This is a genomic window from Peribacillus alkalitolerans, assembly GCF_010882125.1.
GTDB classification, from domain to species: domain Bacteria; phylum Bacillota; class Bacilli; order Bacillales; family DSM-1321; genus Bacillus_BN; species Bacillus_BN alkalitolerans.
This window is the reverse complement of record NZ_JAAGVZ010000001.1, coordinates 230,687-346,029: the sequence shown is the minus strand read 5'-3', so window position 1 is coordinate 346,029 and position 115,343 is coordinate 230,687. Positions and strand designations below refer to the sequence as shown.

At 37.4% G+C, this 115,343-nt stretch carries 104 protein-coding genes (1 of these 104 cut by a window edge); 79 read left to right on the top strand and 25 right to left on the bottom strand.

The features are described from left to right. Positions 1 to 376: the 5' portion of a class D sortase gene (locus G3O09_RS01680; RefSeq protein WP_163099388.1), read on the bottom strand. 260 nt of this gene lie to the left of the window's left edge; 376 of the gene's 636 nt are visible here — the first part of the coding sequence; it begins with the start codon at positions 374 to 376; its stop codon lies off the left edge, out of view. A 1-nt stretch (position 377) separates the two neighbouring features. After that, positions 378 to 722 (bottom strand): helix-turn-helix domain-containing protein, encoded by a 345-nt coding sequence (locus tag G3O09_RS01675; protein ID WP_163099386.1) that lies wholly within the window; start codon positions 720 to 722, stop codon positions 378 to 380. A 249-nt stretch (positions 723 to 971) separates the two neighbouring features. Here G3O09_RS01675 and tapA point away from each other — a divergent pair, with 249 nt between their 5' ends. The 7 genes from tapA to G3O09_RS01640 all read left to right on the top strand — a co-directional run bounded on the left by tapA (position 972) and on the right by G3O09_RS01640 (position 6,031). After that, complete coding sequence (gene tapA, locus G3O09_RS01670) at positions 972 to 1,814, top strand: amyloid fiber anchoring/assembly protein TapA (protein ID WP_240338294.1); 843 nt, start codon at positions 972 to 974, stop codon at positions 1,812 to 1,814. 39 nt (positions 1,815 to 1,853) lie between these two features. Further along, the gene (sipW, locus tag G3O09_RS01665) at positions 1,854 to 2,438 is read left to right on the top strand and encodes a signal peptidase I SipW (RefSeq protein WP_163099384.1); all 585 of its coding nucleotides are present in this window, start codon (positions 1,854 to 1,856) and stop codon (positions 2,436 to 2,438) included. A 71-nt stretch (positions 2,439 to 2,509) separates the two neighbouring features. Next, positions 2,510 to 3,154, top strand: a complete 645-nt coding sequence (locus G3O09_RS01660; protein ID WP_163099383.1) for a TasA family protein — start codon at positions 2,510 to 2,512, stop codon at positions 3,152 to 3,154. 56 nt (positions 3,155 to 3,210) lie between these two features. Then, positions 3,211 to 4,053: a TasA family protein gene (locus tag G3O09_RS01655; protein ID WP_275898288.1), complete on the top strand. Its 843-nt coding sequence runs from the start codon at positions 3,211 to 3,213 to the stop codon at positions 4,051 to 4,053. 106 nt (positions 4,054 to 4,159) lie between these two features. Next, entirely contained in the window at positions 4,160 to 4,990 is an 831-nt protein-coding gene (locus G3O09_RS01650) for an LPXTG cell wall anchor domain-containing protein (protein ID WP_163099381.1), read from the top strand. Between the two features lie 72 nt (positions 4,991 to 5,062). Next, a complete protein-coding gene (locus G3O09_RS01645) occupies positions 5,063 to 5,359 on the top strand; it encodes a DUF5658 family protein (protein WP_163099380.1) in 297 nt (98 codons plus the stop codon). Positions 5,360 to 5,380: 21 nt separating this feature from the next. Beyond that, a complete protein-coding gene (locus tag G3O09_RS01640) occupies positions 5,381 to 6,031 on the top strand; it encodes a TVP38/TMEM64 family protein (RefSeq protein ID WP_163099379.1) in 651 nt (216 codons plus the stop codon). Positions 6,032 to 6,259: 228 nt separating this feature from the next. On the opposite strand, the gene G3O09_RS01635 is transcribed toward G3O09_RS01640, so the two are convergent. Beyond that, the gene (locus G3O09_RS01635; protein WP_163099377.1) at positions 6,260 to 8,566 is read right to left on the bottom strand and encodes an Ig-like domain-containing protein; all 2,307 of its coding nucleotides are present in this window, start codon (positions 8,564 to 8,566) and stop codon (positions 6,260 to 6,262) included. Positions 8,567 to 8,971: 405 nt separating this feature from the next. On the opposite strand from G3O09_RS01635, the gene G3O09_RS01630 reads away from it, so the two are divergent. After that, positions 8,972 to 9,817: an NERD domain-containing protein gene (locus G3O09_RS01630; RefSeq protein ID WP_163099693.1), complete on the top strand. Its 846-nt coding sequence runs from the start codon at positions 8,972 to 8,974 to the stop codon at positions 9,815 to 9,817. Between the two features lie 265 nt (positions 9,818 to 10,082). On the opposite strand, the gene G3O09_RS01625 is transcribed toward G3O09_RS01630, so the two are convergent. Continuing rightward, the gene (locus G3O09_RS01625; RefSeq protein WP_163099375.1) at positions 10,083 to 11,132 is read right to left on the bottom strand and encodes a hypothetical protein; all 1,050 of its coding nucleotides are present in this window, start codon (positions 11,130 to 11,132) and stop codon (positions 10,083 to 10,085) included. 35 nt (positions 11,133 to 11,167) lie between these two features. Then, complete coding sequence (locus tag G3O09_RS01620; protein WP_163099374.1) at positions 11,168 to 11,398, bottom strand: hypothetical protein; 231 nt, start codon at positions 11,396 to 11,398, stop codon at positions 11,168 to 11,170. A 137-nt stretch (positions 11,399 to 11,535) separates the two neighbouring features. Between G3O09_RS01620 and G3O09_RS01615 the strand changes: the two genes are divergently transcribed. The 3 genes from G3O09_RS01615 (at position 11,536) to galU (ending at position 16,242) form a co-directional block, all read left to right on the top strand. Next, positions 11,536 to 13,530, top strand: coding sequence for a GTPase (locus tag G3O09_RS01615; protein WP_163099372.1), 1,995 nt, complete (start codon positions 11,536 to 11,538; stop codon positions 13,528 to 13,530). Next, a complete protein-coding gene (locus G3O09_RS01610) occupies positions 13,527 to 15,149 on the top strand; it encodes a LeoA/HP0731 family dynamin-like GTPase (RefSeq protein WP_163099370.1) in 1,623 nt (540 codons plus the stop codon). The genes G3O09_RS01615 and G3O09_RS01610 overlap by 4 nt, the downstream gene beginning before the upstream one ends. Before the next feature lie 211 nt (positions 15,150 to 15,360). Then, positions 15,361 to 16,242, top strand: coding sequence for a UTP--glucose-1-phosphate uridylyltransferase GalU (galU, locus tag G3O09_RS01605; RefSeq protein WP_163099368.1), 882 nt, complete (start codon positions 15,361 to 15,363; stop codon positions 16,240 to 16,242). 159 nt (positions 16,243 to 16,401) lie between these two features. Here the strand turns inward: galU and G3O09_RS01600 are convergent, their stop codons facing one another. Both G3O09_RS01600 and G3O09_RS01595 read right to left on the bottom strand, forming a co-directional pair. Next, positions 16,402 to 17,211: a zinc ribbon domain-containing protein gene (locus G3O09_RS01600; RefSeq protein WP_163099366.1), complete on the bottom strand. Its 810-nt coding sequence runs from the start codon at positions 17,209 to 17,211 to the stop codon at positions 16,402 to 16,404. Positions 17,212 to 17,240: 29 nt separating this feature from the next. Next, positions 17,241 to 18,707, bottom strand: coding sequence for a zinc ribbon domain-containing protein (locus G3O09_RS01595; RefSeq protein ID WP_163099365.1), 1,467 nt, complete (start codon positions 18,705 to 18,707; stop codon positions 17,241 to 17,243). A 580-nt stretch (positions 18,708 to 19,287) separates the two neighbouring features. On the opposite strand from G3O09_RS01595, the gene G3O09_RS01590 reads away from it, so the two are divergent. Next, positions 19,288 to 19,611: a DUF2628 domain-containing protein gene (locus G3O09_RS01590; protein WP_163099363.1), complete on the top strand. Its 324-nt coding sequence runs from the start codon at positions 19,288 to 19,290 to the stop codon at positions 19,609 to 19,611. A gap of 252 nt (positions 19,612 to 19,863) precedes the next feature. Here the strand turns inward: G3O09_RS01590 and G3O09_RS01585 are convergent, their stop codons facing one another. Then, the gene (locus G3O09_RS01585) at positions 19,864 to 21,243 is read right to left on the bottom strand and encodes a S41 family peptidase (RefSeq protein ID WP_163099361.1); all 1,380 of its coding nucleotides are present in this window, start codon (positions 21,241 to 21,243) and stop codon (positions 19,864 to 19,866) included. A gap of 188 nt (positions 21,244 to 21,431) precedes the next feature. On the opposite strand from G3O09_RS01585, the gene G3O09_RS01580 reads away from it, so the two are divergent. Further along, positions 21,432 to 23,036 (top strand): triple tyrosine motif-containing protein, encoded by a 1,605-nt coding sequence (locus G3O09_RS01580; RefSeq protein WP_163099359.1) that lies wholly within the window; start codon positions 21,432 to 21,434, stop codon positions 23,034 to 23,036. Positions 23,037 to 23,078: 42 nt separating this feature from the next. On the opposite strand, the gene G3O09_RS01575 is transcribed toward G3O09_RS01580, so the two are convergent. Both G3O09_RS01575 and G3O09_RS01570 read right to left on the bottom strand, forming a co-directional pair. After that, positions 23,079 to 24,260, bottom strand: a complete 1,182-nt coding sequence (locus G3O09_RS01575) for a glycosyl hydrolase family 28-related protein (RefSeq protein WP_163099357.1) — start codon at positions 24,258 to 24,260, stop codon at positions 23,079 to 23,081. 11 nt (positions 24,261 to 24,271) lie between these two features. Further along, entirely contained in the window at positions 24,272 to 25,477 is a 1,206-nt protein-coding gene (locus G3O09_RS01570; protein ID WP_163099355.1) for a glycosyl hydrolase family 28-related protein, read from the bottom strand. A gap of 245 nt (positions 25,478 to 25,722) precedes the next feature. Here G3O09_RS01570 and G3O09_RS01565 point away from each other — a divergent pair, with 245 nt between their 5' ends. After that, entirely contained in the window at positions 25,723 to 26,175 is a 453-nt protein-coding gene (locus G3O09_RS01565) for an SRPBCC family protein (protein WP_163099353.1), read from the top strand. Between the two features lie 219 nt (positions 26,176 to 26,394). On the opposite strand, the gene G3O09_RS01560 is transcribed toward G3O09_RS01565, so the two are convergent. Beyond that, the gene (locus G3O09_RS01560) at positions 26,395 to 28,074 is read right to left on the bottom strand and encodes a cell wall-binding repeat-containing protein (protein WP_163099351.1); all 1,680 of its coding nucleotides are present in this window, start codon (positions 28,072 to 28,074) and stop codon (positions 26,395 to 26,397) included. Between the two features lie 248 nt (positions 28,075 to 28,322). Between G3O09_RS01560 and G3O09_RS01555 the strand changes: the two genes are divergently transcribed. Together G3O09_RS01555 and G3O09_RS01550 are read left to right on the top strand one after the other, a co-directional pair. Further along, on the top strand, positions 28,323 to 31,829 hold the full coding sequence (locus G3O09_RS01555) for a S8 family peptidase (RefSeq protein ID WP_240338310.1): 3,507 nt from the start codon (positions 28,323 to 28,325) through the stop codon (positions 31,827 to 31,829). 245 nt (positions 31,830 to 32,074) lie between these two features. Continuing rightward, complete coding sequence (locus G3O09_RS01550; RefSeq protein ID WP_163099349.1) at positions 32,075 to 32,479, top strand: hypothetical protein; 405 nt, start codon at positions 32,075 to 32,077, stop codon at positions 32,477 to 32,479. 230 nt (positions 32,480 to 32,709) lie between these two features. On the opposite strand, the gene G3O09_RS01545 is transcribed toward G3O09_RS01550, so the two are convergent. The 3 genes from G3O09_RS01545 to secA2 form a co-directional block, all read right to left on the bottom strand. Next, complete coding sequence (locus G3O09_RS01545; protein WP_163099347.1) at positions 32,710 to 34,386, bottom strand: hypothetical protein; 1,677 nt, start codon at positions 34,384 to 34,386, stop codon at positions 32,710 to 32,712. Between the two features lie 188 nt (positions 34,387 to 34,574). Continuing rightward, positions 34,575 to 35,462 carry an accessory Sec system S-layer assembly protein gene (locus tag G3O09_RS01540; RefSeq protein ID WP_163099344.1) on the bottom strand — a complete coding sequence of 296 codons (888 nt, stop codon included), beginning with the start codon at positions 35,460 to 35,462 and terminating at the stop codon, positions 34,575 to 34,577. Next, positions 35,446 to 37,845 (bottom strand): accessory Sec system translocase SecA2, encoded by a 2,400-nt coding sequence (gene secA2 / locus G3O09_RS01535; RefSeq protein ID WP_163099342.1) that lies wholly within the window; start codon positions 37,843 to 37,845, stop codon positions 35,446 to 35,448. Before secA2 ends, G3O09_RS01540 begins: the two co-directional genes overlap by 17 nt. Positions 37,846 to 38,163: 318 nt before the next feature. Between secA2 and G3O09_RS01530 the strand changes: the two genes are divergently transcribed. From G3O09_RS01530 to G3O09_RS01460, 15 genes are all read left to right on the top strand, one after another. Continuing rightward, positions 38,164 to 40,419: a SpoIID/LytB domain-containing protein gene (locus G3O09_RS01530; RefSeq protein WP_163099340.1), complete on the top strand. Its 2,256-nt coding sequence runs from the start codon at positions 38,164 to 38,166 to the stop codon at positions 40,417 to 40,419. A gap of 44 nt (positions 40,420 to 40,463) precedes the next feature. Next, positions 40,464 to 41,972 (top strand): N-acetylmuramoyl-L-alanine amidase, encoded by a 1,509-nt coding sequence (locus tag G3O09_RS01525; protein WP_163099338.1) that lies wholly within the window; start codon positions 40,464 to 40,466, stop codon positions 41,970 to 41,972. A gap of 378 nt (positions 41,973 to 42,350) precedes the next feature. Then, complete coding sequence (locus G3O09_RS01520) at positions 42,351 to 43,415, top strand: glycosyltransferase family 4 protein (protein ID WP_163099335.1); 1,065 nt, start codon at positions 42,351 to 42,353, stop codon at positions 43,413 to 43,415. A gap of 65 nt (positions 43,416 to 43,480) precedes the next feature. Beyond that, positions 43,481 to 44,704, top strand: a complete 1,224-nt coding sequence (locus G3O09_RS01515; protein WP_163099333.1) for a glycosyltransferase — start codon at positions 43,481 to 43,483, stop codon at positions 44,702 to 44,704. Between the two features lie 12 nt (positions 44,705 to 44,716). Next, positions 44,717 to 46,045, top strand: coding sequence for a flippase (locus G3O09_RS01510; RefSeq protein ID WP_163099331.1), 1,329 nt, complete (start codon positions 44,717 to 44,719; stop codon positions 46,043 to 46,045). Positions 46,046 to 46,067: 22 nt separating this feature from the next. After that, positions 46,068 to 46,982 carry an NAD-dependent epimerase/dehydratase family protein gene (locus tag G3O09_RS01505; protein ID WP_163099329.1) on the top strand — a complete coding sequence of 305 codons (915 nt, stop codon included), beginning with the start codon at positions 46,068 to 46,070 and terminating at the stop codon, positions 46,980 to 46,982. A 104-nt stretch (positions 46,983 to 47,086) separates the two neighbouring features. Next, positions 47,087 to 48,103: a Gfo/Idh/MocA family protein gene (locus G3O09_RS01500; protein WP_163099327.1), complete on the top strand. Its 1,017-nt coding sequence runs from the start codon at positions 47,087 to 47,089 to the stop codon at positions 48,101 to 48,103. Between the two features lie 30 nt (positions 48,104 to 48,133). Next, positions 48,134 to 49,462, top strand: coding sequence for a nucleotide sugar dehydrogenase (locus G3O09_RS01495; protein ID WP_163099326.1), 1,329 nt, complete (start codon positions 48,134 to 48,136; stop codon positions 49,460 to 49,462). 69 nt (positions 49,463 to 49,531) lie between these two features. After that, positions 49,532 to 50,587, top strand: a complete 1,056-nt coding sequence (gene wecB, locus G3O09_RS01490; RefSeq protein ID WP_163099325.1) for a non-hydrolyzing UDP-N-acetylglucosamine 2-epimerase — start codon at positions 49,532 to 49,534, stop codon at positions 50,585 to 50,587. A gap of 12 nt (positions 50,588 to 50,599) precedes the next feature. Next, positions 50,600 to 51,847, top strand: a complete 1,248-nt coding sequence (locus tag G3O09_RS01485; RefSeq protein WP_163099324.1) for a glycosyltransferase family 4 protein — start codon at positions 50,600 to 50,602, stop codon at positions 51,845 to 51,847. Then, on the top strand, positions 51,844 to 52,953 hold the full coding sequence (locus G3O09_RS01480; RefSeq protein WP_163099323.1) for a glycosyltransferase family 4 protein: 1,110 nt from the start codon (positions 51,844 to 51,846) through the stop codon (positions 52,951 to 52,953). The genes G3O09_RS01485 and G3O09_RS01480 overlap by 4 nt, the downstream gene beginning before the upstream one ends. A gap of 25 nt (positions 52,954 to 52,978) precedes the next feature. Beyond that, positions 52,979 to 54,091, top strand: a complete 1,113-nt coding sequence (locus tag G3O09_RS01475) for a DegT/DnrJ/EryC1/StrS family aminotransferase (protein WP_163099322.1) — start codon at positions 52,979 to 52,981, stop codon at positions 54,089 to 54,091. Between the two features lie 17 nt (positions 54,092 to 54,108). Next, positions 54,109 to 54,819 (top strand): N-acetyltransferase, encoded by a 711-nt coding sequence (locus G3O09_RS01470; RefSeq protein WP_163099321.1) that lies wholly within the window; start codon positions 54,109 to 54,111, stop codon positions 54,817 to 54,819. Between the two features lie 66 nt (positions 54,820 to 54,885). After that, the gene (locus tag G3O09_RS01465) at positions 54,886 to 56,370 is read left to right on the top strand and encodes an O-antigen ligase family protein (RefSeq protein WP_163099320.1); all 1,485 of its coding nucleotides are present in this window, start codon (positions 54,886 to 54,888) and stop codon (positions 56,368 to 56,370) included. After that, complete coding sequence (locus G3O09_RS01460) at positions 56,367 to 57,047, top strand: Wzz/FepE/Etk N-terminal domain-containing protein (protein ID WP_163099318.1); 681 nt, start codon at positions 56,367 to 56,369, stop codon at positions 57,045 to 57,047. Before G3O09_RS01465 ends, G3O09_RS01460 begins: the two co-directional genes overlap by 4 nt. 40 nt (positions 57,048 to 57,087) lie before the next feature. Here the strand turns inward: G3O09_RS01460 and G3O09_RS01455 are convergent, their stop codons facing one another. Further along, positions 57,088 to 58,107, bottom strand: a complete 1,020-nt coding sequence (locus G3O09_RS01455) for an LCP family protein (RefSeq protein WP_163099317.1) — start codon at positions 58,105 to 58,107, stop codon at positions 57,088 to 57,090. 102 nt (positions 58,108 to 58,209) lie between these two features. Further along, positions 58,210 to 58,845, bottom strand: coding sequence for a YigZ family protein (locus tag G3O09_RS01450; protein WP_163099316.1), 636 nt, complete (start codon positions 58,843 to 58,845; stop codon positions 58,210 to 58,212). A 634-nt stretch (positions 58,846 to 59,479) separates the two neighbouring features. On the opposite strand from G3O09_RS01450, the gene G3O09_RS01445 reads away from it, so the two are divergent. The 16 genes from G3O09_RS01445 (at position 59,480) to G3O09_RS22680 (ending at position 73,415) form a co-directional block, all read left to right on the top strand. Further along, on the top strand, positions 59,480 to 60,622 hold the full coding sequence (locus G3O09_RS01445) for a sensor histidine kinase (RefSeq protein WP_163099315.1): 1,143 nt from the start codon (positions 59,480 to 59,482) through the stop codon (positions 60,620 to 60,622). 66 nt (positions 60,623 to 60,688) lie between these two features. Continuing rightward, on the top strand, positions 60,689 to 61,375 hold the full coding sequence (locus G3O09_RS01440; protein ID WP_163099314.1) for a response regulator: 687 nt from the start codon (positions 60,689 to 60,691) through the stop codon (positions 61,373 to 61,375). A gap of 492 nt (positions 61,376 to 61,867) precedes the next feature. Then, a complete protein-coding gene (locus G3O09_RS01435) occupies positions 61,868 to 62,821 on the top strand; it encodes a nuclease-related domain-containing protein (RefSeq protein ID WP_163099313.1) in 954 nt (317 codons plus the stop codon). A 103-nt stretch (positions 62,822 to 62,924) separates the two neighbouring features. Beyond that, positions 62,925 to 63,767: a DegV family protein gene (locus tag G3O09_RS01430; protein WP_163099312.1), complete on the top strand. Its 843-nt coding sequence runs from the start codon at positions 62,925 to 62,927 to the stop codon at positions 63,765 to 63,767. An 86-nt stretch (positions 63,768 to 63,853) separates the two neighbouring features. Continuing rightward, complete coding sequence (locus tag G3O09_RS01425) at positions 63,854 to 64,171, top strand: hypothetical protein (RefSeq protein WP_163099310.1); 318 nt, start codon at positions 63,854 to 63,856, stop codon at positions 64,169 to 64,171. Between the two features lie 12 nt (positions 64,172 to 64,183). Continuing rightward, the gene (locus G3O09_RS01420) at positions 64,184 to 65,626 is read left to right on the top strand and encodes an ATP-dependent helicase ComFA (RefSeq protein WP_275898287.1); all 1,443 of its coding nucleotides are present in this window, start codon (positions 64,184 to 64,186) and stop codon (positions 65,624 to 65,626) included. Further along, positions 65,619 to 66,296, top strand: a complete 678-nt coding sequence (locus tag G3O09_RS01415) for a ComF family protein (RefSeq protein WP_163099308.1) — start codon at positions 65,619 to 65,621, stop codon at positions 66,294 to 66,296. The genes G3O09_RS01420 and G3O09_RS01415 overlap by 8 nt, the downstream gene beginning before the upstream one ends. Positions 66,297 to 66,381: 85 nt before the next feature. Further along, entirely contained in the window at positions 66,382 to 66,792 is a 411-nt protein-coding gene (locus G3O09_RS01410) for a TIGR03826 family flagellar region protein (protein WP_163099306.1), read from the top strand. 165 nt (positions 66,793 to 66,957) lie between these two features. After that, the gene (gene flgM / locus G3O09_RS01405) at positions 66,958 to 67,224 is read left to right on the top strand and encodes a flagellar biosynthesis anti-sigma factor FlgM (RefSeq protein WP_163099304.1); all 267 of its coding nucleotides are present in this window, start codon (positions 66,958 to 66,960) and stop codon (positions 67,222 to 67,224) included. Positions 67,225 to 67,235: 11 nt separating this feature from the next. Then, on the top strand, positions 67,236 to 67,733 hold the full coding sequence (locus G3O09_RS01400) for a flagellar protein FlgN (RefSeq protein WP_163099302.1): 498 nt from the start codon (positions 67,236 to 67,238) through the stop codon (positions 67,731 to 67,733). A 30-nt stretch (positions 67,734 to 67,763) separates the two neighbouring features. Next, positions 67,764 to 69,344, top strand: coding sequence for a flagellar hook-associated protein FlgK (gene flgK / locus G3O09_RS01395; protein ID WP_163099300.1), 1,581 nt, complete (start codon positions 67,764 to 67,766; stop codon positions 69,342 to 69,344). 12 nt (positions 69,345 to 69,356) lie between these two features. Next, positions 69,357 to 70,244 (top strand): flagellar hook-associated protein FlgL, encoded by an 888-nt coding sequence (flgL, locus tag G3O09_RS01390; protein ID WP_163099298.1) that lies wholly within the window; start codon positions 69,357 to 69,359, stop codon positions 70,242 to 70,244. 60 nt (positions 70,245 to 70,304) lie between these two features. Then, the gene (locus tag G3O09_RS01385; RefSeq protein ID WP_163099296.1) at positions 70,305 to 70,859 is read left to right on the top strand and encodes a DUF6470 family protein; all 555 of its coding nucleotides are present in this window, start codon (positions 70,305 to 70,307) and stop codon (positions 70,857 to 70,859) included. A 25-nt stretch (positions 70,860 to 70,884) separates the two neighbouring features. After that, positions 70,885 to 71,325: a flagellar assembly protein FliW gene (fliW, locus tag G3O09_RS01380; protein WP_163099294.1), complete on the top strand. Its 441-nt coding sequence runs from the start codon at positions 70,885 to 70,887 to the stop codon at positions 71,323 to 71,325. Then, on the top strand, positions 71,322 to 71,552 hold the full coding sequence (gene csrA / locus G3O09_RS01375; RefSeq protein WP_338048396.1) for a carbon storage regulator CsrA: 231 nt from the start codon (positions 71,322 to 71,324) through the stop codon (positions 71,550 to 71,552). The genes fliW and csrA overlap by 4 nt, the downstream gene beginning before the upstream one ends. Positions 71,553 to 71,684: 132 nt before the next feature. Beyond that, positions 71,685 to 73,415, top strand: coding sequence for a flagellin N-terminal helical domain-containing protein (locus tag G3O09_RS22680; protein ID WP_163099290.1), 1,731 nt, complete (start codon positions 71,685 to 71,687; stop codon positions 73,413 to 73,415). Between the two features lie 96 nt (positions 73,416 to 73,511). Here G3O09_RS22680 and G3O09_RS01365 read toward each other — a convergent pair whose 3' ends face one another. Then, complete coding sequence (locus tag G3O09_RS01365) at positions 73,512 to 73,697, bottom strand: hypothetical protein (protein ID WP_163099288.1); 186 nt, start codon at positions 73,695 to 73,697, stop codon at positions 73,512 to 73,514. Positions 73,698 to 73,815: 118 nt separating this feature from the next. Here G3O09_RS01365 and flaG point away from each other — a divergent pair, with 118 nt between their 5' ends. From flaG to G3O09_RS01330, 7 genes are all read left to right on the top strand, one after another. Further along, complete coding sequence (gene flaG, locus G3O09_RS01360; RefSeq protein ID WP_163099687.1) at positions 73,816 to 74,160, top strand: flagellar protein FlaG; 345 nt, start codon at positions 73,816 to 73,818, stop codon at positions 74,158 to 74,160. 9 nt (positions 74,161 to 74,169) lie between these two features. After that, positions 74,170 to 76,281 (top strand): flagellar filament capping protein FliD, encoded by a 2,112-nt coding sequence (gene fliD / locus G3O09_RS01355; RefSeq protein ID WP_163099286.1) that lies wholly within the window; start codon positions 74,170 to 74,172, stop codon positions 76,279 to 76,281. 17 nt (positions 76,282 to 76,298) lie between these two features. Further along, positions 76,299 to 76,700, top strand: coding sequence for a flagellar export chaperone FliS (fliS, locus tag G3O09_RS01350; protein WP_163099284.1), 402 nt, complete (start codon positions 76,299 to 76,301; stop codon positions 76,698 to 76,700). Further along, positions 76,700 to 77,044, top strand: coding sequence for a flagellar protein FliT (gene fliT / locus G3O09_RS01345; protein WP_163099282.1), 345 nt, complete (start codon positions 76,700 to 76,702; stop codon positions 77,042 to 77,044). The genes fliS and fliT overlap by 1 nt, the downstream gene beginning before the upstream one ends. Positions 77,045 to 77,057: 13 nt before the next feature. Further along, entirely contained in the window at positions 77,058 to 77,411 is a 354-nt protein-coding gene (locus G3O09_RS01340; RefSeq protein ID WP_163099280.1) for a DUF8042 domain-containing protein, read from the top strand. Between the two features lie 200 nt (positions 77,412 to 77,611). Next, positions 77,612 to 78,175: a ribosome hibernation-promoting factor, HPF/YfiA family gene (hpf, locus tag G3O09_RS01335; protein WP_163099278.1), complete on the top strand. Its 564-nt coding sequence runs from the start codon at positions 77,612 to 77,614 to the stop codon at positions 78,173 to 78,175. A 117-nt stretch (positions 78,176 to 78,292) separates the two neighbouring features. Then, complete coding sequence (locus G3O09_RS01330) at positions 78,293 to 79,579, top strand: UDP-glucose dehydrogenase family protein (protein ID WP_163099276.1); 1,287 nt, start codon at positions 78,293 to 78,295, stop codon at positions 79,577 to 79,579. A 32-nt stretch (positions 79,580 to 79,611) separates the two neighbouring features. Here G3O09_RS01330 and tagU read toward each other — a convergent pair whose 3' ends face one another. Together tagU and G3O09_RS01320 are read right to left on the bottom strand one after the other, a co-directional pair. Beyond that, a complete protein-coding gene (tagU, locus tag G3O09_RS01325; protein WP_163099274.1) occupies positions 79,612 to 80,511 on the bottom strand; it encodes a polyisoprenyl-teichoic acid--peptidoglycan teichoic acid transferase TagU in 900 nt (299 codons plus the stop codon). 156 nt (positions 80,512 to 80,667) lie between these two features. After that, positions 80,668 to 81,750, bottom strand: a complete 1,083-nt coding sequence (locus G3O09_RS01320; RefSeq protein ID WP_163099272.1) for an HD-GYP domain-containing protein — start codon at positions 81,748 to 81,750, stop codon at positions 80,668 to 80,670. A 277-nt stretch (positions 81,751 to 82,027) separates the two neighbouring features. On the opposite strand from G3O09_RS01320, the gene secA reads away from it, so the two are divergent. Both secA and prfB read left to right on the top strand, forming a co-directional pair. Next, positions 82,028 to 84,538, top strand: a complete 2,511-nt coding sequence (gene secA, locus G3O09_RS01315; RefSeq protein ID WP_163099270.1) for a preprotein translocase subunit SecA — start codon at positions 82,028 to 82,030, stop codon at positions 84,536 to 84,538. Positions 84,539 to 84,640: 102 nt separating this feature from the next. Next, positions 84,641 to 85,742, top strand: a protein-coding gene (gene prfB / locus G3O09_RS01310) for a peptide chain release factor 2 (protein WP_163099268.1) whose coding sequence is annotated in 2 segments (ribosomal slippage) — positions 84,641 to 84,712 and positions 84,714 to 85,742 — 1,101 coding nt in all. Because the reading frame shifts where the segments join, the coding sequence is not laid out codon by codon here. Positions 85,743 to 85,774: 32 nt separating this feature from the next. Here the strand turns inward: prfB and G3O09_RS01305 are convergent. Continuing rightward, complete coding sequence (locus G3O09_RS01305; RefSeq protein WP_163099266.1) at positions 85,775 to 86,335, bottom strand: class I SAM-dependent methyltransferase; 561 nt, start codon at positions 86,333 to 86,335, stop codon at positions 85,775 to 85,777. 170 nt (positions 86,336 to 86,505) lie between these two features. Here G3O09_RS01305 and G3O09_RS01300 point away from each other — a divergent pair, with 170 nt between their 5' ends. From G3O09_RS01300 to G3O09_RS01255, 10 genes are all read left to right on the top strand, one after another. Then, the gene (locus G3O09_RS01300; RefSeq protein ID WP_163099264.1) at positions 86,506 to 87,369 is read left to right on the top strand and encodes a YitT family protein; all 864 of its coding nucleotides are present in this window, start codon (positions 86,506 to 86,508) and stop codon (positions 87,367 to 87,369) included. A gap of 51 nt (positions 87,370 to 87,420) precedes the next feature. Further along, positions 87,421 to 87,762, top strand: a complete 342-nt coding sequence (cccB, locus tag G3O09_RS01295) for a cytochrome c551 (RefSeq protein ID WP_163099262.1) — start codon at positions 87,421 to 87,423, stop codon at positions 87,760 to 87,762. A 348-nt stretch (positions 87,763 to 88,110) separates the two neighbouring features. Next, entirely contained in the window at positions 88,111 to 88,797 is a 687-nt protein-coding gene (gene ftsE / locus G3O09_RS01290) for a cell division ATP-binding protein FtsE (protein ID WP_163099260.1), read from the top strand. Further along, a complete protein-coding gene (gene ftsX / locus G3O09_RS01285; RefSeq protein ID WP_163099258.1) occupies positions 88,787 to 89,680 on the top strand; it encodes a permease-like cell division protein FtsX in 894 nt (297 codons plus the stop codon). Before ftsE ends, ftsX begins: the two co-directional genes overlap by 11 nt. A gap of 91 nt (positions 89,681 to 89,771) precedes the next feature. Next, a complete protein-coding gene (locus G3O09_RS01280) occupies positions 89,772 to 91,052 on the top strand; it encodes a murein hydrolase activator EnvC family protein (RefSeq protein WP_240338293.1) in 1,281 nt (426 codons plus the stop codon). A gap of 219 nt (positions 91,053 to 91,271) precedes the next feature. Next, positions 91,272 to 92,705: a S41 family peptidase gene (locus G3O09_RS01275; protein WP_163099256.1), complete on the top strand. Its 1,434-nt coding sequence runs from the start codon at positions 91,272 to 91,274 to the stop codon at positions 92,703 to 92,705. Positions 92,706 to 93,024: 319 nt separating this feature from the next. Continuing rightward, positions 93,025 to 94,221, top strand: coding sequence for a PDZ domain-containing protein (locus G3O09_RS01270; RefSeq protein WP_205439579.1), 1,197 nt, complete (start codon positions 93,025 to 93,027; stop codon positions 94,219 to 94,221). 171 nt (positions 94,222 to 94,392) lie between these two features. Further along, positions 94,393 to 95,556, top strand: a complete 1,164-nt coding sequence (locus G3O09_RS01265; RefSeq protein WP_163099254.1) for a sensor domain-containing diguanylate cyclase — start codon at positions 94,393 to 94,395, stop codon at positions 95,554 to 95,556. A 100-nt stretch (positions 95,557 to 95,656) separates the two neighbouring features. Then, positions 95,657 to 96,226 (top strand): 14-3-3 family protein, encoded by a 570-nt coding sequence (locus G3O09_RS01260; RefSeq protein WP_163099252.1) that lies wholly within the window; start codon positions 95,657 to 95,659, stop codon positions 96,224 to 96,226. A 98-nt stretch (positions 96,227 to 96,324) separates the two neighbouring features. After that, positions 96,325 to 97,233 (top strand): HD-GYP domain-containing protein, encoded by a 909-nt coding sequence (locus G3O09_RS01255; RefSeq protein WP_240338292.1) that lies wholly within the window; start codon positions 96,325 to 96,327, stop codon positions 97,231 to 97,233. Between the two features lie 91 nt (positions 97,234 to 97,324). Here G3O09_RS01255 and G3O09_RS01250 read toward each other — a convergent pair whose 3' ends face one another. Further along, positions 97,325 to 97,573: a hypothetical protein gene (locus G3O09_RS01250; protein ID WP_420850311.1), complete on the bottom strand. Its 249-nt coding sequence runs from the start codon at positions 97,571 to 97,573 to the stop codon at positions 97,325 to 97,327. A 164-nt stretch (positions 97,574 to 97,737) separates the two neighbouring features. On the opposite strand from G3O09_RS01250, the gene G3O09_RS01245 reads away from it, so the two are divergent. The 8 genes from G3O09_RS01245 (at position 97,738) to G3O09_RS01210 (ending at position 104,524) form a co-directional block, all read left to right on the top strand. Further along, complete coding sequence (locus tag G3O09_RS01245; RefSeq protein ID WP_163099249.1) at positions 97,738 to 98,205, top strand: flavodoxin; 468 nt, start codon at positions 97,738 to 97,740, stop codon at positions 98,203 to 98,205. Next, a complete protein-coding gene (locus G3O09_RS01240; RefSeq protein ID WP_163099247.1) occupies positions 98,202 to 98,549 on the top strand; it encodes a flavodoxin domain-containing protein in 348 nt (115 codons plus the stop codon). Before G3O09_RS01245 ends, G3O09_RS01240 begins: the two co-directional genes overlap by 4 nt. A gap of 30 nt (positions 98,550 to 98,579) precedes the next feature. Beyond that, complete coding sequence (locus G3O09_RS01235) at positions 98,580 to 98,717, top strand: FbpB family small basic protein (protein WP_240338291.1); 138 nt, start codon at positions 98,580 to 98,582, stop codon at positions 98,715 to 98,717. 473 nt (positions 98,718 to 99,190) lie between these two features. Beyond that, complete coding sequence (locus G3O09_RS01230) at positions 99,191 to 99,808, top strand: LysE family translocator (protein WP_163099245.1); 618 nt, start codon at positions 99,191 to 99,193, stop codon at positions 99,806 to 99,808. Positions 99,809 to 100,030: 222 nt separating this feature from the next. Continuing rightward, positions 100,031 to 100,723, top strand: coding sequence for an aspartate/glutamate racemase family protein (locus tag G3O09_RS01225; RefSeq protein WP_163099243.1), 693 nt, complete (start codon positions 100,031 to 100,033; stop codon positions 100,721 to 100,723). A gap of 228 nt (positions 100,724 to 100,951) precedes the next feature. After that, positions 100,952 to 101,158 (top strand): copper chaperone CopZ, encoded by a 207-nt coding sequence (gene copZ / locus G3O09_RS01220; protein ID WP_163099241.1) that lies wholly within the window; start codon positions 100,952 to 100,954, stop codon positions 101,156 to 101,158. A 60-nt stretch (positions 101,159 to 101,218) separates the two neighbouring features. After that, positions 101,219 to 103,648: a heavy metal translocating P-type ATPase gene (locus G3O09_RS01215; protein ID WP_163099240.1), complete on the top strand. Its 2,430-nt coding sequence runs from the start codon at positions 101,219 to 101,221 to the stop codon at positions 103,646 to 103,648. Positions 103,649 to 103,672: 24 nt separating this feature from the next. Then, positions 103,673 to 104,524 carry a hypothetical protein gene (locus tag G3O09_RS01210; protein ID WP_163099239.1) on the top strand — a complete coding sequence of 284 codons (852 nt, stop codon included), beginning with the start codon at positions 103,673 to 103,675 and terminating at the stop codon, positions 104,522 to 104,524. 192 nt (positions 104,525 to 104,716) lie between these two features. On the opposite strand, the gene G3O09_RS01205 is transcribed toward G3O09_RS01210, so the two are convergent. Continuing rightward, positions 104,717 to 105,451 (bottom strand): YwaF family protein, encoded by a 735-nt coding sequence (locus G3O09_RS01205; protein WP_163099238.1) that lies wholly within the window; start codon positions 105,449 to 105,451, stop codon positions 104,717 to 104,719. Between the two features lie 148 nt (positions 105,452 to 105,599). On the opposite strand from G3O09_RS01205, the gene G3O09_RS01200 reads away from it, so the two are divergent. From G3O09_RS01200 to G3O09_RS01180, 5 genes are all read left to right on the top strand, one after another. After that, entirely contained in the window at positions 105,600 to 106,970 is a 1,371-nt protein-coding gene (locus tag G3O09_RS01200; RefSeq protein WP_163099237.1) for a hypothetical protein, read from the top strand. 211 nt (positions 106,971 to 107,181) lie between these two features. Next, complete coding sequence (locus tag G3O09_RS01195; protein WP_163099236.1) at positions 107,182 to 108,888, top strand: hypothetical protein; 1,707 nt, start codon at positions 107,182 to 107,184, stop codon at positions 108,886 to 108,888. 372 nt (positions 108,889 to 109,260) lie between these two features. Further along, entirely contained in the window at positions 109,261 to 110,157 is an 897-nt protein-coding gene (locus G3O09_RS01190; RefSeq protein WP_163099235.1) for a helix-turn-helix domain-containing protein, read from the top strand. A 57-nt stretch (positions 110,158 to 110,214) separates the two neighbouring features. After that, a complete protein-coding gene (locus G3O09_RS01185; RefSeq protein WP_163099234.1) occupies positions 110,215 to 110,571 on the top strand; it encodes a hypothetical protein in 357 nt (118 codons plus the stop codon). Positions 110,572 to 110,737: 166 nt separating this feature from the next. Next, positions 110,738 to 111,127 carry a hypothetical protein gene (locus G3O09_RS01180; RefSeq protein ID WP_163099233.1) on the top strand — a complete coding sequence of 130 codons (390 nt, stop codon included), beginning with the start codon at positions 110,738 to 110,740 and terminating at the stop codon, positions 111,125 to 111,127. 279 nt (positions 111,128 to 111,406) lie between these two features. Here G3O09_RS01180 and G3O09_RS01175 read toward each other — a convergent pair whose 3' ends face one another. From G3O09_RS01175 to G3O09_RS01165, 3 genes are all read right to left on the bottom strand, one after another. Next, positions 111,407 to 112,720: a polysaccharide deacetylase family protein gene (locus G3O09_RS01175; protein ID WP_163099232.1), complete on the bottom strand. Its 1,314-nt coding sequence runs from the start codon at positions 112,718 to 112,720 to the stop codon at positions 111,407 to 111,409. Between the two features lie 128 nt (positions 112,721 to 112,848). Next, positions 112,849 to 114,072: an EAL and HDOD domain-containing protein gene (locus tag G3O09_RS01170; protein WP_163099231.1), complete on the bottom strand. Its 1,224-nt coding sequence runs from the start codon at positions 114,070 to 114,072 to the stop codon at positions 112,849 to 112,851. Between the two features lie 669 nt (positions 114,073 to 114,741). Beyond that, positions 114,742 to 115,212 (bottom strand): hypothetical protein, encoded by a 471-nt coding sequence (locus G3O09_RS01165; RefSeq protein WP_163099230.1) that lies wholly within the window; start codon positions 115,210 to 115,212, stop codon positions 114,742 to 114,744. Between the last annotated feature and the right edge of the window lie 131 nt (positions 115,213 to 115,343).

Here is a 115,343-nt window from a genome sequence, read left to right as displayed (position 1 = left end):
CGGACAACAGAATTTGATCATTTTGCCCAGGCAGGACTGTGGTTGAATAGTGCCCTACCCCCTTCTCAAGCTCCTCTTCATTCGTTCCTTCAATAATGGGTAATTCTGCTTTTAAGCTTGGAATAGTTAATAAACCAATGACCTCGCCTTTATTAAAGGAGATGGCTTGTTCGTTAGGAAGAACATCATCTGTTTTAACTGCTTGTTCTTTTGATAGAACATTGTCCACTGAAATTTTCTGTTTAGCTTCAACTAATGCTTGATCTGTTTTCTTTTCATAGTCATACATATTCGAGAAGGAAAGGACAACAAGTCCAAGTCCACCTACCACTAAAAGTATGGATGCTACCAGTAGGATGCTGATCCTTACCTTCATATTAACTATTACCTCCATTATCTTTTCTGAACTTTACAAAATCCAAATAATAGGACAATTCATCTTTAGTTACTCCCTGGTGAATCGCATCTTGAATTAGCGAAACCCATTCTTCATCAATAGATGTAGTTTTTAATAAATTTTTTTTGTCTTCATGATGAAGAAGACTTTCTACGTTCGTATCTAAGGTTTTGGCTAATCTTGATAGAACCTGTAAGGATGGATTTTGCTGTATGCCTCTTTCTATGTAGCTTAAATAGGACTTGGATACTCCAGCTTTATCAGCCAGCTCAGTGATCGAATACCCCTTTTGCTCTCTAATTTGCTTAATCAAGTTCCCAACCATATGTATAGTTCACCTCCAGTATATATTTCCATACATTAAAAACATTATAACGAACATTTCGTTCTTTAAAAAATACGAAATAGTGAGAAAACAAGAGATATCACGAGAAAACGAACGAAAAATGTTCTTTATACAGAAAAAACGGCTGATTTTGGAATTTTTCAAATTATGGCTAATGTCCTATACTCAACTTGTGAGTTCGTTAAAAAGAACGAATAAAACTGTTAATAAGAAAATTTTGGTTAGGAAGTGATTAATATTCGATATACCAGGTTGAGGAAATTTAGGAATCAGTTCAAAGTATTAGTATTTCTCACTAAAACTATTTTAATTTGGAATATTTTCTTATTAACTTTGATGCAACTCAACACGTTTACAAACGCTTCATTCAATGATATTGAAAATGTCAATGCTTCACTTCATGTAAGTTGGCCATGGCCAAATGAAGAAGAATGGGATAAAAGCTCATTAGACTTTGATCCACAAGGAACAACCTTAAAACGTGGAGGATCCTGTAATCCACCTAATATATTTGCTGAAATTTATAACGGTGGAGAAGATATGACTTACTCTACTTGGACATGGGAGCTATTTAGAGTTGGGAAAGGAAATCAGTCAAAAGTACCTCAAAGTCCTGCTTTAGATTCCGGTGAAGTTGAAAAAATACAATCTGGGAAAATAGGAAAAATTGAATCGAATGCTTCACTTGATGGAAATGGTGATTACCGATTTAAAGTAACTAAACCAGATAGACCTGGGAATCCATTTATTTGGAGTGAAGTAATTGAAATTAATGATTGTTCAATGAAGAAATCTCTTAACGAACAATCCACTAAAGAAGGCGAAGGAACATCCCCAAGTACTGAAGGCTCTGAACAAATTGATAACGATAAAGAGAAAAATGAGAATCCAGAACCAACTGAACCGACAACAGACAGCGATGAAAACCAAGGTGAACCAACTGAACCAACAACAGATAGTGATGAAAACAAAGATGAACCAACTGAACCAACAACAGATAGTGGTGAAAATAAAGATGACCCATCTGAATCAAAAGATGAAGTAAGCGATGGAGAAAAGGATTCCAATTAATACTTAAGAACAAATTTTTTACTTAGAAGGGAGATCCAAATGAAAAAGGCAGTAAAAATCAGTAGCAATATTCTATATGGAGTAATTTTTACAACATTACTAGTAATGGTGATTATGGTCATATCTTCAAGGGTGTCTGGTGGAGAACCTCAATTATTTGGCTATCAATTCAAAACTGTTTTATCGGGTTCAATGGAACCCACTTTTAAAACGGGTTCTATCATATTAGTAAAAAAACCGGAAAACCAAAAAAGTTTAAAAGTCAAAGATGTCATTTCTTTTAGGCAAAGTGACGGCAGCATTGTTACCCATAGAATAATAGATGTTATTAAGCAGGGTAATTCGGTGAACTATCAAACAAAAGGTGATAATAACAAAAATGCAGATACTAATCTCGTAATTCCACAGAATATCGTAGCTGTTTACTCAAATATTACGATTCCTTTTATAGGTTACTTCTTAAAATATGCAAGTTCATCAGTCGGAACTGCACTTCTTCTAATCATCCCTGGTTTCCTTTTATTAGGGTATGCAGGTCTTACAATTAGAACGGCTATTAAAGAAATCGAACTAAAAATGAAACCAACTGCATCTGATGATTCTATTGAACAGAAAATTTCTTAGGTTGAAGCCCCTATGGGGTTCACATATACATACCCATTAGGGTGGAACTAAAATTTGAGGAGGAATTATTAATGAGTATTAAAAAGAAAATGGGCTTAGGCATCTTAGCTGGCGCTTTAGGTGTATCACTGATTGGTGGGGGAACATGGGCAGCATTTAATGATGTAGAAACATTAGACAATAAGTTTGCATCGGGTACATTAGATCTAACAACTAGTCAATCGGTTCTTTTCGATCTTGATAATTTAAAACCTGGAGACACATTTACTAAGACACTAACTTTAGGAAATAACGGATCCTTAGCAATCGATGATATTTTCGTCACAACGACAGTTTCAGGTTGGGCTGATAAAAAATATACAAAACTTCCATTAAGTGGATTAAATGGTAAGGACGATGGAGAAAACACTCAAGAAGAGTTCCTAAGCCAATTTGATGTAGTAATTAAAAGAGGGAATGATGTTGTATATAACGGTACTGCAGCAGGATTAAGTAGCTTAACTAATGCAGAAATTTCTGGCTCTGGAGCAGCTGCTGCTATCGCTCCTGCAGGATCTGTAACTTATACATTTGAAGTAGAATTTGATAATAAAACACAAACATATCCAAGCAGCAGATTCCAAGAACAAAATAAATTCCAAGATGAGGGTGCATCCTTCAGTCTGAAGTTTGAAGGTACACAAATGCCTGGAGAGAACAGATCTACTAATAACTAATCCAATAACAGAAAATATTCAATAATACACTTTTCAAATTAGGAGGAGAAAGAAAGATGAATATTAAGAAAAAATTAGCAATGGGTGCACTGTCTGCCACTTTAGGTATTTCTTTAGTAGCTGGAGGAACATGGGCAGCATTTAACGATATTGAAACAGTAACTGCTACGGCTGGTACAGGTACGTTAGAACTAACAATCAATCCTGTTCAAGGGCCAACTACATTTAGTCTAACTAATTTAAAACCAGGCGATACTATGAAAAGAGAATTTAGCTTAAAAAATGACGGTTCTCTAGCCATAAAGGATGTTTTATTCTCAATTGACAGCATTAATTTTGATGATTACGGTTACGAGGGTGCAGCTAGAGATTACACTGAGGTACCAAATGGAGCAGATGCGGATATTTTTGGTCAAAACACAGCAGTTGAGTACTTGGAACAGTTTAAAGTTACCTTAGCAAGAACTGGTACAGAGGGTGCCGTTGAAGGACTAATTGAATTAAATGAGAATATTACTTTAGCAGATATCTATAAAGCTACTAATGTAGCTGATGCAGCCGCTATTACTAAAGTATCTGCAGCTTTAGGATCTCATTGGGTTGATGGAAGAATAAATTTAGCTTCTAATGCAGCAAATCAATGGCAAGGTCTACCTGCTGATCCACGTGATTGGGATAACGTAGAATTAAGCATTTTGTATGTAAATCCTGATGATGCTGACAACTCTGGAAATGCTGATGATACTTTAGGTAATGTTAACGCACAAAATAAATTCCAAGGTGACAGTATCGATGTGAACTTCACATTTGAAGCGCGTCAGTGGCAAGGTCAAAACGTATCTGATGAATCAGGCGATATTGAAACAAATAGAAAAGCTAACAATGGTGGCTCAAACTAATTTAATTTAAAAAAATAAAAGGTGGGTATAGTATAATGCTCACCTTTTATTTAAAGAAAAAGGCGATTTATAAGTCTATCAATCTTATCCAATAGGGTGAAAATAAATGAGAATAAATATAAGAATTATACTGTTTTTTTTCATTGGATGCCTTGTTTTAAATTATTTTTACCCAAAAGTTACAAACGCTAGTGAAATAGATATTGAGACTTCTCCGGAAACATCTTTATTTATATTGAATAATCTTAAGCCAGGAGATTGGGCAATAAAGAAGTTAACCATACAGAATAGAGGAGAAAGAGATTTCTCTTACAATACCATTTCAAGTTTTAAGAGTGGATCTTCTAAACTTTATAATGAATTCTTATTAACGGTTTCGGATACGGGTGGAATTTTATTCAAAGGAAAATTAAAAGATTTTAATGGACTATCTCCTAGAGCATTACGATCATTAAATCAAGAAGATTTATTATTTCGTGTTGATTTTCCTTTTGAATTAGGAAATGAATACCAAGGACTAGGTTTTGAAGTAGAGTTCAAATTTATTGTTGAAGGCTACACTCCAGATCCAGACCCAGATCCAGATCCAGATCCGGACCCAGATCCAGACCCAGATCCAGATCCAGACCCAGATCCAGATCCAGACCCAGATCCAGATCCAGATCCAGACCCAGATCCAGATCCAGATCCAGATCCAGACCCTAATCCAAATCCAGACCCAGTAGATCCAGAAACTCCGGGTGACGAGGATCCAATCCTTCCAGAGCGTCCGATTAGCGAAGAGGAATTGAATTCTGATCCGGTTCAGGGCCAGATTTTACCAGAGACTGCAACAAATACTTATAACTATTTAGTTGCGGGTATTGCTCTAATAGGAAGTGGATTACTGATTTTAGTTTATGTTCGAAAAAAGAAATCTTCTATTAAAGTAGAATAGCTGGCCTTGATTTGTCAAAAATGAAAATCAGGGCCTTTTCTTTAGCAATTTTATCAGATCGGTGGTGCCATTATGCTAGTAGCCTTCCTTTATTTAGCCGCATTGAACTTGATTGACGGATACATCACCTGGTTTGGGGTTCATCATTCTTATATTCAAGAGGGCAATCCGCTGATGGCTTCGCTTTTTGATATTCATCCTATGTTGTTTATTGGAGTCAAGGTGTTGCTATCAGCTTTTTTGCTTCTATTTATTTTGACAAAGAGTATCCCGAAATCCCCTATGCTAAAATCCGTAACTGCATTTGCCTCAGCTATTTACACCGCAATATTCTTCCTTCATAGCTATTGGCTGCTTCAACTAATCTAATATTAAAAGAGGGTATATATAATGAAGCAACTGTTAACATTTTTATTCTTTGGAACGATTATTCTCCTAAGCTATTTACAAAAAGAGACCATGCTCTCGGTAATCGAATCTGGAAGCTACATTGCAATCCCAGTGGCAATTCTTTTTGTGGCATTATTAGTATTCTTTCCAGTCGTACCATTTGCTATGTTGGCAGGAATTATCGGTGCCATTTTTGGAATTTGGAAGGGTTTAGGAATATCGATGTTAGGAATTGGAATAGGCACAATAATCATGTTTTCAATGGCAAGGTTTGGCTTTCATACTTGGATACAGAAATATATTATGAAAATTCCCAGAATAAGAGAATACGAGCAATACTTTGAAAAGAATGCATTTATGGGTATTTTGATAGTGCGGCTTTTTCCATTTGTTCCATCTCCAGCTGTAAATATCCTTTGTGGGATTAGCAATGTATCATGGACAACATTTTTAGGTGCTTCATTACTTGGAAAGCTTCCTGCAGTATTTATTTTTACATTTGCAGGGAGTGTGTTTGAAAGTAACAATCTAATATCAATGTCAATCTATGTTTTGTATTTCATTCTAATCGCTATTATTGTCAATAAAATTATTAAGAATAAACGTGAACCAGAAGAGATGAGAGGTGCTGGAACCAGCGAACTACGTTAAAGTAGTGAAGGGATAATTTTAGAAGAAATACCGTTTCAACTGAGGTCATTCAGTTAACTAATCTTAATGAATCGAAAAAATGCAATTTCATTCCTTACCTTAGTTAGTTTATTCGGTATTGAAAGAAGAAACGAACCCAAAATAAATTGGATTCGTTTGTTTTGAAAAATAAATATCTATAAAACAGTTAAAGACTAGTTGGAAAAAACAATTCTATGAGCGTAAAAACTACTCCACCTTTAATGACTTCACAGCACTCTTGTTATTCGCCGCATCAAGCAACCAGACTTGGATGACGGTTCCTTTTTTCTGTTTGGCAATGTTAGCTTTGAACAGGCCAGTGCTTGGAACGATGATGGTTGTTAAATGGCGTGTACCAGCATAGATGACTGCTCTTGCGCCTCTTTCACCCTTACCAGTGATTGACGTGGATAGGGTGGTTACTTTGTTGACAATTGGCATCGATGGAGCGATTTGATCTATGACCTTCGTATAAACTACTGTTGGCTTATTGTTTTTATCAACCGAAGTAACCTTGATAACTTTGCCAGCAGCTTGCTTACTGATGGTCACTTTGTAATATCCAGTACTATTGGCTTTTCCACTAGTTAGATAAACATTGTTCGAATAGATTTTAACAGGTGCATACGGCACAGTCTTTCCAGCTACAAAAGTGGATAGGTTACTTACCGCGTTAACGATAGGTGCAAATTCCACCTTTTTAACGCTTGGTTTACCTGTATTCCCTGCAGCATCCATGACGCTAACTTTAATTTCGGTATTCAACGGCTGTTTGGCGATGATAAATGCATACAGGCCTTTTGAATCCGATTTAACGCTTCTAACATACTTTCCGTTCAAGTGTAGAATTACCTTGGCGTTAGGCTCTGTCTTTCCAGATACCTTAGTGGAGTTTGTTGTGAAAGCATCAATCGTTGGTGCTGATGGTACCGTCTTATCAATGACAAATTTAAAAGACTTGTTCATCTTTACAGCGAAGGCTCTTGCTTGTGTTGCTTGCCCAGGTAGTGAAAGCTGATAGCTGCCTTCTTGAGAAAGATGTACGTCATCCTGTAACACTTGTGTGTTCGTTCCTGTTGAAAGTGAAACATTTCCATCCTCAGGCAAACCAACTTCTACATCTGAATTGAAATACTCCGTATTTGGATCTGGAATGAAGGTTTGTTCCTCATTGACACTGACCCAACGGTAGCTTTCATATTTATAGGGTACACTGTTACTTTGTACACCGTATTTTAAGAGATAAACTCCATTTTCATTAGTGTTGACTTCACCTTGAATCTCAATATCGTTAGTTCTATCACCCTCTAATGGTGAATATGCAGAAATTCCTGCCATTGCATCGAAGGAAGACCCCTTGATGATGGAAGTAGGGTCAACTCCAATAAAGAGGGAGTTAATTGTAAGCTTAGGATATTTACCTTCGTCTTCCTGAGGGTAAATGAAAACGGTATTACCGACATTGTCTGTCAAAATAATGTCTTCAATAGAATATTCCCCACTGATTTGATCCAATCCGACACGGTAATCTAGATAATATTTTCCATCAGTTTGATTCAATTTCATTTCATCCCAGAACGATTGTCCAGTCTCATTGTGGATGAAAGAAATCGTAACTCTTTGGATTCCAGAACCAACGTCTTCAGCCTCAATAACGGCTTTTAAGTAATCCCCACCGTAAACGGATGGAGTCTTAAGTTCGATAGATTTAAGAATCGGATTTTCATAATCACCTGTACCGCCAGATACATTCAATGTGACATTCGATAAATAAGAATAATCATCCGCACGGTAATGTTGTTCGTTCCCGTGTTTGTCCCTCAAAGTCAGGTAACTAAATTTCCATTCACCATTTCGTACATCTGCAGGCAAGACGAAGTTACATTCATATTGATTCGTGGCAGTATTTAATGTAATAGATTCATTGATTACACCATCAGATTTTGTATGCATAAATATTACTCTGCCCTGAACAGGCCCATTTGGCTCAGTAAGAGGGAGCTTTATCTTTACTTCCTCACCAGCTTTAGCGTTTGGAGTTAATAAAGTAAAACCATTCAAAACAGGTGGTTGGGCATCAGTAACGCCATTTTTCACATTAAAAGTGATAGAACTGATGATGGGATTAGTAGTATCAAAGTAGCTTGAGTTTTTAGCATTGTCCGAAACCTGGATATAGTCCACATGCCAGCTTCCTCTTAGCATACTTGAATCTAATTTGTAGCGTAATTCATACGTGTTGTTCCCAATGTAATTCAACATCGTATCAATCCCGTTCCCAGATGAGTGCTGGAGGCGGATGCTTGTATAACCAGGATCCTCGATAGGACCAGACTCTAAATCAGGATACATGACAAACCTTAGAACAATGGTATCGCCAATTGCAGCTTCCTTCATATTAATAGACGCGCTTTTTAACTTCAAAGGCGTCACATCATTAGCCGCAAAAACAATATTGCTCGTAGTTAATAAAAGCAACAAAGCGATTGCGATCGCCAAAAATTTTTTCCACATATTTGCTTCCGTTCCTTCCATTATCAATATGTAAAACTCAAAAATTAGTAAATAATCAACTAACCGAATTTTACTATAATTTATATAGCTAAACTATAGAATGTAAGTCCTGTCAGAGTGGTAAATGTTGGGGGGTGCTAGTTCATCGGAACCACTGAAAAAGGAATCAAGCAATGTTTGCTTGATTCCTTTTCTATTGAATTGACAAAATTCTGGTGGTGGCAGTGGATGCTTTTTAAAAAGAAATATCAGCGTCAGACACCGCCGCCAGAGGACATTATCTCATTCGAATGGTTTAAGAAATTTTAAATCTAATCTTTTTTTGGAAATTGTAAAATCATAAAATTACAAAATATGCTACATTAGACAAAAGGAAAATATTTCAAATTAAAAGGAGTTGTCAAGATGTCTGGAATGATAAAAGGGATTTTAATAGTATTCAGCACAGTTGTTTTCCTACCTGTACTATATTTCATTTCTCCTACTATATTTTCTCTATTACTACTAGCTGGCATTATTATATTAAAACTCAAGTATCCGATCATAAAAGGAGCTGTAGGGGAATGGTTTGTAAATCGTACGTTAAGTAAACTAGGTCCAAGTTATAAAATATACCATGACTTATACGTACCAAATGGAGAAGGAGGAACGACTCAGGTAGATCATGTTGTGACTTCACCATTTGGAATATTCGTTATTGAAACAAAGCATTATCAAGGTTGGATATTCGGAAAAGAAGATCAACGTTTTTGGACACAGGTGATTTATAAACGAAAAGAAAAGTTTCTCAACCCCATATGGCAGAACTATGGTCATATACAAGCCTTAAAGAATTATTTTGGTAATGAAGATTTTGAAACAATGTACTCTATAATTGCTTTTTCAAACAACTCTACATTAAAGTTCAATGATGATTTTAAGTCTGCTAGAGTAATCCAATTTAAGCAGCTGCTAAAGGTCATTAAGGAATGGAATTTACATAGACTAAGTGAAAAAGAATTGAAGAATATCAATCGAGCGCTTGAAGGATTATCAATTAAGGGTAAGAAAGAGAAAAGACAGGTAAAAAAGCAGCATGTAGATACGATAAGAAATAATAGAAAAGAAAAAGTGCGGTTTGAGAAGGATAAGATTAAGCAAAATATTTGCCCTCAGTGCAGAGGAGAATTGTCTATAAAAAAAGGCAAATACGGATCGTTTTACGGATGTAGAAACTTTCCAAAATGTAGGTACACAAAGCAAGTTTCTTAAATTGATAATCGAACGAGTAAGAAGAGTAGGATGGAGATAGGAGGGGAATAAAAACTTCTATCATTAAATTGGTTTTTCATTTTGCATCGATAGAATTGTACTTTTCCATCAGAAAATATAAATGCTTGAAATCATTCCCTTAAAGGTTTCAGGTGTTGAAAAGAACAAAGGGAAAAGTGATTTAGTGGTTTGAACTAGAAAAGGTACCATACGGAAATTGTAAAATAACCAGCCATCCTTTTTAAAGGGATGGCTGGTTAAGTTTTTAAGCGATAGTTTTTGGTTGTATAAAATTGGATATATGTTCAATAATTCTCTCTTGATAGTCTTTAACCTTATCAAACTTCCCATTGTATGTCTCTTTAAGCAATGGATCTTCTAAGATACCATCATAATTTTGAGCGAAATATTTTGTGCGGCCAAATTGGTCCGTAATGTCCAGACCTTCTGAGATTATTAGATTGAACTTGATTAGGCTTGCTAGATAGCTTTCATAAATAAATGCTTCTTGTAAATGAGTTTTTTCTTCTTTGTGAAGGATATCATCAATCAAAATATTTAACCTGTTCCGCGCGACTAAGGATTCATTCATGAGTTGTATCCAGTTGTTTTCTTGTTCTTCTGATAGAATTAGATTTAGAAGGAAGGTTGTTCTTGCCTCATTAAACTTAATGAAACCTGCCCACATGATATCATCTTCTCCATTTTCTAAGGCATTTCTGAAAGCTTTCTTTGCTTCCTGTAGATACATGATGAATAATTCTGTTTCCTCGTCGGACAATAAATGGATTTTACTTTTCACTTTACTGACTCCATCCAGGCTGAAAAAGTCGACAACTTCCATTCCAAACCTTCTTCGCAGAACCATGTTTGCCTTCTTGTTATAGAACAATCCTAGATAGTTGTAATATACCATCTGTGTTAAGGAGTTTTTAAGCATGCTTCCTCTTACTTCGAGTAAGGTAGAGGTCATCTGATACTCATTGGTGTGGACTAGCTGTTGATAGTTGATGGCACATCTAATTAGTTTAACTGTTTCTTCTATTAATATTAGGTTTCCTGTGCTAATCGACAAAAGTGTATCTCTTCGTTTATCAATTAAAGTAAGGATTCGATCCATTCGGTTCAAGTTATACTCTTTGTTTTTATCTGCTGTATTGTATAGATAAGGGGAAAAGACAATCAAGTCGATAAAGTACTGCAAATTGTTAGCGAACTCTATCGCTGTTTTGGATTCCTTTGCAAACTTCCTTTCAAGAGTATCAAATACAGCCGCTCCAGCACTTCTGGAATCGGCTTGATCATATTCCTTCAATAAACTCGTTATCGATGTTACATAATTCTCGTTCTCTAAACATTCCCTTCCATTTGTGTAATGACGTTCACGCTATCAATCGATATGTATGTCTTCATCGCAATGATAAAAGCTGTAAATGAAACAATCAGCCCCACAACTGCCGTAATAAAAGTAATCCTATCAGCTGTCGATTTAATCGGAAAAATCTTATAAGATATATAAATTGAAATAGCCCCTACAATAATGATCAATATATAAATAAATGGACTTTTAAAATTCTTCAAGCACAACACCTCTGTAATGGGAATTATTTCATTATTATAACAGCTATATACTTAGATTTATATGATAGTTAATTTGAAAATATTAGGCCTAATATACTATTGAAATAGTATAATTTACAATTAAGGAGGCCGAGGACATGAGGAATATTACAAAAACTAACTATGGTGAGATCTTTCAAACGAATTCTAAAAAAGTATTAGCTTCCCTTCAGGAATTCCATGATTTGTCGAATGTAGATATTGAGAATGACAAGTTAAGAGAAAGTCTATCAAGCATTAGCCATGTGGTAGCTTCTGGGATTGATCGAATCCAGATGAATTTAAACTATTTATTGAAAAATGTAGAATGGGATACTTTTAACATTGCCTTTTTTGGAGAAACGAATGCTGGAAAAAGTACACTAATTGAAGCCTTAACAAAAGGAAACGGTACCTTCATTGGCGATGGACGAAAGGATTTTACCAAAAAAACCTCAAAGACATCTTTTGATGGTGTTCAATTATTAGATTTACCTGGTATTGAAGGAGATGAACGCAAGTTTATTTCAGAAATAAAGAGGGGGATTGAAAAAGCACATATTGTGTTTTATGTAATTGGAACAAATAAGGAGCCTGAATTCGAGACGTTAAAAAAAATCAATTCATTTTTACGGGATCAAGCTAAAGTGTATTCAGTGATTAATGTTAGAGGAAAGCCAAGTGTATATCGCCATCAGAAAAAACTTGTCTCTGATTCCGTCCAGACAATAGAAATGAGAACAAAAGAGAAGTTTAAAAGTATTTTAGGTGAGCATTACGCGGATAACATTATCCTTAATGCACATTTAGGTTTTTTATCCACAGGTACACCCGAGCGGGAGGACTTAATACGTGATCAACAAAAGATGGTTGATGTGTTTGGTTCTTTTGAAAAAGGCTATGAATTTAGTAATTTAATAGAGCTGGAGCAATTATTGTCACAGCTAGCTATTAATAGTAAAAAAGAGATTGCTATTTCAAATACCTATAAATATTTGAGTACTATCGAGTCAGTCATGGCACGTATTTTAAAAGGAAAAAAGGGGTTTGATCGTGAAATCAAATCGATGGAATTAAAAACCAATGAGGCCGTTCATAAAGCGAGCGCCTCCATTTCAAAATTTCATCGAAATATCTTGAGTAGTGTACATGTGAAGATTGACCAAATGGAAAATGATCTGAAAAAGACGATATACGAAGGTATTGATAATGAGTATAGTGAGTCTACTATGAAGGAGAAACTCACTGCTCAACAAAAGGCTACGGAACAAGAGATCAAAAAATTACTGGATCAACAACTAGATGATTTGAAGAATGATATATCAAATGTATTTAACCAATTACAAAAAAGGATTGATCTTGAGTTTAAGTATAAAGGCATGGAAAATAACGATTTTAATATTAAAGACATTATTAAAAAGATGGAAATAAGTATTGGCTATATTATGAAGGAAATTCTGGATGTAGGGTTATCTGTCGTAGGGATTCTTATGATGGCCTTTAATCCTATATTGGCGATTGTTGGCGCTGTTGTAGCTATCATTAAAAAGGTATGGGAGTGGTTTTTTGGTGATCCAACTAAACGGAAAAGGGAAGCCAAAAGTGAGGCTTATACAGAGATAAGTAAGGCAGTTAAAACAATGAAATCGAAAATGACACAGACCCTTAATAAAGAGATGAAATACCTTGAACAAAGCATGAATACCCAGGTGGGGGCATTTAGACAGTTTATTGATCAAATTAGATTACTTAGTCTTGCTATGGATGATAAAATCCGTGAGTTACAGATTAGTAAAGTAGAAATAGGCCGAGAATTAACCGAGTTTGTTGAAGATGATTCTGTAGGCTTCACTTATTATGATTTAAAGTTAAAAAAAGCCTTGTTTATTGGGGTTACACCTTATAATACTGATGTTTATAGATTACAAAAAATAGAAGTGTTTCCAACGGTGTCCCATTTCTTTACTGTACATAATTTGCCAGTATGGAATGAATATCTGTACATACCCAATAATGAAGAGTTTTTGTATCGAGCTACCTCAACACTTCTCGATTTTTACAAGCAATCAGATTATTCCTTGCCAATAAAAGGAGTTAGGAGAGAGCGGAATTGACAATTACAACTTTCTTAGACGAAAAACAAACGGTCCTAAATAAGCTGATAGATCTAAAGAAAAAGCTTCTAGAGTTTGATGAAATGGAAATAGATATGGGAGATTTAATTAGTAAAATAGACCAATCTATGAAAAATATTAACGACGAAACATTTGTTATAGCTATGTTCGGAGCATTTACAGATGGGAAATCTACTATCATAAAATCCATTACGCAACACAGTAGTATTGCTATATCTCCTGAGCCTACAACTGATGAAGTGAAATTCTACCATCTAGATGGCCACCAATTTGGAAAGGATTTTTCAATAGTTGACACGCCTGGGCTATTCTCTGAGCATATGCTTCACACGGATAAAACCAAAAAATATATTTCAGAGGCGAATGTCGTCATCTATACCGTGGATTCTGTCAATCCTTTGAAAGATAGTCATCATCCAACAATAAAATGGCTGCTAGAAGATCTTAATAAGATTGAATCAACTATTTTTGTCATAAATAAAATGGATGCTGTCGCTGACCTTGAGGATGATGAAGACTTTGAGAATCATAGCCAAATTAAAAAGGAAGTAGTCATTAATACTTTAAAAAATTTTGTTCCTTTAAAGGTTAATCCAAAAGTGATTTGTGTAGCGGCAGATCCATTTGAAATGGGTTTAGATTATTGGCGACAACATGAAGAGAGCTATCAAGAACTTTCGCGGATGGGAAACCTGATGCAAGCACTTGACCAATTCATCAACGATTCAAAGGAAGAGCTAATATATAAATCGGGAATGAGTGTTATTAATGATGCTATTCACCATTCCATAGCCGAGCTTATACAGGTGAGAGATCAAGTTCAGAAAAACAGAGAGCTCTTACACAATCAATTGGAAGAAATTGAAGGCGAGCTTGAGCTATTTGAAAAAGAAATAACGCAAAAGCATCATAATATCACTGAAGAAATTATCAATATACGTGAAGATATTTTGTCTTATATTTCTTCTGCAAACAGTCTTGAGGACTTGCGAACAAAGGTATCAACGAAAATAGGGGAAGAGGGCTACATCTTAAATAAAAAGATCGAAATGGTCATTGAAAAGCACACAGAAAGTCTAATGGAAAGTCAAAAGCAAATGATCAAAAATATTGAAGCATCCATTGAATTTCACGAACAATTGCAAGGTCAGCTCTTAAAAATGGGTAACAAACTAGGGGGAAAACTTGTAAAAGCATTATCAGGAGCTTCCACAAAAGCAATCTCCCAAACCATACTAAAAGTTCGTGACGTAGCAAAACTTCCAATCAAGTTTAAGCCATGGGGCGCGGTAAAATGGGCAAAAGCTTTAAAAACATTTGGAGCTGTTTTGTCGATAGCGCTTGATGCCATTTCAGGTATAGTGGACTTTGTCAAAGAACATAAGTTAGAAAAGGCGCGTAATGAATTAGTTAAACAATTAGAAGAACTATTTAAAGAATTCATAACTTCTTTTACAAAAGGGGAGTATATCGCGACATATTTTCCAGTAGTTGAGATGAAACAAACCTTCCGCATAGACAAACAAAATGTTCTTGATACATATGATCAAACATTAGATAAAATTGAAGAGCATATAAAAGTCTTGGAACAAGTATAAGATTAGGTTTTTTTTGTCCATTCACATAGTTTTGTAAAAGACGGAGGTCTCCAATCAGACCTCTGTCTTTTTAATAAGAAATTTCACCCGATATTTACTACATTTTGTCGAAGAGTGGTAGGTTCTTTAATTAAAGCTTGATGGTAGAATTGAGATGTAACAATTTACTGTGACACTTATTAGAGATCGTATATTTAGGAGGGAGCAAAAGGTGAGAGTACGAAAGGCGATTATTCCTGCTGCAGGGTTAGGGACGAGGTTCTTGCCTGCTACAAAAGCGCAACCGAAAGAGATGTTACCGATTGTAGATAAGCCAACCCTACAATATGTGATTGAAGAAGCTGTTGATTCTGGTATAGAAGAAATATTGATCATTACCGGTAGGAATAAGAAGTCCATCGAAGACCATTTTGACAAGTCCGTTGAATTAGAAATGGTATTGGAAGCTAAAGGGAAACAGGATTTATTAGATGAAGTCCGTCAAATTTCTGAGATGGTAAATATTCATTATATCCGTCAAAAGGAACCAAAAGGACTTGGTCATGCTATCCTTTGCGCGAAAAGCTTTATTGGAAATGAACCTTTTGCTGTATTACTTGGTGACGATATTGTTCATGGTGAAAAACCCTGTTTGAAACAGATGATTGAAAAGTATGAGGAGTATAAAACTACTATTCTAGGTGTGCAGGAAATAACACCTCAAGATGTTCATAAATATGGAATCATTGATGGAAAACATATCGAGGATCGAATTTATAAAGTTAGAGGGTTGGTGGAGAAACCGTCAGCCAATGATGCACCATCAAATATAGCTATCCTTGGAAGGTATATTATTAATCCTGCCATCTTTAATATATTAGAGGTTACACAACCCGGTCACGGGGGAGAAATTCAACTAACGGATGCTTTGAGGGAATTAGTGAAAAAGGAAGCCATGTATGCCTTCAACTTCGAAGGAAAAAGATACGATGTAGGAGACAAGCAAGGGTTTCTTCAGGCAACCGTAGAATTTGCTTTGAGGAGAGAGGACCTTCGGGAAGAGTTTTTGGAATACCTAATGGGTATAACAGAGAGTGAAAGAGTGAAGGTGTAGATAGTTTTTGATTAAAAGGGGTCCTCGTGTGAATGAAAATGACAAAAGGCATCGAATTGACTAATTCAATGCCTTTTGTCGTCAATTTAATAGATTGTAATATATTTACAGTCTCTTTGTGAATAGTATCTACTATTAAAAGGTTATTTTCCTTTATTATTATAAATCCCCAAAAGGAATGAACTCTGCAAGGCCTGATTTGATGGATTCAAATAACATATCACCCATGATTCCGATTGCAATAAACGTAAGGATATAAGTCAGTAAAGCTCCGTAAATAGTATCAAGACCTTCATAGGATTTTTGTTTAAAGCTAGCTATCACTAAAGGTGGAACAATAAAAACAGAACCAATGAAACCAAATAATAAAAACGCTAAAAATAATTTAATCTTTAAGAAACACATAATTAGTGCAATCAATAATATTAATACGAACGGAATTAAGAAAGATCCGAATCGGGCTGTAACTTCTTTGAAATTTGTTTGAATACGACCAAGTTTAACTGCTACAAATGAAAACGTTGTGACTAAAAGAATGAAAATTAAATAAGCAAAGAATGGCTTAACGACAATATCACCGAATGGAGGTTTTACATCGACATCTTCACCAAATAAACTAGAGCCAAAACTACTCATATCAGCTAAGATTCCTTTTAAAGCGAAATAGAACATTAACGGAATGATTAGAGCGTATAGGCACATGGTTATAATGCCATTAACAAAATGCTCGCTTCCAACTGATTTACTACTAGAGTAGGGCTTTTTTAATACTTGTACAAAATAACTAAAATATTGTTTTGAAATCGCTTTTGTAGTTTCTAAATACTGATTGGAAGCTGGAATCCTTGTAGACTCAGAGGTTGCTGCAACCTGACTTGAGGCACCATTGGCTAAATTATTCCCACATCTTTCACAGAATTTACCGCTTTGATTTTCATGATTACAATTTGGACAGATCAAAGTCATCAACCTTTCTAGTATCCTATTAATATATACTTTTAGTTAGCCCAAACAGATGTATATTGTTTAGGACTTTCTTCAACATGCTCAACAAGGTTTTCCTCATCAAGACCCCAATGTTCTTCATTATCATCTACAAACCAATTTTTCTTTTCCTCATCATAAACTAGATAGTATGTCCAGTCCTGTGTAGATTCGGTTAACTCTGGTGTTTCTTCTGCATAATAAAAATCTGAATTGTAGAACTCTGTTACGTCAATACTTGCTCTCCATTGATCATCTTCTTTATATAGGCTTAAAGAATCGAGATCAAAGGATGTCCCATTATAAGTACCTTTAAAATAAGTACCATCTTCTTTTGCAGATGAAATAGATTCTGCTAATCTTTGTGTATTTTCTAATGAATTTGTTGTCATTTTGGTCGCATCGCCAGACGTATAAGCTACTATCCATTCCCTAGCGTTAGTTACTAGTGTATCCATAATTGTTTGTTGAAAAGTTTCATCACCTGCAAGATCAAATTCTATTGATTCATCATCAATAACGAATTCACCTGATTTCATTTCTCCCCATGGTAAATTGGCAATTACTTGCATGCTTAAAGATCCATCCGTAACAACAGGGCCAAAAGGTTCCAGGGCAAATGGATTGATTTTTAGCTCTTTACCATTTAGTAGAACTTTTCCGCTAATGCTATCATCTTCAATATCAGAATAGATGGTTACTTCTTCCCCGTCCAAATATAAGTTAACCTCTTGTTTATCTTCTTCTCCGACCAAAATCTCTTCCTTGTTTTTTAGAGTAACGAAATCATTTTTTAGCTTCGCTTCCACTGTATAATAGCCAGGTAGAAAAGGTCCCACTGTCTTTGAATAATCAGGTTGGTTAGCTTTCGCTACTTCTTTTCCATTCACCATCAAGATAGTATTTTGATAGTTAGTAGATAGAGATAGATAGGTTGGCTTAATGGTAATTTCATATTTATCATAGAATAGGGTTTTACCATTTCTATGTAAATTGAACAGCCCGGATGACATCGTGTCTTCTATGTATTGTTGGCTACTTTTTGAATTGTTTTTTATTTTATCGTAGTATTTTGATTGTTCCTTTAATGTCTCAACAATTTCTTGTACCTTATCAGGATTTTCATTCAAATATTTCATTAAACCCTCTAAGGAATCTTTATCTACTTTCAATTTTTTATCAGTAGAAACTAACAAATCTGCTAACTTATCCTTATCTTTTTCAATTAAAACGGTTTCTACCTTCTCAATAATTCGATCTTTACTTGTAAGGTTTTCTCCTATTTTATAACCCCCAATTAAAACACCTAAGAAAATAACTCCAGCTAAAACCAATTTCTTTGTTTTTGGATTCATCGGCTTAGCGGGGGGTGTTGGGGGAGAGGCTGCACGTGCGGACTGATTAGTTACAGACGTACCACATTCCTTACAAAAAGTTGCTCCTTCGTTCATGGATGTTCCGCATTCTTTACAAAATTGCATAAAAAAATAATTCCTCCTTTTTTAATTGTCAAATCATCCTTAACCATCATTTGAAGAAATCAATAAATTCAACAAATTCAAAATGTATCATTTTTTACATATAATTGAAATTTTATAGATAAATAGACTTGATACAAATGGATGATTTTGAAACGTAATGATAACATAATTATACAAATTTTGAAATATATTGTAAGTGCTATTAGGGGAATAAAGAAGTTATTCATATGAAAACCATAACCATGTAATCCATGATGTAAAAATAATGGATATCAGCGTAGGGCACCATCCGTGGACAGAAGTTATGTTTTGTTTATTTGGAAAGGACAAGTATTTTTAGATATGAAATAGAAGGAGAGTAGGTGGCTACTGACCTAATCTCTTGTTTTGGAAGTTAGTGTCATTATCGGTGTCAGCACCACTTATGTAAAAATCGTAAGGTTTGTTTATATGGAAAAGGCAGACTAAGTAAATTTATTTTCACATTTTTTGACATTTATTGATAAATCTCTACTTTATAAGACACGTATATAGTATAATTTTACTAGTAATTTATTAGGATATAAGGAGGGTTTACGAAATGAACGTAAGATTAAAAAATGCTGCAGGTGTTGTTAAGGAAGTAAAAGTCGGCTTCAGTTGGACCACTTTTTTCTTCGGTTTTTTTCCTGCGCTTTTTAGAGGAGATTTAAAATGGGCGGCTATAATGTTCATCATGGCTGCAGTAGTAGGTGGAATAACTTTAGGGTTTGGAGCATGGATACCAGGAATTATTTTTTCTTTTGTTTATAATAAGATTTTTATTAAGGAATTACTTGATAAAGGATACAAGCCTGCTGATGAACAAACACAAGCTGAATTAACAAATAGGGGAATTATTTCAGCACTCTCAAAAGCAGTATAATTTTATATTTGGTAAGTTTGGGGTAAAAGAACTTAAAGAAGAGATTAACGCTTTGTTTGTTTTAATTCATAGCAATCTAGGATTAGCTCTGGCACTCATTGATGGTATGACTGAAAAAACAATTACTGTAGGTACATCAGCAAACACCTATACTATTAAAGTAGACGATTCTAAATGGTAAAATACTAGTAAAACATAAACCCCTCTAGGAATTTTCCTTCCTAGAGGGGTTATTTTTTTGCATTATTGAAACTATTCTACCGACAACTCCATTACTGCTCCTTGTCTTAATAATTTCTTGTTGGTATCATCCATTTTTGGATCAATCATTAACATATAGCTTTTACCTGCCTCTAAAGGCTGTTTAGGAGTAATTTGAAGCGCTTTTTTAGAAATGGACTTAAACTTAATTTCCTTTTCTAATCCACCTAGCTCAATTAAAGAAACATCCTCTTTTTTAATGGATTTCCAATCTATGTTTGAATTCAATCTAATTGTGAATGACTTATTTGGTTTGAATTTAAGTGGATTCATTTTTGTATAACCCAATAAACCAGTACGAAGCATATTGCGATGGCTTATCTCTAACTCCTTGCCAGAGGCAGTTGAAACATCAGGGTGCACACCCTTGCTTTGGACAGCTGTGCCTCCAGGGCCAAAGAATTCTGCAGTTGTCATCTTGAACACACTTCCATCTGATAGGTTGAAAATGCTCTGCATGACTCCTTTTCCATAGGAAGACCGCCCATAGATTCTAGCAGCTTTTTGGTCCTTGACTGAAACCGCCGTCATTTCCGATGCACTTGCACTAGATTCGTTGATTAGTAGTGAAACGGGTGCATTCCATTGGATAGCTTGACTCGTAGGTTCATAGGTATACGATTCATTTCCTTTATAAGAAAGAGTGAAGGCCTTTGTTGCTTGAGGGAAAAGGCCGATCACATCCTGGGCTGCACTTACATATCCTCCTGGATTGTCCCGAAGGTCAAAAATCCATCCCTTTACTCCTGGCATTGAGGAAATGGCTGCCTTCACTTCTTCTGCAGCATCTAAAGAGTAGCTGTTGAGTTTTACATATCCTATATTCCCACCAAGCAGTCGTTTCTCTACATTTGGAAGACTGATGATTTTTCTCGTTAAGGTCTTTTCAAAGGTTGAGCCATTTGATGGGCGTAATATTTGTAGGGTTACCGTTGTTCCTTTATCCCCAGTGATTAATGAGATAGCCGTTTGGATTGATTCTCCCACTAAGGATTGACCTGCAGCTGATGTAATAATATCTCCAGCTGAAAGTCCGTTTTCTTCCGCTGATCCCCCAGTAAGGACAGACATGATTTGTATTCCTTTTTCATGTTCTTCTAAAGTGACACCAATTCCAACTAATTCTCCCTCAATGGATGAAACAAACCTCCCATATTCTTCTTTCGTCATATAGACGGTGTATGGATCAAGCTGGTCTGTGATATCTTTAATGGTTTTCTCATTTAAAACGGATGATGGTACTTCTTTGTAGTAATACTCTTTGATTAATTCTCGAACCTCGTTAATTGGCTCGGCCGCAAAACTGGTTGACGGTAGCAGGAACAAAATAAAGGACAGAAGGATGGCTAATTGGAAACGGATATGTCTCATGGTACCCCTCATTTTCAGAATTTTTATTACTATTTTACCAGATTGGTAGTTAGGGAGATATACCATTGTTAGGATAAAAGTTCTTCAAGATTGATAGTAAAGCATATTTTTTATAATCTTACATAATGTTAATATGTGGTAATATATAGGTAAAATGACTTATTAAAATTCTGGAGAGGATACCTTAAATGAGAATGAAATTTATATGGAAAACCATGGTGACTTTGATTTTTTTACTCACAGCAATAACTTCATGGAATGGTAATGTATTTGCCGAAACAATCTCAGAATCCGAGCCGAACAATGATATTGAAAGTGCCCAGGAAATTGAGACGATATCTGATACGGACGGGGTATTGACTGACTTTGAGGATGCTGATTTTTATGAATTTGACATGCCGAAGACAGGAAAATTTTATGCGGGTGTAATGCTTGGAAATGATGATTATGACAATGAACGCTATGCTAGTGATTACATAGTAACGATTTATGATCAAAATGGGGAAGCAATTTGGCAAAGTGAAGTAAATAGTTTTGATAATGAAGACGGTGTACTCACCTATGTGCAGGAACTAGAAACAGTCTTAGAGCAGGGCCGGTACTATTTATCAGTAAGAGTGTTTGATTATAGTTATTTAGAAGAGCAAGCCTATTTATTAGTGACGGGAGCTGAGTTCGAAGCTGATTTTTCTCTGGACTCCATTACCACCAATGTAAAGTCACCACAATTACTGGGGAAGACCATTCAAATCAAGGGAAACAGTAAGAACCAAGGGCTAGAATATAGCTTTTATATTAATGGTGTAATGGCGAGGGATTTCGGTTCATCTAGCACCTTCGATTGGAAGCCAACTAAAGCGGGTAAATACAAAATTACGGTCTATGCAAGAAGTACAGACCAATATTCAGCAGTCGTTTCAAAGGAAATCTCCTATGAAGTCATAGACGGAGCAGTTAAAATTTCCTCCTTAGGAGCCAACTATTCTTCACCGATGGTCATGAATTCAACGATTGTATGGACTGCAAAAGCTACAGGGCCAGATTTGCAGTATCAATTCAGTGTGCTATTTAATAAAAAATGGACTGTTATTCAGAAATACTCTACTAAAAGTACCGTTTCTTGGAAACCAAAAACGGCTGGAACCTACCAAATGAAGGTAGATGTAAAAAGTAAGACTTCTGGGAAAGTAGCCACTAAAACCAGTTCAAATTATAGCATCTTTAAACCATCACCGATTTCGATTACATCCGTAAGTCCAGACATCAAGTCACCTCAATTTTCAGGAACAGAAATCATTTTTAATACGAAAGCAAAAGGGGCTCACCTGGAGTATCGGTACAGGGTTTATAATGGATACAGCTGGTATGTGGCAAGAGATTTTTCCAGTGTATCTTCATTCTTCTTGTATCCTTATTTAACTGGGAATTACAAAATTGCCGTAGACATCAGACAAAAAGGATCAGCAACTATTAAAACTAAGACCATATCTTATTCCATTAAAGAGGCTCCAAAGTTTACGATGAATTCGGATTACGATATTTATGATAACTCAGCATATTTAAAGGTATCTAATAACGGGTATAAAAATTTAGTCGTCCAAAAAATTCAATTCGTCAACGATGGGAAGGTCATCTTTACCCATACTGCGAAAAACTTTATTACCATTGGACAAAAAACAGAAACATTCTATTTCTATCCGAAAGCTACCGTATCCAATTTCACCTATAATACTGTCATCAAGGTGTACTATAGCTATGATGGAATGAATGGCGTCGCTTATTTAATGAGATAAGAAATATGAAATCCCGCTAGATTGATTCTAGCGGGATTTCATTTATCTGCAGTTCACGTAGATATTCTTACTCGAAACAAAGCCCTCAACACCTGCATTTAATAAGACTCCATTTAGTCCATTTTTCAGAGAATTGTTGGTAATCGTAATGTTCCTTAATGTAGCTTTTGCTGTCGGCCCGGAAGTAGCGGCATTGATCCGTATCAAGTCTGAGCTCGAGAAGTTGGCTCCATTGGAAATGTTGTTGTTCGTGATGGTGATATTGTTCGTTCCAATCAATTCGATAGCAGCAAAATAGCTTCCTACTCCACCAATGGTGTTCTTGTCGATGATCACGTAATCCGCACTTACCTGAATGGCGGAAGTCATATCAAATGGCTTGTTGGCCGCAATCACACTTGGATTGTTTTTATTAAAGGAATTGGTAATCTTGTTTCCTATAATACTGACGCCAGGGCTCATGATTTTAATGGCTTTATCCCTAATTTTGCTAAATGTATTGTTTTCGATTTTGATGTTTGTCTTTTGAGTATATCCCTTGACCATAATGGCATGACTATTATCTCTTGGACCAATATTTTCAAAGGTTGAATTTTTTATGATAGTGCTCTTTCCTGCAGGTTGACCAGCCTTTGATGGCGCGGCGAGGACACCAATCGCTTCTTTCGTTGATCCGATATTGAAAACCCCAGTAATGTTCTTGATGTTAATCTGATCCAATACCACATTAGAGGTATTGCCATCAATTCTGACACCAACCGGAATTTGGCCTTTGAACGCTGTAACCTGTGTGATGTTCTGGACCGTAGATTTCTGGATGGTGATTCCGGATAAGTTCGCCCCAATGTTGATACCTTGGATGCTTAAATTGTTACCATCAATTGTTACTCCACTGACGGAAACATTGCTTCCGGTAATTTTTAGCATATAGGAGTAGGGTTTGTTAGCCTTTAGGATTGCGCTTGTACCCGCTATCTTTGTGTTGCTTGGAATGGCTAAATAAGAAATGCGATAGGTTCCTTTGGGAATTACAACTAGCTTCCCTTTTGCGCTCGTGATCGCCCGTTGGATGGCTTTTGTGTCATCGGTTTTTCCATCGCCTTTTGCTCCAAAGCTCTTCACATTTATGGAAGCAGCTGAAACCGCAGGGCTTGGATGTATGGAACTGACAGAAAACGTCAGTAATATAGAAAGAACTAGGTAAATCCATAATTTCTTGGTCATGATGGACTCCTTTATTTGATGTTAGTAAGTGTATTGTTCTGTACCGTTATATCTCGGACTGGAACTGCAAAATAGACGCCATTGGCACCATTTTTCATTGTGTTCCCAGTGATGGTTAATCCAGAAATCGCTTTGGAACGGTTGATGACATTGTTGATCCTGATAAGCGGGTGCTGCTGGTATCTGGATGATGCTCCATTTTCAATGGTGTTATTTTTGATCGAAATGTTTTGACCACTATCAATATCGATAGCCGCTGAGTAAGAGCCCACTCCACCGATTTTGTTGCCTTCAATCCTCACGTCATCCGCATATACGGAAATGGCTGAAAACATATCATGATTATCGACTACACCTGGATAGGTATCATAGCGATTGTTATTATTGAATGAATTAATGATGGTGTTCCCAGTGATGATCGCACCTGGATCCTGAATCTTGATTGCTCGCTTGTGGTTGTTCTGGAACATATTGTTCTTGATGGTCAACGTCACCTTTTGCTTGAAGTTCTGCACATTGATTCCATCCCCATCATCCTTTGGACCGATTCCATCGATAGTTGAGTTTTGCACCGTGATATTTTGCGGAGCTTTTTCAGGATTTTGAATCGTATTTGGAATCAAGAATACCCCTCTTGCCACATAGTGATCACCAGAGGACTTTACCTTCACCTTGGAACGGATGTTACGGATTGTAGTCTGGTCGATCAGGATATTAGCCGTTTCACCCTCGATTCGGATCCCAGCAGGAATCGGATGCTGGTCAAGGCTTGGATTGCTAGTTGAGAAGTTTTGTATCACCGTTTTCTCAATCTTAATATCTTGAGAGCCTTTACTGATGTAAATCCCGTTTAAAACCTTTTCTTTCCCATCTAAGGTCAAATTAGAAATCGAAACATTATCCCCTATAATTTGAACGAACGTTCTTTCTTCACTATGTGCCTGCAGGGTTGCCTGTGAGCCTTCTAGGTTGACATTGTCCACCTGTAAGTACTGTACGGAATATCGCCCTTCCGGAAAAAATACCGTTTTTCCCTTGGACTGGTTCAGGGCATTTTGAATAGCCCTTGTATCATCTGAGACTCCATCGCCTTTAGCTCCAAAGTCCTTCACATTCACTTGGTCCGTCGTTTCAGCGGCAGGGTCGCTCTCTTCAATCGACAGCCATCCGGACAGGACCATGGCCAATAAAGCTATAGCCACAAACCATTTCTTCATGTATGTATCCTCCTAATGTAGTTAAGTCTATTATCTTTATCGACAAGAAATGTAAATTTTATAGTAATAAGGTTTGATAAAACCATGCGCAAAGTCCAGTGTGCCATGTTGTTTGAGAAAAAATCTTATTGTATATTCTCGAATTTTTATCGTTATCAGCGAGTCAGGAAGCTTGGGGTAGTTAATATAGACATAAACGAATTATAATTATAGTGAAAGAAAGTGCTTATAAGAGGAGAAAATAAATGCCTGTTATTGAACATCGACAGTTTATTAAAGCCCCAATAGAACTATGTTTCGATCTAGCGAGAAATGTAAATATTCACACTCAAACTACCTCAAACACAAATGAAAGAGCTGTTGATGGAGTGATAGAAGGACTTTTGGAAGAGGGAGACACTGTTACTTGGGAAGCGATTCACTTTGGAATTAGACAAAGGCTGTCAGCCAAAGTGACTTTAATGGAAAAACCCCATAAGTTTGTAGATAATATGGTGAAGGGAGCCTTCCATTCATTTACTCATACTCATGAGTTTATAGAGGAATCAGGTGGGACTGTCATGATGGATACTTTCCATTATAAGTCTCCATTAGGTCTTATTGGTGTACTGGCAGATAAATTATTTTTGGAGAAATATATGAGAGAGTTTATAGCTTCTCGGTCAAAAGCGCTGAAGGAGATTGCGGAAAATATGTGACAATTCCGACGATTGCTGATAAAACCTTAATGGCTACCTTCTTCATAAAATCCCCCACGATGATAAATTTACTAGATCGGTTTTCTATAATAATGTATCAAATAATGAAGTAGGGAAGTGTCTAAAAAATAGAGTACTTCTTTCACTTAGTCAAGGTCATTTAAAGTAAAAAAAGGATAGATAAAGCACCCGCTTTATCTATCCTTCTTTTTGTATTTATTATTGTAGAAGACCCTTCAATTGGTTCTCAGTATTGATAGAAACAGAACCAGTACCGCCAAGGATGTAGATGTGATCCATTTTTCCTTTTTGGCTCGTTAAGAATGTGTTCACTTTATCCTCTAACTTGCTTGTTGAAGTTAATAGGATTGGTGCATTGAAGTAATTAGCCAATGGAGCTCCAGAAAGTGCATCCGGGAATAAGTCTCCTCTAGCAACTGTTACTGTGCTTAAATCTAAATCGAAGTACTCAAGACCAAACTTTGCTACGTTGATTGCCACTTCGTAGCGGTCTTTACCGCTGATGCGTTCGATATAAGCATTACCATCAGTAATTTCGTCAATTTTGGCTAGTACAGAAGCTTTAACAGTAGCAGGTCCACCAACCACGATGAAGTTCTCGATTTCTGGGTGGTCCGCAATGAAGTTCTGGATTGCATCTGGAACACTGTCAGATTTTACTGGAAGGATTGGCATGCCAGCCACACCTGCAATACCTGATGCTGATAATGCGTCAGGGAAAACCATTCCGCTAGCGATAATCGCTGTGTCAGATTCCCAAGCTGCAGATACCTGCTCAGCAACTCCAGCTGCCACTGCGAAACGATCTTTACCTGCAATACGTTCAATTTCTGTAACGCCTAGGTCAGCAAGTTCTTCTTCAACTGCAGTTGAAACTGATCCCGTACCACCCAAGATGATAGCACGTTCTGCACCTAGTGCTTGGATTTCTTCTTGTACAGCTACTGGTAAGGATTTAGTTCCAGTCAATAGAATTGGAGCGCCTTCAGTCGCTGCAAGTGGACCACCTGCAAGTGCATCTGGGAACATATCGCCACGAGCGATGATGACTGTCCCGGAATTACCACCCCAATAATCTAATGTCGCGCTGATATTGCTGGAAACTTCATAACGGTTGCTACCAATAATACGCGTAACGCCAGGAAGTGTTACTTCATGGTGAGAGGTTACACTATTTCCGCCAGCTTTCATCGTTCTTACCATGATATCGTTGATACCATTTTCTAGGTTTACCTTATATGAAAAAGCACCAGGTGCAACCAAATCTACTTCTTCGCCGTTAACAAGTAGCTTTACGTTAGTACCAGTCGAAGTACCATTTACCGTAAATTCAGACGCTGATCCATAAGGAAGACGAGTGGATGCTTGAGTTGGGGAAGTAACCTGTAAATCTGGTAATTCTGTGTCAGGTTGATCTTTAAATGGCCCGTCCAAGGAATAATCATATCCTTGTGTTACGTCACCAATATTCATTACTAATAAAATATATACTCCTTCAACTAGATTGAAAGAATTAGAAGTTGTTGGTTCGATGACTTCTTCAGTATTGAAGTCATAGATTAGGTATTCGATATTTTCTTCTGGATCCTGATGATTAGCTTTCACAGTAAAAGATCCACCACTGGATGTGAATAAGTACTCATGCATAACGTTTGCAGGCAACTGTTGTTTATAAGCAGCAGTTGTTACAGTCGTTTGTTCTGTTGCGGAAACTTCATAAGCTGCAGCACGAGAGTTCGTCTGCACGATTTCTTTGATTGCTTGATTTTCAGTATTATTTTCTACTTGATCTTCAGCACTTGCTAAAGGTGCAAAGCTAACTGATGCCATTAGCATAGTAGCTAATACTGATGGTACTAATTTTTTAAAAGTGTACAAGATTTACAGCTCCTAACATATGTTGATATATCTAATTATAATGGAAACTTTTAAATATTATATAAGAAATACCGACTAATATTTTGGTATGTCATGGAATAAAAATTGATTAGTTTTCCTCGTAAGCTAAAATCTTACAAAATTCTAACGAAATTTGTAGAAAAGAAAATATTCCCAATTTCTGAGTTCTAAAGTATGATAGACCTACATTTACTAGATTTCCAGAAGGAGGAAGTTCCTTGAAAGTTATGTATAAGAAACTAGCATTGGCAAGTATGGGCATGATGCTGGCTTTATCGCCTTTAATGCCTGGTAAGAACGTATTGGCAAAAGAAAGTGTAATAGAATCCGCAAAAGCGAGACTGCAGAGTCTAACGGCAGCACCATCAGATTTGGACCAGTCCAAGCAATCCTTGTATAGTGAGGACACTCTAGTCATTAAATACAAACAATCTCTCTCCACTGTGGAACATAGAAATGCGGGGGCCATCTTGGTTAAAGAAATGCCACAGCTTGGATACTCCGTCGTGAAAGTGAAAAATAAGGCGGACTTACATAAAGCAATTAGTAACTACCAGAAAAACAAAAAGGTGACCGCAGTTAATCAGAGCGTAAACTTCAAAGCACATTCGACAATGACTGACCCAAAAGCAAAGGAGCAATATCACCTTTCCTTACTTAAGATAGCTGATGCACAGAAGCTGGCAGGAAAGAATAAGGTAACGGTGGCGGTCATTGACACGGGAATTGATCAAAACCACCCTGAGTTAAAAGGGTTGTTTTTGCCAGGCTATAATGTCTTGAATCCAATGAATCAAGGGACTCCTGATTATCATGGTACACATGTGTCTGGAATTTTAGCAGGACACAAAAACAATGGGATTGGAGGATACGGCATTAACCCTAATGTAAAAATCCTTCCAATTGATGTTTTTGATAGAAGCTTTTTTACATCGGATTATACGATTGCTGAAGCAATTATGTATGCGGTCGATCATGGAGCTAAAGTCATCAACATGAGCTTAGGTTCATCCGTCCCTAACACGCTTTTGGAAGAAGTAGTGCAAAAAGCGATAAATAAAGGAGTAACAATCGTTGCATCTGCTGGGAACGAAGGAAGCGATTTACCGAACTATCCAGCTAGCTATGAGGGAGTCATCAGTGTTGGTTCAATTAATAACAAGAAAGAGTTGAGCTCCTATTCCTCTTTTGGTCCGTCAGTGGATGTAGTAGCTCCAGGAGAGGAAATTTATGCTCCGATTTACGAATATGAAAAGAAATCGTCGTTCCAGCCTCTAAGCGGAACCTCGATGTCTTCTCCAATCGTAGCTGGAGTTGTATCGTTGATGCTTTCGAAGAATCCATCTTTAAAGCCGGCCCAAGTGGAATACATATTGGAGCATACTGCTACTGATCTTGGTCAAGGAGGCTACGATACGAAATTCGGCCATGGCTTAGTGAATCCAGTCGCCGCACTGAAAATGGATGTCAAAAAGGTTCCTTCTATTGTAAAAGGAAGCTGGACTAAAAAGGAAATCCTTGAGAAGTCCGAAGATATAACCATAGGTGAGAAATTTACTAGACAGGTATATGTGACAAAGCCATTCCAGCAGAACTGGTATAAAACAATGGTGAATAAAGGGGATTTAATCCAGGTTTCCTTGGGGGGAGCGAACTCTTACGATTATAAAGTGATGGCTCGTTTTTATTCAGACGATGCGGAGCAATCCATCGATATCAATGATGTTTCCTATGGAGCAAAGGAAGGAAAGCTTATTCAAGCTCCTTTCAGCGGCTACATGGCTTTGGGTGTTAAGGATCTAAATGGAAGCTATGATGATAGCTCTAGAAAACAATCCTTCTATGGGTTATCTCTACAAAAATTGAAGGAATCGCCAGTAGATGATTCTGAATTCCAAACTCCAATCGATGTCACGAGTTTGCCATACCGTTCCAACGACTTTCTTTTTACTGGGGAGAAGGGGGATGATGATTTCTTTGTTTTGAAGACAAAGGATGAACAAGTCATGAAGATTTCCGTGACAGGTGTCCCAGGGGTTGATTCCCATATATCCATCTATAATAAAGAAAATTTAGGGATGCCTGTAGAGGGTAAAGAAGGTGCTGGCTTGCCAAGTGAAGCGCCTGTACCGGTGCTTGACTTTGACCAGATAGGCCCAGATTATCACCAGAATTCAAACGGTTTTGGAAAAGGAGAATCTGCGGTCTTTGCAGTGAATCCTGGAACAGAATATGTGGTCAGGGTCTCAAGCAAAAAAGATAACTTCTTTAATGGTATGGACTATTGGAGCTTTATTTCCTACATGTCCCGAATGAATAAGGATGGTCAGTCATCGCTACTGCCATATCAAGTAAGTGTGGAAGGAAAAGTGTTCCCAGAGGATGAGGATTTTACAAACATGCCTGCTGAAGAAACACCTATGGAAGAAAAAAGTGCATTAGAGCAAAAGGTGTTTGAAAGTCTAGACGATAAAGCGGAAACGCTTCCTAACATGTACGAAAATCCAGAGGAGTTTTATAACTTTATTTTAAATACAGCTATACCGTTTAAGATTGGCGATACAAAAACCGGTTATATCCAATCCCAGTCGGATGAAGATTGGTATAGGCTGGATGCTACCCAGACTGCACTTTACCAATTCAATGTGGCAAACGGGTCTGAGGTCAATCCGTTTGTAGAGATATTGTCAGTAGAAGAAACAAAGGATGAAGACGGAAAAACGGTCCACTATTTATCGACAATTGGTCACAATGTTTCATATAACTGGTATTACGAAGAATTTAAGGACAAAATTTATACAGGCTTAACTAAAGGCAAAACATATTTCATTCATTATATGGCGAATCCAAGCAAAGGATTATCGATGGATGAATACAAACTGCAAGCATCCACTCTACTAGTGAATCCGGGCGATCGCTACGAGCCTAATGATAATTTAGAGTCGATTAAAAATTTACCTGCTACTACGATTGAAGGAAATTTCGCGATGCCAAATGATATCGATAACTTCTATTTAGAAGGTAAATCAACTGCCGTTCATACACTTTTACTCGAAAGTGGAGATGTGAAGAGTGAATGGACTTCAAAGTATCCGAAGGACCTGCTCAATCCAATCAATGCGATTGTCGCGATTTCAGAAGATGTGAATAAAAACAGAAAGCTGGATGAAGCGGACAGTCAAAGAACAAATATTATCGTTAAAGGTCTGGAAAATGGATCTTACTACAGTAATTACGGTTCCTTTAAAGTGGAAAAAGGGAAAAATTATATCGTATCCGTCATGGGTATGGTGGATGGACCTGTACCACTGTCCTTACGTCCATATAAAATGACAGTGGCTCCAACTCCATCCAAGGATGAGGATAAAGGAAACGTAATTAAGAATTACACACCGTCGAAGCCAATTGCTCTGAAAAAAGTGAATAACAACACCTTTAAAGCAACTGGCTACTTGAATACGGGAATTGCCTACGGAGATGAAGATTGGTATGTATTGGATCTGAAGCAATCCCTCAAGGGCTTCATCCATCTCCAAGGTGGGCATGAATTGGATGGTGTGATTACCCTTTACCAAAATGGAAAACAGGTAAATAGAGGAGACTACTATCCTAGGTCTCAAACCGAAACTTTACCTATCGAGTTGAAAAAAGGGAAGTATTATATTAAAGTAAAAGATGCCTTAGGAAATGCAACGATCAAACCATATACATTAGTAGTTGAAAAATCTTTGTGATGAGGGAAAGCGACCCACAAATGTGGGTTGCTTTTTTCTGCGTTTTCGTTGCATTATATTGGGAATAACTGTATTTTAGGTTTTGTGATATAATTGTTTACAGGACTACCATTTATCGGATTTGCAGAACAAATAGTAGTTATGGTAACGTATTTGATTAGAGATACTTAAATATTTGCAATTATGCAACAATATAAGATATAGTTATTACCGGCTATAAAGAGTTGGAGGGAGTCTGTAAGAAAATGGGTAATCAAGCGGATTTAAAAGAAATCATTGAAAATTTACAACAAAACCCACCAAAATTCATTGGAGGATATAAAAAGCAAGGCTGGGCGATTAAGGCCTTGGAAAAAATCAGTGACGAGGAAGTGGAGGAATCCACTGACAACGTAACTGTTAAAGGTATTCTCGAAGCGAAGGATGGGAGTTTTTATCCTGCTTTTTTAACATTGGACCTTACACAAAAAGGCCTGGTTTCAGGAATTTACCTCCTAGCAGAAGACGAAGATCAATTCAATTTGATTCCATTTGAAATTGCAAAGGAAGTCATGGATAAATCAGAAGGGGATTTAATCCCATTTAAATATCGCACCATGGAACCGGTTGCAGGGGATGAATATCAAAAAAATTGGCCAGATTTTACTTAAAAATTAGAGAAAGCTGACTTGGACGCTTGCGTCTGAGTCAGCTTTTTTGGTTTTGTAGGAGAGGGAGTCGGGTTGAATAAGTGATTAGATTCCGAGGAATCCGGTATTTCACGGTATATTCCCGAGTTCGGCTGATATTTTCCCGACTTCGCGATTTTATTCCCAACTTTGACTAATATATTCCCAACTTCAGCCACTATTTTCCCAACTTGTCGAAAAATCGCTATTCTTTATGTTATCGGCCAATTGAATTCCTGTTTGTAATACTGTTTTTTTAGTTTTGCCAAATCGTATTCCCATTCCGTGATGGCATTATGGTATTTATCTCTGCCATTCTTTTGTCCCTTACGCAGTTTTACGTTATAGGCGATAATATTTGCGACTTTCTTTAATCCTAAAACCGGAACTGCTTTTTCGAGGATTTCCCATCGTCTGACCCTGTTAACACCAGTTATTTGATAGCCCATAAGCTTCAACGCACTGTTCTCACTTAATGTTTTTTCTTCCAACTCTTGTTTAGTTGAGGCTTCATTGACTTCGGTTTCAGGCCATTTGAAACTAGAGATTACATTGTTGTTGATGACAAACCCTGTGTAATCCTTAGGTTTTGGAACTAATGGATGATGGGATTTGAGAAGTTGGTCTAATTCTTCTTTTGTCAAAAATCCTTTTTTCTGTTTGGGCGTATACAGTAAATCCGTCTCGATGAACTTTATGACTTTGTTCTCGTTTTTCCCTTTAAATAATGGGATGGAAACCCGTTGCTTCGTTAAGTTATGCTGTTTAATAAAGTAATTGACCTGCTCTTTTTTGATGAGATGTAGTTTCTCAACGTAAGGTGCTACGGAATCCTTTTTCACTAATAAGGGCTTCAAGACGGAGTCCACTTTTAAGAGAACTTCTTCTTTTTCCTCTGTAGTTAGGACAGAGCTAGCATTAAATTTTTGCGTCACAAAATTGTAGGTATCCTTGGTTGGATTAATCCTCTTGTTGATGCTGTCATAAAGATAGAAATATAGTGACAAATCGTTATTCGATTCACTGAACCATTGAAGGGAATCCTTCGCTACTTCTAGCAACCTATCATCAAAATCGAATAGATAGGAGTACCATAATAAAAATGTGAAATGATCCTTTTCTAGCGAACTGTCGATGAACTCCCACTCTACATCCAGTATCTGATAAAAGGCATCGTTCAGCTCTAATCTTAAATCATATAATCGACTTGCTCTCATGAACTTAACCAGAATATCAGGATTATTCAGATACAGGACATTTTCGAGTAATTGATAATATCTATTTATCATAAAATCAGAGACAGTATCCTTAAGGCTGCTTTGGTTTAATGTCATTATCAATTCCATGCAGCTCCAGTAAATTTCGTCAAATGTCTCATTTGGATTATCCTGCTCGATTAGAATTTTAGACAATATCCTTTGGAATAGGTAACGTATCTCTTCATTTTCTTGCAATAACGCGCGAGGGTTATGACTCAGTAGCTCAAGGATATATTGTGCAAGATCAAGATTATTTTCATCCACTAGTTTTTCACAGGTCTGCAACAGCATGAAAGCATCCTCGATGGAAGAGGATAAGCACCATTCCTCAATCAATTCATGAGAAATACCATTACTTAACTGATGGATGTACTTTAGTAAGGTTTCATATTTTTGTTTATAGTTGTCTGGCGCTGGGACACGTGAAAGTTTGTCATTCAGGATTTTGTTTTCAGCTTTCAATCTAGTCATTTCAAGTTTCAAGCTCTGATTTTGATCATTCATTCTAGTCATTTCAAGTTTCAAATTTTGATTTTCTTTCATTAATGCTGCTATTTTTATATCAGAAATTGAAATCAATTTCTGTAATTCCGAATCTATTAGTTTTAGGATGGATTCTTTGTTAGTCATCATTTCGCCTCCTGTTGATCCTACCTAAATTTGAATGTATATTCCCGACTTTGCTACGGATAATCCCGACATCCAAGATTTTATTCCCAACTTCACAGCATATATTCCCGACTTCGGTCACTATATTCCCAACTTGTCGAATACTCTCTAGTAAAAAGGCAGCCCATCAAAAGGGCTGCCTCTCTCTATTATTCTGTAGCTTGTGGCAATTGAACCTTCCAGCTAGACAGATCAGGGTCTTTCTTCATGACTAAAGCACTTGGGAAAATGAACGTCCAAGGCTTGCTTGTGTTCGCCTTCACTTCAAAGTCCTCTAGCTTGAAGCCTCCCGAGCATACCACTTCGCCAGCAGCATCTGTAATGGTTAAAGGAATTTGCTCTAAGCGGATGCTTTTCGGACTACCATTACGGATTAATACCGTTACTGCCAAAGCATCGTCCTGAACAAATGAAGTTTCGATGCCTACGAAATTCACTTCTCCTGGTTTTAATGGAGGAAGGTTGTTAACGAGAGTTTTTAATTGTTCTTTTTGTGCTTCGGTAATTTGGTTCTCCCAAGTCGCTGCCAAGTCGAGCTCGTGCCTAGAAGATTTACTTTTTTGAAGCTCGAAAGCTATTTTCCAGTCATCTTCGCCTTGAGGCGTGAAGTCCGATAATCGATCCTCTTTAGAGAACAAAAATCTCCAAGGTCTGCAGGATAAAGGTGGCATTTGACCAACGCTAATCAAATCAAACTCACGCTTAGCGAATGGTTTACCCTCTGAATCTAGCAATAACAGGTTGACTGCTTCGAATTGAATCGCTTTTTCTAATGTATTTCTTAAAAATGCTTCAACCACAAATCCATCATCATAGTTGATCAGTCTGATTCCGCTGATGGAGATTTGGTTAGGTTTAAGCTTTGATAGTTTCTGATGGTGATACTGGAATACGAACCGTTCTTGTGGTTCAACTTCCCATTCTTCGTGGAAAGAAAGGGTGGTCTCCACAAATTCTGGGTCCACTGCTTTCACTTCTTCAACTGCAACAGCGACTTGATCTTCAGTTACTTTCTTTTTTCTACGAAATAACCCCATGGTCTGCGTGCTCCCCCTCTCTAGATGTATCCAGTTCAAATTGGTTTCTTACATATTCCATGAATCGGATGCTGACATTGGAATAGATGCTATACAACAAATCATTAAATTCGTTCAATGCTTCGAATTCAAAAATTCTGTATGGATCTTCCTGTCCATAGCTCTTTAACGTATTTCCGTTCTTTAACTGATTCATGATATCCAGATGCTGGATCCATTCCACATCAATTTGACGAAGCATGATCCGTTTTAATTCGAATCCTAGTTCTTCATCTTCTCTTAATTCAGAGATAGACGCTAGTAAGTCTTCAAGCTCTTTTTGAACTTTTTGACCGATTTCAAAAGAGTCTTGAGAATCGAAGTCTGAAAGCTTCCATTCCGTTTGGAAGAATACAGGTGACAATTCTTCAATTAGGGCATTATCGTTTCTGATTTCTTCATCTTCAGGATAAAATCTCTCAACGGCCTTCATGGAAAACAGGGTTAAGTACTCTACAGCCTCGTCAAACATGGAGCTATCATCCATTTCCAACAGTCGATTTCTCATTGAGTAAATGACCTTGCTTTGTTGGTTAACGACATTGTCTAATTTCAATAAATGGTTACGAGAAGAGAAATGAGCTGATTCAATGGTTTCCTGAACCTTCGTAACGAATTTGTTTGGATCTGGAGAAACAATCAGACCTTGGTCGTTGCCCTTTGCCTTTTTCTTGAATTTCTTAAACTCTTCTTCGTCATAGTATGTGAACAAATCATCGTCCAGTGAGATGATGAACTGTGTAGAACCTGGATCTCCTTGTCGTCCTGCACGTCCACGAAGCTGCATATCGATTCGGTTGCTTTCGTGTCTTTCCGTCCCGATAATATGCAATCCGCCAAGCTCGCGGATACCTTCACCTAACATAATGTCTGTACCTCTACCAGCCATGTTAGTGGCAAGCATGACTTGTCCTTTTTGACCTGCCATGGAGATGATACGGGCTTCATCTTCCTCTGTTTTGGCATTCAAGATTTGATGTTGGATGCTAGCTTTCTCTAATTCTTTAGAGATTTTTTCCGATTGTTCAATGGAAGTAGTCCCAATTAAAATAGGGCGACCTTCTTCATTTATGCTTTTTACCACTGAAACCAAGTGTCGCAGCTTAGAAGCATAATCAATAAACACTAAATCCTCAGAATCAATCCGTTGGATAGGGCGGTTCGTTGGAATGGTGATGACAGGCAATTGGTACGTTTCCATGAATTCACGCTTCGATGGTGTCGCACTTCCAGTCATACCGGCTAGTTTTTCATACATACGGAAGTAATTTTGGATGGTGATGGTAGCTTGAGTATCGTTTTCATCCGTAATTTCCACGCCTTCTTTTGCTTCGATGGCTTGATGTAATCCTTCGCTGAAGGTTCTTCCTTCCATAATACGGCCGGTGAACTTATCGATAAGCATGATCTTGCCGTTCTTAACGATATAGTCAACATCCTTTGTCATCGTTGCCTTTGCACGCAGCGCTTGTGTCACGTTGTGCAAGAGGACTTGATTTTCTGACTTGTATAAATTGTCGATACCAAATGCAGCTTCAATCTTTGCTGCTCCAGCATCAGTTAAATAGACTTGTTTCGTTTCTTGGAAAAGCTCATAGTCTTCATCACTTTTGAAGGTTTTCATGATTTGGGCTGTGATCTCGAATAGTTCTGCACCATAGCTAGATTTGTTCGCGATGATCAATGGTGTACGTGCTTCATCGATTAAGATGCTGTCCACTTCGTCGACGATGGCATAATAATGCTTACGCTGTACTTTATCCGCGCTGGATATAACCATATTGTCACGCAGATAATCGAAACCGAACTCCGTTCCAGTCCCGTATGTAATGTCTGATGCATATGAGTCTCTTTTTTCTTGAGGCTCCATGTTTGATACATTCAGTCCTACCGTTAGTCCAAGGAATTCATGCACTTTTCCCATTTGTTCCTTGTCACGTTTAGCAAGGTACTCATTCGCTGTAATGATATGGACGCCTTTTCCTTCCAAAGCATACAGATAGCTTGGCAGGGTAGCGACTAACGTTTTTCCTTCACCCGTTTGCATCTGAGCAATGCTTCCTTCGTATAGGACAAAACCACCAATCATTTGAACATCATAGTGTCTTAATCCTAGTACTCTCTTAGCGGCTTCACGTACTGTCGCGAATGCTTCAATCGACAAGCTTTCAAGAGATTCACCTTGAGAGAGTCGCTCTTTAAAAGTAAAAGTCATATTTTTTAACTCAGAATCCGACATTTTTTCAAAACGTGATTCCAATTTATTCACTTGTTCAGTCATTTTAGTGAGTCTTTTTAAATCCTTGGCACTATCGTCAAAGATCTTTTTCACTTTGGATATCATGGTTGTTCTCTCCTAATCTTGCAGATTAACTCATACAAATTATATCATATGTACTATTTATTTGTTCTAGTAACAATTTTTCCCTTTTGTCGAAAACTGGGTCAAAAGGTAGGAGAAAAACCTTACCTTTAACTATTATAATATAAACGTTGAACAACAAATCTATGAAAAGGAAATAATTAGGTTTCATTAATTCTTGAATTCTACCATTGTTTTCCGTAAAGTGGGGTACTAGGGGGTAATTGGAAAATGTTCCAATTACTTTTTTGAGAGTTTTCTGATAGATTAGAAGAAAAAAATAAGGAAAAGGTAGGGATTATGAGAAAGAACTTTGTATTGTCGGTAGTATTGACCCTGGTTTTTTTAGTGAGTGGGGTTTTGATAAACCCAGGAACTTCGTTGGCGGCATCCACGATCTCTGTGAAGCTACAAAATTATGTTGGGAATACTAACTCTATCAATGTGACAACAAAAGGTACATATAAGTTTTCTAATGAGAACAAAAGATATTCTGGTGCCAATCGTTTTGAGGTGGCTGATGAGATTGCTAAAACGGGGTGGCCCACTGCCGATGTTGTCGTAGTGGTGAATTCCTCAGCTTTTGCGGATGCTTTATCAGCTGCACCTCTTGCCTATCAAAAGGGAGCTCCAATCCTTCTGACATCAGCAACTTCCATGCCTCAAGTAATGGAAGATCGTTTAAAGGCCCTTCAACCGAGAACAGTTTATATTATCGGTGGAACTGGCAGTATTTCCGAAGCAGTTGAAGGTAAATTGAAAACCCTTGCTTCAGAGGTTATCCGTATTGGTGGTAAAGATAGATTTGAAGTTGCTAAGCTAGTTGCTTCTAATTTTCCAACTGCAAACAAAGCGATCGTGACAAATGGTACAGCTTTTGCGGATGCATTGTCGATTGCTCCTTATGCAGCGAGGAATGGTTATCCAATTCTGTTGACTCAAGCTAAAACGTTGCCGGAAAGCACGAAAGAAGCATTGGTTGGAAAGTCCGAAACACTGATTGTTGGTGGAGAAGGCAGTGTCAGCAAGGAAATCGAGGCTCAACTAGCTACTCCAGCTCGTATCGGAGGAAAGGATCGTTTCGAGGTATCAGCTAATATTGTTACAACCTTGAACCTTAATGCCGAGTCAGCCTTTTTATCGAACGGAACTTCATTCGCTGATGCTCTTACTGGGTCTGTCCTGGCTGCGAAATTAGATGCTCCATTATTATTGACAGGGGCTACTAAACTGCCGGATTCTATTTCATCAGTAATTAGTAGTAAATCAATCTCTAATTTTCATATTTTAGGTGGAACTGCATCCGTTTCTACTAGTCTAGAAAATAGTTTACCGAATGAATATGTGTTATCTCCGGGTACAGCTTATTCTGTAAAGGTTGAAAGTAACGGCTCTATTTCTTTTTATGAAGGGTCAGAGCTAGTGAAAAACTTCTCTGATGGGAAATTCAGTGTCATTCCTTCTAGCTATTCAACGAGCAATCAAATTCTCTTGAATAATAAACCGTATTTGGGAGTAATGGATTTTACCGTTGAAGGCGGCAAATATGTAAGACCTTTTAATATGAACATTCCATTTGAAGATTACCTGAAAGGTGTTGTTCCTCGTGAAATGCCTGCAAGCTGGGAGCTTGAAGCGTTAAAGGCGCAAGCGGTTGCTGCACGGACGTACTCAGTGGACGATATCGGAAAAACCGTTGTGGATACGATTAGCTATCAAGTATACGGTGGTTACCAATGGGATGAACGTTCCACAAATGCTGTAAACGCTACAAAAGGAAAAGTATTGAAGTATAAGGATGCTTCTGGATCTTTAAAATTAATCGGAGCTTTCTTCTCTTCTAGTAATGGTGGATACACTTCTACTAATAAGGAAGAATGGGGCTCTGCAAAGCTGCCATATTTCTCATATGCAGCAGATCCATTTGATGCAAGTGCGAATTTAAGTGATCCAAGTAATGGTTGGACGATTAAGGTTGATAAGACTCAAATCGATACAAATCAGCTAGCAGTAACGATGGGTAAAGATCCTGAGAAAATGCTATTGAATCCTGGCTGGTGGTGGACTACAGCAGCAGAGAAGGATTCTGTTCTAGCAAATTCAGTGAAAAATTACTTATTGGCTAATGGCTATAGCAATAAAGAATTCAAGATTATTGGAATCAACGATTTCGTAGTTAATAGCTTGAATGACGCAAAGCGTGTGGCAAATGCTACGATGACTGTCGACTTCTATTTGAAGGATAAAACGACGAATCAATTCAGCTGTGAGAATGGGGACTGTGATGGAACTACACCATTGAAAAAATATACGGTTCCATTCGACCGTACGGGTGTACAGTTCAGGTCCATGTTCCAAGGCACAAGATTTAAAAGTACATTAATTACGGATGTACTTCGAGATGCAGAGACCTTCACTATTAAGGGTAAAGGATATGGCCACGGAATTGGGATGAGTCAAAATGGAGCGCATAATCGTGCTAAGGCTGGTCATACCTATAATCAAATCCTAGAATTCTATTATCCAACAGCTATTTTAAGTACAGAAAACTACTAATCCAATCAGCCATGTGAAATAAAAACTTCTAGAGGGAGCGTAAAATGAAAAAAATTTTAATACTGGTCCTGTTGTTGCCTTTGGTTTTGCTGGGGAAAGCTGGTAGCACTTCCGCAGCGGGAGGAACGATCGAAAGACTTGATGGCGCCAACCGTTTTGAGGTGGCAGTCAATATTTCAAGGGAAGGTTGGCCAACGACTACGAATACGGTCGTAGTGGCAAATTATAATGCTTTTGCAGATGCATTGTCTGCCGCTCCTTTAGCCTATTATAAAAATGCACCAATCTTGTTAACCCAATCCAATGTATTAACTGCTGAGACAAAGCAGGAAATTTTCCGACTTAAACCACGCGAGGTCATTGTGATCGGTGGGGAAGGAAGCATTTCCAATGAGGTTCTTGCTGAAATAAGCGGGATGGGTGTTTCAGAAATTAAAAGAATCGGTGGTAATAGCCGATTTGAAGTATCGGCTGCCATCGCGGCTGAATTGCCAATTGCAACAAAGGTAGTCGTTGCTGACGGAACGAAATTCCCAGATGCATTGTCCATTGCACCTTATGCAGCCAAAAATGGATACCCTATTTTATTGACGTATCCGAATACACTGCCTGCGGAAATTAAAAACGCGATTGATGCTATTAAGCCGCAATCCTCTATAGTAGTAGGGGGAACGGCAAGTGTTAGTTCTACTGTCTCAGGACAACTACCGTCTCCTTTAAGAATAGGGGGAAGCAACCGCTTTGAGGTATCTGCAAATGTAATCAAGCAATTAAACCTACAAGCAGATTCATCTTTTATGGCAACAGGACTTTCCTTTGCGGATGCATTGACTGGTTCCGTTCTAGCGGCGAAGCAGAATAAACCCATCTTATTAACGGGTAAATCTTTACCGGATCCAATCAAGCAAATTATATATGATAAGAAAATCACGAACTTTACTGTTCTTGGTGGTACAGCTTCTGTTACTACCTACGCTGTTAACCAGGCAATCGGTGATCTGATTGGGTTGAAAATTGTAGTCGATGCTGGCCATGGAGACTCCGACCCTGGAGCTGTTGCTAATGGTCTTGAGGAAGAGGATATCGTGTTAGATGTTGCTAAACGCTTGCATCCTAAGCTATTGGCAAGAGGTGCGATTGTTTACATGACAAGGACTAGTGATACATATCCTTCCTTAGACGATCGTATAAATTTAGCCAATACTAAACGCGCTAACGTATTCGTAAGTATCCATGTCAACTCAGCTACCCCCGAAGCAAGTGGTATAGAAACATACTGGAATAGCACTTACGCTTCTGCGGATAGTCAAGAGCTTGCCGGTTATATTCAAAAAGAATTAGTTCAGCATCTCGGTGGAAAAGACCGCGGAGTTAAAACAGCCAATTTCAAAGTCATCAAGTATACCCAAATGGCAAGTGTTTTGGCTGAATTAGGGTTTATCACTAACCCAACCGAAGCAGCGCGCATGAAGACAACTACGTTCAGAGAGCAAGCAGCTATTGCGATTTATGATGGTGTTTCTACTTATTGGAGACTCAATAAAGTCAATTAAGCAAAACTCGGTGCATTGCACCGGGTTTTTTGTTTGTTAATCCTGATTAGAAGCTAGGTCAAATCGTCCAAATTTACAATGTTAAAGCAATAATTTTTATAGTTATCTTAATGGATTTCCACACATTATTACCACAATACTTATAAATTTTTATGAACCCTCAATTCGTGAATAAACACGGACCGTACAGGTTTATATTTAGCCACTGCAGAGTTTGTAAAACCTTTATTTACACATTACCTCTTTTTCCCACTCGGCATGAAAATAGCCCTAAAAGCCAATACTAGAGGTAATCCGGCTGCCCATAAAAATAGTTGAATGTTGTCGGATTTATGTTACACTGATAAAGGATGAAAAATACATGTAAGGAGCTTTCGCATGGACAAGACTTTAATAATTGCGACTGTTGCATCTTTTATCACTGTCCTTCTCGTTACTCCGCTTGTGATGAAATTAGCTGTAAAGATTGGCGCAACTGATAAGCCAAATGCTAGAAAAGTCCATACAAAGCTAATGCCACGATTAGGCGGGCTGGCCATTTTTATTGGTGTCATGGTGGGCTATTTCGTTTCTGGATTGTACAATCAACATATAATATCAATTTCCTTAGGTGCAATTATCATTATTGTGCTAGGGGTACTTGATGATAAATTAGAACTTTCCGCCAAGGTGAAGCTCCTTGGACAATTAGTTGTAGCTTTCCTTGTCGTCCAGTCGGGATTGACGATTGATTTTATCACTATTCCATTTGTAGATAAAATTGACTTAGGGATCCTATCCATTCCAATCACTGTATTGTGGATCGTGGGAATCACTAATGCAATCAATCTTATAGATGGGTTGGACGGATTGGCTGCGGGGATTTCTTCTATTTGTATCGCGACGATTGCGGTTATGGCTGGTTTGAATGGGAATATTCTTATTCTGACGATAGCTCTTATTGTCCTTGCGAGCACGGTTGGATTTTTGTTCTACAATTTCCATCCAGCTAAGATATTCATGGGTGATACGGGATCTCTATTCCTAGGGTATATCATTTCCATCTTATCTCTACTTGGGTTATATAAGAGTGTTACTTTGTTCAGTTTTGTTGTCCCTATCATTATTCTCGGTGTGCCGGTATTTGATACAACCTTTGCCATAATTAGAAGAATAGTGAATAAAAAGCCGATTTCGGCTCCGGATAAATCGCATTTACATCACAGAATTCTCGCCTTAGGGTTTTCTCATAGAGCAACTGTATTAATTATTTATGCTCTAGGGATTGTTTTCAGTGCATGCGCGTTTATTTTCTCGAATGCGACCCTTTGGGGATCCATATTCATCGTTGTCGGTCTTCTTCTAGCAACATCGATTATTGCAGAAACCATTGGTCTTGTAAGTGAGAGTTACAACAAGACATTCATGAATATGCACAAAAAATTCGGGGATAGAAACAACTAAGCTGTAGGGGTAATATTCCTACGGCTTTTTGAATTAGTCCATTCCCAAAATTGAAGGAGCATCTAATGAATAAGACGCTAGTTCTTCTAACGAATCGTTATCCCTATTTTCCAGGGGAAGAGTTTTTAAAAGCGGAACTTGAAATTCTCTCAGAAGAATTTCAAAAGGTTATTTTAATTCCGACTAATCAAGATGTAAATTATAAAAATGAACAACGAGCAGTACCATCAAATGTTGAAATCATACAAATGTTCGAAACAAAAACATCAAAGCTTTCTAGAGTTTTTCAAATATTCACAAGTCCTTCTTCAATTAAATGGTTTGCAAAAGAATTATCTACTTCATTACAGTTCGGAATAAAAGGTCCACTAGTAATGTTAAATCGTTTATCCCTTGCTTGTGAAATAAAGAGCATATTAGAGAGAAAAGGATATGTGGATTCACAATCGGTTTTTTATTCCTATTGGTTAACACCATCCGCTTTAGCTCTGGCGATGTTAAGGGAAAAAGGCTTGATCAGAAAGGCCGTTTCTAGGGTTCATGGTGGTGACTTATATTGGGAAAGACATAAGCCAGCATATATCCCATTCCAGAATCAAGTGATTAAACAACTTGATCACACCTATCCAATTTCAAATAACGGTAAACTGTACTTATCGCAAAAAAATGTAGGTGTTGAGGACAAGCTGTCGGTTCAACGATTGGGTACTTTTAAAAATCAGCAGGAAAATGAAGAAGTTTCATTTAATAAAGAGGGACTTAAAATTGTCAGTTGTTCCTATTTAAAATCTGTTAAACGCATCCATTTGTTGGCTGAAGCACTGAAAAAGTGTGAATTCCCTATCCATTGGACTCATATAGGGGATGGACCTGAAAGGGAGAAAATCGAGGGGATTATCAAAGATGTCCCTTCAAATGTTACCGTACACTTCGTTGGCAATAAAAAGAATGAAGAAATCCATTCAATATATAGTACTGAACACTTTGATTTATTCGTGAATGTCAGTGAAAGCGAAGGCATTCCTGTTACGATCATGGAAGCCTGCAGTTATGGAATTCCTGTACTGGCTACAGATGTTGGTGGCACTTCTGAAATAGTTGATGAAATGAATGGAATGCTGCTGCCTAAAGAGATTGAACCAATCGATATTACCTGTAAGCTAGCAGATTTTTATCACTTAGATGCCTCTAAAAAAGAAGTGAAAAGGAAGTCTGCGTTCAATAAATGGGATACTATGTATAATGCAGAGAAAAACTATACTCAATTCGCAAAAGAGTTGAAGGAGTAGAGGTTACTTAATATGGTTGAAAAGAGAAATTCTTTTTTATCGAACAGCATCATCACACTTACTCGACAGCTGGTGAGTATAGTGATTGGAATGTTGCTGCTCATCTTGGTTGCCCGGTCGCTAGGGCCAAGTGGCCAAGGTACATATACATTGATTACCTATTTGCCAATCATGTTGATGACGTTCCTGAATCTTGGTCTGAATACTTCTACCATTTACTTTGTAAGTAAAAAGGAAGTTGAACTTCAGGAAGCTTTTGTTACTAGTGTAGTCTCGGCCATATTTCTATCCGCGGTTAGTATAGGGATTGGATTACTTATCATTCTTTTCTTTTCAGAAAGTAAATTTTCCAATGCGCCACTAACTATTTTGTATATTAGTTTATGCGCACTTCCTTTTATGTTTTTAATGATCTTTTTGCAAACCATTTTCCAAGGGCTCCAGAATTTTAAACAATTCAATACAGTCCTAGTTATTCAGCAATTTGGAACATTGTTCTTTATTATCATTTTCTTATTTGTATTGGATTACGATATCCTAGGAGCGATGGTTTCCTTCGTACTTGGATATGTGTTATCAGTTCTATACAGTATTGTTATGCTAAAAAAACTTTATAAATTAGAATTTGCTTTACGATTCTTTTCTTTTGCCTATTTAAAAATATCTATTGGGTACGGGTTAAAAGCCCACATTAGTAATATGATGACGGTTTTAAATTATCGCCTTGGGGTATTGTTATTAGGTTGGTTTTTACCACCTGCAGCCGTAGGGATTTTTACCGTAGCGATGAACCTTGGTGAAAAGATATCGATTTTTTCTCAATCCTTTTCGCAGGTGCTTTTACCGAGGATTGCTTCTTCAAATCGTGAAGAGGATCGGAATAGAATCACAGCCATTGTGAGTCGATCGATATTCGCTTTTATCATTCTTGTCAGTATAGGGATTTTCTTATTCTCAGATATCATCTTATTATTATTTGGTAGAGAATACAGTGAAAGTTCACCTATCTTAAAGCTATTATTGCCTGGACTGGCTGTACTTGCAGTTGAAAAGATATTATCAAATGACCTTGCAGGTAGAGGAAGACCAGATTTGAATATGTATGTTTCATTTGTCAACGTGGCAATCAACTTAAGTTTGAACTTGCTGTTGATTCCTTCTTATGGTTTAAAGGGTGCGGCACTTGCCACTACTTTCACATATATAATCAGTTTTCTAATCAAGATTTCACTATATAAGAAGCAGACAAAGCAACCCTTCAAGGAATTTCTTCTACTTAAGAAAGCTGACGTTCAGTCAGTACTAGCCATGGTTAATAAAATGAGAAGAAGAGTTGTTTAATAAAAGGTAAGAGGTGCTCAATATGTCCGTTCTAATAACTGGTGGTGCGGGTTTCATCGGAACCTTCACTAAGAAAGCATTGAAGGAACACGGGTATGATATAGTATTAGTCGATAATTTCGTTACAGGTAATAGAAACAATATTGATGAAGATGACGTCTTAATTGAAAAGGATATTCGTGAGGATGATCTTTTTGATTCATTAAAGGACCGTGGAATAGAGTCAATCATACATCTTGCGGCACAAACGAGTGTACCTGATTCAGTAAATGACCCGCTTTACGATGAAAGTGAAAACATTGAAGCCACTATTAAAATGCTAATGGTCGCTAAAAAGCTAGGTGTGAAGAAGTTTATCTTTGCATCATCTGCAGCTGTTTATGGAAATAACCCTGCGTGTCCATTGAAAGAAAGTGAACGACTTTATCCAACCTCCCCTTATGGCATTTCCAAAATGACAGGGGAACAATATGTACAGGTACTGTGTAATCAATATGGAATCGAGCCAGTGATCCTTCGTTATGCAAATGTTTTTGGTCCAAAACAGTCAAACGAAGGAGAAGGTGGAGTAATAAAGATTTTTATTGACAAAATAATAAAAAATGATACTTTACAAATTTTTGGGGACGGGGGCCAAACGAGGGATTTCATCTACGTGGAAGATATCGCATTTGCCCATCTTCAAGCTTTACAAAGTCCAGGTGGCTTGTATAATGTCGGAACCAACACTGAGGTCTCAGTCAATGAATTGGTTGATATCTTAAAGAAAGTATCCCAAAAGGATCTCAATGTGGAATATGGGGCACCGCGTGAAGGGGACATTTACAGAAGCTGTCTAGATAACACAGAGATTTCTCAGAAGTTCGACTGGCAGCCGAAGTTCACTTTCGAGGAAGGCTTGAAAAAAACGTACGAAGCATTTAAAGAAAGTAAATAACCTTGAAGATTGTAACAGGAATGCAATATATAAAATATTATTTTATAATATTACTCGTGTAAAATATGAATGTGAAAATAAAATTGAAAGCTAAGGTGAAATATATGACACGTTTTGCAATTGTAGGTTGTGGACATATTGCAAAAAAACACGCAGAAGCCATTACAAAGAGTAGTGGAGCAGAATTTTATGCGGTTTGCGATACAGTACAAGAAAAAATGGATCCTTTTATTGAAGAATATGGAGTAGAAGGATTTTCGAGTTTAGATGCCCTATTACAGGATCCAAATGTCGATGTTGTTAACATCTGTACACCAAGTGGATTCCATGCGAATATCGCAGTCCAGGTTGCGCAAGCGAAAAAGCATGTCGTAGTTGAAAAGCCTATTGCTTTAACTTTAGAAGATACAGATAGAATCATTAATGCATGTAAAGAAAATGGTGTGAAGCTAGCAGTGGTGCATCCGAACCGTTTCCGTCCAGCTATGATTAAGCTAAAGGAATTAATGAAAGAAGGTAGATTCGGAAAACTAAGCCATGCAAACTCGACAGTACGTTGGAACCGTAATCAAGAGTATTACGCCCAAGCTCCTTGGAGAGGTACGAAATCATTGGATGGTGGTGTGTTAATGAACCAAGCGATCCATAATTTAGACCTTCTTGTTTGGCTTATGGGGGATGTGGAAGAAGTGTTCAGCATGGATGCCACTCGCTTACGTAATATAGAGGCAGAAGATGTGTCTACTGGAGTTGTCCGATTTAAAAATGGCGCTCTTGGTGTCGTCGAGGCTGCAGTTACGATTTATCCGAAGAATTATGAGGAATCTATCAGTATTTTTGGTGAAAAAGGTACGGTAAAAATCGGAGGCCAAAATGCAAACTTCATCGAACACCTTGTGATGGAAGGTATGTCAGAGGAAGAAGTAGAAGCGCTGAAAGAGGAAATCAAGAAAGATCCGTTTGGTACTCCGGGCCATCAAGGAATCATTGAAGATATGGTTCAAGCCATTAAAGAGGATCGTGAGCCAATAGTAACTGGAGAGGACGGAAAGAGAGCGCTCCAACTAGTGGTTTCACTTTACGAATCTGCAGAAGCAAATAAACCTGTCGTATTAGGATAAATACCCAAAACAAGAAAGAGGTAATAGTTGATGACAACTGAATTAAACCAAACAGCTAAAGAATTATTGAATAAAATTGAAGGCAGAACTGCTACGATCGGTGTAGTAGGACTTGGTTATGTAGGTCTTCCGCTAGCGGTTGAAAAGGCAAAAGCTGGTTATAAAGTTATTGGTTTCGACGTTCAACAAAGCCGTGTAGACCAAGTTAACGATGGAATTAACTATATCGGTGATGTTGTGGATGAAGATTTAAAAGAAATCACTCAGTCCGGCCAATTCGTTGCAACTACTGATTATTCTTTAATTAAAGATGTGGACGCTGTAGCAATTTGTGTACCGACTCCACTTGATAAATACCAACAACCTGATACTTCATATGTAGAAAGCTCTGGTAAAGATATCGCGAAATATTTACATGAAGGTATGCTTGTTGTGCTTGAGAGCACTACATACCCTGGTACTACTGAAGAAGTTTTAAGACCTATTTTAGAAAGCACTGGACTAAAAGTAGGACAGGATTTCTTCCTTGCTTACTCACCAGAACGCGTTGACCCAGGTAACAAGCATTTCAATACAAAGAACACACCTAAGGTTGTAGGGGGAATCACTCCTGCATGTACAGATATTGCTGCTACTATGTATAAGAGCGTATTAGAAGGTGATGTGCATCAAGTATCCAGCCCAGCGGTAGCGGAAATGGAAAAAATCCTTGAAAACACATTCCGTCACATCAACATTGCGTTAGCGAACGAAATGGCAATCCTATGTGATAAAATGGGCATTGATGTTTGGGAAGTTATCGATGCAGCAGCATCTAAGCCATACGGTTTCATGGCATTCTATCCAGGACCGGGATTAGGTGGACATTGTATCCCTATCGATCCGTTCTACCTAACTTGGAAAGCAAGAGAGTACAACTACCATACTCGTTTGATCGAACTAGCTGGGGAAATCAACAACGGTATGCCTGAATTCGTTGTGAACAAAGCGATGTATGCGCTGAATACAGAAGGTATCGCTCTTCGTGGTGCTAAGGTTGCAGTGCTAGGTGTAGCTTATAAGAAAGATATTGACGATGTACGTGAATCTCCAGCACTTCCAATCATGGAAATGCTTATTAAAGAGGGTGCAAATTTAACAATTTGTGATCCGCACGTAAAATCGTTCCGTTTAAATGGTCAAGTGCTTGAAACGACTGGTTTATCAGAACAAGTTCTTAATGATGCAGACCTAGTATTAATCACAACTGATCACAGCGATTTCGATTATGACATGATCAGCAAGAGCAACAAAATCGTATTCGATACTCGTAACGCTCTGAAAAATAATGCTAAACCAGCAAAATACGTAAAACTGTAAGACAGATTGAAAGTAGCATAGAAGTCATCTTCTATGCTGCTTATTCTTATATAAAGATAAGGTGATATCATGAAGTTTTTAACAGTAATTGGGGCTAGGCCACAGTTTATTAAGGCAGCTCCTGTTTCTAGAGAGCTAAGACAGGAACATCAAGAAATTTATATACATACAGGCCAACACTACGATGCAAATATGAGTGATATTTTCTTCGACGAATTGAATATTCCAAAGCCAGATTATCACTTGAATGTTGGTTCTTCTTCACATGGCAAACAAACAGCAGCTATGTTGGATGGCATCGAAGGCATTATCCTACAAGAAAAGCCAGATTACCTTCTTGTATATGGTGATACGAATTCAACAATTGCTGGTGCAATGGCAGCTGCCAAGCTTCATATTCCAGTAATCCATATTGAAGCAGGGTTAAGAAGCTTCAATAAGAAAATGCCTGAAGAGATTAACAGAATCATGACTGACCACATTTCTGAATACCTGTTCTGTCCAACAGAAACAGCAGTGGATAACCTTGCGAATGAAAATATTTCAGAGAATGTTTTCAATGTCGGGGACGTTATGTATGATGCTGTGAAATACAATTTAGAACTGTCTCAGGAAAAGTCACAAATTTTAGAGACGCTTGGATTATCCAAAGATGATTATTATCTAATCACCATCCACCGTGCAGAGAATACAGACAATGAGACGAACATCAAAAACATCCTTGAAGCATTCTCAAGAATTGAAGGCAAGAAGGTGTGGCCTATCCATCCTCGTACAAGAAATATCCTTGCTAAGATGGGGATCGATCTAGCTACGATTCCTGGTCTGCAAATCATTGATCCTGTAGGATATTTGGACATCCTTGCGCTTGAAGGCGGGGCTAAGAAAATCCTTACTGACTCAGGCGGAATGCAAAAGGAAGCCTATTTCCTACAAAAGCCATGTGTCACGCTTCGTGAGCAAACAGAGTGGGTAGAGACATTGCAAGGAGATGCCAATATCCTGGTTGGCACAGACGTTGAAAAGATTGTGGAAGCAGTCAATAGGGATGTTAATCCGAATTATCAAGAATTATTTGGAGATGGATTTGCTTCAAAAAAAATCGTGAACCATTTTCGAAATTAAGGTAGGAACACAATGAGAATAACCTTCTTAAGTGAAAACTTCCCACCTGAAACGGGTGCACCCCAAATCAGGTTGTACGAAGTCAGCAGAGAATTAATCAAAAGAGGCTATCAAGTCGAAGTTATGACGGCTTTCCCCCATCATCCAAATGGGGTGATACCTCCTGTATACAGAGGGAAATTCTATCAGTTTGAAGAATATGATGGAATCCCTGTCCACCGTTCATGGATTTATCCAAGTCCTAAAGGAAGCTTTTGGAAAAGACTGTTTTCCTATTTTTCCTTCACGTTAAGTGCCTTTTATTCGGTAATTAAAGCTAAGGATACTGATGTCATCATTTGTACATCACCCCCGCTTTTCTTAGGAATTACAGGTTACTTCGCTTCCAAGATGAAGAAGGCGAAGTTTGTCTTTAACGTGGCAGATATTTGGCCAGAATCAGCAGTCGAGCTTGGTCTGGTTACAAATAAGAAATTCATTAAAATGGCTGAGATCCTTGAACAATGGCTCTATAAAAAGTCTTGGAAAATCGCAACTGCGACTGAAGGAATCAGGGATTACATGTTTAGGCAAGGCAAGAACAAGGAAGATGTTTTCCTATTGCCTAATGGCGTGAATACTGAGACATTCTCTCCGCAGGAGCCCAATCAAGAATGGATCGATCGACTAGGTTTCGAAGGAAAAAAGGTCTTTACCTTTGCAGGTAGAATTGGTTATGCCCAAGGGCTCGATTCCGTTTTACAAGCAGCTAAAATCCTTCAGGATGAAAATGTTGATGATGCCAAGTTCTTGATTATTGGTGAAGGACCTGAGAAAGAAAAATTAATCGAGTTAAAAGAACAGTTGGGATTAAAGAATTTAATATTCCATGATGCAGTGCCTGTATCTGAAATGCCGACGATTTTTTCCTTCACAGATTTTTCTATTGTATCCTTACGTAATATCGAATTATTCAAAGGCGCACGTCCTTCGAAAATTTTCCCGGCTCTTGCATCTGGTGTACCAGTCGTTTATTGCGGAGAAGGGGAAAGTGCAGCTTTGATTTCTGATCATGATTGTGGAATCATAGCGAAGCCTGAGAATCCTGAATCGATAGCTGAAGCATTCAAAAACTGTTTACAGTTGTCCCATGAGGAGTATCATAGTCTGTCAGCATCGGGAAGAGATTGGGTCGAAAAGGAATATTCATGGAAGTTTATCGTTGATGATTTACTTCTGAATATAAGCCAAGAAAAAGAAACAATGAGGCAAAAATCATGAAAATTTGTCATATAACTTCGGTTCATTCCGCTCATGATACGAGAATTTTCATAAAAGAATGTCAATCGTTACAAAAAGCAGGGCATGAGGTTTCGTTTATCGTCCCGAATGCCAAGGATGAGATAATTGAAGGCGTTCAAATCATTGGAGTAAGTTCAACTGCGAAGAACCAAATAGAGCGTATGCGGAATACTACCAATGCTGTTTTTTCAAGAGCTGTGCAGGAAGACGCGGACGTTTACCATTTTCATGATCCTGAATTGATTCCCATCGGCCTTAAGTTGAAGGCTAAAGGGAAAAAAGTCATCTATGATGTTCATGAAGATGTTCCTGAGCAGGTACTTTCAAAGCAATGGATTCCAAAGCCATTAAGAAAGACGATTTCAAAAGCTGTAAAAGGGTATGAGAGATATGCATCGAAAAAATTCGATGCTGTAGTTACGGCTACTCCTCATATAGCGAATCGATTTAAAACGTATAACCCTAATACGGTTGCGATCCATAATTATCCCCTCTTGCACGAGTTAGCGAGTGAGCAGGTCCAATCTGATGCTGCCAGTCCAAATAATGCATTGTATATTGGGGGAATATATGTATTGCGCGGAATCAAAGAAATGGTAGAATCAGTAGAGAAAGTAAACCAAGAAATGGAATGTAGACTGACGCTTGCTGGAAGCTTTGCCCCAAAAAGCTTGGAAGACGAAGTCAAAAAAATGTCTGGGTTTGCGTACACAGATTTTCTAGGGTTTTTAAATCGCGGGGAGGTGAAGGATGTTTTAGCAAAGGCCAATATGGGATTGGTGTTGCTGCATCCGGAACCGAGATTTGTCGTTTCTTTGCCTATTAAAATGTTCGAATATATGTCTGCTGGCTTGCCAGTCATAGCTTCCAATTTTCCAATCTGGAAAGATATTGTAGAAGCCAATGATTGTGGTCTATGCGTGGATCCATTGAATACCGATGAAATCGCTGAGGCCATTAAATCGATTCTAACCAATCCTGAAAAAGCGCAGGAGATGGGAAGAAACGGTCGAAAAGCCGTAATGGACATTTATAATTGGGAAAAAGAAAGCGAAAAATTAGTACAACTATATCAATCCTTATAAATTCATGATGAAATGAGGCTTAACGATGAGAGTAACGATGTTAGATTTAACAGAACAATATCAAGGATTAAAAGAAGAAATGATGACTGCTTTGGATGATGTAATGTCAAAAGCACATTTCATTCTTGGAAGCAATGTGAAAAAGCTAGAAGCCGACGTTGCAAAATACAGTAATGTAAGCCATGGGATTGGGGTAGCAAACGGTAGTGACGCTATACATATTGCACTTCAAGCTGCTGGAGTAGGCCCTGGGGATGAAGTCATCTGTCCTTCATTTACTTTCTTTGCGACTGCTGGTGCAGTAGCAAGAGCTGGAGCAACGCCAGTATTTGCTGATATCGATCCAAAAACATTCAACATTGATCCTGCAAAAGTAGAAGCAGTGATTACTGAAAAAACAAAAGCTATCATCCCAGTACATTTATATGGACAAATGGCAGACATGGATGGACTTGTTGAGATCGCTAAGAAGCATAACCTTGCTATCATTGAAGATGCTGCACAAGCTATCGGTTCAAAATATAAAGGTAAAAGCGTCGGAGAACTAGGAACTGCTGCAACTTATAGCTTCTTCCCAACAAAGAACTTAGGAGCATATGGTGACGGTGGTATGATCGTTACGAATAATGATGAATTGGCTGAAAAAATGAGCGTAATCCGTGTTCACGGAAGCAAGCCAAAATACTATCACCACGTTCTAGGCTATAACAGCCGTTTGGATGAATTACAAGCTGCCGTATTAAATGTGAAATTCCCTCATTTAGATGAGTGGAGCAACATGAGAAAACAAAATGCTGCTAACTATACACAATTATTAAATGAAGCACTTAAAGATGAAGTTGTGACTCCTTTCATCGAAGAGCATAATGATCATGTATTCCACCAGTACACAATCCGAGTACAAAAGCGTGACGAGCTTCAAGCTTTCTTAAAGGAAAATGGAATCGACACAATGATCTATTATCCACATCCACTTCATTTGCAACCAGTGTTCAAGGAACTAGGTTACAAAGAAGGCGATCTTCCTGAAACAGAAAAAGCTTGTGCGGAAGCTGTATCATTACCTATGTACCCTGAATTAAAGCTTGAACAACAAGAATACGTAGTGAAGAAAATCGCAGAATTCTATCAAAAGTAAGGAAGGGGAATAAGAGGATGCAACCAGCGGTAATTGGAAAGAATGTAGTGATTGGTGAAAACGTCACTTTCGGGGAAAACGTAACAATCGGTCACAACGTCATCATTTATGATGGAACAACTATTGGAAGCCATACCATGATCCAAGATAATGTCGTGATTGGTAAGCAGCCAGCTCGTGCAAAGAACTCAATTCTTCCTGAAGTGAAGCAGCTTCCTCCTACGAAGATTGGTTCTGGATGTACAATCGGTACTTCTTCTATTATTTATGCGAATGCGACACTTGCAGATGATGTATTCGTTGCAGACTTGGCTACTGTTAGAGAACGCGTAACAATCGGAGAAAAAACGATTGTTGGACGTGGGGTAGCGGTTGAGAACGACTGTGAAGTGGGTCAAAAATGTAAGTTAGAAACGAATTGCTACATCACTGCCTATTCTAAATTAGGAGACTTCGTATTCGTGGCTCCTGGTGTTGTAACTACCAATGATAATTACATGGCTCGTTCCAAGGAACGCTTTGATAAATTCAAAGGTATTACAATTGAGAATGGTGGACGAATTGGAGCGAATTCCACAATCCTTCCAGGCAAAGTCATCCACGAAGACGGAGCAGTTGGAGCGGGTAGTGTCGTAACAAAAGATGTTCAAAAAGAACAATTGGTGGTAGGTACGCCTGCTAGAGAATTCAGACAAGTTCCAGAAAGCCAATTGCTAAAGAACCAATAATAATAATTTTGAATTAAAGGAGGATGAACTACGTTTCATCCTCTTATTTAGGTAAAGGAGAAGGATATGAGACGTGCAATACCACTGAAACCGATTCACCAAGTGATTTATGCCATTATCCTATCTGTGTTGTTGGGTTGGGGATTGACTCAAAACCCTAAAATGATTGTATTATTTATCGCAATTTTGGCTGCTTTTTCTGCTATATTGCTCCTTCCGTTTTATCTTAGGAAGTATATATCCTTGCTCCACATTAACAATTGGAAGAATATCATTTTGTACTTATTTGTGTTTTCTTCCTTTTTGGGACCAGGCTTATTAAGCGTAAGGGTTGGACCAATATCTCTCTTCCCATATCGAGTACTTTTACCGGTAGTAGGTATTCTGTTTTTTTATGGTTGGTTCTTCAGAAATGATCGTTTTTCCATTCTTCATAAAAAACCGGTAAAACCTGTTCTTACTTATTTTATCCTATGGGTAATTTTAGGTGTTGTCACAATTGTATGGGGCAAGTCTACTGTTGATGTTATAAAAGAGGTATTTTTCTTAGCCCTTGGTATATTAATGATCTTTATCTTTTCAACCTTCTTTAAAAAAGAAAGAGATTTTAAAGCAATCTTATATGTTTGGATGGCAGGGTTGCTCATTATCATTGCTTTAGGATTCTGGAATCATTTCACCAAGCAAGCGTTACCGACATCGAGAATGTTTGAAGCACCGATGTATATTAGAGATCGACCTACTGGTGTCTTTAAAAATGAAAATGACTTTGCAAGTTTCCTATCCATAAGTGTTTTTCTTTTGATTCCATTTATAAGATATTACAAAAATTGGCTAGTAAAACTCGCTGGAATGATGATTCTGCTAAGTAGTGTTTACTTGATTGATGCAACATTATCAAGAGCGAATATACTTGCCCTCGCCATTGGGGTTGTTTTCTGGTTGTTATTCTTCACAACAAAGAAGGAAAAACAGTTCTTAGTCATAATAGGGATAGGCGGAATGATATTAGGAATCGCGTTATTTTCAGATACGATAATTATGATGTTGAATGATATTATCATTAAGGTAAAAGACGTCCTGTTCCAGACGGGAAATGAAACGGGGTCAAATAGTATCCGTATCAACCTGTTAAAGAATGCACTCCTATTCATCGCCAAGACGGTAGGGATTGGGATTGCAGCTGGAAATATCGAATATTACATTGAAAATTATTCTTTATTCCCTACTTTGGGGACATTGAATTTGCATAATTGGTGGATGGAGATTCTTGTCCAATATGGGCTTTTAGTTTTCGTGGGCTATATCATCATCTATTTATGGATGATCATCTCATTGCTAAGGCTTTTCTTTGCTTCTTCTACAGCAACTGACCGAGGACTATCAGCAGCACTTTGTACAAGCCTAGTCGTATTCTCATTAGCTAGTGTAAGTCCGAGTTCCATCCTGACGTTAAATTATTCTTGGGTATTATGGGCGTTCGCAATTGGCTATATAAACTATCGTAAAAGTAAAGCCAGTAATAAGAATCAAGAAGGAGTTATTATATGAATAAAGCATTCTTACGCTACTTAAGGAATATTGGAAATAGAGCCCGAAAATTACTCTGGCTGATTATATTAATACCTGTGTTAACTGCAGGCCTAGCCTATTTTTTATCTGCTGATACTAAGCCGGTGTATCAAGCAAATGCAAAATTGTTGTTGGGGAATTTTCAAAATGATGAATACACAAACGCAACCTATTTAAGTAAGTTCGTGCCTACCGAATATTTTCTTAATAACTTAAAAGGCAAGTACAATTTAGACATCAATCCGGAAACGATGAACAGTCAGCTTAAGGTGAATGATACTGGAGACAAAACAGTAACCTTAACGTTGTCAGGTCCAAATCAAGAAGAGGCACAAGAAACTTTAAAGTTAATCACAATGGCAATTCTTTCAGAGAGCACAGCTATTTACGAATCAAAAGTGGCGTTAATTAGAGAAAGAATAACTGAAACCGAAGCATTAAAAGAAAGTTCAGAGCCAGCAACTGCACAACAACTTTTATATGATTTAAAAATGGATAATAGAAATATCAAAAATACGATATTATTAGAAGATGTCGAATCTGCCCCTTTGGCTACTCTATCAGCTATTAATAAAGCCATCTTAGGTTTCTTGGCAGGTATTATGGTTAGCTTAATGATTTTAGTCCTACCTGAGCTATTCAGGGAAGAAGATTAATGGAAATAAAAAACCCTCTGGAATTCCAGAGGGTTTAAATTTATTCAGTTGCAGATACATCCGACTCTTCTTCTTCCTCATTTAACTCTTTATTGATGTCGACTTTTTCTCCATCAAGGATTCGATTCATGATATCTTTATTTTTTTCAATTGATTCATCTGAAGGAAGGAAGTAATCTACACGTTCTATTCTATCAGTCTCACCTTCTAAATGAAGGTTTTCAATCGGAGAAGCTTTAATCTTAGAATAAACTCTAATGAAGTCTACCATTTTAGTAGGACGAATATTAGTTTTTACATTTTCCCCTAAGTCTTCCATAAGGTCATCGATTTTAGTAATGGTACCAAAGGAGGTTCCTTTATCAACAATGGCTTTTAAAACTTGTTGTTGACGTTCATTACGGCCAATGTCACCTTTAGGATCTTTTTTCCTCATACGCACATAAGCAAGTGCTTCATTCCCGTTCAATTCCATAGGGCCTTCATAGAACTTCTTGAACTTATGTGAGTGAGTCAATGTTGCAGTGAAAGTAAAGGGAACATCGACTTTTACTCCACCAAGAGTATCCACTATATCTTCAAAACCTTCAAAATTGGTTGTAATGAAGTAATCGATAGGAACACCCATCATCTCTTCCACTGTGGAGATCGTGCCTTCAATCCCACCAAATGCATAGCTATGATTGATTTTGGATTTATATCCTTCATCAGGCAGGAAAACCCTTGAATCACGTGGAATACTCATCATAACAACCTGCTCCGTTTCGGGATTCACGGTTGCAAGCATTAACACATCGGCCCTACCTCGGCCACCTTCCTGATTTTCAATCCCTGCGAGTAAAACTGTAAAAGGTTCTTTAGAAACTTGTACCTCTGTTTCACGATGTTGTGGGATATATTCATGAAATATTTTATTGGTTGCTTTACTTGAACTGTTATAAATGTCATAGGCATAATATCCGAATCCGCCGATTAATACTAGGAACATTGTTAGTAAAAAAGTCCTGAGTATACGACGCTTCTTTTTAATTTTTTTCCTTACAATTCGAGTCTTAATCATATGAGTGCCTCGCTTTAAATTTAAATCGTATTTACTGAAAAGTCATACCATTCCATATTTTATCGGATTTATTTAAGTGTGTAAAACGTTTTCTGAATCCTATTATTCTATTTTTTTCTCTAGATATAAATTATTTCCACTTGTAATTTCTGCCTGACCATTGGTAAGTTCTGTCATCCAATGAATGAACTGGTCCTTTTGTCCTTCTTCAACGAATGTTTCTATCTCAACCGTATCGAGGTAGTGGATTTCCTTTAAGCTGAAGACAGATGAACGGAGCTCATTTTCAAGCTTGCCCAGCCAAGTATAATCCACCTTGGTATGCATGACTCTCATCAGCATCCGTTGGACGATACCAGTCGCATTGATTCCCTCTGACGCCGATTTTCCGTACGCTCTGATCAAACCTCCACCGCCAAGCTTAATGCCACCGAAATAACGTGTGACAACGACCACTGTATCCTTTAATCCTTTTTTCTTTAATACCTCAAGTATCGGAACACCTGCAGTTCCACTTGGTTCACCATCATCATTTGCCTTTTGGATTTGGTCATGCTCACCAATCATATAAGCTGAGCAATTATGGGTAGCATCCCAATGCTTCTTTTTTATAGTCTGAATAAATTCCTGCGCAGCTTCTTCTGACTCCGCACGCTCCACATATGCGATAAAGCGAGATTTCTGAATGACAATCTCATGTTCGCCATATCCTGCTACTGTCAAATACTCTGGCAACATCTCTTAACCCACACTTTCTATATATATAGGAACTCGTATCCCATCCTATTTTTATTCGTTGTAAAAGCTAGTAAAAAAAGCGAATTCAATTTATCTCCCTAAAAATCTATTATATCTATGTGCGACAAGTCGGGCAAATGGGTTAATTTGTAGTAAGCAAAGCGTTTTGGTAGGATAGATATAGATATGACGTAGGTTTTTGAGTAAATGTTTCATATATTTTTCACGTATAGTATTTTCGTAACGATTTGAGAAGGTACTGTAACGTAACTTTAATATTATAAGCCTAAAGCCATGATATAATTAGTCATTATCTGAGGGTAATAATTATTCGAGGATAATAAAATAAGGGTTTAGCCCCTATGAAATAAGATTTACATATATCTTGTTCTTTCTTTTTTGATTTTCTTTTCAGAAAAATATTCCATCAAAGGATATTTTGTGAAATGTTTTAAGTCGATTAGAACAGGATAAAAGACATATAGCATTCTGGGGTCTTTTTGTTTTATGCTCAAAACAACCAGTAGTGACGCCATTTATTAGTTGATGGAAGATCACTTTTAAAAAAGATACACAACTGAGAGAGTAGTACAAACCCCCTATACATCATGGGAAGTTGAAGGAGCAGGTCGAAATGTCCATCAAAAAACTTGATAGTAAAGAACTCGATGTTATTCTCGAGAAAATGGTAGAGACCGTTGATAGTAGTAAAGGGGAAATCTTTCAGATTGGTGAGCAAAGCAGAAAAGATTTCGAATCCTTGTCTGAAGAGTTAAAGACGATTAAGCAATTGGTTGTTCAAGTCATTGATGAAGGTGACAAACTAGAATTAAATGCAAGATTGGCGAGAAAACGTCTTTCAGAGGTGAGTAGTCAATTTAATCGCTACTCCGAGGAACAAATTAGAGAAGCCTATGAAAAGGCACACACGCTGCAAGTTGAATTACAAATGAATCGCCAAACAGAAAAGCAACTTCGTAATCGAAGAGACGACCTTGAAAGACGTATATTAGGTCTTCAGCAAACGATTGAACGTGCTGATTATCTTGTTTCGCAAGTCAGTATTGTATTGAACTTTTTAACGAGTGACTTAGCCTTTGTCGGTGAGGCGCTTGAAGATGCGAAACGAAAACAGGAATTCGGATTCAAAATAATAGAGGCACAAGAAGAGGAACGGAAAAAGCTATCTCGTGAAATCCATGATGGTCCAGCTCAAATGATGGCGAATGTGATGATGCGTTCTGACCTAATTGATCGCGTATTCCGCGAGAGGGGCTCTGAACAAGCCCTGCAAGAGGTCCGTGACTTAAAGCGGATGGTCAGAAATGCATTGTATGAAGTTCGTCGCATCATTTATGATTTAAGACCTATGGCTTTAGACGACCTTGGTTTAGTTCCGACCCTCAGAAAATACCTACAGACTGTCGAAGAATATAATAAGTCTGCAAAACTTACCTTCTTTAATGTTGGGGAGGAAAAAAGACTTCATAATAATATGGAGGTCGCTCTGTTCCGCCTTGTGCAGGAATCGATTCAAAATGCCCTAAAGCATGCACAAGCTACGGAAATCCAAGTGAAATTGGAGATTCGAAAAGACGGATGCACTGCGGTGGTAAGAGATAATGGTAAAGGATTCGATCCTACCTCCAAGAAAGAAGGATCCTTTGGCCTTATGGGTATGAGGGAGAGGGTCGAACTGCTTGAAGGCGAAATCAACATTGATTCTAAGCCGGGAGCGGGAACTATGGTGTCAATCCAAATTCCAATTAAAGATTGACCTTCATAGGAAATTAGATGGACAAGCATACTAACTATAAAAATAGATGAATTAAGGGAGGCGAATATGATGAAAACAAGCATCGTAATCATTGATGATCATCAACTATTTCGCGAAGGGGTTAAGCGAATTTTAGATTTTGAACCAACTTTTGAGGTTGTGGCAGAAGGCGACGACGGAACAGACGCAGTAGATTTAGTAGATAAATACAATCCAGATGTAGTTATCATGGACATTAACATGCCAAACATGAATGGTGTGGAAGCAACGAAGGAATTGGTAGAAGAATATCCAAATTCAAAAGTTATCATCCTATCTATCCATGACGATGAAAACTACGTTACACATGCCTTGAAAACAGGCGCTAGCGGGTATTTATTGAAAGAAATGGACGCAGATGCTTTAGTTGACGCGGTTAAAGTGGTTGCTGATGGCGGTTCTTACCTACATCCAAAAGTAACGCACAACCTGGTGAAGGAATACCGCCGTTTGGCGACTGATACAGGTTCTGAAGGTGGCAATGTGTTCGCGACTGAAATCCGTCGTCCATTACACTTATTGACGCGCCGTGAATGTGAAGTTCTTCAATTATTAGCTGACGGACAAAGCAACCGTACAATCGGTGAAACATTGTTCATCAGTGAAAAAACAGTTAAGAACCACGTAAGTAACATCCTGCAAAAAATGAATGTAAACGACCGTACCCAGGCTGTAGTATTGGCTATTAAGAATGGTTGGGTGGAAGTTAATTAATTTTGGATTTTTTCGGAGTGCCCGGCGTGATTGCGTCGGGTTTTTTGTGGTTTGGGGTGTGGTTTGGTAATAAGGTGGGTGCGTTCGGTAATAAGGTGGGGTGTTTGGTAATATCGAGTGGCGTTTCGGTAATAAAGCCATTCTGTTTGGTAATAAAATGAATTTTTGTTTAAGGAGTCCGTCCGGAAGGCGATATGGTAATAAAAGTATTGGTTTCGGTAATAAGAGTGGGGGTTTTGGTAATATCGAGTGGCGTTTCGGTAATAAAGCCATTCTGTTTGGTAATATATTAAATTTTTGTATATGGAGTTCGTCCGGAAGGCGATATGGTAATAAAACTAGTGGGTTCGGTAATAAGGTTGGGATGTTTGGTAATATCAGTGGCTCGTTTGGTAATAAATCCACTCCATTTGGTAATAAAATAAATATCTATTTAAAGAGGAAGGAGATTTACTACTGAAAATCTAACTAATACTAAAAAGGAGTGAATATATGATCATCAAAAAACGGGAAATCCCCATATCAGTGCTAAAATTGCAAGTTCTTATCCGCAGAATACCCTCTAATCACCCAAAAATTCCTCTCATTCAAGAAACCCTATCCAAACAATTAGCAGGATACAAAGGGGAAGTAGCCATAGAATATCATTTGAGCTTTCTTTCAGAAAAAGACTACCTAATTTTCCACGATTTAAGGCTACAGATTCAGGATTTTCATTTCCAAATGGACACGTTGATTGTAACTACTCGATATGTACTAATACTAGAAATAAAGAATATCGCAGGCACTCTCTACTTTGATGAAGAATATCATCAATTGATTCGCACACAAGAAAACCGTGAAGAAGCTTTTCCGGATCCACTCCTTCAAGTACAAAGACATGAAAGGATGTTAAAGAAGTGGATATCCCACTTAGGCTTTCCTCAAGTTCCTATCGTTTCACTTGTAGTGATCAGCAATCCTTACTCCATTGTTAGATCCTCTTCCAAGAAAGTCATCCACAGTGCCTACCTCCCTATGAAAATCCATGAAATAGATACTAAGTTTCCAGCTGCAATCTTATCTGAAAAAGAAATAAAGAAGTTGTCTCGTTTATTAACAAAACATCATTCGCCAGCAGACTATCCAATTCTTGAACGGTTTCAAATCTCAAAAGAGGAACTACTTACCGGTGGCCACTGCCCAATATGTGAACGACTTCCTTTAACCAGGATACATGGAACATGGCATTGTCCCCACTGTAATACAAAATCCATTAATGCCCACAAAGAGTCTCTAAAGGACTATTTCTATCTATGGGGCGATACTATAACAAGTAGAAACCTTCAACAATTCCTTCAATTTTCCTCTCCGCAGCTAGCAACTCGTATCCTCAAATCCATGAATCTCCCTTCTACAGGTATCAATAAAAGCACGATATATTGCCTATCTAGTCTTATTGAATAAAATCATCTAGTCATAACAATTTAATGCAAACGAGGTCATTTTCATATAGAATGGTTACTATCATTGAAATGGTAGAAAAACTTTTATAAGGTAGGTACTTTTTATGAAAACGGCAGTTGTCACGGATAGTACGGCGTACATCCCGAAGGAATTGCGCGATCAGTTAAACATACATATGGTGTCACTTAATGTCATTATCGGTGGGGAATCGTACCGGGAAGAGGTTGACCTTTCCGCAAATGAATTTTTCGAGGAAGTAAAAAACGCGGATAAGCTACCGACCACTTCCCAGCCTCCAATCGGAGACTTCATTACAAAATATGAAGAGTTATCGAAAGATTATGATGCTGTCATCTCTATACATCTATCGAGCGGAATTAGCGGTACTTTCCAAGGGGCCGTTTCTGCAGGAGATATGGTAGAGGGAATCGAAGTGTTCCCATTTGATTCGGAAATCAGCTGTCGGGTTCAAGGTTTTTACGTCATTGAAGCAGCAAAAATGGCGAACGAGGGCAAAAATCCGGAGGAAATCTTGGCTCGATTGGATGAAATGAAGAAATCAGTCCGAGCTTACTTTATGGTGGATGACCTTGCACATTTGCAACGTGGCGGGCGGCTGAGTAGTGCTCAAGCTTTTATTGGTAGCCTACTTCAGGTAAAACCTTTATTACATTTTCAAAACAAAGTAATCGTTCCTTTTGAAAAAATTCGTACACGTAAGAAAGCAATGAAGCGTATTGTTGATTTACTTGAAGAGGACGCTAAAAGCGGAGTTCCGATGAAAGCTGTTATTATCCAGGCGAACCGCCAAGAGGAAGCGGAGCAATGGAAACAGGAGTTAGAGACGCGGTTCCCTAACGTTACATTTGATATCAGTTATTTCGGTCCTGTCATTGGCACTCACTTAGGTGAAGGTGCAATGGGGATGGGATGGTATATAATTTAGTCTGGGCCAAGCGTCCAGGCTATTTTTTTTCAAAATTGTTCCGATGTTAGATTTAAAAGATTCGTGTTATAATTTGTCAAAAGGAGGTGAGAAGGCTGGAAGCTATATTACTGAAGTTATTGGAAGGGCAAGAGCGGTTAGAAAAGAAATTTGATGGTGTTGAGAATGATATAAAGTGTATTAATAATGAACTAAACGGAATAAATAATCGCCTAGAAAATGTTGGAAATGAGATCAATGGAGTAAATAATCGTCTAGAAAATGTCGAGAATGATGTTAACAGTATTAAATTTACAGTTGCTCGTATTGAAATGCAACAGGAGGAAACGATTCTTAGCTTATTAAAGCATATTAAAAAGCAAGTGGATGATAAGGATACGAATACTCGAAAAAATCTTCATTAATAAGGAAGGTGAGTGCTTATTTTTTCTATATTTAAAAAAGAGATCCCGCAAACTATTACTCTTCAAAAAAATCCTCTTAACTCTAATTATTTCTACTCCAAAGATCTCCAACAATTATTAGTCGGCAAGCAGCTACTTCCAGACGAAATTCCTTTCTCTCAATCTCTACTCGATGAACATTTTCAAAATGGATATATTGGTTACTACCAAGGTGTGATTGATCGTTACTGTAATAGATGTGGAAATCAAGATAAATCCTTATTCTATCAATTTCCTTGTGCGCGATGCGGGAAGACTTGTACATACTGCCGGAAATGTATCATGATGGGGCGTGTGCAGGAGTGTAGTAATCTTTATACGTGGACAGGTCCTGAAACAACTTTTTCGAAACAAGAACAACCTTTATTTTGGAATGGGATATTGTCAGACCCACAGCAGCTAGCTTCCCAACAAGTTGTAGAAGCTGTTCGAAATCCAAAAACACTTCTTGTCTGGGCAGTCTGTGGGGCTGGGAAAACTGAAGTTTTGTTCCATGGTATTGCGGCTGCCATAACTCTAGGAAAAAGAGTTTGTATTACTACACCAAGGACAGACGTTATCCTTGAATTAGCTCCACGACTTAAAAAAGCTTTTCCTCATACATCCATAGCAGTCTTGTATGGTGGAAGCGAAGAAAGACACGTTCTCGCGCAGTTAGTCTTATCAACCACCCACCAATTACTACGCTTCTATCAAGCTTTTGACGTAACCATCATCGATGAGGTTGACGCATTTCCGTATACCGCCGATACTTCGCTACAGTTCGCAGTCCAAAAAGCGAGAAAGCCCGAATCCACGCACATACTACTTACTGCCACTCCCTCTAAACAACTCCAGAAACAAGCAAAATCAGGTCAACTCCCGTATGTCATGATTCCTGCCAGATTCCATCGGAAACCAATTCCTGTCCCAAAATTAAAATGGTGTGGGAACTGGAAAAAGTCGATAGAAGAAAAAGTTATCCCAACTACAATCTGGCGTTGGGTAAAACAAAGAGTGGACTCAGCTACTCCTTATCTATTATTTTTTCCGAATATCGATTTGATGGAGCAAGCTCTACCCTTGCTTCAAAAAATAGATCCACAGCTCCAATCCGTTCATGCTGAAGATATCCAAAGGAAAGAAAAAGTCCAAAGTCTCCGAGAGGGAAAAGTTCTTGGTCTTTTAACCACTTCTATTCTAGAAAGAGGAGTTACCATCCCACGTTTAGATGTGGCAGTGCTGGGAGCAGAGGAAGCGATCTTTACGGAGAGCGCACTTGTTCAAATTGCAGGAAGGGTAGGTAGGAAAGCTGATTTTCCAACAGGGGATATTACAATTTTTCATTATGGGCGTACATATGAGATGGAAGGAGCGGTCTACCATATTCAAAATATGAACCATGAAGCGAAGAAAAGAGGGCTGCTTGATGGATAAATGTTATGTATGTTTTGAGAAAATCATCGTTACTATAACTTGGGATACATTCCTATTTGAAGAAAAAAAGCAAGTCATATGTGATTTGTGCTCTAATAAACTAGTTAAACTTTCAGGGCCATTATGTGAAAAATGCCATCGACACAGTGAATTAGCAATTTGCCAAGATTGTTCAAGATGGGAGAACACTACAGAATGGAAAGGTGTTTTAGAAAAGAATGTTTCGCTATTTTCATATAATGATTTTCTAAAAGACATAATAGCTCGTTTTAAATACCGTGGGGATTATGCGTTAGCTGAAATTTTTGCAGAAGATTTACGAGAAAAAATAAATCTAATCTCCTTTAATTTGGTCACAACTATACCATTAAGTTCTGAACGGTTGTATGAAAGAGGGTTCAATCAAGCGGAAGCAATATCGCTTTCTGCTGGAATTAAGCCTTTGAATCTTTTATCGAGAATCCACTCTGAGAAACAATCTAAGAAAACTAGAAGTGAGCGGTTGCATATGGATGAAATCTTTTCATTTGATTCAAAGGTAGACATAAAAGGTAAATCAATTCTCATCATTGACGACATCTATACTACAGGGGCTACACTTCGCCATGCAGCCAAAATTCTCAAGCGAGGGGGAGCAACACAAGTCTCCTCCATCACGATTGCTAGATAAGTCAGAAAAATTTCATCATACATTCCTCCTAACCTGATATATAATGAATGTACTAGAAAATTAGTTTCAGCTTGGAGGGAACGGGATGGGTGAATTAGCGAACTGCCCTAAGTGTGATGCCATTTTTGTGAAATCAGCATTTCGTGATGTGTGTGATCCGTGCTTTAAAGAAGAAGAGAAGTTATTTGAGAAGGTATATAATTTCATCCGTAAAAAAGAAAACCGTACCGCTACAATGAATCAAGTGGTGGAAGGTACTGAGGTTGATGAAGTATTAATTGTAAAATTTATTAAAACAGGTAGGTTAAAATTAGCACATTTCCCGAACTTAGGATATTCATGTGAAAAATGTGGCACAACCATTCGGGATGGGAAAATTTGTGGAGCTTGTGCAGTTCAATTGAAATCTCAGCTATCATCTTTTGAAAAGGAAGAGCAGAGGAAAAAAGAGATTAATGAACGCTCCAAAGTTACCTATTATACAAGGGATAGATAATAGACTGCATGGCACTTGCTATGCAGTTTTTCTATGAACCGACAAAATTTGCAGAGAATGAATATTTTGTCAATTAAAAATTTATGAAGAAACATAAAAATTTTTCTCTAATAGACGATAATAAAGATAAGAATGTGTATCGGTATTAGAAAGTGAGGAATATCCATGAAAATTAATAATTTTGGTCCTTCTGGAGTGAACCCTTATAGAAAAAACCTTCAAAAGGTAGAAGGAAGTAATAAGACTAACTTTGCTAAAGCTGACAAAATTGAAATTTCATCGACTGCAAAAGATCTTCAGCATATGACACAAATTCCTTCGCAGCGCCAGGCTAAGGTTGATGAATTGAAGCTGCAAGTAGAAAATGGAACATATAAACTTAGCGCAAAAGAAACGGCAAAAAGTATTCTCGATTTCTACAGTAAAAAATAAGGAGGGTGGCAATGTCGACTGATCGAATCATCCATGCGATGACAAAGTTAAATAAACTTCATAGAAGCCTAAATGAGTTGGCTATACAAAAATCGGACATCGTCAAAGCGGGAGACATGGAAGCCCTCAATCGTATGCTTCAAGAAGAGCAAAAGCACGTGAAAGCTATTGAAACAGTGGAGAAGGAGCGAGTTGTTGCAGCTACGGAGTTTTTGGAGAGTAAAGGCCAACATTCGATTGAACCCACTGTGTCTAATTGCCTTCTTTATATGGACGAATCAACTCAACATCTATTAGAAGTATTGAAGAATCAATTGTTAGATGAGATTAGCAGTTTAAAAGAATGGAACGAATTAAACCAACAGCTAATTTATCAATCCCTCCAATTTGTTAATGTTACTTTGGACATGCTTAGACCACAACCTGTACAAAACTTAAATTACGAACGACCTCAACATATGAAAGCCAATTCGAATGGATTTAAAGGTTCCTTCGATTCTAAGGCATAAGTAAGACTACTAGAAACGGAGGAATACTAAATGCGATCTACATTCATGGGACTTGAAACGGCACGACGTGGGATGTTCACCCAACAAAGTGCTTTACATATCACAGGACATAATATTACGAATGCTAATACTCCAGGTTATACTCGCCAGCGAATCAATTTTGCACAAACAGAGCCGTATCCTTCACCATCATTAAACCGTCCACAAATACCAGGTCAATTTGGGACTGGTGTTAAAGCAGATAGTGTACAGAGAATTCGTGAAGGTTTTCTTGATATCCAGTATAGAGGCGAAAACAATAAGCTGGGATACTGGGAAACGAAGGCGGAGTCCTATAGTAAAATGGAAGAAATCATGAACGAGCCGTCCGATTCTGGACTAGCACAAACGATGGACATGTTCTGGCAATCATTACAGGATTTGGCTGTAAATCCAGCTAATCCCGGTGCTCGCTCGGTCGTACGTCAACGTGCAGTTGCAGTATCAGAAACGTTCAATTATTTGTCCTCATCTCTTTCAGCAATTAAACAAGACATAAAGAATGAAATTATGGTTACGGAAAAAGAAATTAATTCTCTTGCAGAGCAAATCAACAAAATAAATGGGCAAATTGCTGATGTTGAGCCACATGGATATTTACCTAACGATTTATATGACGAGCGTGACCGGTTAATTGATCAATTATCAAGTCTTGTAAATATCAAGGTAGATTATAAATCGAGTGGTGGAAATTCTTCTGCACTTGCTGAAGGTAAAGCCTTCATTTCCATCATGAGTGAGTCAGGCTCACAGCTAGGAATCCTGGTAGGAGCTGGTGGCACTAATCCAATGAAGATTAACTATGATGGATTAGATGGTTCCGTAAAGACGATTGAACTAGGGTCGGGCAAAATTGATATCAATCAATTTGATGCTAAAGGAAAGTTAAAGGCTTTAGTAGAGTCACATGGTTATGAAACTGTTGATAGTACAAATAACCCTGATGTTAAAGGAATCTACTCATCCATGTTGACGGAATTGGACAATATGGCCTTCACCTTTGCTTCAAAATTTAATGAACAACATATCAAAGGTGTTACGCCTAATTGGATAAAATGGAATGAAGGTGGTAAAGTCGGACCTGAACCCGTAACTCCACCATTCTTTAAAGATATTAAAAACGCTACAGTCGATCCAGCCAATAAAAAAGGCTTCGCTTCTCGCTTGCAAGTGGATGACGGCATTATGTCAAGCCTCGATAATATAGCAAACGCAAGTACAAGCAATCCTACATTAGGAGACGCATCCAACATTCTGGCTTTGGCTGAAGTGATTAACACTCCTTATGATTATGGTAATAATATGAACTCCAACTTCCGAAACTATTATGAAGTAATTGTTGGCGGAATGGCAGTAGACTCACAAGAGTCAGTCCGATTGTCTGGAAACAGTGGTGCGCTTCGACAGGCTGTTGAAGAAAGACGGATGTCAATTAGCTCAGTATCACTCGATGAAGAAATGACAAATATGGTTCAATTCCAACATGCTTATAACGCTTCAGCTCGGATGATCACTATGCAGGACGAGCTTCTTGATAAAATCATTAATGGAATGGGAACTGGTGGAAGGTAAGGTGATGAATAAATGCGAGTAACACAAAGTATGTTGTCATCAAATTCCTTAAGAGAATTAAGCAAAAGCTATGATCGAATGGGAATATATCAGGAACAACTAGCTACAGGGAAAAAAATTACTAAGCCTTCCGAAGACCCAGTTGTTGCAATGAAGGGCATGATGTATCGGACAAACCTTCGTGAAGTAGAACAATATAAACGTAATTTGTCAGAGCTTTATCTATGGATGGATAACACAGAGGCTGGTATGGAACAAGCAAACAATGGTATCCAAAGGATTAGGGAACTAGTCGTGCAAGGGAAAAATGGATCAAACTCTCCAGAAGATCGCCAGGCTATTGCACGTGAAGTTGAACAATTAAAGAAAGATTTGGTCAGTGTAGCGAACTCAAAAGTAGCTGGAAGATACATTTATAACGGAACTAACATTTCTACACCTCCAGTTACTGATTCTGTACCTGGGCAAGCACCAACTGTAGATGCAAATACCTCTGATTATTTAATAGAAATTTCAAGAGGTATTAAGTTAAAAGCCAATGTAACCACAGAAAATGTATTTAATCAAAAACTATTTGATACTGTTCAGGGAATACAGGATAGTCTAGACGGTAAAACGGATATTTCTCAACTGGATTCGTTGCTCGGCGATTTAGACGATATTGCAGATCGATTTTCAGGAGAACGTTCTGAATTAGGTGCTCGATATAACCGTTTAGAAATGGTTGAAACGCGTATTGATACACAAGAGGTTATGGCAAATCGAATCTTGAGTGATAATGAAGATGCTGATGTAGAGCGTGTTATAACTGATTTGAAGATTCAAGAAAGTGTTCATAGAGCTGCCTTAAGTGTTGGTGCACGTATCATTCAACCAACCCTAATGGATTTTTTAAGATAAGAGATTAAAAAAGCTATTCAATCATTTGAATAGCTTTTTTTCTAAGAAAGGGTGTTTAATTTGGATATTCCAAAATTAAGAGTTTCTACAACTCCGGCCCAAATGTCTATTAATACAACCAAACCAATACAAGAAATCCAACAACCTCAAGCTGATATTAGTATAGAGCAGCCAATGGCTGAAGTTTCAATGGAAACAATTCAAGGTAAGCTAACCATTGACCAAACTGAAGCGTGGGCAGATATGGATTTGAAAAGCTTCTTTAGACGCGGTGACGAGTTTGCTCAACAGGGGTATCAAGCCTTATTGGATGGAATTGCAAGAAGAGTTCAAGATGGTGACGAATTAATGAAAATCGAAAATGGCTCCAATGCAATAGTTAACCAAGCTGAACGTAATTCAGCACCTCCAATCTATGAATTTAACATAGGCTGGATTCCCAAGGCTGGAAGTGTGAAAGTTAATTTCGAGCCTGGCAGTGTCAAAATTGATGTTCAACTTCAAAAACCTAAAGTTAACATAAAAGCTAATTTACCAATCATCAACTATACACCAGGAAAAGTTAATATTGACGTGAAGCAGTATTCTTCAATAAACATTGAATTCCAAGCTTGAACGGAATAAAGAGGAGATTATTTATATGGAAATTAAAACTAAATATCACGACACAATGAACATAGAAAAGAATAGAATATTAAATTTTGAAAAGGGGATTCCAGGTTTACCAGAGGATAAAGAATATATTTTGCTACCATTGGTGGAAGCTGGGAGCTATCAAGTATTACAGTCCATTTCTGATAAGGAAATTGCTTTTATAGTCGTAAGTCCATTTGTTCTTAAACCAGATTACGATATTACTCTAGATCCTAAAACGTTACAACAGCTTGATATTAACAGTGAGGAAGATGTGATTGTATTTTCAATCATCACATTACGTGAACCATTCGAAAATTCCACAATGAATTTAGTAGCACCAGTTGTCATTAATCAAAAAAATCGTAAGGCAAAACAAGTGGTCCTTCAAAATACAAAATATACAATAAGGGAGCCTCTAAATGTCCCTGCAACTGAAAAGGGGTGAATGGGTTGTTAATTCTAAATCGTAAAAAGGGAGAATCAATCCAAATTGGAGAAGGAATTGAAATTAAAATAGTTTCGATACAAGGTGAACAAGTGAAAATTGGTATTGAGGCACCGGATGATCTTGAAGTCTATAGAAAAGAAATATGGGAGAAAATCCTTCAAGAGAACCAAGAAGCGTTGAATAAAAAAGTGAATTTAATAGATTTACTAAAAAAAGAAAAATAAAATATCTAAACTACTAAATAAATAAAAATAGAGTCCGATATTAAGAGTGTACAGGTTGAAAGGCGGCCGACTTTTAACCTAATTCTTAGGTTTACAGGGACGTAAACCTCATATTTCAAGGAGGAAATAATAATGAGAATTAACCACAATATCGCTGCACTTAACACTTACAACAAGTTAAACAGTGCTTCAGGCGCTCAATCAAAATCAATGGAAAAACTATCTTCAGGTCTTCGTATCAACCGTGCTGGTGATGATGCTGCAGGTCTAGCAATCTCTGAAAAAATGCGTGGACAAATCCGTGGTTTAGAGCAAGCTTCTCGTAACTCTCAAGATGGTATCTCTATGATCCAAACAGCAGAGGGTGCACTAAACGAAACTCATGACATCCTACAACGTATGCGTGAACTTGCAACTCAATCTGCTAACGATACAAACGTTGGTGTTGACCGTTCTGAGATTCAAAAAGAGATGAACCAATTATCTTCTGAAATTAACCGTATCGGTAATACTACTGAGTTCAATACTCAATCACTTTTAAAAGGTGATGGAAAATCAAATCTAGATAAAACAGGATTATTTGCTACTAAAGTTTCGCAAACAGGAAATAATGTACAACATACAGAAGCTACAACATCAATAGGTATAACTGCGGGTAACGTTCCAGCAAATGCTCAAGTTTCACTTAATCTTAATGGGATTACAGTATCTGCTAAATTTGTAGCTAATGGTACAAAAGATAATATTACTACAGCAGGTGGAGTTTCTTCAGTAGAATTAGGTGGTGCTGGTCCCGTTGCTTATACTCAAGATGAGTTAGGGGATATGACTGCAAAAGCATTACAAGCTGCTATTGATGCAGATGATATTTTAAAAGGTAACTATGAAGTTTCATACTCTGGTGGTAATGTAACAATTGCAGCGGTAAGTGGTGGGGCTTTTGAAGGAGCTGCAGGAAATATCGGCGGATATGCTGAAACTGATACGGCGAACCTATTTGGAGCTGCAGCTGCAGACTCTGGTTCAACAACAGCTGCTACAACTGCTACAACTAACTTAGATTTTAGTTCCGGAGGACTAGATATTACTAGTCAAGCAAAGGCTGAAGCATTAGTAGGAAAAGGATTTACTATTAATGGTCAACAAGTTGAATTTTATAATGCAAATGAAGGTGAATACACTGGAAATGCAGTAGGAATTAATATCAGTGATGCAATTAATGCTACAGCAAACTGGGATGATGTTCTAGCAAATACAATTTCAACACAATTAGATAGCTTAACAGGAGTAAAAGCATCTGCAACATCAGCTACTTCAGGGGTTATTCAAATTGAAACAGAAGCAACAGGATCTTCTGCTAAATTGGAAATTACTGATGGTGGAGTTCAAGAAGCATTTAAAGCTTCTTTCCAAGTTGGTGCTAACAAGAACCAAAGCATGACTATCGATATTAACGATATGCGTTCTGATGCTTTAGGTCTAACTGGTAAAGCAGGCGATGCTGGTTTCACTGCTACAAATACTGTAACTGATGGAACAAGCAACACTACTAAAGAAGCTGCTCTTGATGTTTCTACTCACTCTAAAGCTTCTGATGCTATCAAAGTTATCAACGATGCAATCGAAAAAGTTTCTACTGAGCGTTCTAAACTTGGTGCATTCCAAAACCGCTTAGAGCACACTATCAACAACTTAGGAACATCTGCTGAGAACTTAACAGCTGCTGAGTCTCGTGTACGTGACGTTGACATGGCGAAAGAAATGATGAACCAAACTAAGAACTCAATTCTTTCTCAAGCTGCTCAAGCTATGTTGGCTCAAGCTAACCAACAGCCACAAGGTGTTCTTCAATTATTACGTTAATATATAGCTTTCTTGAAAGAGACTCTAGTTTTTCTAGAGTCTTTTTCTATAATTTAAGAAAACCCCGATTGAAGAATCTTTAATCGGGGTTTCATATTAAATCTTCACATCCAAGAACTGTGATAAAGGCGAAGACTGTTGGATTTCACGTACATTTTTTGCAGGATCATTTAATACTTCCTGAATTTTTGCTGTAACGGCCTGCTCAGCTACTTCTCTATTAGTTTCTACTAACTTGGAAATAATTCCTTGAACGGGTATTCCTCCAATTGCTAATCCCATTTTATCCCTCCTATCTAGGTATTTTTGCTTATAACTTTATATTACTGGGAATTATACCTAAATATAAACACTTTTTTTCCGATAATAGTAGTAATGAACAATTTAGGGGGAATCCATGATGATGGATCGTATATCGCCTACAGGTGTTTCCTCAACATATAAACCACAACAAGAATACAACAATTCGGAAAAGCCTATAAAAGAAAATAACTTAGAGATTGTTAAAGAAAAATTACCTACTAAAGAAAAAGTAGAAGAAGTAGTAAGCAGTATGAATAAGTTTCTACAGCCGACTCACACTTCATTAAAGTTTGAGTTTCATGAAAAATTAAACGAGTATTATGTAACGCTAATAGATGATAGGACACAAGAGATTGTAAGGGAAATTCCATCCAAAAAAATACTCGATATGTATGCAGCAATGACAGAATTTATTGGGTTAATGGTAGATAAAAAGATATAAGCAGGTGAAATGATGAGAATCGGTGGATTAGCAAGTGGCATGGATATCGATACTTTAGTCGGGGATTTAATGAAGGCTGAGCGTATGGGTATGGATAAGCTCAAACAGAAAAAACAAACCTTGGAATGGCAACGTGATGATTACCGTGCAATGAATACACTGCTTTTAAATTTCCGTTCTGAGTTAACTCAAATGAAACTTAGTTCTACATATAAAGTTCGGACTACAACTTCTTCTGATGAAAGTAAATTAACCGCAACTGCAACAAGTGGTGCATCACTTTCTTCTTATTCGATTTCTAAAGTAGAAAAGCTAGCATCAGCGGCGACTAAAGTTAATGCAGGAAAGATTTCGAATGCATCGGAGAAGATTGATTCTACAAAAGGACTTTATGCGAATCGTGATAAATTTGCCATTACAGAAGGAACGGCTAGTGATGGAAATGGTTTTGACTGGAAGGCAGGTAGTGTAGAAAGTAAAACAATCACTGCAGAAAACGCTGGTACAGAATTTACTATTCCTGCTGCATTAAATACCGCAATTAACTCAACGGAACCCGTTAATATTAGGGTAAATGGTCAAAACTTTAAAGTTTTGACAACTATGCCTGTTGCTCCTGCGGTATTAGCTGAAAATGAAGTTTATATCGAAAATTCTGGACCTGATTTAAAACTGAAATTTGGAAAAGAGATGGCCAAAGGTTGTTCAATTACAGCGGATTACATAGCAGACAAACGTATAGAAACCGCTAAGTTTTCTGAAGATACAAAGGAATTTACTGTAAGTAAAGGGTCGATTAATGAGCTTACCATTAAAGCTGGTGGATCTATTTTATTCCAAACCAATTCGTCTGATCCTACTAAGCTTATGAATGCTGCTGGTGATACCCAGGTAGGGACCATTGATCTTGAGACAGGTAAAGTAACGTTAAATGATCCTAATAAAATTGATAAGAATGTTGAAATCTCGGTTGAATATAAACAAAACTATTCTACTTTCAATATAGGCTCACACACTTCCAAGGGCTTTGTATCCCAAAATTTCTTTATTCAAGGAAACCAATCACTTGATAATGTCATTAATGTAGTGAATACATCACAAGTTGGTGTTTCAATGGTTTACGATTCTTTTTCTGATCAAGTTACATTAACGCGAAAAGAAACCGGGAATTTTAATGGTAAGGCAGTTTCGGAAGCTGGATATGGATCTTTAGATCATGAAATTTTGACTACAGGTGGATTTATCAATTCCGTTATGAAATTTGACACTGCGACAGAATCTGGTGGGCAGAATGCAGTATTCACAATTAATGGATTATCAACAACTCGTAACTCCAATACCTTTGAGATGAATGGTGTATCCTTTACTTTAAAACAAACTTTCGATGGAACTACAGGACCTGTTACAGTTGCTGTTAACAACGATAGTAATAAGGTATTTGAAAATATCAAAGGCTTCGTTGAAAAATACAATGAGCTCATCGGGAAAATTCAAAGTGAAGTAAGTGAAACTCATTTTAAAGATTTTAAGCCATTGACTGAGGAACAGCGTGAACAACTTTCAGATAAGCAACAAGAGCATTGGGAAGAAAAAGCTCGTAGTGGGATGTTAAGACGTGATTCCATTCTAACAAGTAATCTTTCAAAAATGCGCTCTGATTTTTATTCACCAGTTACAGGAGAAGGTATCAACTCTTTAATGAATCAGTTAACTTCTATCGGGATAAAGACGTCTGCTAATTATCTAGAAGGTGGTAAGCTGGAAATCGATGAAGCAAAATTGAAAAAGGCAATTGAAACGAATCCAGAAGACGTTGAGAAGATTTTAACTGCAAATGGTAGTGCAGATAGCCAAAAGGGTATTATTCACAGGTTGTATGATACGGTCAATAATACCATGGGGAAATTAAAAGAACGTGCGGGTAATAGCTTTTCTACCAATAACCAATTCATGCTTGGTAAACAATTAAATTTAGTAGATTCACAAATCGATCGATTCGAGGACAAGTTAGTTCGTCTTGAAGACCGTTACTGGCGCCAGTTCACAGCCATGGAAAAAGCAATTCAGCAATCCAATCAACAAAGTGCGTATTTAATGCAGCAATTCAGCGGCGGAAATTAATAAAGGAAGTGTATCAAATGGCAATGAGTAATCCTTATCAAGCCTACCAACAAAATTCAGTTACGACTGCATCACCTGGTGAGTTGACTTTGATGCTTTATAATGGCTGTTTAAAGTTCATCAACAATGCTAAAAAAGCAGTTGAAGATAGTTCTATTGAACAGAGAAACTTGAATATCCAAAAAGCTCAAAATATCATAAGTGAGTTTGTAATTACCCTTAATATGGACATTGAAGTATCAAAAAATCTAGCAGTGATGTATGAGTATATTGGAAGAAGACTAACAGAGGCCAATATTAAAAACGATACGTCAATCCTTGATGAAGTTGAAGGTCTTGTTTTAGAACTACGTGACACTTGGAAAGAAGTCATTCAGTTGAATCGTCAAAAGCAATACGCACAAGGCGGAGCGATTTGATGGATCGATTGGTCGCTTATCAACGGGTGACGGAGGAGTTAATTGAATTACTTCAGAATAAAGAGTTAGATCGAGATGTTGTGATTGATAAAGTTGATGAGCTACTAGGTAGGAGGGATGATTTTTTAAAGGAAATCGTTCCTCCATATAGTAGTGAAGAGATAATCACTGGTAAGAATTTGATTGAACTTGAAAAACAAATCAATCCACTTTTACAAGGGATGAAAATTTCGATAAAAAAAGATATTTCGGATCTTTCAGTAAAAAAACAAGGCAATCAAAAATACATCAATCCTTACAACAACCTTATGACAGACGGAGTTTTCTACGATAAAAGAAAATAGGTGAACCTTGAATTTGGATGAAAAACAACTGGAATTAGTTAAGCAATACATGGATCTTTTAGATACTGTTGAAGAAAGTTTTCGATATGTATTAGAGAGTTTTCATAACCTTGAGCGTACTGAAGGAGATCAAGTACTTTCAGATATATTCGTAGCTTTGTGGAGTATTGGTGAAAGTCACCAAGGTTCACTTTCGGATAACTTATTAGATCAATTTGATTCCGTAATCCATTGGGCTCTTGAGTTAGAAGGCAGTTTGAATCAACCCGAACAAAAAAGACGGATTGTCGAAGAAAGTCTATACCCTGCTTTTATAGAATGGAAGGGGAAAGTTCAATCCTCTTTACGGCCGCTAGTCCTGAACTAAATATTTCCAAATCAACCATCTGAATTTTCTGTCAGATGGTTTTTTTCATACATTTAAAGTTGTACAATATAAGTGTAAGTAAGATCTATAAAAATTCTTTAGTTCGAAATTTTGCCATAATTAAGTGAAGTTTAAGCAGGATTTCGGTAGGGTATCGTAGAATTATAGATTATAGTCTTATTTAAAGGAGGAGTTCACTTATGAATTACAACATTCGTGGTGAAAACATTGAGGTAACTCCAGCTCTACGCGATTATGTGGAGAAGAAGATTGGAAAGTTGGATCGCTATTTCGCAAATACGCAGGATGCCGGTGTACATGTCAATTTGAAGGTGTACAATGATAAGTCATCCAAGGTAGAAGTGACGATTCCGATGACGAACCTAGTACTCCGTGCAGAAGAACGCAAAGACGACATGTATGCAGCGATTGATACAATCACTGATAAATTGGAGCGTCAAATTCGTAAGCATAAGACAAAAGTAAACCGCAAGTTCCGTACTTCAGGCAGTACAGCTGATTTATTCGCGCCAGTGGTAGAGGATAATCAGGAGCCTGTTGTCGAATTAGAGGATCCAGAAGATTTGGAAGTAGTTCGTAACAAGCGCTTCGACCTTAAGCCGATGGATAGTGAAGAGGCCATCCTACAAATGAACATGTTAGGACATAACTTCTTCGTCTATACAAATGCTGAGACGAACGCAACGAACGTAGTTTATAAACGTAAAGACGGCCGCTATGGCTTGATTGAACCGACATTTTAATATGAACTATTACGCCCTGCTGGTTTAACTGGCAGGGTTTTATATTGCCCCTGTGTGCATTTCTCCCAAAACATATGTACAATAAGGTTCCATAAGACTGTGGAAGGATTTAAGGGAATGAACATTACAATAATAGGTACAGGATATGTTGGACTCGTGACTGGAGTCAGTCTTTCGGAAATCGGCCATCATGTGACTTGTGTGGATATAGATGAAGTGAAAATTGAAAAGCTGAGAAGTGGAATTTCAACCATTTATGAGCCAGGCTTAAGCGACTTGATGGTGAAAAATAATGTTGCTGGTAGACTAAATTTTTCAACGAATCATGCTAAAGCCTTGGCTGAAGCGGAAGTGGTATACATAGCCGTAGAATCCCCTGAAAAGGAAGATGGATCGGTCGATTTGTCTTTTATTGAAAGTGCAGTCGATCAGATAGCAAAACATATCGACAACAATGTGGTTGTCGTAACGAAAAGTACGGTACCTGTCGGAACGAATCACCGCATAAAAAGTAAACTGCCTGCTAACACCGAGGTGGCCTCCAATCCTGAATTCCTTCGAGAAGGTTCAGCCATCCATGATGTATTCCATGGTGATCGAATTGTCATTGGAGCGGATAGTCCTGAAGCTTTAAAAATCATGAGGGAAATCAATAAACCGTTTGAGATACCGATACTTGAAACAGATTTAAAAAGTGCTGAAATGATTAAATATGCTTCGAATGCCTTTTTGGCAACGAAGATTAGTTTAATCAATGAGATAGCCAATATTTGTGCAAGGGTTGGTGCGGATATCGAGGAAGTTGCACTTGGTATGGGATTGGACAGCCGTATCGGTACCCAGTTCCTGAAAGCTGGTATTGGGTATGGAGGCTCTTGTTTTCCAAAGGATACGAAGGCTCTTCAGAAAATCGCAGAAGAGGTGGATTATGATTTTGGGATTCTGAAAGCAGTGATGGAGCTTAACCAAAAACAGCAACTTGTGCTTCTTGATCAAGCAATAAAGGATTTTGGGAATTTAGAAGGAAAAACGATTGGGGTACTTGGTCTGGCATTCAAACCAAATACTGATGATATACGCAATGCTGCTTCCCTTGTCATGATTCCTGAGCTCCTTAAATTCGGTGCCAATGTAAAGGTGTACGACCCGGTTGCGATGGATAACGCCAAAAAGTTGCTACAAGAAGATGTTATTTTAAAGAACAGTGTTGTTGGAACAATCGATTCAGCAGATATCGTATTTATATTGACAGAGTGGGATGAAATCCGAGAACTTGATTTGCAAGAGTATGTAAATAGAATGAAGACTCCACATATTTATGACGGCCGGAATTGTTATTCATTAGATGAAGTATCCAAATATCCTATTCGATACTTTTCAATCGGTCGTAAATATCTAAAATAAAAAGGGAAGGCTCAAGGCCTTCCCTTTAAACTTTATCCTTTCAACAAACCAGCAACTCTCTGTCTCTCTGCATCTGAAACCAAGATATAATAAACACCATTGATTTTTGTCCCTGAACCTTTGACAGCAATCTGTTCAACAGTTTGGGTGGCATCCTTGTAGTTTTTCTGGATGTCGATCATTTCAGAGAAGGTCATATTTGTTTTGACGTTTTTTCCTAAGACTTTGAAAATATCATCGTAGTTGGTTAGTGATGAAAGGCTAGCCCCTTCCTTCATGACTCCCTCGATGATTTGGCGTTGTCTCTGCTGTCTTCCGAAATCTCCACGTGGGTCCTTTTTACGCATTCTTGTATAGTTCAAAGCGGCTTGTCCGTCTAACTTGATTTCACCTTTTGCAAAATGTGTTCCGTTATAGGTGAAGTCTAAATCATTTTGAACTGTTACTCCGCCCACTGCATCTACAATGTCTTTGAAGCCATTCATATTCATTTGCATATAATAATCGATTGGCATATCTAAAAATTTCTCTACGGTTGCAATCGACATTTCAGGTCCGCCGTATGCGTAAGCGTGGTTAATTTTATCCTCTTTTCCACGACCTACGATTTCGGTTCTAGTATCACGAGGGATACTTACCATTTTTACGGATTTGTTCTCAGGATTGACGGTCATGACGATCATAGTATCAGAACGTCCTCGGTCACCTTTACGTTCGTCCACTCCCAGTAACAATACTGAGAATGGTTCTTTTTTCGATAATTTATTATTTAATTCCTCTCTACCAATTGGGTCATGAATCGCATTTAATGCGCTATTCATGGATTGATAGATGGAAAAAGCATACACTCCAACGCCTACTAATAATAGAGCGGCTAAAGAAGAAATAATTTTCTTCCACTTGCTCTTTTTATGTCTTTCACTTCTAGTCATGGTACATTGCCCCTTTCCTTAGATAAAATCTGTAGATGCAATAGGGCCTTCTACAGTGTATAGGTAAATGGTGTGAATTTGTACCGGGAACGGAAGGGTATATTGGATTATTTTGAGAAAAATAAAAGCACTTTCCTTTAAAGGAAGTGCTTCAAATTACATCGTCTTTTCGATCATTACGGTAAATTTTGTACGTAAATCGATATCAAATGGAGAAAGGAGTTCTTCTCCTTTTGGATTTTTGATGACACGGACTGTAGGACGAAGTGTTAACTCAGGATGAACTTCTGAAACCACAGCTTCAAAGCCATTGCTTAGTAAGACGCGTGTGGCAACGGGATAAATGGCAATACATCTTAAAAAGTCCTTGATGATGTCTACATCGAACAAGATGCCACCAGCTGCTGAAAGGTATTCTGCGGCTTCTAATGCAGAATAGCTTCTGCGATGGCTCCGGTTTGTTGTCAGAGCATCGTATACATCTGCTATTCCCACGATTTTAGCGAAATCGTGGACCTGTTCACTTCTAAGCTTTAATGGATATCCACTTTGATCGAACCTCTCGTGGTGCTGGAGGGCACAAAATGCTGAACCTTCTGCGACATTAGGTTGTCTTTTCAGTATGTTGTATCCAATGATGGTATGCTGTTGAATTAGACTTTTTTCTTCTACTGTTATGTAGCTTTTTTTATTCCACATCCTTGAAGAGATTTGCGTCATGCCAATATCAAAAAGGAGTGCTCCTACTCCAAGCTCTAACAGCTGGTTTTCTGAATAACCTCTGGCGATGCCGACGATACCTGCCAAAATGGCTACATTAACCGAGTGGTGGAAAAAGTATCCTTCTGAGATGAATAAATCGGAAAGGTTGAAGACATGATTTTGACTGGAGAATAAGTGGTTTAGAATCTCTTTAAATACCTTTTCGAATTCTTTCCCGATATCTTGTGAAGAGGTTGCTCGAAGTAATGCTCGTTCATTATAGAGCGAGGTCATGGTATCGTATACTTTTAAGACGGCTTCTTGTCTGATTTGAGAATTCAATATCCTTGGCGCGACTATGCCATCTGTGTTTTTTGTATGGATATAAATATATTCAATACCTTTCTTAGCTAAAGAAGAAATATAAGGTCCCGTGAGCTTTGTCCCTTCAGAGAGCAAAACCTTCCCTACCTTACCGTAAATGGGAGAGGCAAGGGAATCTCCGGACGAAGCTTCTGAGATATGTATTCGTTTCATGAGTCACCCCGCTAAACTGGAAGCTATTGATAGCACTATATATGCTATTTTACCTAGGTAATAGTTACTAAATTATATTTCAGAAACCGAAAAAATACAATAAAACTTCAATATTCTGAAAATTTTTTATATCATAATGAATAGACCTTGTCATATGTGCCACCAAGTTGTCACCCTATCTATGAAGTGGTAAAATAAAAAATGGATAATTGTTTAGTTAATGTAGTGAGCAAGAGATAAATGACAAGATACTCACAAAACAGAGGAGCGTCTGTGAATGCTGAAGATTTTAAACAAAGTATTTGATGCGAATAAACGAGAAGTGAAAAGACTGCAAAAACTTGCAGACGAAATAGAAAAATTAGGCCCTGATATGGGTTCACTATCCGACGATGCATTGCGTGCAAAGACGGAAGAGTTTAAAAAGCGTTATCAGGATGGGGAAAAGTTAGATCACTTATTAGTAGAAGCATTTGCTGTAGTCCGTGAAGGGGCAAAGCGTGTCCTAGGCATGTACCCGTTCTATGTTCAGTTAATGGGGGGGATTGCCCTTCATGATGGGAATATTTCTGAGATGAAAACAGGGGAAGGTAAAACTCTTACTTCTACGATGCCTGTTTACTTGAATGCATTGACTGGAAAAGGCGTACACGTCATCACAGTCAATGAATATTTGGCAAGCCGTGATGCTACAGAAATGGGCAAGCTGTTTGAATTCCTTGGCTTGACGGTTGGATTGAACCTGAATAGCCTTACAAAGGAAGAAAAACAAGAAGCTTATAATGCTGATATCACCTATGGAACGAACAATGAGTTCGGTTTCGATTATTTGCGTGACAACATGGTGCTTTATAAAGAACAGATGGCTCAGCGTCCATTGCATTATGCAGTAATAGACGAGGTAGACTCCATCTTGATCGATGAAGCCCGTACACCGTTGATTATTTCTGGTTCGGCTCAAAAGTCGACACAGCTTTATATCCAAGCCAATGCGTTTGTCCGTACGTTAACAAAAGAAACAGATTATACGTATGACGAGAAGACGAAGGGCGTTCAGTTGACTGAAGAAGGAATTAACAAGGCAGAACGTGCTTTCAGAATTGACAACTTATTCGATATCTCTCATGTTGCTTTGAACCACCATATTAATCAGGGCTTAAAAGCGCATGTTAGTATGCACTTAGATGTAGATTATGTAGTTCAAGACGGAGAAATTGTCATTGTTGACCAATTTACTGGTCGTCTAATGAAGGGACGTCGTTATAGCGATGGATTACACCAAGCGATCGAAGCAAAAGAAGGCTTGGAAATCCAAAACGAGAGCATGACACTTGCGACGATTACTTTCCAGAACTATTTCCGTATGTATGAAAAATTGTCAGGTATGACAGGTACTGCGAAAACCGAGGAAGAAGAATTCCGTAGCATTTATAATATGAACGTTATCGTGATTCCAACAAATCGTGACATAGCACGTGATGACCGTCCTGATTTGATTTATGCAAGTATGGAAGGGAAATTCCGTGCCGTTGTTGAGGATATCGCAGAGCGCCATCAAGCAGGTCAGCCTGTATTGGTTGGTACTGTAGCAATCGAGACTTCTGAATTAATTTCAACATTGTTGACAAAACGTGGCGTTCGTCATAATGTTTTGAATGCGAAAAACCATGAGCGTGAAGCGGAAATCATTGCGGATGCTGGTAAAATCGGAGCTGTTACGATCGCTACGAACATGGCAGGCCGTGGTACGGATATCAAGCTTGGCGAAGGAGTCAAGGAGATTGGTGGACTTGCGGTCGTTGGTACGGAGCGCCATGAATCTCGCCGGATCGATAATCAGCTACGTGGACGTTCAGGACGTCAAGGTGACCCTGGGGTGACTCAATTCTATCTTTCTATGGAAGATGAATTGATGCGTCGTTTCGGTGCTGACAATATGAAGGCCATGATGGAACGTTTGGGAATGGATGATTCCCAGCCAATCCAAAGTAAAATTGTCACAAGAGCTGTTGAGTCTGCACAAAAACGTGTAGAAGGTAACAACTATGATGCTCGTAAGCAGCTTCTACAATATGACGATGTATTACGTCAGCAACGTGAAATCATTTATAAGCAACGTTTTGAAGTGTTAGATAATGACAACCTTAAAGATATTATTGAAAAAATGATTGAGTCTTCTGTTGAGCGTCATGTCTCTGCATTTACACCACAGCATGAAGATCAAAGCAGCTGGAACCTTGATCACTTGATTGACTATGTGAATGCTAACCTTCTTCAAGAAGCTGATGTTACGGTTGATGAGTTGAAAGGTAAGGATACAGACGATATCATTGAGCTTATTTTGTCTAAAGTGAAAGAGCGCTACAACGAGAAGGAAGAACAGCTTTCTACTGAACAAATGCGTGAATTCGAGAAGGTTATCGTACTTCGTGCTGTTGATAGTAAGTGGATGGATCATATAGATATGATGGATCAGCTGCGCCAAGGTATTCATCTTCGTGCGTACGGCCAAATCGATCCGCTTCGTGAATATCAGCAAGAAGGATTTGCGATGTTCGAAGACATGATTTTAACGATTGAAGATGAAGTAGCGAAATATATCATGAAAGCGGAAATCCGTAATAACCTGGAGCGTCAAGAGGTAGCGAAGGGTCAAGCGGTCAATCCGAAAGAAGACGGAGAATCCGTTAAGAAGAAACCTGCCCGCAAAACGATGGATACCGGACGTAACGAATTGTGTGAGTGCGGAAGTGGCAAGAAGTTCAAGAACTGTCACGGCAGAGCATAATCTAGTAATAACTTTGAAAAGAGGCGACTAGCCTCTTTTCCTTTGTTAATAATCTATTTAATCAAACGTTTGATTAAATATAGAACATATGAGGTGAAGAGCATGGAATTAGCAGAAATTAGAAATGAGCTCGAAAAGACAGCTAAGAAATTAGCGGGATTTAGGGGGTCTCTTTGACTTAGAAGAAAAAGAGGCTCGAATTGCACAGCTAGAAGATGAAATGTTACACCCGAATTTCTGGAATGATCAGAATGCGGCCCAAACGGTCATCAATGAATCGAATGCTTTGAAGGCTATGGTCGATCAGTTTACTGATATGGCTGAGACTTTAGAAAACCTAGAGCTAACATACGAGTTAGTGAAGGAAGAAAGCGATGATGAGCTTCAAGCTGAGTTAGAAGTAGAAATTAAGGAACTCGTTCGGAAACTAGACGAATACGAATTACAGATGTTATTGAGCGAGCCGTATGATAAGAACAATGCGATTCTGGAATTACATCCAGGAGCGGGTGGTACTGAGTCACAGGACTGGGGTTCTATGCTTTTGCGTATGTACACTCGCTGGGCGGAGAAGCAGGGCTTCAAAGTGGAAACGATGGATTACCTGCCTGGAGATGAAGCAGGGATCAAGAGTGTTACCCTGTTGATCCAAGGTCACAATGCATATGGATACTTGAAGGCTGAAAAAGGCGTACATCGATTGGTACGTATTTCTCCATTCGATTCATCTGGTCGTCGTCATACTTCCTTCGTTAGCTGTGAAGTTATGCCAGAATTCAACAACGAAATCGAAATCGATATTCGTACGGAAGATCTTAAGGTAGATACGTACCGTGCGAGCGGTGCCGGTGGACAGCATATTAATACGACTGATTCAGCCGTTCGTATCACACATATCCCGACTGGTGTGGTTGTAACATGTCAAACAGAACGTTCACAGATTAAAAACCGCGATCGCGCGATGAAAATGTTAAAAGCGAAGCTATACCAACGAAAAATCGAAGAACAACAATCCGAACTTGATGAAATCCGTGGAGAGCAAAAGGAAATTGGCTGGGGAAGCCAAATTCGCTCATACGTTTTCCATCCATACTCCATGGTTAAAGACCACCGTACCAATACGGAAAGTGGGAACGTGCAGGCCGTGATGGATGGCGACATCAATATGTTCATTGATGCGTATCTTCGTTCGAAATTGTCATAACAAAACAACGCTTGGAATCCCAAGCGTTGTTTTTACTTTTTAATCGCATCTACTATTAAGGAAGGGAATTGAAGTTTTTCACCTTGGTTTCTTGGGTCATATTTTTTTGATCGAAAAATCACACCATCGTTTCCATCCCATTCATTGGAGTGAAATGCACCAGTTTCATCACAGTATTCAAGTAATTGAACTTCAAATCCAGCCATTTCAAACATTTCACAAAGCGTCTTATAATTATGTACTATTTTATGGCTTGCGGCAGGGTGTTCTATTGGACCTGGTCCTCCTATTTTCACGATGTTTTGATAAGATTCATCAGGGAAAAATGCATCAGGTACAGCACAGCGAATGTAGCCAGAAGTTTTTAAAAACTTATAGCAGACTTTAGCAGCTTTTACGCCTTCTTCAAAGGTAAGATGCTCCCATACGTGTTCTGCTAAAATTGCCCTTATAGAATTTCCTTCAAACCTAGCATGCCAAGTAGTTTCTTCTAATAAATTAATTTCATTTTCTTGTGTATGAAGCCAACCTGGATTATTGTTGTATTCTCCTGCTCCAATCACAATCTTGATTTCTTCATCTGTTATTAACAATTGTTACACCCCTTCATGTATTCCTTTCTTGAATCTAACACAAAATACTGAATGCTTACACTATGAATTAAATTCATTGCTTCACCACGCTAATGAGCTGTTATTTACACGTATTTCCGGGGATGCTATACTCAATTCTGTTTGAAATCGCACCATGGAGGATTATTTACATGAATAAAAGACGGAAAGATGAGCTAAACCCAGTACTTTCGAAGATAATTGAGTATGGGTATATTTTAATTGGATCGGCGATTGTAGCAATTGCCTTTAATGTGTTCTTACTGCCTAACAGAATTGCTTCTGGTGGCGTAAGCGGGATCAGTACCATATTAGATTCTGTGTTTGGATTTGAGCCAGCATACGTTCAATGGGCTTTTAACGTTCCATTATTTATTGCAGGATTGATATTCTTGGGAGCTTCTTTTGGAGTTAAGACGTTAGCTGGAACAATCTTTTTACCCTTTGTTGTATTCCTTACTAAAGAATGGGATCCGTGGACACAGGATGCGTTATTAGGGGCTATCTGCGGTGGAATTGGGGTAGGTTTAGGTCTTGGGATTGTGTTTCGTGGAAAAGCATCAACAGGAGGAACAGATCTTGCCGCACAAATTATACATAAGTACACCAATCTATCATTAGGTACATGTGTTGCGGCTATAGACGGCTTGATTGTTTTAGCAGCGGCAATTGTATTTGATATTGAGCGTGGGTTGTATGCCTTAATCGGCCTTTATGTGACAAGCAAAACGATTGACCTGGTCCAAGTAGGATTCGGTCGTTCTAAAATGGCTATGATTATTACGAATAAAGAATTAGAAGTGAGACAAGCTATATTTGATGAAATCGACCGAGGTGTAACTCGACTTTCTGGAAAAGGCGGCTATACGGAAGATGATCGTCCAGTACTTCTATGTGTTGTGGGACAGACAGAATTCACAAAATTGAAACAAGTGGTTAAAAGCATTGATACGCAAGCATTTGTGGTTGTTATGGATGCGTCCGAGGTACTCGGGGAAGGTTTTAAACGAGCATAGAACTGGTATAATAAGGTACGAAGTTTTATTAATGGTTAGGGGGATTTTCAAATGAAGAAAAAGCTCTTGGCTTTATTGATGGGTACATCTCTTGTTTTAGCTGCATGTGGTGGCAATGACGAAGCTGATGAACCGAAAGAGACTGGTAATGGCACTGAAACGACTACAGCTGATGCTGGTGATGAAGCAAAGTTGTTCAACAACAAATGTTCAAGCTGTCACGGACAAAACCTTGAAGGCGGAGTTGGACCAGCGCTAAACAAAGTTGGTGCTGAACTTTCACAAGCTGACATTGAAAAAATCATTGCTAATGGTAGAGGAGCTATGCCACCTGGACTTCTAGAAGGTGCAGAAGCTTCCCAAGTAGCATCATGGTTAGCAGCAAAAAAATAAGTTAAACGGAAAACGTCTTGATAAATCCAAGGCGTTTTTGTTTTTCCTACACACGATTACTTCAATCCTCCCCTCGTAAAATAGTAATAATTCCCTATTGTTTTAATAGAATTGTTAGAATATTCAATACTCCTTGCAATGAAACTGTAATATTTTTATTCTTATTTTGACAAAAATTGATGTTATAATGGCAATGTATACTAAATTGATAGAAATAATTGTTTGTTTTTGGTAGATTTTGTCGTAGAAAAGAACATCCAAGAGAGGAAGTCTGCTGGAAAACAGACTTTCAAACAACAAAATTTGCTTTTTTACATGGAGGTTTAAAAGCTTACAGGTGGTTTTAATATGATTGAAATGATCGATGTCTTTAAAACTTACCCGAATGGCGTTATTGCTGTAAACGGCATTAACGTAAAGATCAAGCAGGGTGAGTTTGTATATGTAGTTGGGCCGAGTGGAGCAGGTAAGTCCACGTTTATTAAAATGATGTACCGTGAGGAAAAACCGACACGTGGCGATATCTTAGTAAATGGAGTGAACCTATCCAAAATCAGGAATTCAAAGGTTCCATTGTTCCGACGTAATTTGGGAGTCGTATTCCAAGATTTTAAACTTCTACCAACATTGACAGTCTATGAAAATGTTGCTTTTGCTATGGAAGTTATTGAGGAAGAATCTCCTGCAATCAAGAAACGAGTTATGGAAGTACTAGATTTGGTTGGCTTGAAGCATAAAGCAAGAATGCTACCAACAGAGCTTTCAGGTGGGGAGCAACAACGTGTCTCTATTGCGCGCTCGATTGTGAATAATCCGATGCTTGTTATTGCGGATGAACCAACAGGTAACTTGGACCCAGAAACATCTTGGGAAATCATGAACATCTTTGAAGAAATCAATAACCGTGGCACAACGATTATAATGGCCACCCATAATAAAGAAATTGTTGATAATTTACGACGTCGTGTAATCGCTATTGAAAGTGGACGAATAGCACGTGATGAACAAAGAGGTGACTACGGCTATGCATATTAGAACTATCCGTCGTCACTTTAGAGAAAGCTTTAAAAGTCTTGGAAGAAATGGTTGGATGACATTTGCTTCTATTAGTGCTGTAACGGTTACTTTGCTATTGGTAGGGGTATTCTTCGTGCTGATGATGAATATCAACAACATGGCTTCCAATATTGAAAAAGATGTTGAGATTCGAGCTCATATCGATCCTGCAGCAAGTGAAGCTGACATTCAGAAGATTGCAGCTGAAATAGAGGGTATCCCTCAAGTCCAGAAAGTGAAGTTTTCACCTAAAGAAGAAGAATTGACCAATCTTATGGAAGACCTCGGTGAAGAGGGACAGGTTTTCAAACTCTTTGAGCAGGATAATCCTTTAAGTGATGTTTATATTATAAAAACGAAAACACCAAAGGATGTAATCAAGGTTGCGAAGGAAATTGAATCCTATAATTTCATCCAACATGTTAAATATGGACAAGGCTATGTAGAGCGCTTGTTCACATTCGTAGATATCTCTAGAAATATAGGGATTGTGTTAATTCTAGGCTTACTATTTACAGCGATGTTCCTAATTTCTAACACAATTAAAATTACAATCGTTGCAAGAAGAAAAGAAATTGAGATTATGAGATTAGTAGGTGCGACAAACTCCTTTATTCGCTGGCCATTTTTCTTAGAGGGTTTGTGGTTAGGGGTACTTGGAGCAATCATTCCAATCTTTTTAATTGCATCTGCCTACTTAAATCTCTACGAGTATTTAACTCCTAAAATTACTGTGAAGTTTGTAGAGTTATTAGAATTTAATCCATTCGTTTACCAAATCTCAGGTATCCTAATCCTTTTAGGTGCTTTAATTGGGATTTGGGGTAGTTTAATGTCCGTACGTAAATTTTTGAAGGTGTAATAGATTTTGAATCGGGCTTTTTGCCCGATTCAAACCCAATTTGACTCGGAAGACACATGTCCTTGGAAAGAGAAAGAAAGGGGAAAATGATTTGAAACAGAAGTTATTAGTTATGTGTTCTGCGATGGTTCTTATACTAGGGGGGTTATTACCTGCTACTGGAGTAAATGCAGAATCCTTAAAAGAAATGGAAAATAAAAAGAAACAGATTCAACAGCAACGTTCAGGAGTCAATGCTAATATACATAGCACAGAAAAGGAAATTGATCGCTTACAGGATGAGCAAGCTAGATTGAATGCGGAAATTAAGCGTGTTGATATAGCTATTGGTGAGACGAATCAAAAAATCCGTGAGAAAAGTGAGCAAATTGAAGCCACTAAAGCGGAAATTGTAAAATTGAACGAAGAAATTAAAGTATTACAAGATCGAATTGCAAAGCGTAACGAACTTTTAAAAGAGCGTGCGCGTTCATTCCAGTTAACTGGTGGAAGCGTCAGCTATCTTGAGGTATTGCTTGGAGCAAAAAGCTTCAGCGATTTTGTTGACCGAGTAAGTGCAGTTTCTACAATTATGGATGCTGACCAAGAAATTTTACGTCAGCACCAAGAAGATAAAAAGGTTTTAGAAGAGAAACAAAAGCAAGTAGTAGAAAAGCTAGCAAACCTTGAAACGATGAAAAAAGAACTGGAAGCAATGAAGGTTCAGTTGACAGCTCAAAGGGCTCAAAAGGATAAAGTGATGGCACAGCTTAAAGAGAAAGAAAAAGAAGCTGAAGCTGACAAAATGAGTCTTGAAGAGGAAGCAGAGATTCTTGCTTCTCAACAGGCAGCTATCGAGCGAGCAATCAAGCTTGAAAAAGCAGAGCTTGCAGCTGCTAGAAAACGTGCTGAAGAAGAAGCGAAGCGTAGACAAAACAGTTCAAGTGGTGGATCATCAGGAGGCCATTCTGGCTCATATCCATCCATTAAGCCGGGTAATTTCACTACTCCTGCAAGTGGAAGTATTTCTTCTACATTCGGAGCTAGATGGGGTAAATTCCACTATGGAGTAGATATTGCCAATAGTGGTTCGAATGTAGCTATTTTATCAGCTGCAGATGGAGTAGTCATGAAATCTTACTACTCAAGCTCATATGGTAATTGTATTTTAGTCACACACTCCATTGACGGACAATTATTTACGACTGTTTATGCACATTTAGAATCACGTCAAGTAAGTACAGGGGCTACAGTTGCCAAAGGACAATTGATTGGTTATATGGGTAACACAGGCCGTTCGTACGGACAGCATTTACACTTTGAATTGCATAAAGGACAATGGACAGCGAATAAGTCTAATGCTATCGATCCTATGCGTTATGTACCATTTTAATATGTAATTGAAACACAACCTGACCTTTATAGCAGGTTGTGTTTTTATTTGTTCTAAACGTACAAGCCTTGAATAAGTTTATAGTAAAGAACAGGACATCCCACATTTGTGCGGTGTCTTTTTTACTAACGGTGTAGATATAAGATGGCCAACTCAGTAAAGAATGCAGCTTATTTTTGATTAAGGATAAAATCTGGTCCTCTTTAAAGGGGGATATATATGAAGAAAGCTTGGGTATTACCTGCAGCGGTGACTGTGTCATTAGTGACAGGTGCAGTAGGAGGGGCGGTATATGGACCGAAACTCCTCTCTGAACAAATTGCAGAAAATCCTGTACAGAAAAAGGAGGAAGAAGGAGTACAGCTGACTAAGGTTGAAAAGGCATTTGAACTGATTTCCAAGCACTATGTCGAGGAAGTGGATGAAGGGGAATTAGAAGAGGGTGCCATCCAAGGGATGTTGGAAACATTGAAGGACCCTTATTCGGTTTATATGGATAAGGAGACGGCAAAGCAATTTAATGATTCTCTTGATAGCTCGTTCGAGGGAATTGGAACAGAGATTGGAATGGAAGATGGAAAAATCATCATTGTCTCTCCATACAAGAATTCTCCAGCTGAAAAGGCGGGGCTGAAGCCTAAGGATCAACTATTAAAAGTGAATGGAGAAAGCCTTGAAGGGCTGGACTTATTTGAGACAAGCATGAAAATCCGTGGTAAAAAAGGGACGAAGGTTACGATTGAAGTTAAACGAGCAGGAGTTTCGGATCCTATTAAACTAGAAGTAGTTCGTGATGAAATTCCAATTGAGACCGTCCATAAGTCTATTAAAGAAGAAAACGGCAAGAACATCGGTTATTTAGAAATCACCTCGTTCTCGCAAAATACTTCTAAGGACTTTAAGAAGTCTTTGAAAGAATTAGAGGAACAAAATATCACAGGGTTATTGATTGACGTTCGTGGGAATCCAGGAGGACTTCTTGATAGTGTTCAGGAAATGCTCGCCTTATTAATTCCAAGTGATAAACCATACTTGCTGATTGAAGAACGGAATGGAGATCGCCAGGAATTTTATACAAACCTGAAGGAAAAGAAGCCTTATCCGATTGCGGTTTTGATAGATAAAGGAAGTGCTTCCGCATCAGAAATCATGGCAGGTGCCCTTGCCGAAGCTGGCGGCTATCCACTGATTGGAGAAAAAACGTTCGGTAAAGGAACTGTCCAACAGGCAGTACCAATGGGCGATGGAAGCAATATTAAATTGACCCTATTTAAATGGCTTACTCCTGACGGAAATTGGATTCATAAAAAAGGGATTAAACCGACTATAGAAGTCCATCAGCCAGCAATCTTTTCCTCACACCCATTGAATGTAGAGAAAACATTCAAACGTGATATGACACATGAGCAGATTGAAAATGCTCAAAGTATGTTACGCGGTCTCGGATATCAAACGAGCCGCCAAGACGGATACTTTGATTTAAAGACAGAAATTGCCATAAAGGCCTTCCAGAAGCAAAATGGACTTAAAGCAACGGGAGTATTGGATAAAAAGACCGCGGCTGCCCTTGAAAATACAGTTCTATCAAGAGTCAATGATGAGGAATATGATGTTCAGTTAAAAGCCGCAATACGGTATTTATCTTCAAAATGATGGTGAGGAGCCTGAATCTATGATTCAGGTTCTTTTTTGTGTGATGAATCCAGTGGATTTGGTAATATACCAGCTCAATTCGGTAAAATCAGGGGTGCGTTTGGTAATATATATAAAATTTCGGTAATAAATGCACTTCATTTGGTAATATTTCTTGTTTTAGATCGACTCTACCAATTAGCTAATGGTCATCAGTTGGAAAAAAGCGTCATTCCCAACTTACAACAAATTTCCTTTTGAGATAGGCATGGAATGTCCATTTTGATAGAATAGAAGTAATTGTTAGTCTATTACATATTCAGAAGGATGGTGGAAAAGGTTGCTGCAACAGTGGTTAATAGAATTTGGGACAGGTATGGGAAAACTTTTTCTCCACCCGTTATTTTATTATAGTTTTGTATTATGTTTAGTTTATGGTTATATACGTGTAAAACGTGAGCGAAGCGATTTCCATGTGCGCGCTCAAAACGGTTATTTCGAATTAAAACAACTATTTGCCTCCACTTGGTTAATAGGGCTTTTAATATCGATTGTTACAGTGTTACTAGGCATCAGCATTCCATATGCAGCTGTTTTGGTGGCGGGAGTCTTCACGGTGCTTGTCACATTGACATTGAGGCTGAGACTATTATCTCCAGGCTACATTCTTGGAGTGACGTTTTTCATTCTTTTCTTCTTATTTGAAAAAGATGTACAGTTACCTGGTTTTGTGCAAGCCTTTTCAGACCTTGAAACGAATATCTATCCTTCGATTCCATTCTTAATGGGGTTGTTATTGTTGGCGGAAGGTTCTTTGATCAAACGAAATGGTTACAAAGCGACATCTCCTAAATTGATTACGTCGAAGCGTGGATTACCTGTTGGAGCCCATGTTTCAAGTAGACTATGGATGATTCCCTTCTTTGTTTTCATTCCAGGTGGAGAATTGCCAGCGCCATTTGCTTGGTGGCCGGTTCTGGATTTACCCGGGGAAGGCGCCATAACACCGATCCTACTGCCTTTTTTAATCGGTTATTCGCAAACGGTTAAAGGAATGCTACCTAAGGAGAGTATCTCCTTAAATGGAAGTAGAGTGCTAGCTTTAGGAGCAGTAGTAACTGCAATTGCGGTAGGAGGCTTATGGTATCCTATGATTTCCATCGTAGCTGCTGCAATTGGACTTTTGGGTAGGGAAAGTGTGACTTTCTTCCAACGATTGTTCGAAGAAAAGCTACCATTTTATTTCTCTCAACGGTCCCGCGGTGTAATGATTCTGGGGCTAGTTCCAGATTCCCCTGCTGAAAAAATGGGACTGGAAATCGGAGAAATTGTCACAAAAGTAAATGGAACGATAGTTTATAATCAGGCCCAATTTTATGAAGCGTTGAGTCGGAATCGCGCTCATTGTAAATTGGAAGTATTGGATTCGCAGGATCAAATTCGATTTGTACAAAGAGCTCTTTACGAAAATGAGCATCATGAGTTAGGAATCCTATTCGTGCAAGATTATAAAAAGACGAAGCAGGAAGCTGTTTAACCATAAATGTCCGGAAACCATCAAAAACTACCGGAACCATGTTTCATATTAATCGAGAGGGAGATATAAATCTCTCTCTTTTTATAATTAAAGAAAACAAATCAAGCAAGTAACGTTATATTTTAATATGTTATAATTATTATAATTATCAATTTTTTCGGATGTGAATTAATGAAAGAGAGAGACTTTAACCAAGATTTAATTTGGAATATCAATAAGATATTAACTGATATCGGTTGTGAACAGTTCCAAGGAGGCCATCAAGCTCTTGAAACCATTGGAGATAGGGCTGCAGAAATGGGAATCCAAGGTATGACTGAATTAGAGGATCGGTTAGAAACCCTTCACAAAAATATCGAATCCCTCAATTGGTTAAATGGTCATTTAAGAATACTTGCTGACTTTGCACTAACATGTGCTAAAACGTTGAATGAGGAAGTCCTTCTTAGAAAGGCTTATGAGCTGGTATCAAGAGTAATGCCAACGGACGCATTTTTTCTTGCCACGGTTGAAGAAGAAAAGAATATTATTTATTTTCCATTTTTAATAGATGACGGTAATGAGTATCATGGCTCTACCCTTGAATTAGGGGGAGACAGTTTTACATCGAATGTAATTAAGGAAGGGAAGACGATTCATCTTAAGTCAGAAAATGATATTGACCAGGTTTATGAAACAGTTGGTGATGATGATACAAAGACATGCATTTTTGTACCACTAATCATTGATGAACAGGTGAGAGGTGTCATTTCTGCACAGTCCCATAAAGAATTTGCATTTAGGAAAGAACATGAGGAATTACTTTTAATCATTGGTAACCAAGTGCTAAGTTCCATTGAAACTGCACGACTTTATAAGAAAATTTATGAATTGTCTATACTAGATGAGATGACAGGCCTTGGGAATTTCCGAGCATTCCATAACGATATTTCCAAAGCTTTGGATGAAGTAGACTCCCTCGCACTAATTATGCTGGATTCCGACAATTTAAAAGGAATCAATGATAATTATGGACATGAAAATGGTGATTATTACTTAACAAGGCTGGCAGAGGGAATGAAAACTTTATGTAACGAGGATATTGGGGCATATAGGTATGCTGGTGATGAATTTATGTTTATTTTGAGATCACCAACAAAGGATAAAGTAGAAGCCATAATCACTAAATTGGATGAATATTTAACTAATCATCCTTTGAATGTGAAGGACGGATATATCAAAGTTGCATTTAGTGCAGGTACCTCCAAATATCCAGAGGACGGAACCACAGTAGAGGAATTAAAAAGAGTCGCCGATCAAGAGCTATATAAAGCTAAAAACGTTTTTTATATATAACTAGTAAATATGATTCTATTAATATGGAATTTTTGGGAAATAATCTTTATAATGGTATTTATTACATGAGCATTTTGTCTCGGGATATTTGGAGGGAAAGATGAAAAAATTATCTGCATTGTTATTTTCATTCTTATTATTATTCACTTACGGAACGAGTGCACTGGCTTCTGAAACCAATGATGTTGAAAAAGCATTAGAACTAATTGAAACAACTAATGTTGCGATTGATGAGGAAATTGAGAAAACTGTACAAGAAGCTAATATACTTCAGGCAAAGTATTTTGAAGATATTGCATCCATACAAGGATCAGATGCTATCGTATCTTTAAGGGAGCAACAATCCAGCCTAGAAGCTGAATTACTAGTCGCAGTTGAACAAGAAAAAATTGATACTATTAAAGCAGAGCTTGCGAAGATTGACTCTGATGTTGCATCACTTGAAAGTACTTTAAGTGGAAAATCACAATACTTTGCTGACCGTACAGCTCAATTCCATTCAGAATTGGATCAACTAATTGTTGATTTGGATATACTGACTAGAAAAATGACAGCTGAAACCATTGAAGAGGCTGCTGCATTAGGTGTGGAAGCTGAATGTGTATGGAAGTATGTAAAAATCGCACATAAGTGGGTATGGATTGACCCGATTCAGGTTATTGGGACATAATGTAAACTTGCACATTTGATTTCAATTGATGTTATTATTAAAGCGGATTCCTATTCTATAGAATCCGTTTTATGTTTTTACTAAAAGGAGAATTATTTGTGGATGATGGATTAATAGTTTTTAATGAGGGAAGTAATCTTGACATAATCAATCAAAATTCAAATGAATTAAGTCTTTTAGGACGTGATAATGGAGTAGATATCATGCTCCAGACTGTATATAAAGATAAAATGTTCCATGTATATCCAAGTAATGATCCTGAAACATTTGAATTTGTTTATATTTTAAATGGTGAATTGGAATATGATAACCACGGTAATAAACAAGTCCTTAAGGCAAATGATTATTTCACCGTTAAAGGTTTGAAAGAATCAAAATTTTTCAAAGCCATAACAGATGTTACTTATTTATGGGTCATTAATGAACCAACTTTCAAAAAAGTTAGTGAAGATTATCGGGCGCTCAAGGAATTAACTAAAAAAGTCGAAACCAAGGACCGGTTTACTTATAATCATAGTGAAAAAGTAGCGGAATTATCTATTAAAGTGGCAAAAAAATTAAATTTAGATTCAGAGATGATAAAAAGATTATATTTAGCCGCAGAACTTCATGATATTGGCAAAATCAATGTCCCAGATGAAATTTTAAATAAACCTGGTAGATTAACGAACGAGGAATACAATTGTATCAAGAAGCATCCTGGAGATGGTGCAGATATAGTAAGCACTACGGGCTACAGCCATATAATAGATATCATTAGGCAACATCATGAACGGATTGATGGTTCTGGGTATCCATTTGGTTTAAAGTGTGATCAAATCACTTTAGAAGCTAAGATAATAGGAGTCTGTGATTCTTATGATGCTATGACAGATAATAGAGCATATAGGAATGCATTTAATCCCCATTATGCAATAGATGAATTAAAAAGACTGTCCGGGATACAGTATGATTCTGAAATTGTTGATGCATTAGAAGAGATATTAAAGGAAGAGGGCATTATCTGATAACAGGAACGTACAAGTAATGTTGGTTCTCACTTTTCTATCCGTTAATAACAGGACACGGCAGACTCATCTGCCGTGTTTTTATGTTCCATCAATAAATCCTCGTTTTTTTCTTTTCAAAAAGTAAGGAATGGGCATTTGCTACTTTTTCTTCCAAATAATCTAGTGAATAGTTCCCTGAAGGATCGGCTAAATCTCCTATTGCACGAGACAGGTTATCAATTACAAGGTTTAATGTCTCAGCTGGTCTTTGCTCATTCTTAAAATTCACTTCGTCCATAATTTCATGGGCAAGCCTTTGAATTCTCCGTAGACGTAAGCCATTTGATTTTATTGACATTAACATCCTCCTTTTTCATGCAATTTCAAGAAATTATATGTACGAAATCATGATTATTGACCTTTTTTTAGATATTATTTTAAAATGAATATCATTGACATTGATAATCATTATCATTTATTATATCTATAAATGAAAACGGTTATCAATTAGGTGGTGTGTTAATGAAAACCTTTATAGGGTATGTAAGTATGTCGGGGAATACAGAAGATATAGCAAATGTAATAAAAAATGTTCTTCTTTCCTCAGGTTGTGAGGTGGAAATGGAATGTCTAGATACAGTAGAGGTAGAAACATTAGTAGATTATGATTGTATTTTTATTGGGGCTTATACATGGGGGGATGGAGATCTTCCTTATGAAGCAGAGGACTTTTTTGAAGATCTGAATGGATTACATTTAGCTGGAGTAAATGCAGCATGCTTTGGCTCAGGGGATAGTGCCTATCCCAAGTTTTGTATGGCAGTGGACACTCTTGCAAAAAAGTTAGAAGAAAGAGGGGCGAAGGTTTTTGGCCCTAGGTTGAAAATTGAGTTTAGCCCTGAAACAGAACAACAAATTGAAGAATGTAATCAATTTACCCAGTCTGTTATTGAATGGGTAATGGTGAATAAGGGTGTTGGGTATGTTTGATAAAGGGTCAACTGCCGTTTTATCCACACGTGATTCCATTTATTGTTGCTGTAAAAGAAGCGGGCATCTATTCGTTTGAAGATGGGGAATACCCTGACGAATGTTTAGATATTATTGAGGAATTAGAGGAATTAGAACTTAATCAGCAGCCGATTGCGATCTTTGGTTCAGGTGATACCTCATATCCAGATTTTTGCGGGGCCCTCGATCAACTGAAGCTCCTGATTGAAAAACAAGGTGGAATTTCTATCATTGACCCATTAAAAATTGAGTTCAATCCTGATCCTAAGGATGAAGCTGAAATAAGAAAATTTGTATCAGTAGCTCTAAGCAAACTGAAATAACTTCTTGGTTTTATGAAAGGAATATTTATAGTGAAAAAGAAAACATTACGAGAATTGGTTGAAGAAAATAGGAAGATGATTTTGAAGGACAAAGATAAAGTGGAGCAGATCTTTGAAAAGATAGATGAAAATATCGTATTGGAGTCTCGGAAACAGAAAATAGTTTAAGCTTAAGCAATCTTTAAGAATGCAAGTTAAATGATTAAATCAAACTACATATATGAAGAAAATATTCAAATACATGATGATTACTTTTGGATTAGCTTTCATAGTGCCACGATGGCTTACGCGTTTTATGTTGATTTATTTAAATAGTTGAAGTGAGGCGGAAATAGCATAAAGGATATTATATGAATAATGAGGGAATTGCGATGCTTCTGATATGAGTATCGCTTTTTTATTTTCTAGATTAGAATGTTACAATTCCAAATTACTATTGATTACTCTTAGGAGAACCCCATTTAAAAGGGTTCTCCTTAATCATTTCTGGCCTCCCGATTATTTCAGTGATATTGTAAGAAACACATTGAAAATATCTTATATTTGAAAGAAATAAGGTGAAAAGACCTTTGATAGTCCATTAATTTTTCCGAGTTAAAGTAATAAAATTGGAATCATTAAATGATGAAGGGATTAATCTTATGGAAACTTATGTATTATTTATCTTTACTTCAATTTGTCTTTTATTGATTCCAGGACCTGATATGGCCTTGGCATTAGCAAATACAATTAGCTATGGGAAGAAAGGTGGAGCAAAGACGATATTAGGGATTTGCAGCGCCATCCTAATGCATCTCTTCATAGCTATTATAGGATTATCAAGTTTGTTAGAGAAATCTCTAGTATTGTTTAATATCATTAAATTTTCAGGAGCAATTTATCTTATCTATATTGGGGTTAAGTCAATAGCATCTATTAGAACAAAATCCAAGGATGATGACTGGAGAGACTTGAGTAAACACAATCAGGAACACTGTTTCCGTCAAGGTTTTATGTCTAATTTACTAAATCCGAAAGTGGTACTATTCTTTCTGAGCTTTTTACCTCAATTTATTGATACAAACTCTAATCACATGAACCAATTTTTATTGCTAGGATTAACGCATCTCCTATTAACGATCATATATTTTACCGTTTTCATTGGTTTAATCCATAAGTATTCCAATTTTATGGATCCCAGTGCAATTCGATTAATCAATTCATTAACGGGAATTCTCCTTATTGTTTTTGGATTAAAACTAGCATTTTTTCGAGTATGAAAAGTCTCAGCTAGCAGGGTGGATCAAGTTTATAGAAAAAGTTTAGAAGGGATACAAACTGGCCAAACGATTTCGGTTTATTGAAAATGCAGAACCAGCTTCCGTATAGGGAAGCTGGTTTAATTATTTTCATAATAATGTACCTGTAGCATAATTTTTGTATATGCAGCATTTCTAAGGTGATACATTTATAATAATTCATTCTTAAAGGGGAATTAACTAATGAAAACAATAGGTTTAATCGGTGGCATGAGCTGGGAGTCATCCAAGTTGTATTATGAAATTGTGAATGAAAAAATAAAAGAAGCACTTGGTGGACTCCACTCTGCAAAATGTTTAATGTACTCGTTTGATTTTGAGGAAATAAAGCAGCTCCAGTATAAAGGCCTATGGGAAGAGGCCACAAAATTAATGGTTGATGCTGCTCAAAAACTGGAGAAAGCAGGTGCTGACTTTATTGTAATATGCACAAATACTATGCACATATCAGCTGATGAAATACAAACTAAAATCGGCATACCTCTTCTCCATATTGCGGATGCGACTGCTGAAGAGATACAAAAAGACGAGATAAAGGCTATCGGTTTGCTTGGTACTAATTTCACGATGGAAAAGGATTTTTATAAAGGAAGATTAGAGGATCGTTATGATTTAGAGATTATTATCCCGAATGTGGAAGAAAGGGAAATCGTACATAACATCATCTATAATGAACTAGTTCTAGGGGAAGTAAAAGAATCTTCAAAAGAGAAGTATTTAGAGATTATCAGTCGATTAGTTGAAAGTGGCGCTGAAGGAATCATTTTAGGCTGTACTGAAATTGGATTGCTGATAAAACCTGAAGATGTAAAAGTGCCTTTATATGATACGACAGCTATACATGCTGCAAAGGCAGTTGAAGCTGCTTTGAAATAAGATTTTATTAAGACATAGCCTACGCTATGTCTTTTTTTTGTTCCGTGCCTAATTTTAATAAAATGGAAAATACTTTAAATTAATTTATTTACATACAGTAGGGGGGTATGGTATAAATATATTAACAAGAAATCATTAATCCGAAAAGAGACGCAAAAATGATCGTAGCTCTTCTCTGATTAGTGTAATTATCATTTTGAATCAAAAACAAAACTGGAGGTTATATAGATGGAACAAGTAACATTACAGGTAAAAGGAATGTCATGTGGACATTGTGTCAAAACAATTGAAGGAAATGTCGGGAAGCTAGATGGAGTGAATAGCGTGAAGGTAGATTTAACGAAAGCGGAGGTCTATGTTGAATTTAATCCAAATCAAATCAATGTCATTCAAATAAAAGAAACCATTGAAGATCAAGGCTACGAGGTGGAATAACCATAAATATATAGGGGGAGGGAGTATCTTGCCTCCTCTCAGGAAAGGAAGGACAAGAATATGAGTGAGCAAGCACTGAAAGCAAGCGAAACCAGCCTTCAAATTACTGGCATGACATGTGCTGCTTGTGCAGTCAGAATTGAAAAAGGAATGAATAAAATAGATGGCGTCATGGAAGCTAACGTCAATTTAGCCCTAGAAAAAGCGACTGTTAAGTTCAATCCAGCCAAAACGAATGTTCAAGCCCTACAGGATAAAATCAGGGACCTTGGCTATGATGTTGTAGCTGAAAAAGTGGAGCTCGATATTATCGGGATGACCTGTGCGGCATGTTCGACACGTATAGAGAAAGGTTTAAATAAAGTTACGGGTGTATCCAAAGCTAATGTAAACCTTGCCCTAGAAAAAGCAACTGTTGAATATGACCCATCTGCTGTCACTATTCAACAGATGATCAAGAAAGTGGAGAGTCTCGGTTATGAAGCAAAGGTAAAAGAAGAAGGAAAACAGCAAAATGAAGCAGACTTACGTGAAAAAGAAATTGAGAATCAAAAAGGGAAATTTGCTTTTTCATTAATCTTATCCATTCCATTATTATGGGCGATGGTCAGTCACTTTGAGTTTACTTCTTTCATTTATCTGCCAGAGATGTTTATAAATCCATGGGTGCAATTGGCACTCGCTACACCAGTTCAATTTATCATTGGTAAACAATTCTATGTAGGGGCCTATAAAGCGTTAAAAAACTTTAGCGCCAACATGGATGTACTCGTTTCCTTAGGAACATCTGCAGCCTATTTTTACAGCTTATATTTATCGATACAATCATTCAGAACGAGTGAGCATATGGTTGAGCTTTATTTTGAAACAAGCGCGGTTTTAATCACTTTGATCATCCTAGGAAAATTATTCGAGGCGAAAGCTAAAGGAAGATCATCAGAAGCCATTAAAAAACTGATGGGCTTGCAAGCCAAGACAGCAACTGTTTTACGAGACGGGGTTGAACAAGAAGTATCTCTTGAGGATGTGCTAGTAGGGGACATCATTTATGTGAAGCCTGGCGAAAAGGTTCCAGTAGACGGAGAAATCGTGGAAGGCCTTTCTGCTCTGGATGAGTCGATGCTGACTGGGGAGAGTGTTCCTGTCGATAAAACTATTGGTGATTCCGTTATTGGAGCGACTATCAATAAGAATGGTTTCTTGAAAATAAAAGCTACCAAGGTAGGTAAAGATACTGCTTTGGCACAAATTATCAAAGTGGTGGAGGAAGCTCAAGGATCAAAAGCGCCAATCCAAAGACTGGCCGACCAAATCTCAGGTATTTTCGTTCCTATTGTTGTAGGAATTGCTGTGGTTACGTTCTTGGTTTGGTATATTTGGGTCGACCCAGGTAACTTTGCAGAAGCACTAGAGAAATTAATTGCCGTTTTAGTCATTGCATGTCCGTGTGCCTTGGGATTGGCAACACCTACTTCGATTATGGCTGGTTCAGGTCGTGCTGCGGAATATGGAATTTTATTTAAAGGCGGAGAGCATCTAGAAATGACCCACCGCATTACTTCTGTCATCCTTGATAAAACTGGAACTGTGACAAATGGAACGCCAGTCTTAACGGATGTAATTTTGGCAGAAGGTCAGAAGGAAGAAGAGTTTTTATCCTTAGTAGGATCGGCAGAAAAGCAATCCGAGCATCCTTTAGCGGAAGCAATTGCAGCTGGAATAAAGGAAAAAGGCATTACTTTTCATAGTGTAGGTAGCTTTGAAGCGATTCCAGGATTCGGTATCACAGCAAATGTAAACGGAAAAGAGCTACTTGTTGGTACAAGAAAGCTTATGAAAAATAATAATGTGGATGTAGAGAATGAGTTAGATAAAATGACTGCCTTTGAAAAAGAAGGCAAGACTGCCATGTTAGTTGCCATTGATGGACGCTATGCTGGAATTGTCGCCGTTGCTGATACGGTTAAAGAAACATCCAAACAAGCGGTAAAGCGTCTTAGAGATATGGGTCTTGAAGTCATCATGATTACAGGGGACAACAAACAGACTGCTAATGCCATAGCAGCTCAAGTCGGAATCGAAAATGTCATTGCAGAGGTTCTTCCAGAAGGAAAAGCGGAAGAAGTGAAAAAGCTCCAAAGCCAAGGCAAGAAAGTGGCGATGGTTGGTGATGGAATCAACGATGCACCTGCTTTAGCGATTGCAGATATCGGGATGGCGATTGGTACTGGTACGGACGTAGCAATGGAAGCGGCGGATATCACATTGATGAGAGGTGACCTGAATAATATCGCTGACGCCATCTATATGAGTAAGAAAACGATCAGTAATATTAAGCAAAACCTGTTCTGGGCTTTTGGTTATAATACGCTTGGAATTCCAATAGCAGCAATTGGTCTGCTGGCACCATGGCTTGCCGGTGCTGCGATGGCCTTCAGTTCAGTTTCGGTTGTCATAAACGCCCTTCGTTTGCAAAGAGTGAAATTATAAAGACTTTCATGAGGAGTTGAAAAGATGAAAAAGTGGATTATATCAGCAGCCCTCTATTTGCTGGTTGTCATTGTCGGCTATACCGTTTATGCGGAATTTATTAGAGAGGAAAAGGGAGTGGAGCATGAAGGCAATGAACATGAAACTGCTTCAGAAGAACATGGAGAAGAAGCAGGACATGAAGAAGAATCAGAGCATGCCCATCAGGAGGAGGGTTCTCACGAGAGTCATGAAAGTGAAGTGGACCCTACATTAAATTACGAGAACGGCAAAATCAACATTTCTCTTCAAGACAAGAATGGGAAACCAGTGACGGAGTTAGAAGTAAATCACGAAAAACTCTTACACTTAATAATCGTCAATAGCCACCTTGATCAATATTATCATGTACATCCACAAGATTTAGGGGAAGGGAAGTTTGAGGTAACACAGGCTTTACCAGATGGAGAATACAAAGCATTCGTCGATATCAAGCCTAAAGATTTAGAGTATACGGTGAATCCTCTACCATTCACTGTCGGGAATGTGGAAGGCTCACATGAACATGGAGACGTCTTAAAAGCGGATGACACATTAACGAAGACGGTAGAGGGTGAGACTGTAACACTAAAAATGAATACCATGAAAGCAAATGAACCAGTTACGCTAGACTTTGAACTAAACATGGAGAACCTAGAACCATATTTAGGTGCCATGGGGCACGTGGTGATTATAGACGAACAAGCAAACCAATACTTGCACGTTCATCCTGCTGATCACGATAAACCAATATTCCAAACCGAATTTAGTCAACCTGGAAAGTATAAAATCTGGGGAGAATTCCAACAGGATGGAAAGGTTCGAGTATTTCCGTTTGTTGTAGAAATAACAGAATAGGTAAAAGGGTGGCTCAAAAATGTATGGAGCCACCCTCATTTTTTTACAAAAATTTATTCCAAACTGCATTAAAGAAAATGCTTAACCCATCACATGCAATGCTTGATGGTGATCTTCATTGAATTTCCTTCATATTAGCTCTCTGGTATCTACATTCATGATAGAAGGAGGGGGATTTTTTCTCCCCCTCCTTTACATACCCAGCTCATTATTTATGCTTTTTCCTTCAGACCTTTCCCTAAATATTAACCAAACTATCAAGCTGAGTGAAAGCAATACGCCCTCTAACAATAAAATATACCAAGGATGTGGACCTAAGTAATCTAATAAACTTGCGCCATCAGGTTTGTGGCTTAAAAACATATAATTTCCGTTTACTAGCTTGTTAATCAATAATATGAGTGGCATGATACCATTCAAAAAAATAAACACCTTCACAACTGACCAGATAGTTGGTCTATACCCCAATACCCAAGTGAAATATAAAGGTACCCAGATGATTATGGAATGGGTATAGAAAAAGTGAAAGAATCTGAAATGAGGAAAGTCAAAGCTTAGTACAGGGGTGAGTATAGCCTGGGAAGCACCTAGTAAAGCAGTAAATAATAAAATCTCGTATATTATGAATTTCCGCCTTAGTAAAAGTATGACAGTAAGGATAAGGCTGATGCTACATAATTCTAAGGGAAGGGAATAAGCTAGATTCCAGCTTTGAGTTACATACATCCAAATATGATAGACCAATTCCATGAATATAAGTGAAATAGAGACACCGATTTCAACCTTTCTCCATCTATCTAGATTGAAATTCTTCCTGTTCAGGAAGATACAACTAGCAACTATGACTAAAATGGCCAATACCACAAAGTGACTAAACGAAAACATTTTAAAGTAATAATCTGTATAATTCCCTCCGAACCATTCCATAACCAATCCTCACCCTTTGATAAATTAGTTCAAATATTCTATCCGTAATCCATATTTACAGTTAGAAATTACCATATAAATATTTTCCTTATTTAAGTAAAATATCCATGAAACATCATTATTAAGAATTCCATTTAGGAGGAGTTTAATGAAAAAAACTGTGTTGATGGTTGTTTTACTATTCATTTTCGCCATTGGTTCAAATTTCCCTTCCTCTGTACATGCAGCAACGCTTTCTCAAGCGACCTCTCTCGTTACTCAAGCAGAAATTGCTGGGGATAGACTTCATACCCTTTACACCACGCCTAATCGATATCATGTCATTAGTTATGAATTAACATTAGCCAATCAAGCGTTTTACAAGGCCAATCAAGCAGTTTCAACCCTTAATTATTCCACAGAAAAAACCAGACTGGTAAATAAACTCCATGCGGTATCAATGAAGATTTATAGAACACGGGTTTTTAATAATGCGATATACGCTGCAGCAGACTCCTATAAAAAGATCAAGGAAATAGAAGAAATCATTTATAAGCCAACAATCAATCAAACTACACTAAAGCCAAGATATGATGCTTTCGCAAAAATGAAAAATACACTGGAGATGAACATTAAGGATGTATATGGTGACAAAGTAAGGCAGCCATTATATGAAAGGTATGTGATACCTGCGCGGGCAACGGAGGAAGTGGTTAGAGAAATTCTTCAAGACAAGAAATCTCCCTTATATTTCGCTCCATCTGTTTCTGGGGGAAGGACGATTCAAATCCCTGTGATGGATTGGAGTAACCTCAATCCTGCAAGTGTATACAATAAAGATAATTACATTTTAGACGGTAAGCCATTACCGCCAGGATCCATTATTAAATGGATGAAAATGACCCCAAGAAATGTAATTACCATTATTCTACCAGAAGAAACGGTTCAAAATAATCAACAATCAACATTAGTTCTTAAGGGTTTGAAGGACCAAATGGGTAATACCTCAGTAAATGAAAGTGAACCTTTCCCTATTACTCTTAATAGGACCGTGGATAGGTCCGATAATATTAAACCTGAGCTAATATCCGTTACACAAATATCCAATGAGAAATTGAGACTGGAATTTAGTGAAAAAATTGAAAATATCACTCCTTTTGATTTTAAAGTAACTTTGAATGGAAATCTTATTAATAATGATGGTGGTCTTACTGGTGTAAGGTTTACACCTGTTGCAGACGATAAAACTGGCAAACTGTTCGATGCTCAGGTTTGGGGATTCTATGATTTTGACCCGGATTCAGTAGTATCACCGGAAGGAAAAGTATTTATAGAAACCAAAATCTATGAAACTGGACCAGAATATTTTAATGCATTGGTAAATACTATTATTCCTGATGCTAATGCACCGATAGATTTTTTTAACAGTCAAATTACCTTTACTACATTGCGTCATACAGTCTCAACTGATGCCTCAAATAATAGAAACCTACTTAAAGGAGAAACATCCATTTCCTTAACACTAAAGAATATGGAATAAAAAGTATAAATCAAGAATTCCATACAAAAATGGGTAATGAAAGTATTGAGACCAACCTTGAAAAGAAGGTTGGTTTGTTTTTTTCAACCGACAAAAAGGAATCAATAAAGACGTAATGTATACCTAGTTATTTCCTTATTCTAACAGTAGTTTATTTAGAATTAAGTATACATATTTATTTTATAGATACATAAATTAGGAGGATTAACCTTTGAAGCTTAACTTGAAGAAAATTGTGGAAGATTTGAAGCACTCAGATCCAGATGTCCGAATGGATGCCATAGATGAATTGCAGGAAATGCAAGAAGATGATGAACTTGAAGTAAAGCACGTCACATTAGAATGGTTAGCTAAGGAAGCGGCTTATCCTTATCATGCGCCTACTGATAATTGGGATGATCCTAGCTTTCAGTTAGTGGATTTCATTAGCCAGTTTAGAGTTTATGAGCTTATAGATACTCTAGTAGCTAACTATCCAAAGTATAGTCTAGCAGCAAAGGATATTGCCATCCGTTACATTTGTTCCTGGGGCGATCATAAAAGCGAAATGGCCATTCTAGACATTTTAGAACAAAACATAAAGTCTAAGGAAGTCATTTTTCCGTTAGATGCTTTATTTGAGCATCCTTCGTTAGTAAAGAAGATTCTAGATAAATATTATACTCAAATTGAAAATCTTACTTATAAAGAAACATTCTATAAAATCCTATCATATTCATTGGATAATGATTTGGTCCAACAATTTAAACCGGGTTACATTATGCCGATCCTCATTGGGGACTATAACAGGAATAAGACAAATTACTTAACGTACAACAATAATTACAATGTGAATCTCGTATACAAAAAATGGAAGAATCAATACTTAAGAACCCGTTATAATATGGCAACCCTTCTATCGTTAATGGAATATTATTTTACGAGTGAAACAGAAGTATTGGTGAAGGAAGCGGTCTTGTTTTCAGACCCGATTATTAAAGCTTCCGCTGTAATTACAAGTTTGCAGAAAAATGTATCAATAGAAGAAGAAGTTCTGTTGGAGTGTGCTACCAACATCGAATCTTCGGAAATGTTCTATACAGAATTATTACGTATCAGGAAAGAACATCTCTTCCCTATAAAGGAAGGGAAGCAGCACTTCTTTGCAAAAAGCCATCTATTCGATTTTTTACTTGCTGAGTATGACGTACTGGCTGAAAAGATTGATATTATTGATAAGGTAGAAACAGAGAATCATTATAAACAACCTATCCGTTATTATCTGGCCCGATATGAGAATGATAACAAGTTGCGACCTGCTTGGATTGGTGCCTATGCACTTGAAGAGGATGATGATTCCGTCCATATGTGGGAAGGAACATATACTGAGGCAGGAATGTTTGATGACCACACTGTTGATGAGCACATTTATAACTTCATGAAAAATCGGGAAGAAGATAATGAAGAAGACAACAATACAGTTTATTACTTAAGTAAACCAAAATTCAGCAAATGGTTTTATTTCTTATATGTAGTGTTGGCATTCAGAGGATACCAAGTTTTATCTACAATGGATCCGGGATATTTAATTCTTACATCTATCCTTGCAATTCTTGTAGTAGGCTATCATCTGTATAGAATTACTCAAACAAAAAATACGACTGTTTCAATAATTGGTAGAGAACTCGTCTATTCTGTAAAGGATCATGATAGTAGTATCAACCTCCATGAGATTAAGAAAATCATGGTTGAAAAAGCAAATTTCAAAACACGCTTCTGGAGCCGTCGTGCTAAGGTTGTTTCTGTTTACAATAAAAAGAACAAACTTGCCCTACAGTTACCCCTGCACAGTGTTCGTTATGATGAGTTTGCCTATAGTATAGAAGAAATGACAGGGCATTTGAAGGAAACACCTTATATAGAGCAATATCAGGATTAATAAAATTGACTCGCTTGGAGCAGAATTCTATAAGTGGGACAAATAATAACTTCAGACTTTGGCCATAAATGACGTCGGTATTGAACCGGCGTCATTTTTTATCTAGTAAGTTACATTATATAAATTTATTGAAAAATATTCTTTCACTTATATATCCTCTGATATTACTAGTTTGTTATGGATACTTTTCCAAATATTATGATAATATTAAGGTGTTAATTTAAAAGGTTTTGGGGAAGTAGGGTAGCCACAAAGAGGGTTAGTAATTATTTTAATCGGTCTTTCCTCATGTATTTGAGAATTAATTTATGATTAATGGCTGTCAAAATGAATATAAAGTAATAGTTTGTATTTGATAAGGAGGAGAAAACAATGAATGAGAATTTCGTTAATATTGGTGAAATACTCCGATCCTTAAGAGAGTATAAAGGGTTAGAAATCGAAGAACTCGCCGAAGGTATTTGCTCTGAAGAAGATCTTATCTTATTTGAAAAGGATCGAATCGATCCTACTATAGACCAGTTGTATCATTTTGCTCGTAAGTTAAATGTTGAAGTGAGTGATTTTTTCGATTTTGCTTCAGCTGGATCTCTAAATTATGTATCAGCCGTTATGAATTTAATAAAGAAATACAAGCGTGAGCGCAATTATTATGCAATAAACGAGATAGTTCAAAAAGAAAAAGAAAATCCACTTTTTAACTTTCCTTCAAGTAGGCAATTTTTGCTATGGCATGAAGCTATATGCTTTTATTACCTATCAGAAGCTGGACAAAGGGATAAAGACTACTCTATCGAAAGATTATACGAAGCGATAGAAATTACTAATCCAACAAAAAAAGGACTTACTGAACGAGAAATAGAAATTCTAATGGCAATAGCTCTAATAGAGAAAGAAGCTCAAAACTTTGAAAAAGCAATCAGTTTATTAAAGGAAGTATTAGAGTATATGGAACACCTGCCTAGTCTAGCAGATCCACATGTTAGGCTAAGGGCCTTATTTGGTATTGCACAATCCCTTTCAAGAATAGGTGAATACGAGGAATCTTTAATCTTTAGTGAAAAAGGGATTGATCAGTGCATAAATGATGAAGTTTTATACTTATTCGGGGAGTTTTTATATCAAACAGGTTTAAACCATGTGAAAAATGGGAATTTGGGAAAGGGGAAAGAATATTATACCAAATCGTTATCAGTATTCGAACTCCAAAACAATGAAAACTTAGGTAATATTGTTAAAAATGATTTGGTAAGATTATCCACAAGATGATATATTTACATAATGAAATACATACATAGAATTTAATTATGAAAAGGGGAGAATTAAATGAAAAAGGTTCTTTTAGTTTCTGCTTTATCTCTAAGTGTATTAGGGGTTGCTAGTGTTTTCAGCACAACTGGATTCAAGCTTGCAGAAATGCCAACGCAACACAGTGTTAAACCTACTGTTGAATTAGCAGAGATGCCAACTCAACACAGTGTTAAACCTACTGTTGAATTAGCAGAGATGCCAACTCAACACAGTGTTAAGCGTTCTGTTGAACTAGCAGAGATGCCAACGCAACACAGTGTTAAGCGCTCTGTTGAACTAGCAGAGATGCCAACGCAACACAGTGTTAAGCGTTCTGTTGAATTAGCAGAAATGCCAACTCAACATAGAGTAACCACAGTATACAACGCGTAATAAAATAAAATACCGAATGCTGGAATCATTTTTATGACTCCAGCATTTATTTTTATCTTTTATGAAATAATGAGTCTATTTTACCTAGTAAAAAATAATATAGACAGGTTATTCTTTAATTATAAATATGTTATATTTTGGATAATGGGAAAGTAGGGGTCAAAAGGTGATAAGTCTCCAGGAGAAGTATTGTCCATGTTGTTTAGATATCATGTTTCGAAAAAAAGAATTTGGAGATCAGCTGCAAGCCATTAAATCTCAAATCAATATAAATAAAGATAACTTTATTTATGATGTGGAAGATATTCTATTATTAAGGAATGCTCCTTTAGACTTGATCATGAAAGTGCGTAATACTATTCGCCAAGGATTTGATAACAAAGAAATAAAGGAAGATGAAATCATAAGTAATATACTTAATGCAATTAATTTCATTTCTAGCTGTTTCTCTTGTGGATATATAAATGAAGAACATCATGCAATAAGTGAATATAAGAGAAGTTCCTTTTTGTGCGTTAAAATCAGAAAATTCCTAAGGTTAGAAAAAGTTAATTGAATAAGAAGATATCAATTTTTTCTTAGTTAGTTTAAACAAGAATATATGTAAATGTGTGAACTGTCCTGCAAAGTATTTACAGTCTAAAAAGAAAAACGTTGTTAATAAATGACCTCAGTATTAAACTAAGGTCATTTTGTAATTTTTACAGGAAAATAATCCTTATTTTATTCCTCATATAATAGCCCTTCCATAGATGCATTATCTGATTTTACTAGTCGATTAGATTCAACCTCAACTTTTAAAGCAATCTCCGGAGTTGCTATACTTTCTGATATTCTATAGCCTTTCATCCTTCCAAAAATTTACCGAAAAATGTTCTTTTGGATTATAGGCTTCTAGAGAGTAACCTTGATTCACTAAGTAATCTACTATAGTAGGCAAATAGGTAAGTGTTTTTTCCGAATCATGCATGAGGATAACGATTTTATCTTGGTTCTTTTTGGTGTTGATCCCTGTTTTAACATTTCTTATTATTTCATTAGGATTATTAGGGTACTTCCAATCAAAAGTATCGATATTCCAATCCCACATTTTAAAGTGTTGGTTCACTAAACCATTACGAAATGAATCGGTCATATAAGGTTTGCTACCATATGGAACTCTTACTAAATGGCTATCCAATTTAGTAATGGAATATAAAGTCTTCCTTGTTTGCTCCATTTCATTGACCACATTTTGCGGCTTTCCATAAAGTTTATTTTTATCGTGAGAAACACTGTGCAAACCAATATAATGCCCTTCAGCCACCATCTGTTTAACAGTACCGGAGAATTTTCTCATATTTGGCTCAATCACAAAAAAAGTAGCTTTTGCTTTTTTTGACTTTAATAGATTTAGGATCTTCGATGTATGTACATTTGGTCCATCATCAAAGGTTAGATACACTTTTTTCTTTTTAGGAGTTTCTTTTTTTATTACAGGAGTCGTTTTTGGTTGGACTGTTGGTGAAATTGTTTTTTCTTTTGTTGAAGCGGTTTTGTTTATCTTGAAAAAATCAACATTACTGATTTTTTGACTTCCATCCAATATCCTAAATGCAGAGTTCTTAGAAAGGTCGTAGAATCTAAAACCAAAATTTTTTGAGAAGGTTTTAATTGGGATATATATTACATGATCGATGACTTTGATGGGACCTTTAAGCTTAGTCTGAACAATTTCGTAGGTATTAGTATTTTCATTAATGTTTACCTTGTTGTTCCCTTTATGTATTGTGTGGATATGAGTTATTTCGTCTGTCACTAAATTTGCTCCTATGGCACTTGTGAAATCGTCTAAACTTATATAAGTGGTGTGATCAAGAATCCTTAGTGAATCTTTGTTTTCGTATAGTTTGTCATTCACGATGAATGAGAGTTTCAATTCTGATTGTGATGGTGGATTGGTAGGCGAAGTGAATGATAGTTTATATTTACTAATATGTTCTCCAGTCGCGAATACAAAATCACTCAATAGTAATTCATTGTGATGTATTGTTACTTCATTTAGACAAACGGCTTTTTTATGAGCTGGATGGGAGGCGTGTGCTATCATTGGAAAGAATGAAAATAGGAAGATGGAAAAGAATAGTAAATATTTAATAGATTTCCCCATAAACTCAACCTCACATATTTTGATATTTTAATAGAAATATATGAGGAATTATTTAGAGTATTCCTAAATCAGCTGGAGAAATACAAAAGGCTACCATGATGGATGGAAGCCTACTGGGAAAAAATATTTTAGTTTAAATAATATATGGAATTTAACAATGAGTCAGACCATTCAATGGCATCTAGATAAAATTGGTAAATCACTTTTTCTTCTAAATTTAACAATTTACTAGCTTCACTTGTTTCTACCATATTGCCCCGTTCTAATGAAGAGATTAATTGCAAGACCACACTTAAATCATTAGAATTTCCAAGTAGGGCTTCTTTAATAGGTGAGGTTAAAGGAAGTTCTACTAAAATATCTTCCATAGGGCGTTCAAGAATCGTATCGATTAAAGAAAATAATCCTAATAAGAAATATTCTGAACTAGGAGTTTTTTTAATTTTAGCGATTGATTCAGAGAATTTAGCCCTACATAAAGAGATTTTAATGACTTCACAATTCTTTCGGGTAATTTTATTAGCGAAAGCCAACACCACTACCCATTTTCTTAACTCGTTGAGACCGAGGATTATAATTGCTTGTTTTACAGAGTTAATCCTGTTTCTCATATGATAGGCGGTACTATTCACAATTTTAAGCAGTCTGTAGGTTAATGCAAAATCATTTTCCACTAGCTTAACAATTTCATTGATATTAGGATCAGGTTGGTCAATCTTATTTAATAATTGAGAGTATTGTTGAGTACCAATTGAGGAAACGTCTTTAGTGTTGATGATAACTGGTTTACTAAAAAAGTAGCCTTGGAATAAGTGGAAGCCGAAAGATAGTGCCTGCTCATAATCTTCTCTGTTTTCAACTTTTTCCGCTAATAATTTTATTTCCCTATGGTCAATAGCTTTTAATATCTCTTCTACTTTTCTAAGATCTGTATTTAAAAAGTCTATTTTGATGATGTCTGCATACTCTAAGAGAGCTGCATTTTCTTCTCTTAAAACAAAATCATCAAGTGCAATCGTATATCCAAGCGATTTAAGACGGGCGCATGCCTCTAAAACTTTTGGAGTGGGTTTAATATCTTCTAACAGTTCAACTACGATAATATCTTTATTAAAATAAGTAGGTAAGTCATCTAGGATTAGATTTTCAGTAAAATTTACAAAGCACTTTTTTCGGTTGGCTAATTTTTCAATCCCGATAATCATAAAACTATTAACTAAGACATCAAGTGTGGCTTGATCACCATTAAACTCAAGATACTTATTTTCATTCCCACTTCTACTTAATAATTCGTAGCCAAACAGTTCTAGCTTATCGTTGAAAATTGGTTGCCTGCCCACAAAAACATCCAAGCAAACACTTCCTTTTCCAATAAAGGTTTTATATTAATGGCATGGGCTAATTAAAACTCATTACATTCATTTTATCTGTATATAAAAGAGAATTCTACTAATTTTTGTAAAAATAGTAAATAACTTTAAACATAAGAAAAAGGATCCCCATATTGGAAATCCTTCTTTATCTTTGAGCTTCAACCCTCATGCGAGCCCCATTTTTACAATAGCGAAAATATAATACTAGCCAGATGCTTTGTACAATTAAGTATATTGGAAAAGAATAATATAATTTATATCCATACCTATAGTGAAAGACATCAAAATAGACAGCGGCCCCTTCTAATCCAGTGCTTATCAAAGACCAGAGGAGTATGTAGGTGGGGATGGAGATCCGTTTAAGTCGATCAAAAAAATAAAAAAACATGTAACTGACAGGCCCATAGGAGATATATGAAACAAAATCAATGAACTGATAGGAAGAATTATCATTAACATCATAAAAGCTGACTGGGATGACACTTAAGGAATGATCAAAGAAAAAACCGGTAAAAACACCACATGTAAAATACACGATGGAAATTTTCATAGGGAAGCGTTTCGGTAAGAATATCATTGTGAGAATGCCGATAGTTAGGCCTACTATGATGAACCACTCATTGGAATTGAATTGATTGTCGTATACCTTCATGCTTTTTTCACTTCTTTCTGATCCACTCTAGTGATCAACCAGGCCATCACACTTGAAAATAGTGCATAACTACTGAAAAGGAGGATTGTATATGCGATGTGCCAATTGTGAGTCTTGATAATGTCCAACGATTCCATTAATTTTCCCATCAGAATAAAGCTTAAAATAATCGCTATAACTATTAGCCATTTGAGCTTTTTCCATGAATATAAAATTAAATTGGCCGTTATGACAAAAACAAGTGGAATCATGATTAATCGAATGGTTAAATCTGCTAAAGACTTTTCGACATCATGATTCACGGATATTCGATGCAGATTAATATGTAAGATAGTAAAAATGCTAAGTTCGAAAATGGTATTTACAAAATAAAGGAATATCATATCCAGTTCGGAAAGCTTTTTCGGTATTAAATGTAGGACAATGATGACTACCCATGTGATTAGGACACAAATTGCTAATGACACGTAGATGCCTCCTTAAAGATGTTCTTGGCATTCTTAATAGGTATTCTGTCCTGAAATACAACAATATACTCGATACATGAAAGCATCCTGTTATAAGTTTGTTTTAGAATAATCCCGGACAAATTTCTGCA

Bases quoted from the DNA above. Each gene is read 5' to 3' on its own strand.
- G3O09_RS01445 (WP_163099315.1), top strand. From the start codon at position 59,480: ATGTCCATCAAAAAACTTGATAGTAAAGAACTCGATGTTATTCTCGAG.
- G3O09_RS01215 (WP_163099240.1), top strand. From the start codon at position 101,219: ATGAGTGAGCAAGCACTGAAAGCAAGCGAAACCAGCCTTCAAATTACT.
- G3O09_RS01230 (WP_163099245.1), top strand. From the start codon at position 99,191: ATGGAAACTTATGTATTATTTATCTTTACTTCAATTTGTCTTTTATTG.
- G3O09_RS01320 (WP_163099272.1), bottom strand. From the start codon at position 81,750: ATGAAACGAATACATATCTCAGAAGCTTCGTCCGGAGATTCCCTTGCC.
- ftsX (WP_163099258.1), top strand. From the start codon at position 88,787: ATGCATATTAGAACTATCCGTCGTCACTTTAGAGAAAGCTTTAAAAGT.
- G3O09_RS01550 (WP_163099349.1), top strand. From the start codon at position 32,075: ATGGGTAATCAAGCGGATTTAAAAGAAATCATTGAAAATTTACAACAA.
- G3O09_RS01210 (WP_163099239.1), top strand. From the start codon at position 103,673: ATGAAAAAGTGGATTATATCAGCAGCCCTCTATTTGCTGGTTGTCATT.
- G3O09_RS01675 (WP_163099386.1), bottom strand. From the start codon at position 722: ATGGTTGGGAACTTGATTAAGCAAATTAGAGAGCAAAAGGGGTATTCG.
- G3O09_RS01225 (WP_163099243.1), top strand. From the start codon at position 100,031: ATGAAAACAATAGGTTTAATCGGTGGCATGAGCTGGGAGTCATCCAAG.
- G3O09_RS01645 (WP_163099380.1), top strand. From the start codon at position 5,063: ATGCTAGTAGCCTTCCTTTATTTAGCCGCATTGAACTTGATTGACGGA.
- G3O09_RS01435 (WP_163099313.1), top strand. From the start codon at position 61,868: ATGATCATCAAAAAACGGGAAATCCCCATATCAGTGCTAAAATTGCAA.
- flgL (WP_163099298.1), top strand. From the start codon at position 69,357: ATGCGAGTAACACAAAGTATGTTGTCATCAAATTCCTTAAGAGAATTA.
- G3O09_RS01300 (WP_163099264.1), top strand. From the start codon at position 86,506: ATGAATAAAAGACGGAAAGATGAGCTAAACCCAGTACTTTCGAAGATA.
- G3O09_RS01565 (WP_163099353.1), top strand. From the start codon at position 25,723: ATGCCTGTTATTGAACATCGACAGTTTATTAAAGCCCCAATAGAACTA.
- G3O09_RS01545 (WP_163099347.1), bottom strand. From the start codon at position 34,386: ATGACTAACAAAGAATCCATCCTAAAACTAATAGATTCGGAATTACAG.
- G3O09_RS01480 (WP_163099323.1), top strand. From the start codon at position 51,844: ATGAAAATTTGTCATATAACTTCGGTTCATTCCGCTCATGATACGAGA.
- flgM (WP_163099304.1), top strand. From the start codon at position 66,958: ATGAAAATTAATAATTTTGGTCCTTCTGGAGTGAACCCTTATAGAAAA.
- copZ (WP_163099241.1), top strand. From the start codon at position 100,952: ATGGAACAAGTAACATTACAGGTAAAAGGAATGTCATGTGGACATTGT.
- G3O09_RS01430 (WP_163099312.1), top strand. From the start codon at position 62,925: ATGAAAACGGCAGTTGTCACGGATAGTACGGCGTACATCCCGAAGGAA.
- flaG (WP_163099687.1), top strand. From the start codon at position 73,816: ATGATGGATCGTATATCGCCTACAGGTGTTTCCTCAACATATAAACCA.
- wecB (WP_163099325.1), top strand. From the start codon at position 49,532: ATGAAGTTTTTAACAGTAATTGGGGCTAGGCCACAGTTTATTAAGGCA.
- G3O09_RS01260 (WP_163099252.1), top strand. From the start codon at position 95,657: ATGAAAAAATTATCTGCATTGTTATTTTCATTCTTATTATTATTCACT.
- fliT (WP_163099282.1), top strand. From the start codon at position 76,700: ATGGATCGATTGGTCGCTTATCAACGGGTGACGGAGGAGTTAATTGAA.
- fliW (WP_163099294.1), top strand. From the start codon at position 70,885: ATGGAAATTAAAACTAAATATCACGACACAATGAACATAGAAAAGAAT.
- G3O09_RS01250 (WP_420850311.1), bottom strand. From the start codon at position 97,573: ATGTCAATAAAATCAAATGGCTTACGTCTACGGAGAATTCAAAGGCTT.
- G3O09_RS01570 (WP_163099355.1), bottom strand. From the start codon at position 25,477: ATGAAGAAATGGTTTGTGGCTATAGCTTTATTGGCCATGGTCCTGTCC.
- G3O09_RS01200 (WP_163099237.1), top strand. From the start codon at position 105,600: ATGAAAAAAACTGTGTTGATGGTTGTTTTACTATTCATTTTCGCCATT.
- G3O09_RS01580 (WP_163099359.1), top strand. From the start codon at position 21,432: ATGAGAATGAAATTTATATGGAAAACCATGGTGACTTTGATTTTTTTA.
- G3O09_RS01595 (WP_163099365.1), bottom strand. From the start codon at position 18,707: ATGCAATTTTGTAAAGAATGCGGAACATCCATGAACGAAGGAGCAACT.
- G3O09_RS01415 (WP_163099308.1), top strand. From the start codon at position 65,619: ATGGATAAATGTTATGTATGTTTTGAGAAAATCATCGTTACTATAACT.
- G3O09_RS22680 (WP_163099290.1), top strand. From the start codon at position 71,685: ATGAGAATTAACCACAATATCGCTGCACTTAACACTTACAACAAGTTA.
- G3O09_RS01630 (WP_163099693.1), top strand. From the start codon at position 8,972: ATGTCTGGAATGATAAAAGGGATTTTAATAGTATTCAGCACAGTTGTT.
- G3O09_RS01520 (WP_163099335.1), top strand. From the start codon at position 42,351: ATGGACAAGACTTTAATAATTGCGACTGTTGCATCTTTTATCACTGTC.
- G3O09_RS01485 (WP_163099324.1), top strand. From the start codon at position 50,600: ATGAGAATAACCTTCTTAAGTGAAAACTTCCCACCTGAAACGGGTGCA.
- secA (WP_163099270.1), top strand. From the start codon at position 82,028: ATGCTGAAGATTTTAAACAAAGTATTTGATGCGAATAAACGAGAAGTG.
- sipW (WP_163099384.1), top strand. From the start codon at position 1,854: ATGAAAAAGGCAGTAAAAATCAGTAGCAATATTCTATATGGAGTAATT.
- G3O09_RS01500 (WP_163099327.1), top strand. From the start codon at position 47,087: ATGACACGTTTTGCAATTGTAGGTTGTGGACATATTGCAAAAAAACAC.
- G3O09_RS01465 (WP_163099320.1), top strand. From the start codon at position 54,886: ATGAGACGTGCAATACCACTGAAACCGATTCACCAAGTGATTTATGCC.
- G3O09_RS01515 (WP_163099333.1), top strand. From the start codon at position 43,481: ATGAATAAGACGCTAGTTCTTCTAACGAATCGTTATCCCTATTTTCCA.
- G3O09_RS01410 (WP_163099306.1), top strand. From the start codon at position 66,382: ATGGGTGAATTAGCGAACTGCCCTAAGTGTGATGCCATTTTTGTGAAA.
- G3O09_RS01640 (WP_163099379.1), top strand. From the start codon at position 5,381: ATGAAGCAACTGTTAACATTTTTATTCTTTGGAACGATTATTCTCCTA.
- G3O09_RS01470 (WP_163099321.1), top strand. From the start codon at position 54,109: ATGCAACCAGCGGTAATTGGAAAGAATGTAGTGATTGGTGAAAACGTC.
- fliS (WP_163099284.1), top strand. From the start codon at position 76,299: ATGGCAATGAGTAATCCTTATCAAGCCTACCAACAAAATTCAGTTACG.
- flgK (WP_163099300.1), top strand. From the start codon at position 67,764: ATGCGATCTACATTCATGGGACTTGAAACGGCACGACGTGGGATGTTC.
- fliD (WP_163099286.1), top strand. From the start codon at position 74,170: ATGATGAGAATCGGTGGATTAGCAAGTGGCATGGATATCGATACTTTA.
- G3O09_RS01575 (WP_163099357.1), bottom strand. From the start codon at position 24,260: ATGACCAAGAAATTATGGATTTACCTAGTTCTTTCTATATTACTGACG.
- tagU (WP_163099274.1), bottom strand. From the start codon at position 80,511: ATGACTAGAAGTGAAAGACATAAAAAGAGCAAGTGGAAGAAAATTATT.
- G3O09_RS01245 (WP_163099249.1), top strand. From the start codon at position 97,738: ATGAAAACCTTTATAGGGTATGTAAGTATGTCGGGGAATACAGAAGAT.
- G3O09_RS01365 (WP_163099288.1), bottom strand. From the start codon at position 73,697: ATGGGATTAGCAATTGGAGGAATACCCGTTCAAGGAATTATTTCCAAG.
- ftsE (WP_163099260.1), top strand. From the start codon at position 88,111: ATGATTGAAATGATCGATGTCTTTAAAACTTACCCGAATGGCGTTATT.
- G3O09_RS01495 (WP_163099326.1), top strand. From the start codon at position 48,134: ATGACAACTGAATTAAACCAAACAGCTAAAGAATTATTGAATAAAATT.
- G3O09_RS01440 (WP_163099314.1), top strand. From the start codon at position 60,689: ATGATGAAAACAAGCATCGTAATCATTGATGATCATCAACTATTTCGC.
- G3O09_RS01590 (WP_163099363.1), top strand. From the start codon at position 19,288: ATGAACGTAAGATTAAAAAATGCTGCAGGTGTTGTTAAGGAAGTAAAA.
- G3O09_RS01540 (WP_163099344.1), bottom strand. From the start codon at position 35,462: ATGGGGTTATTTCGTAGAAAAAAGAAAGTAACTGAAGATCAAGTCGCT.
- G3O09_RS01660 (WP_163099383.1), top strand. From the start codon at position 2,510: ATGAGTATTAAAAAGAAAATGGGCTTAGGCATCTTAGCTGGCGCTTTA.
- G3O09_RS01175 (WP_163099232.1), bottom strand. From the start codon at position 112,720: ATGGGGAAATCTATTAAATATTTACTATTCTTTTCCATCTTCCTATTT.
- secA2 (WP_163099342.1), bottom strand. From the start codon at position 37,845: ATGATATCCAAAGTGAAAAAGATCTTTGACGATAGTGCCAAGGATTTA.
- G3O09_RS01275 (WP_163099256.1), top strand. From the start codon at position 91,272: ATGAAGAAAGCTTGGGTATTACCTGCAGCGGTGACTGTGTCATTAGTG.
- G3O09_RS01190 (WP_163099235.1), top strand. From the start codon at position 109,261: ATGAATGAGAATTTCGTTAATATTGGTGAAATACTCCGATCCTTAAGA.
- G3O09_RS01505 (WP_163099329.1), top strand. From the start codon at position 46,068: ATGTCCGTTCTAATAACTGGTGGTGCGGGTTTCATCGGAACCTTCACT.
- G3O09_RS01615 (WP_163099372.1), top strand. From the start codon at position 11,536: ATGAGGAATATTACAAAAACTAACTATGGTGAGATCTTTCAAACGAAT.
- G3O09_RS01585 (WP_163099361.1), bottom strand. From the start codon at position 21,243: ATGAGACATATCCGTTTCCAATTAGCCATCCTTCTGTCCTTTATTTTG.
- G3O09_RS01450 (WP_163099316.1), bottom strand. From the start codon at position 58,845: ATGTTGCCAGAGTATTTGACAGTAGCAGGATATGGCGAACATGAGATT.
- G3O09_RS01650 (WP_163099381.1), top strand. From the start codon at position 4,160: ATGAGAATAAATATAAGAATTATACTGTTTTTTTTCATTGGATGCCTT.
- G3O09_RS01555 (WP_240338310.1), top strand. From the start codon at position 28,323: ATGTATAAGAAACTAGCATTGGCAAGTATGGGCATGATGCTGGCTTTA.
- G3O09_RS01205 (WP_163099238.1), bottom strand. From the start codon at position 105,451: ATGGAATGGTTCGGAGGGAATTATACAGATTATTACTTTAAAATGTTT.
- G3O09_RS01455 (WP_163099317.1), bottom strand. From the start codon at position 58,107: ATGATTAAGACTCGAATTGTAAGGAAAAAAATTAAAAAGAAGCGTCGT.
- cccB (WP_163099262.1), top strand. From the start codon at position 87,421: ATGAAGAAAAAGCTCTTGGCTTTATTGATGGGTACATCTCTTGTTTTA.
- G3O09_RS01655 (WP_275898288.1), top strand. From the start codon at position 3,211: ATGAATATTAAGAAAAAATTAGCAATGGGTGCACTGTCTGCCACTTTA.
- G3O09_RS01475 (WP_163099322.1), top strand. From the start codon at position 52,979: ATGAGAGTAACGATGTTAGATTTAACAGAACAATATCAAGGATTAAAA.
- G3O09_RS01530 (WP_163099340.1), top strand. From the start codon at position 38,164: ATGAGAAAGAACTTTGTATTGTCGGTAGTATTGACCCTGGTTTTTTTA.
- G3O09_RS01185 (WP_163099234.1), top strand. From the start codon at position 110,215: ATGAAAAAGGTTCTTTTAGTTTCTGCTTTATCTCTAAGTGTATTAGGG.
- G3O09_RS01460 (WP_163099318.1), top strand. From the start codon at position 56,367: ATGAATAAAGCATTCTTACGCTACTTAAGGAATATTGGAAATAGAGCC.
- G3O09_RS01525 (WP_163099338.1), top strand. From the start codon at position 40,464: ATGAAAAAAATTTTAATACTGGTCCTGTTGTTGCCTTTGGTTTTGCTG.
- G3O09_RS01400 (WP_163099302.1), top strand. From the start codon at position 67,236: ATGTCGACTGATCGAATCATCCATGCGATGACAAAGTTAAATAAACTT.
- G3O09_RS01330 (WP_163099276.1), top strand. From the start codon at position 78,293: ATGAACATTACAATAATAGGTACAGGATATGTTGGACTCGTGACTGGA.
- hpf (WP_163099278.1), top strand. From the start codon at position 77,612: ATGAATTACAACATTCGTGGTGAAAACATTGAGGTAACTCCAGCTCTA.
- G3O09_RS01635 (WP_163099377.1), bottom strand. From the start codon at position 8,566: ATGTGGAAAAAATTTTTGGCGATCGCAATCGCTTTGTTGCTTTTATTA.
- G3O09_RS01265 (WP_163099254.1), top strand. From the start codon at position 94,393: ATGAAAGAGAGAGACTTTAACCAAGATTTAATTTGGAATATCAATAAG.
- G3O09_RS01510 (WP_163099331.1), top strand. From the start codon at position 44,717: ATGGTTGAAAAGAGAAATTCTTTTTTATCGAACAGCATCATCACACTT.